95 protein-coding genes (1 of these 95 cut by a window edge) are annotated in these 113,219 nt (G+C 68.4%); 55 read left to right on the top strand and 40 right to left on the bottom strand.

Going from position 1 to position 113,219, the window contains the following annotated elements:
- Nucleotides 1-127: 127 nt before the first annotated feature.
- From SB751_RS17725 to SB751_RS17700, 6 genes are all read right to left on the bottom strand, one after another.
- Entirely contained in the window at nucleotides 128-6,139 is a 6,012-nt protein-coding gene (locus SB751_RS17725) for an Hpt domain-containing protein (protein ID WP_410748253.1), read from the bottom strand.
- 51 nt (nucleotides 6,140-6,190) lie between these two features.
- The gene (locus tag SB751_RS17720; RefSeq protein ID WP_144197396.1) at nucleotides 6,191-8,392 is read right to left on the bottom strand and encodes a methyl-accepting chemotaxis protein; all 2,202 of its coding nucleotides are present in this window, start codon (nucleotides 8,390-8,392) and stop codon (nucleotides 6,191-6,193) included.
- 86 nt (nucleotides 8,393-8,478) lie between these two features.
- Nucleotides 8,479-9,045: a chemotaxis protein CheW gene (locus SB751_RS17715; RefSeq protein ID WP_144197395.1), complete on the bottom strand. Its 567-nt coding sequence runs from the start codon at nucleotides 9,043-9,045 to the stop codon at nucleotides 8,479-8,481.
- 130 nt (nucleotides 9,046-9,175) lie between these two features.
- Nucleotides 9,176-9,544 (bottom strand): PleD family two-component system response regulator, encoded by a 369-nt coding sequence (locus SB751_RS17710; protein WP_144197394.1) that lies wholly within the window; start codon nucleotides 9,542-9,544, stop codon nucleotides 9,176-9,178.
- Nucleotides 9,545-9,585: 41 nt separating this feature from the next.
- On the bottom strand, nucleotides 9,586-10,071 hold the full coding sequence (locus SB751_RS17705) for a PleD family two-component system response regulator (RefSeq protein WP_092298294.1): 486 nt from the start codon (nucleotides 10,069-10,071) through the stop codon (nucleotides 9,586-9,588).
- A gap of 433 nt (nucleotides 10,072-10,504) precedes the next feature.
- A complete protein-coding gene (locus SB751_RS17700) occupies nucleotides 10,505-10,675 on the bottom strand; it encodes a rubredoxin (protein WP_092298462.1) in 171 nt (56 codons plus the stop codon).
- Between the two features lie 248 nt (nucleotides 10,676-10,923).
- Between SB751_RS17700 and hemL the strand changes: the two genes are divergently transcribed.
- The 4 genes from hemL to SB751_RS17680 all read left to right on the top strand — a co-directional run bounded on the left by hemL (nucleotide 10,924) and on the right by SB751_RS17680 (nucleotide 14,371).
- A complete protein-coding gene (gene hemL / locus SB751_RS17695; protein WP_250025091.1) occupies nucleotides 10,924-12,216 on the top strand; it encodes a glutamate-1-semialdehyde 2,1-aminomutase in 1,293 nt (430 codons plus the stop codon).
- Between the two features lie 128 nt (nucleotides 12,217-12,344).
- Nucleotides 12,345-12,971 (top strand): LemA family protein, encoded by a 627-nt coding sequence (locus SB751_RS17690; RefSeq protein ID WP_144197392.1) that lies wholly within the window; start codon nucleotides 12,345-12,347, stop codon nucleotides 12,969-12,971.
- Between the two features lie 17 nt (nucleotides 12,972-12,988).
- A complete protein-coding gene (locus SB751_RS17685; protein ID WP_410748252.1) occupies nucleotides 12,989-13,837 on the top strand; it encodes a TPM domain-containing protein in 849 nt (282 codons plus the stop codon).
- 15 nt (nucleotides 13,838-13,852) lie between these two features.
- A complete protein-coding gene (locus SB751_RS17680) occupies nucleotides 13,853-14,371 on the top strand; it encodes a TPM domain-containing protein (RefSeq protein WP_144197390.1) in 519 nt (172 codons plus the stop codon).
- Between the two features lie 36 nt (nucleotides 14,372-14,407).
- Here the strand turns inward: SB751_RS17680 and SB751_RS17675 are convergent, their stop codons facing one another.
- Entirely contained in the window at nucleotides 14,408-15,676 is a 1,269-nt protein-coding gene (locus SB751_RS17675) for an MFS transporter (protein ID WP_211943770.1), read from the bottom strand.
- Between the two features lie 1,175 nt (nucleotides 15,677-16,851).
- Between SB751_RS17675 and SB751_RS17670 the strand changes: the two genes are divergently transcribed.
- From SB751_RS17670 to SB751_RS17605, 14 genes are all read left to right on the top strand, one after another.
- Nucleotides 16,852-17,031: a Flp family type IVb pilin gene (locus tag SB751_RS17670; RefSeq protein WP_377731478.1), complete on the top strand. Its 180-nt coding sequence runs from the start codon at nucleotides 16,852-16,854 to the stop codon at nucleotides 17,029-17,031.
- 106 nt (nucleotides 17,032-17,137) lie between these two features.
- A complete protein-coding gene (locus tag SB751_RS17665) occupies nucleotides 17,138-17,602 on the top strand; it encodes a prepilin peptidase (protein WP_144197524.1) in 465 nt (154 codons plus the stop codon).
- Between the two features lie 333 nt (nucleotides 17,603-17,935).
- On the top strand, nucleotides 17,936-18,781 hold the full coding sequence (gene cpaB, locus SB751_RS17660) for a Flp pilus assembly protein CpaB (RefSeq protein WP_144197389.1): 846 nt from the start codon (nucleotides 17,936-17,938) through the stop codon (nucleotides 18,779-18,781).
- A gap of 81 nt (nucleotides 18,782-18,862) precedes the next feature.
- Nucleotides 18,863-20,617 carry a type II and III secretion system protein family protein gene (locus SB751_RS17655; protein WP_313819261.1) on the top strand — a complete coding sequence of 585 codons (1,755 nt, stop codon included), beginning with the start codon at nucleotides 18,863-18,865 and terminating at the stop codon, nucleotides 20,615-20,617.
- Nucleotides 20,618-20,643: 26 nt separating this feature from the next.
- Nucleotides 20,644-20,955: a hypothetical protein gene (locus SB751_RS17650; RefSeq protein WP_144197387.1), complete on the top strand. Its 312-nt coding sequence runs from the start codon at nucleotides 20,644-20,646 to the stop codon at nucleotides 20,953-20,955.
- A 39-nt stretch (nucleotides 20,956-20,994) separates the two neighbouring features.
- The gene (locus tag SB751_RS17645) at nucleotides 20,995-22,188 is read left to right on the top strand and encodes a CpaE family protein (RefSeq protein WP_144197386.1); all 1,194 of its coding nucleotides are present in this window, start codon (nucleotides 20,995-20,997) and stop codon (nucleotides 22,186-22,188) included.
- Between the two features lie 33 nt (nucleotides 22,189-22,221).
- Nucleotides 22,222-23,634, top strand: coding sequence for a CpaF family protein (locus SB751_RS17640; RefSeq protein WP_144197385.1), 1,413 nt, complete (start codon nucleotides 22,222-22,224; stop codon nucleotides 23,632-23,634).
- Between the two features lie 9 nt (nucleotides 23,635-23,643).
- A complete protein-coding gene (locus tag SB751_RS17635; protein WP_211943773.1) occupies nucleotides 23,644-24,621 on the top strand; it encodes a type II secretion system F family protein in 978 nt (325 codons plus the stop codon).
- A 52-nt stretch (nucleotides 24,622-24,673) separates the two neighbouring features.
- A complete protein-coding gene (locus SB751_RS17630; RefSeq protein WP_144197383.1) occupies nucleotides 24,674-25,618 on the top strand; it encodes a type II secretion system F family protein in 945 nt (314 codons plus the stop codon).
- Nucleotides 25,619-25,635: 17 nt separating this feature from the next.
- Nucleotides 25,636-26,112, top strand: coding sequence for a TadE/TadG family type IV pilus assembly protein (locus SB751_RS17625; RefSeq protein WP_144197382.1), 477 nt, complete (start codon nucleotides 25,636-25,638; stop codon nucleotides 26,110-26,112).
- Nucleotides 26,113-26,138: 26 nt separating this feature from the next.
- Complete coding sequence (locus SB751_RS17620; RefSeq protein WP_244844940.1) at nucleotides 26,139-27,191, top strand: TadG family pilus assembly protein; 1,053 nt, start codon at nucleotides 26,139-26,141, stop codon at nucleotides 27,189-27,191.
- 176 nt (nucleotides 27,192-27,367) lie between these two features.
- A complete protein-coding gene (locus tag SB751_RS17615; RefSeq protein ID WP_144197381.1) occupies nucleotides 27,368-28,156 on the top strand; it encodes a metallophosphoesterase in 789 nt (262 codons plus the stop codon).
- 126 nt (nucleotides 28,157-28,282) lie between these two features.
- Entirely contained in the window at nucleotides 28,283-28,675 is a 393-nt protein-coding gene (locus SB751_RS17610; protein WP_211943774.1) for a T6SS effector amidase Tae4 family protein, read from the top strand.
- A gap of 92 nt (nucleotides 28,676-28,767) precedes the next feature.
- Nucleotides 28,768-29,175 carry a T6SS amidase immunity protein Tai4 family protein gene (locus SB751_RS17605; protein WP_410748251.1) on the top strand — a complete coding sequence of 136 codons (408 nt, stop codon included), beginning with the start codon at nucleotides 28,768-28,770 and terminating at the stop codon, nucleotides 29,173-29,175.
- A gap of 109 nt (nucleotides 29,176-29,284) precedes the next feature.
- Here the strand turns inward: SB751_RS17605 and groL are convergent, their stop codons facing one another.
- Both groL and groES read right to left on the bottom strand, forming a co-directional pair.
- Nucleotides 29,285-30,928 (bottom strand): chaperonin GroEL, encoded by a 1,644-nt coding sequence (gene groL / locus SB751_RS17600; protein ID WP_144197379.1) that lies wholly within the window; start codon nucleotides 30,926-30,928, stop codon nucleotides 29,285-29,287.
- A gap of 37 nt (nucleotides 30,929-30,965) precedes the next feature.
- Nucleotides 30,966-31,256, bottom strand: coding sequence for a co-chaperone GroES (gene groES, locus SB751_RS17595; protein WP_008644494.1), 291 nt, complete (start codon nucleotides 31,254-31,256; stop codon nucleotides 30,966-30,968).
- Nucleotides 31,257-31,502: 246 nt separating this feature from the next.
- Here groES and SB751_RS17590 point away from each other — a divergent pair, with 246 nt between their 5' ends.
- Complete coding sequence (locus SB751_RS17590) at nucleotides 31,503-32,360, top strand: DUF1653 domain-containing protein (protein WP_250025336.1); 858 nt, start codon at nucleotides 31,503-31,505, stop codon at nucleotides 32,358-32,360.
- Here SB751_RS17590 and SB751_RS17585 read toward each other — a convergent pair.
- The 5 genes from SB751_RS17585 to SB751_RS17565 all read right to left on the bottom strand — a co-directional run bounded on the left by SB751_RS17585 (nucleotide 32,357) and on the right by SB751_RS17565 (nucleotide 40,231).
- Nucleotides 32,357-32,641: a winged helix-turn-helix domain-containing protein gene (locus SB751_RS17585; protein WP_144197378.1), complete on the bottom strand. Its 285-nt coding sequence runs from the start codon at nucleotides 32,639-32,641 to the stop codon at nucleotides 32,357-32,359. The two genes, SB751_RS17590 and SB751_RS17585, sit on opposite strands and share 4 nt — an antisense overlap.
- A gap of 110 nt (nucleotides 32,642-32,751) precedes the next feature.
- Nucleotides 32,752-35,664 carry an autotransporter outer membrane beta-barrel domain-containing protein gene (locus SB751_RS17580; RefSeq protein WP_186296815.1) on the bottom strand — a complete coding sequence of 971 codons (2,913 nt, stop codon included), beginning with the start codon at nucleotides 35,662-35,664 and terminating at the stop codon, nucleotides 32,752-32,754.
- Nucleotides 35,665-36,388: 724 nt separating this feature from the next.
- Nucleotides 36,389-38,656 (bottom strand): xanthine dehydrogenase family protein molybdopterin-binding subunit, encoded by a 2,268-nt coding sequence (locus SB751_RS17575; protein WP_144197376.1) that lies wholly within the window; start codon nucleotides 38,654-38,656, stop codon nucleotides 36,389-36,391.
- 13 nt (nucleotides 38,657-38,669) lie between these two features.
- Nucleotides 38,670-39,128, bottom strand: coding sequence for a (2Fe-2S)-binding protein (locus SB751_RS17570; RefSeq protein ID WP_144197375.1), 459 nt, complete (start codon nucleotides 39,126-39,128; stop codon nucleotides 38,670-38,672).
- 221 nt (nucleotides 39,129-39,349) lie between these two features.
- Nucleotides 39,350-40,231, bottom strand: coding sequence for a c-type cytochrome (locus SB751_RS17565; RefSeq protein ID WP_144197374.1), 882 nt, complete (start codon nucleotides 40,229-40,231; stop codon nucleotides 39,350-39,352).
- Between the two features lie 324 nt (nucleotides 40,232-40,555).
- Here SB751_RS17565 and SB751_RS17560 point away from each other — a divergent pair, with 324 nt between their 5' ends.
- The 5 genes from SB751_RS17560 (at nucleotide 40,556) to SB751_RS17540 (ending at nucleotide 49,416) form a co-directional block, all read left to right on the top strand.
- Nucleotides 40,556-43,300, top strand: coding sequence for a diguanylate cyclase (locus SB751_RS17560; RefSeq protein WP_250025085.1), 2,745 nt, complete (start codon nucleotides 40,556-40,558; stop codon nucleotides 43,298-43,300).
- A 239-nt stretch (nucleotides 43,301-43,539) separates the two neighbouring features.
- Nucleotides 43,540-44,850 (top strand): dicarboxylate/amino acid:cation symporter, encoded by a 1,311-nt coding sequence (locus SB751_RS17555; RefSeq protein ID WP_144197373.1) that lies wholly within the window; start codon nucleotides 43,540-43,542, stop codon nucleotides 44,848-44,850.
- Nucleotides 44,851-45,069: 219 nt separating this feature from the next.
- Entirely contained in the window at nucleotides 45,070-46,992 is a 1,923-nt protein-coding gene (locus SB751_RS17550) for an ATP-binding protein (RefSeq protein ID WP_211943775.1), read from the top strand.
- Nucleotides 46,993-47,023: 31 nt separating this feature from the next.
- A complete protein-coding gene (locus SB751_RS17545) occupies nucleotides 47,024-48,352 on the top strand; it encodes a sigma-54-dependent transcriptional regulator (protein ID WP_377731489.1) in 1,329 nt (442 codons plus the stop codon).
- Nucleotides 48,353-48,816: 464 nt separating this feature from the next.
- A complete protein-coding gene (locus SB751_RS17540; protein ID WP_144197371.1) occupies nucleotides 48,817-49,416 on the top strand; it encodes a helix-turn-helix domain-containing protein in 600 nt (199 codons plus the stop codon).
- A 108-nt stretch (nucleotides 49,417-49,524) separates the two neighbouring features.
- Here the strand turns inward: SB751_RS17540 and SB751_RS17535 are convergent, their stop codons facing one another.
- Together SB751_RS17535 and SB751_RS17530 are read right to left on the bottom strand one after the other, a co-directional pair.
- Nucleotides 49,525-50,574, bottom strand: a complete 1,050-nt coding sequence (locus SB751_RS17535; protein ID WP_244844944.1) for an ornithine cyclodeaminase — start codon at nucleotides 50,572-50,574, stop codon at nucleotides 49,525-49,527.
- 13 nt (nucleotides 50,575-50,587) lie between these two features.
- Nucleotides 50,588-51,466, bottom strand: coding sequence for a dimethylarginine dimethylaminohydrolase family protein (locus SB751_RS17530; RefSeq protein WP_144197370.1), 879 nt, complete (start codon nucleotides 51,464-51,466; stop codon nucleotides 50,588-50,590).
- Nucleotides 51,467-51,609: 143 nt separating this feature from the next.
- Between SB751_RS17530 and SB751_RS17525 the strand changes: the two genes are divergently transcribed.
- On the top strand, nucleotides 51,610-52,032 hold the full coding sequence (locus tag SB751_RS17525) for an Lrp/AsnC family transcriptional regulator (RefSeq protein ID WP_144197369.1): 423 nt from the start codon (nucleotides 51,610-51,612) through the stop codon (nucleotides 52,030-52,032).
- On the opposite strand, the gene SB751_RS17520 is transcribed toward SB751_RS17525, so the two are convergent.
- The gene (locus tag SB751_RS17520) at nucleotides 52,020-53,837 is read right to left on the bottom strand and encodes a chloride channel protein (RefSeq protein ID WP_313818843.1); all 1,818 of its coding nucleotides are present in this window, start codon (nucleotides 53,835-53,837) and stop codon (nucleotides 52,020-52,022) included. The two genes, SB751_RS17525 and SB751_RS17520, sit on opposite strands and share 13 nt — an antisense overlap.
- A gap of 107 nt (nucleotides 53,838-53,944) precedes the next feature.
- On the opposite strand from SB751_RS17520, the gene SB751_RS17515 reads away from it, so the two are divergent.
- The 6 genes from SB751_RS17515 to SB751_RS17490 all read left to right on the top strand — a co-directional run bounded on the left by SB751_RS17515 (nucleotide 53,945) and on the right by SB751_RS17490 (nucleotide 60,044).
- Nucleotides 53,945-55,090, top strand: coding sequence for an HPP family protein (locus SB751_RS17515; RefSeq protein ID WP_144197367.1), 1,146 nt, complete (start codon nucleotides 53,945-53,947; stop codon nucleotides 55,088-55,090).
- 126 nt (nucleotides 55,091-55,216) lie between these two features.
- Complete coding sequence (locus tag SB751_RS17510; RefSeq protein WP_144197366.1) at nucleotides 55,217-56,320, top strand: AI-2E family transporter; 1,104 nt, start codon at nucleotides 55,217-55,219, stop codon at nucleotides 56,318-56,320.
- The gene (locus SB751_RS17505) at nucleotides 56,317-57,021 is read left to right on the top strand and encodes a paraquat-inducible protein A (RefSeq protein WP_410748250.1); all 705 of its coding nucleotides are present in this window, start codon (nucleotides 56,317-56,319) and stop codon (nucleotides 57,019-57,021) included. The genes SB751_RS17510 and SB751_RS17505 overlap by 4 nt, the downstream gene beginning before the upstream one ends.
- Nucleotides 57,018-57,797: a paraquat-inducible protein A gene (locus SB751_RS17500; protein WP_144197364.1), complete on the top strand. Its 780-nt coding sequence runs from the start codon at nucleotides 57,018-57,020 to the stop codon at nucleotides 57,795-57,797. Before SB751_RS17505 ends, SB751_RS17500 begins: the two co-directional genes overlap by 4 nt.
- Nucleotides 57,784-59,436 carry an intermembrane transport protein PqiB gene (locus tag SB751_RS17495; RefSeq protein ID WP_410748249.1) on the top strand — a complete coding sequence of 551 codons (1,653 nt, stop codon included), beginning with the start codon at nucleotides 57,784-57,786 and terminating at the stop codon, nucleotides 59,434-59,436. The genes SB751_RS17500 and SB751_RS17495 overlap by 14 nt, the downstream gene beginning before the upstream one ends.
- Entirely contained in the window at nucleotides 59,433-60,044 is a 612-nt protein-coding gene (locus tag SB751_RS17490; protein ID WP_211944287.1) for a membrane integrity-associated transporter subunit PqiC, read from the top strand. Before SB751_RS17495 ends, SB751_RS17490 begins: the two co-directional genes overlap by 4 nt.
- Nucleotides 60,045-60,073: 29 nt before the next feature.
- Here the strand turns inward: SB751_RS17490 and SB751_RS17485 are convergent, their stop codons facing one another.
- From SB751_RS17485 to SB751_RS17475, 3 genes are read right to left on the bottom strand one after another with little or no spacing between them, the layout of a single operon-like run.
- The gene (locus SB751_RS17485; protein ID WP_144197361.1) at nucleotides 60,074-60,625 is read right to left on the bottom strand and encodes a nucleoside 2-deoxyribosyltransferase; all 552 of its coding nucleotides are present in this window, start codon (nucleotides 60,623-60,625) and stop codon (nucleotides 60,074-60,076) included.
- Nucleotides 60,626-60,682: 57 nt separating this feature from the next.
- Nucleotides 60,683-61,504, bottom strand: coding sequence for a tetratricopeptide repeat protein (locus SB751_RS17480; RefSeq protein ID WP_410748248.1), 822 nt, complete (start codon nucleotides 61,502-61,504; stop codon nucleotides 60,683-60,685).
- Complete coding sequence (locus tag SB751_RS17475) at nucleotides 61,504-63,591, bottom strand: bifunctional 2',3'-cyclic-nucleotide 2'-phosphodiesterase/3'-nucleotidase (RefSeq protein ID WP_313818838.1); 2,088 nt, start codon at nucleotides 63,589-63,591, stop codon at nucleotides 61,504-61,506. The genes SB751_RS17480 and SB751_RS17475 overlap by 1 nt, the downstream gene beginning before the upstream one ends.
- A 242-nt stretch (nucleotides 63,592-63,833) precedes the next feature.
- Here SB751_RS17475 and modA point away from each other — a divergent pair, with 242 nt between their 5' ends.
- From modA to SB751_RS17460, 3 genes are read left to right on the top strand one after another with little or no spacing between them, the layout of a single operon-like run.
- Nucleotides 63,834-64,589 carry a molybdate ABC transporter substrate-binding protein gene (modA, locus tag SB751_RS17470; RefSeq protein ID WP_144197358.1) on the top strand — a complete coding sequence of 252 codons (756 nt, stop codon included), beginning with the start codon at nucleotides 63,834-63,836 and terminating at the stop codon, nucleotides 64,587-64,589.
- Between the two features lie 41 nt (nucleotides 64,590-64,630).
- Nucleotides 64,631-65,347 carry a molybdate ABC transporter permease subunit gene (gene modB, locus SB751_RS17465; protein ID WP_144197357.1) on the top strand — a complete coding sequence of 239 codons (717 nt, stop codon included), beginning with the start codon at nucleotides 64,631-64,633 and terminating at the stop codon, nucleotides 65,345-65,347.
- Between the two features lie 13 nt (nucleotides 65,348-65,360).
- The gene (locus tag SB751_RS17460) at nucleotides 65,361-66,086 is read left to right on the top strand and encodes an ATP-binding cassette domain-containing protein (protein WP_149136586.1); all 726 of its coding nucleotides are present in this window, start codon (nucleotides 65,361-65,363) and stop codon (nucleotides 66,084-66,086) included.
- On the opposite strand, the gene SB751_RS17455 is transcribed toward SB751_RS17460, so the two are convergent.
- The 4 genes from SB751_RS17455 to SB751_RS17440 form a co-directional block, all read right to left on the bottom strand.
- Complete coding sequence (locus tag SB751_RS17455; RefSeq protein ID WP_211943896.1) at nucleotides 66,087-66,893, bottom strand: TOBE domain-containing protein; 807 nt, start codon at nucleotides 66,891-66,893, stop codon at nucleotides 66,087-66,089.
- A gap of 94 nt (nucleotides 66,894-66,987) precedes the next feature.
- Complete coding sequence (locus SB751_RS17450; RefSeq protein WP_144197354.1) at nucleotides 66,988-67,230, bottom strand: RNA recognition motif domain-containing protein; 243 nt, start codon at nucleotides 67,228-67,230, stop codon at nucleotides 66,988-66,990.
- A 42-nt stretch (nucleotides 67,231-67,272) separates the two neighbouring features.
- Nucleotides 67,273-68,052: an enoyl-ACP reductase FabI gene (fabI, locus tag SB751_RS17445; RefSeq protein WP_211943893.1), complete on the bottom strand. Its 780-nt coding sequence runs from the start codon at nucleotides 68,050-68,052 to the stop codon at nucleotides 67,273-67,275.
- Between the two features lie 13 nt (nucleotides 68,053-68,065).
- Nucleotides 68,066-70,354 carry a DUF3141 domain-containing protein gene (locus tag SB751_RS17440; protein ID WP_144197352.1) on the bottom strand — a complete coding sequence of 763 codons (2,289 nt, stop codon included), beginning with the start codon at nucleotides 70,352-70,354 and terminating at the stop codon, nucleotides 68,066-68,068.
- 275 nt (nucleotides 70,355-70,629) lie between these two features.
- Here SB751_RS17440 and SB751_RS17435 point away from each other — a divergent pair, with 275 nt between their 5' ends.
- A complete protein-coding gene (locus SB751_RS17435; RefSeq protein WP_144197351.1) occupies nucleotides 70,630-71,598 on the top strand; it encodes a phosphate acetyltransferase in 969 nt (322 codons plus the stop codon).
- Nucleotides 71,599-71,638: 40 nt separating this feature from the next.
- Entirely contained in the window at nucleotides 71,639-72,862 is a 1,224-nt protein-coding gene (locus SB751_RS17430) for an acetate/propionate family kinase (RefSeq protein WP_250025079.1), read from the top strand.
- A 27-nt stretch (nucleotides 72,863-72,889) separates the two neighbouring features.
- Here the strand turns inward: SB751_RS17430 and SB751_RS17425 are convergent, their stop codons facing one another.
- Nucleotides 72,890-73,651, bottom strand: coding sequence for a tyrosine-protein phosphatase (locus tag SB751_RS17425; protein ID WP_144197349.1), 762 nt, complete (start codon nucleotides 73,649-73,651; stop codon nucleotides 72,890-72,892).
- Between the two features lie 310 nt (nucleotides 73,652-73,961).
- Between SB751_RS17425 and SB751_RS17420 the strand changes: the two genes are divergently transcribed.
- From SB751_RS17420 to SB751_RS17405, 4 genes are all read left to right on the top strand, one after another.
- Nucleotides 73,962-75,473 carry a DASS family sodium-coupled anion symporter gene (locus tag SB751_RS17420; protein WP_144197348.1) on the top strand — a complete coding sequence of 504 codons (1,512 nt, stop codon included), beginning with the start codon at nucleotides 73,962-73,964 and terminating at the stop codon, nucleotides 75,471-75,473.
- Between the two features lie 36 nt (nucleotides 75,474-75,509).
- Complete coding sequence (locus tag SB751_RS17415; RefSeq protein WP_144197347.1) at nucleotides 75,510-76,559, top strand: Ldh family oxidoreductase; 1,050 nt, start codon at nucleotides 75,510-75,512, stop codon at nucleotides 76,557-76,559.
- A gap of 55 nt (nucleotides 76,560-76,614) precedes the next feature.
- Complete coding sequence (locus SB751_RS17410) at nucleotides 76,615-77,310, top strand: transglycosylase domain-containing protein (protein ID WP_144197346.1); 696 nt, start codon at nucleotides 76,615-76,617, stop codon at nucleotides 77,308-77,310.
- A gap of 102 nt (nucleotides 77,311-77,412) precedes the next feature.
- The gene (locus tag SB751_RS17405; protein WP_092298156.1) at nucleotides 77,413-77,883 is read left to right on the top strand and encodes an MgtC/SapB family protein; all 471 of its coding nucleotides are present in this window, start codon (nucleotides 77,413-77,415) and stop codon (nucleotides 77,881-77,883) included.
- 1 nt (nucleotide 77,884) lies between these two features.
- On the opposite strand, the gene SB751_RS17400 is transcribed toward SB751_RS17405, so the two are convergent.
- From SB751_RS17400 to SB751_RS17380, 5 genes are all read right to left on the bottom strand, one after another.
- Nucleotides 77,885-78,133 carry a formate dehydrogenase subunit delta gene (locus SB751_RS17400; protein ID WP_144197345.1) on the bottom strand — a complete coding sequence of 83 codons (249 nt, stop codon included), beginning with the start codon at nucleotides 78,131-78,133 and terminating at the stop codon, nucleotides 77,885-77,887.
- A 7-nt stretch (nucleotides 78,134-78,140) separates the two neighbouring features.
- Nucleotides 78,141-79,001 carry a formate dehydrogenase accessory sulfurtransferase FdhD gene (gene fdhD / locus SB751_RS17395; protein WP_092298128.1) on the bottom strand — a complete coding sequence of 287 codons (861 nt, stop codon included), beginning with the start codon at nucleotides 78,999-79,001 and terminating at the stop codon, nucleotides 78,141-78,143.
- A 4-nt stretch (nucleotides 79,002-79,005) separates the two neighbouring features.
- Nucleotides 79,006-81,882: a formate dehydrogenase subunit alpha gene (gene fdhF, locus SB751_RS17390; RefSeq protein ID WP_410748247.1), complete on the bottom strand. Its 2,877-nt coding sequence runs from the start codon at nucleotides 81,880-81,882 to the stop codon at nucleotides 79,006-79,008.
- A 93-nt stretch (nucleotides 81,883-81,975) separates the two neighbouring features.
- Nucleotides 81,976-83,532, bottom strand: a complete 1,557-nt coding sequence (locus SB751_RS17385; RefSeq protein ID WP_144197342.1) for a formate dehydrogenase beta subunit — start codon at nucleotides 83,530-83,532, stop codon at nucleotides 81,976-81,978.
- The gene (locus tag SB751_RS17380; protein ID WP_144197341.1) at nucleotides 83,529-84,041 is read right to left on the bottom strand and encodes a formate dehydrogenase subunit gamma; all 513 of its coding nucleotides are present in this window, start codon (nucleotides 84,039-84,041) and stop codon (nucleotides 83,529-83,531) included. Before SB751_RS17380 ends, SB751_RS17385 begins: the two co-directional genes overlap by 4 nt.
- A 146-nt stretch (nucleotides 84,042-84,187) precedes the next feature.
- Here SB751_RS17380 and SB751_RS17375 point away from each other — a divergent pair, with 146 nt between their 5' ends.
- Nucleotides 84,188-85,288 (top strand): helix-turn-helix transcriptional regulator, encoded by a 1,101-nt coding sequence (locus SB751_RS17375; RefSeq protein ID WP_144197340.1) that lies wholly within the window; start codon nucleotides 84,188-84,190, stop codon nucleotides 85,286-85,288.
- A 42-nt stretch (nucleotides 85,289-85,330) separates the two neighbouring features.
- Here SB751_RS17375 and SB751_RS17370 read toward each other — a convergent pair whose 3' ends face one another.
- From SB751_RS17370 to SB751_RS17360, 3 genes are all read right to left on the bottom strand, one after another.
- On the bottom strand, nucleotides 85,331-87,055 hold the full coding sequence (locus SB751_RS17370; protein WP_211943881.1) for a M30 family zinc metallopeptidase: 1,725 nt from the start codon (nucleotides 87,053-87,055) through the stop codon (nucleotides 85,331-85,333).
- A gap of 173 nt (nucleotides 87,056-87,228) precedes the next feature.
- Nucleotides 87,229-88,179: a polyphosphate kinase 2 gene (gene ppk2, locus SB751_RS17365; RefSeq protein WP_144197338.1), complete on the bottom strand. Its 951-nt coding sequence runs from the start codon at nucleotides 88,177-88,179 to the stop codon at nucleotides 87,229-87,231.
- Between the two features lie 88 nt (nucleotides 88,180-88,267).
- On the bottom strand, nucleotides 88,268-89,308 hold the full coding sequence (locus SB751_RS17360; RefSeq protein WP_144197337.1) for a transporter: 1,041 nt from the start codon (nucleotides 89,306-89,308) through the stop codon (nucleotides 88,268-88,270).
- Nucleotides 89,309-89,485: 177 nt separating this feature from the next.
- Between SB751_RS17360 and SB751_RS17355 the strand changes: the two genes are divergently transcribed.
- From SB751_RS17355 to SB751_RS17340, 4 genes are all read left to right on the top strand, one after another.
- Nucleotides 89,486-89,734 (top strand): hypothetical protein, encoded by a 249-nt coding sequence (locus SB751_RS17355; RefSeq protein ID WP_144197336.1) that lies wholly within the window; start codon nucleotides 89,486-89,488, stop codon nucleotides 89,732-89,734.
- A 136-nt stretch (nucleotides 89,735-89,870) separates the two neighbouring features.
- Nucleotides 89,871-90,155 (top strand): hypothetical protein, encoded by a 285-nt coding sequence (locus SB751_RS17350; RefSeq protein WP_144197335.1) that lies wholly within the window; start codon nucleotides 89,871-89,873, stop codon nucleotides 90,153-90,155.
- Nucleotides 90,156-90,258: 103 nt separating this feature from the next.
- Nucleotides 90,259-90,933 (top strand): DsbA family oxidoreductase, encoded by a 675-nt coding sequence (locus tag SB751_RS17345; RefSeq protein ID WP_410748246.1) that lies wholly within the window; start codon nucleotides 90,259-90,261, stop codon nucleotides 90,931-90,933.
- 285 nt (nucleotides 90,934-91,218) lie between these two features.
- Complete coding sequence (locus SB751_RS17340) at nucleotides 91,219-93,432, top strand: di-heme oxidoredictase family protein (protein WP_186296814.1); 2,214 nt, start codon at nucleotides 91,219-91,221, stop codon at nucleotides 93,430-93,432.
- Between the two features lie 75 nt (nucleotides 93,433-93,507).
- Here the strand turns inward: SB751_RS17340 and SB751_RS17335 are convergent, their stop codons facing one another.
- Complete coding sequence (locus tag SB751_RS17335; RefSeq protein ID WP_410748245.1) at nucleotides 93,508-99,009, bottom strand: AAA family ATPase; 5,502 nt, start codon at nucleotides 99,007-99,009, stop codon at nucleotides 93,508-93,510.
- Nucleotides 99,010-99,161: 152 nt separating this feature from the next.
- The gene (locus SB751_RS17330) at nucleotides 99,162-100,184 is read right to left on the bottom strand and encodes a LysR family transcriptional regulator (RefSeq protein ID WP_211943878.1); all 1,023 of its coding nucleotides are present in this window, start codon (nucleotides 100,182-100,184) and stop codon (nucleotides 99,162-99,164) included.
- A 303-nt stretch (nucleotides 100,185-100,487) separates the two neighbouring features.
- On the opposite strand from SB751_RS17330, the gene SB751_RS17325 reads away from it, so the two are divergent.
- Entirely contained in the window at nucleotides 100,488-100,862 is a 375-nt protein-coding gene (locus SB751_RS17325; protein WP_144197332.1) for a response regulator transcription factor, read from the top strand.
- Nucleotides 100,863-100,891: 29 nt separating this feature from the next.
- Here SB751_RS17325 and SB751_RS17320 read toward each other — a convergent pair whose 3' ends face one another.
- The 3 genes from SB751_RS17320 to xseA all read right to left on the bottom strand — a co-directional run bounded on the left by SB751_RS17320 (nucleotide 100,892) and on the right by xseA (nucleotide 103,873).
- Nucleotides 100,892-101,566 (bottom strand): response regulator transcription factor, encoded by a 675-nt coding sequence (locus SB751_RS17320; protein ID WP_144197331.1) that lies wholly within the window; start codon nucleotides 101,564-101,566, stop codon nucleotides 100,892-100,894.
- 185 nt (nucleotides 101,567-101,751) lie between these two features.
- Nucleotides 101,752-102,330, bottom strand: coding sequence for a superoxide dismutase (locus SB751_RS17315; RefSeq protein WP_144197330.1), 579 nt, complete (start codon nucleotides 102,328-102,330; stop codon nucleotides 101,752-101,754).
- Nucleotides 102,331-102,487: 157 nt separating this feature from the next.
- A complete protein-coding gene (xseA, locus tag SB751_RS17310; RefSeq protein WP_246118942.1) occupies nucleotides 102,488-103,873 on the bottom strand; it encodes an exodeoxyribonuclease VII large subunit in 1,386 nt (461 codons plus the stop codon).
- A 1,087-nt stretch (nucleotides 103,874-104,960) separates the two neighbouring features.
- Here xseA and SB751_RS17305 point away from each other — a divergent pair.
- The 7 genes from SB751_RS17305 to SB751_RS17275 all read left to right on the top strand — a co-directional run bounded on the left by SB751_RS17305 (nucleotide 104,961) and on the right by SB751_RS17275 (nucleotide 110,249).
- Nucleotides 104,961-105,581, top strand: a complete 621-nt coding sequence (locus tag SB751_RS17305; RefSeq protein WP_144197329.1) for a MotA/TolQ/ExbB proton channel family protein — start codon at nucleotides 104,961-104,963, stop codon at nucleotides 105,579-105,581.
- Between the two features lie 16 nt (nucleotides 105,582-105,597).
- Nucleotides 105,598-106,029 (top strand): ExbD/TolR family protein, encoded by a 432-nt coding sequence (locus SB751_RS17300; protein WP_144197328.1) that lies wholly within the window; start codon nucleotides 105,598-105,600, stop codon nucleotides 106,027-106,029.
- A gap of 188 nt (nucleotides 106,030-106,217) precedes the next feature.
- The gene (gene lpxK / locus SB751_RS17295; RefSeq protein ID WP_211944087.1) at nucleotides 106,218-107,342 is read left to right on the top strand and encodes a tetraacyldisaccharide 4'-kinase; all 1,125 of its coding nucleotides are present in this window, start codon (nucleotides 106,218-106,220) and stop codon (nucleotides 107,340-107,342) included.
- Entirely contained in the window at nucleotides 107,323-107,535 is a 213-nt protein-coding gene (locus SB751_RS17290) for a Trm112 family protein (protein ID WP_092298073.1), read from the top strand. The genes lpxK and SB751_RS17290 overlap by 20 nt, the downstream gene beginning before the upstream one ends.
- 11 nt (nucleotides 107,536-107,546) lie before the next feature.
- A complete protein-coding gene (kdsB, locus tag SB751_RS17285) occupies nucleotides 107,547-108,356 on the top strand; it encodes a 3-deoxy-manno-octulosonate cytidylyltransferase (RefSeq protein ID WP_211944086.1) in 810 nt (269 codons plus the stop codon).
- Nucleotides 108,357-108,669: 313 nt separating this feature from the next.
- On the top strand, nucleotides 108,670-109,335 hold the full coding sequence (gene adk / locus SB751_RS17280) for an adenylate kinase (protein ID WP_250025070.1): 666 nt from the start codon (nucleotides 108,670-108,672) through the stop codon (nucleotides 109,333-109,335).
- 155 nt (nucleotides 109,336-109,490) lie between these two features.
- Nucleotides 109,491-110,249, top strand: a complete 759-nt coding sequence (locus tag SB751_RS17275) for a 3-hydroxyacyl-CoA dehydrogenase (RefSeq protein ID WP_144197324.1) — start codon at nucleotides 109,491-109,493, stop codon at nucleotides 110,247-110,249.
- Nucleotides 110,250-110,261: 12 nt separating this feature from the next.
- Here the strand turns inward: SB751_RS17275 and SB751_RS17270 are convergent, their stop codons facing one another.
- Complete coding sequence (locus SB751_RS17270) at nucleotides 110,262-111,053, bottom strand: helix-turn-helix transcriptional regulator (protein WP_250025069.1); 792 nt, start codon at nucleotides 111,051-111,053, stop codon at nucleotides 110,262-110,264.
- Nucleotides 111,054-111,177: 124 nt separating this feature from the next.
- Here SB751_RS17270 and SB751_RS17265 point away from each other — a divergent pair, with 124 nt between their 5' ends.
- Entirely contained in the window at nucleotides 111,178-111,951 is a 774-nt protein-coding gene (locus SB751_RS17265; protein WP_144197322.1) for a class I SAM-dependent methyltransferase, read from the top strand.
- Between the two features lie 9 nt (nucleotides 111,952-111,960).
- On the opposite strand, the gene SB751_RS17260 is transcribed toward SB751_RS17265, so the two are convergent.
- Nucleotides 111,961-112,869: a LysR family transcriptional regulator gene (locus SB751_RS17260; RefSeq protein ID WP_144197321.1), complete on the bottom strand. Its 909-nt coding sequence runs from the start codon at nucleotides 112,867-112,869 to the stop codon at nucleotides 111,961-111,963.
- Nucleotides 112,870-112,963: 94 nt separating this feature from the next.
- Here SB751_RS17260 and SB751_RS17255 point away from each other — a divergent pair, with 94 nt between their 5' ends.
- A protein-coding gene (locus SB751_RS17255) for a bile acid:sodium symporter family protein (protein WP_144197320.1) crosses the window boundary here: on the top strand, nucleotides 112,964-113,219 show its 5' portion. Its footprint extends 773 nt past the window's final position; 256 of the gene's 1,029 nt are visible here — the first part of the coding sequence; its start codon is at nucleotides 112,964-112,966; its stop codon lies beyond the right edge, outside the window.

Raw genomic sequence — 113,219 nt, 5'->3', positions numbered from 1 at the left:
TTGAACGCCTCGTTGTACTTCGCCATGAAAAACACCCCAAAGGTTGAACGGGTGTCCAACTTTTGGGGTGCAGTTCACGCTTGACGAAGCGCCGGCCCTTTTTTCTGACTACGTCAGATGCGATGCGTCAGGCGTCGCCCAGCATCTGCGCCACCGAGGCGGCGGCGTTGCCGGCGCGCTCGCCAATCAGCTGGCGCAGCGTACGCAGCAGTTCATCCTCGTTGAACGGCTTGCCCAGATAGACGTTCACGCCGATCTCGGCCGCGTAGCGGCGGTGCTTTTCGGCCGTACGTGACGTAATCATCACCACCGGCATATGCGTGGTGCGGCTGTCGGCGCGGACGTTGCGCGTGAGGTCGAAGCCGTCCATGTTCGGCATCTCGATATCGACGAGCATCGCGTCCGGCATCACCTCCTGCAACTGCCGCAGCGCATCCACGCCATCGCGCGCCAGCACCACCTGGTAGCCCGCGCGCGTCAGCAGCCGCTGGCTGGCCTTGCGCACCGTGAGCGAATCGTCCACCACCATCACGGTCGGCTGCGTCATCAGGCCCGAGACCGGCCGGGCATCCCCCGCGCCGACGAACTCGGCCACCGCGCCAGTGTTCTCGGTCGATGCCAGAAGCGCCGTCGGCGTCACCTCGCCGCGCTCGCGCACGAACCGCTGCGCCAGCACCACCGGGTTGTAGATCAGCACGATCTCGCCATCGCCGAGCGTGGTGGCGCCGGCAATACCTTCCAGGCGCGCCAGGTGGGGGCCGATGTGCTTCACTACCACTTCGCGGTTGCCGATCACCTCGTCCACGTGCACCGCCACGCGGTCCGCGCCCGAGCGCACCACCACCACGGGCGAGTACTTGCGGCCCGAGGCAATCGCCGCGCTCTCTTCGAGCAGCGTGCCGAAGTAGTAGAACGGCGCTTCCACACCGGCGCCCGGACCCGCCGTCGCGCCGAAGCGGCCGGCGTTATAGGCTTCCAGCAGCGGCTTTTCGCGCAGTTGGTGGACCTGATCGATCATGCCGCTCGGCATCGCGTACAGGCGGCCGCCCAGCGACACCAGCAGCACCTGCGTAATGGCGGTGGTCAGCGGCAGGTGCACCGTGAAGCTGGTACCCCGGCCCGCCTCGGTGGAGAGCGTGATACGCCCGCCCAGCGCCACGGTTTCGGCGCGGACCACGTCCATGCCCACGCCACGCCCGGCCAGCTCGGAGACCTCATCGGCCGTCGAGAAGCCCGGCGTGAAGATCATCTCGGTCAGGCGCGCGTCGCTGGCGTCTTCCTCGTGCGTCAGCAGCTGGCGGCTGATGGCCCGCTCGCGGATGCGCGCGAGGTCCAGCCCGCCGCCATCGTCGAAGAACGTCAGCACCACCTCGTTGCCTTCCTGCTGCACTTCCAGCGTCAGCGCGCCCGTGGTGGACTTGCCCGCCGCGCGGCGTGCGTCTGCCGGCTCGATGCCGTGCACCACGGCATTACGGATCAAATGCTCGATCGGGCCGGCCATGCGGTCCAGCACCGAGCGGTCGATCTCCACCGTGCCGCCCTTGATCAGCAGGCGCACTTCCTTGCCGGTTTCGGTGGCCGACTGGCGCGCCACACGGTACAGGCGCTCAGCCAGCGCATCGAACTGCACCATGCGGGCCTGCATCAGCCCGCGTTGCAGGCCGCGCGTCAGCCGGGCCTGCGCGGCCAGGTCGCCCGAGGCGCGGTCGAAGCCACGCTGCAGGTTCTGCTCCACCGTGGCCACGTCGTTCACGGACTCGGCCATCATCCGCGTCAGTTCCTGGAACCGCGTGAAGCGGTCGAACTCGAGCGGATCGAAGTCCGGGCTCTGCTGGGTATCGGCAATCCGCGACGCCATCTGCGTCTCGGCCTGGATTTCGATCTCGCGCAACTGGGTGCGCAGACGCCCCACGTTGTCGTTCAGTTCGCCGAGGTAGGCGCGCAGCGCTTCCAGCTCGCTGTCCAGCCGGGCGCGCGTGGCGCCGACTTCGCCGGCGTCGTTGATCAGCGTGTCCAGCGCCCGGGCCTGCACGCGCACCAGCGCGCGCTGGCGGTCGGCTTCCGGGGCCTTGGCGGCAGTGGCCGGCAGTTGCGGGGCGGTCGTGGCCAGTGCGGTGCCGGGGGTGTCAGCCGTGGTGGCAGCCGGTACATCGAGCGAAGCCGCGGGCGCCGCGTCGGGTTCGACCAGCCCGTTCACCACATCGGCATCGTCCACCGGCAGCAGGCGGCCGTTCTGGAGCGCGTCCACGTGCGCGAGGATGCGGTCGTACCAGGCGTAGAGCTTGCCGAACAGGTCCGGCGTCACGCGCTGGCCGCGCACGGAGGCTTCCAGCAGCGTTTCCATTTCATGCGCCGCCTGCCCCAGCGCCATCGCGCCGGCCATGCGGGCGCTGCCCTTGAGCGTGTGCAGCGCGCGCAGCACCAGGCCGCCCTGCTGCGTCTCTTCGGGCGTGGCTTCCCAGGTGCGCACCAGCTTGCCGAGTTCCGGCAGGCTGCCGTGCGCCTCTTCCAGGAAGATGTCGACCAGATCGGCATCCAGCGCCGAGGCGTCGAGCGATGCTTCGGGCGGGGCCGCCGGCGCCGCCGGCGATTGCGCGGAGACATGGGCGACGGCCACCTGCTCATGACGCGGATCGGGGCGCGGCGCCGTGGGCATGGCGATGACCACGGCGTCGTGCAGCGGCGTCACCGGCGTCACAGGGGTCAGCGTGGGCGCGGCCACCGGCGGCAGCGAGGTGATCGGCGTCAGCCTGGCCGGCGCATCGGTCACGGCCGGCAGTGCCGGGGTCGGCGCGGCCGGCTCGGTCACAGGCGGAAGCGGCGGCAGCGGCGTGGCCTGCAGGATCTGGGTATTGCCGAACAACTGCGCGACGGAGCCTTCCAGGTCCGCCTGCGCCTGTTCGCCCGTCACGGTGGCGCGCGGGCGCATCAGCGCGCGTTCGCCGAAATCGTTCAGGTTGCGGCACAGCGCCGGGTCGGCATCGGGCCAGACCCCGGCGGCAAACTGGTGCAGCATCGCGCGCAGCCGCTCCACGGCCTGGTCGAGCAGGCGGAAGTCGCCCGGATGCATCACCACGGGGTGACGGCCCAGCAGCAACAGCAGTTGTTCGAGGGCCTCGGCGATGTCGCGCACCGGCTCCAGCCCCACCGTGGAGGCGCTGCCCTGCAGCGTATGCGCCACGCGCAGCGCCAGCTCGCTCGGGCACGGATGGTTCTCGTGCTTCCACTCGGACAGGTCGGTGGCGAACTGGCGCACCAGATCGTCGGCCTCCTGCAGGTAGACGTTGTAGAGCGCCAGCCCGATGCGCACCGGGCCAATCACCTTGTAGTGGTCGTCGTCGCTGGCCAGCCCGCCCGAAAGGCGGAACGGCAGCACGTTGCTGTCCTCGGCCTCGGCCGCCGGCTGCTCAGGGGCGACCGGCTGCGCCGGGGCGGTCTGCCCGGGCGCGTTGGCCTGGGCGTGGGCCAGCAGGGCGTCCAGTGAATCGATGGCATCTTCCGGCGCGGCGGGGGCCGCGACGGCGGACAAGTCGGTCTGACCCGGCTCGCGCACGGCCTGGGCTTCCGCCACCAGCGGGGCGATGTCGCGCTGGGTGCCGGCGTCGGCCTGCAGGGCGATGGCCCATTCGCGCAGCAGGTCGTGCGCGTGGTGCAGCAGGGCCAGCAGCGCGGGCATGGGCTCGCGCGCCTCGGCAATCCACAGGTTCATCACCTGTTCGATGGCCCACGCGGCTTCGCCGTAGCGGTTCAGGCCGACCATGCGGCTCGAGCCCTTGAGCGTGTGGAAGGCGCGGCGGATGCGGCTCAGCACGTCGGCGTCGCGCAGCGCGTCGAGCCCGCCCGGCAGGTCGGTGGCGATATTGCCGAGCACTTCCTCCGCTTCGGACAGGAAGATCTCGAGCAGTTCGGCGTCCACCCCGGCGGCGTCGCTCGGCATCGGGGCAGACGGCGCGGCGGACGATGCCAGCGCAGCGGCGGGCATCGGGTCGGCCAGCGCCACGATCAGGCGTTCGGCGGCGGAGTCGCTGCCGGCAAGCCACGCGTGCAGCTGCGTGGTGGCGTCGGTGGCCTGGCGGCGCAGCGCGGCATCGTCGTCGATGGCGGCCTGGTCGCTCACAGCCTGCAAGGCGGCGCGCAGGCGCTGGATCTCGGGCGAATCGGCGCCGGCGGCTACGCGGATGGCGTCCATCGCGGCGTGGCGCGCGGCGGCCAGCGCGGTGGCGGGCACCTCGTCGTTCCGGCGCGGCGCGAGGGCGTCGTCGTCGGTGGCATCGGCCTGACGGCGGCCGAATTCGAGGATGTCGGCAAAGGCATGCACCGCGCCGAGTTCGGCGGCAATCTCGGACAACTGGGCCACGCGGCCCGGCTGGGTGTCGATGCCACGCAGCACGTCCAGCCGCGCCAGCACGGCGCGCGTGGCGGCCAGCGCGGCGGCGGCGGCCTCGTCGATGCCTTCCGGCATCGCGGCGCTGCCGATCAGGCGCTCCAGCGTGGCCAGCAGCCCGCCAAACGCCTGGGCGGCATCGCCAAGCGTGTTGACGGCATCGGGCCGGGCCGCGTTGCGGTCGAAGGTATCGAGCCAGGACTCGCCGCTGTCGAGCTGGGCGCGCAGCCGGGTCACGGCCTCGGCACGCAGCGCCTGGGCGTTGGCGGTCTCGACCATCGCGGCGAGCCAGTCGGGCGCGGTGGCGGCGGGGTCGGCGAGGCAGGCCGCGAGCTGGTCGCAGCGGGCGGCGAATTCGGCGGCGGACGGATGGCCGGACTGGCCATGCACGCGCCACGGCATGGCCAGCGCGCGGGCGAGGAACAGCGCCACGCCGGTCGGCCCCAGGGCGGCCCCGGTCTCGCCGGGCACGTTGCGCTGCCCGGCATGAGCCGCAGCGGCGCTCAGGCAGTGCTGGAGCGCGGGCTGGGCCAGCGGCTGCGCGGCCTCGGCCAGCGAAGCCAGCGCGAGTTCCCATCCGGCCTGATCGTCGGCAGCCGCGCGCTCGATCGCGGCGGCGGCGTTCTGGAGGTTGCGCGTGTCGATCGGATCGAGCCAGCCGTAGTAGCGCCGGCGATAGTCGGCGCGCGCCACGGCGTGGGCCGGATCGACGCGGAAAGCCTGCAGGCCGCGCGCGATGTCGGCACGCAGCACCTGCACGGCGGCCTGCACCGCCGGCGGCGTGGTGTCCTCCGGGCCATCGGGCGTCAGGCCGGTGCTGACCAACAGGAACACGGCATCGTTGAGCAGCGCCTGCGGCACGCGCACCTGCCCCTGCAGGTACTGGCGCAGCAGCAGGTGGGCGCGCGCGGCGAAGCGCTTGGCGAGCAGGTCGGACGGCAGCAGCCCGTGCGCCAGCGCGCGGAACACCATCGACAGCGTCAGCCAGATGCCCCGGTCCGGGGTATCGGTGGTGCGGCGCGCGTGCTGTTCGTGGTTGCGAACATCGTCCAGCGCGATCTGCAGCGGCAGGTAGGCTTCGCGCAGCAGCGCGCCGTCCGTGCAGGGCGTGGGCAGGCGCAGCGCCTTGAGCAGCGCGGCCTCGAAGCGCTGGCGCGCGCGCGTGACCGACGACGTGGAGCGCGTGGGCAGCACGATGCCGGGCAGCATCTGCAGTTCCTCCAGCCACAGGTCGGCCGGATGCACGCGCTCCTCCTTCATCAGGACAAGGGCGTCGGCGTAGGGCTGGAACAGGCGCAGCGGATCCTCGGGATCGCCGGCCATCAGGTCATCGACATACTCGGCCAGGGCCTGCACGCCGCGCCGGAACACGCCGAGCGTCTCCGGGCTGGCGGCGACGGTACCGGCGTCGATGGCTTCCAGCAGGCGGCGCATGGCCTGGCAGTGCGCATCCACGCCGCGCAGGCCGACGATGTGCACCGCCCCGGCGGCCTGGTGCAGCTGCTGGCCGGCCAGGCGCAGCGACGTGGTGTCGCGCGCGCCCAGCGCCTCGGGGGCCTGCTGGATCTCGTCCACATAGTGGCCAAGCTCGGCGGCGGCGGCGTCCAGCGCGGTGCGCAGGCTTGGCGCAAGCCAGGCCAGCACCGACAGGTCGCGCTGCGGCACGGGGGCCGGCACGGCCGCCTCGCCCTGCACCGGCGGTTGCGGCGCGGCCGGGTCAGCCACGTCGCTCGATACGGAAAAATTCAATGACATGACACAATCCGTTGCGCCCGCGCGCGGGCCTCGATGCAGGTTTTATGCAAGTCAGGCGATCTTGAACCGCGACACCGAGTTACGCAGTTCTTCGGTCAGTGCCGTCAGCTGGCGCACCGAGGTGGCGGTCTGGCGCGTACCGGACGTGGTCTGGGCGGTCACCTGGAGAATGCCGTCGATGTGGCGCGCCACGTTGGTGGCCAGCCCGGCCTCGTGCGAGGTGGTCTGCGAGATCTGCTCGATCAGCTCCGCCAGCTGGCGCGACACGCGGCCAATCTCGACCAGTGCGGCACCGGCGTTATCGGACAGCCGCGCCCCTTCCACCACGCCCTGCGTGCTGCGCTCCATGGCGTGCACGGCGTCCTGGGTATCGGTCTGAATCGTGCGGATCAGCGCGCCGATCTGCTTGGTGGCCTCGCCGGAACGTTCGGCCAGGCGCTGCACTTCTTCCGCCACCACCGAGAAGCCGCGGCCTGCCTCGCCGGCTGAAGCCGCCTGGATGGCGGCGTTCAGTGCCAGCACGTTGGTCTGTTCGGTAATGTCCGAGATCAGCTCGACGATTTCGCCAATCTCCTGCGACGACTCGCCCAGACGCTTGATCCGCTTCGAGGTTTCCTGAATCTGGTCGCGGATGCCGTTCATGCCGGTAATCGCGTTTTCCACCGCCTGCTGGCCCTGCTCGGCAGCGGCCAGCGAGGCGCGGGCCACGTTGGCGGATTCCGCCGCGCCGCGCGACACCTGCGTGATGCGGTCTGCCATCTCCACCACCGACTCGCCGGTCTGGCGGATCTGGCGCGACTGCTCCTCGGTCGTGGCAGCCAGCTGCACCGAGGTTTCCTGCACCTGGCTCGAGGCCTGCTGCACGTCCACGGCGGTCTGCTGCACCCGGCCGACCAGTTCCTTCAGTTCTTCCACGGTGTAGTTCACCGAGTCGGCGATGGCGCCGGTGATGTCCTCGGTCACGGTGGCCTGACGCGTCAAGTCACCATCAGCGATGTCCTGCAGCTCGTTCATCAGCTGCAGAATGGCCTTCTGGGTGGCGTCGTTGTTGCGCTTTTCGTCGAGGCGTCGGGCTTCGGCCTCGCGTTCGCGCGCCTCGGCTTCCAGCGCCCGGACGCGCGAGTCGCGCAGGTAGAGCGCGGCCAGCCCGGCCAGGAAGATCAGCGTGGACAGCGCGGAGACGATGGTCGCGCCCAGGGTCCAGGGGCGGTAGCGCGCGCCATCCGAATAGGCGGTCTGGAGCGTGGACAGCTCGCCGCGCAGGGCCTCGTTGTCGTTGAAGATCTGCTGCTGGGCGCGCTTGGCGGCGATCAGGCCCGGCAGGTTCTGGAGAATCGTCTGCGTGGTCTTCTGCACCGCCTCGAAGCGCTGCGAGAGCTGCTGGAGGTAGCTGCGGGTCTCGGCGTCGGTGGCGGCGGACAGCCGCAGGGCTTCCGAGCCGTTCATCAGGCCGTCCAGCGTCTCGCGGAAGGTGTTGGTGTCCTTGCCGAGCAGGAACGCGGTCTCGGGGTTGACGCCTTCGCCGGAGAGGAACTCGTTCAGGTTCTTGCCCAGGCGCTGGGTCAGCATCACCAGCTGCGCGGAGGCGGCCACCTCGCGGGCGTTGGCGCCGGCCTGGAGCTTGATGGCGGCCACCTGTTCGGCGGCTTCGAGCAGTTCCGGGTTCGAAGCGTTGAAGATCTGCAGCGTCTGGCCGATGGTGGTCAGAATCGGCTGCTGGGCCAGCACGTCGCCGGCGCTCTTCTCGGAGCGCTTCCACGAGTTCATGGCGGTTTCGAGCAGCGGCACCGCCGCGCCCGAGGTGGCACTCACGTGCTTCTCGTCGCTGCCGTTCTGGAGCGCCAGCAGGTCGGCCGTGAGCTGTTCCTTGGACTGGCGCAGCTGCGTGAACGCCTGCGCGTTGCCCAGCAGCGCCACCGGCACCGCCTTGCCCAGACGCTGCGAGTGCATCAGCATGTTACCGGCGATTTCGATCTGCGCCGCGCCGTTGGTGGCCTGGCGGTTATCGAGATACACCGAAGCCAGCAGCGCCACCAGCGACACCACCACGCCCACCGTCAGCGTACGCTGCTGCGACGCGAACGGCATGCGCGACAGCCAGCCGGACAGTTGCTCCACCGGGGTACGGCCCAGGCCGCCCTTGTCAGCGCCGGCGCTGCCCTTGGCGAACACCGACCGGCGCGGCGCCGCGGCCTCGGCAGCGGCACCCGCGGCAGCCGTCCGGCGTCCCAGGCTCATCTTCTTGATACCCATAGCAACCCTCTGTCCGTTTGTTTTTTGATTCGTTGGTACTGCGTCTTGGTGTTCGACTATTTGGCTATCGACTATCGGCTATCGGCTCAGGCCACCACGCGGCCCACCTGGAGGAACGCCGGGGCGTCCAGCAGCTGGCGGATGTCCAGCACCTGCCAGTCGCGGCCGTCGCGGTCCGCGAAGCGCGGGCCGTGCCATTCGGGCGCGAGATCCGGTGCGTGGCCCGCCGGGGCGTCGCCGTGCGGCAGCGAGAGGTCGCCGGCATGGCGCAGCCCCACCACCCGCGTGGCGATGATCCCGCAGGCCCGCTCCACCTGGCGGGACAGCACGACGATCTTGCTACCCGGCTGCACGGGCGTGGGCCCCTCGCCGCAGAACAGCCCGAAATCGATCACCCCGAGCAGGTTGCCGCGCGCGTTGACCAGGCCGCGATACCACGGCTGGGTCAGTGGCACGCCGGCCGGCTGGCGCATTTCCAGCACCTCGCCGGTATCGGGCAGCGGCAGCAGCCAGTGGCGCTGGCCGACCAGCACGCCGAGGTAGCTGTCCACGGCGGGCAGGTTGCGCGCGTCGCGCAGGCGACGGGCCAGCATGGCCTGGTAGTCCTGCAGGCGGGTCTGGCGGGCACGGATGTCTTGGCGCGGCGCGTTCATGGTCGGCATACCGTTGGATGAAAGACCGCCTGGCGGCGGGCGGACACAGCGTCACCCCCGCCCGCATCGCGGCGGGCGGCGTGACGGCAAACCCCGGGCCCGGGGGCCCGGCAGGTCGTTCTGCGCTGGCTCAGTGGGCCAGCGCGGCGATCTTCGTCAGCAGTTCGTCGCTGTCCACCGGCTTGACGATGTAGTCCGATGCACCCTGGCGCATGCCCCAGATGCGGTCCGTGTCCAGGCCCTTGCTGGTGCACATGATCACGGGAATGTCCTTGAAGCGGTCGTCGCGCTTGATGGCGCGGGTGGTCTGGTAGCCATTCTGGCCGGGCATGACCACATCCATCAGGATCAGGTCGAAAGGTTCCGCCTCGAGCCGGGCCATGGCCTGGTCGCTGTTGCCGGCCACCGAGACCTTGAAGCCCTTCTTGCCGAGCAGGTCGGACATGAACAGCGCTTCGGTGGGGGAATCGTCGACGATAAGGATTTTGCTGATGGTCATTGGTGTGTTTCCTGGATGCTTTTGCGTGGCGGCGTTCAGGGTCAGGCCGCCACGACCGCACCCTCTTCCTGCGCACAGCCGCCAAGGCAGGTCTCTACGGCCTGCATCAGGGCTTCACGGGAAAAGGGCTTGGCGAGATGGTCGTGCGCGCCGACGAGCTTGCCGCGCGAACGGTCGAACACGCCGTCGCGGGACGACAGCATGATCACCGGGATCGCGTGGAACCTCGGGCTTTTCTTGATCAGGGAACAGGTCTGGTAGCCGTCCAGCCGGGGCATCAGGATGTCGCAGAAGATGACGTCCGGGTGCATGTCGCCGACCTTGGCGAGCGCCTCGAAGCCATCCTCGGCGAGCATGACCTGATAGCCTGCCTGGGACAGGAAGATCTCCGCCGTCCGGCGGATCGTGCTGGAATCGTCGATCACAAGGATCTTGCGGCGCAATGCCGCGGCTGCCTTGACGGCACCGGCGTCGCCGGTGTTGACCCCATCGACGGACGTGTTTTCTTCTGTTTGAGCGACCCGCATACTGTTCCCGCGACCAGCTGCCCGCACGAATGCAGGCGCCGGTATTCACTTGAGAACACCCGCACGGCAACGCTTGACGCGCCGGCGGCCCCCGATTTCCAAATTCCCAATCAAAAAAAACCCGGTCAATTCGACCGGCGCCGGCGGCGCGACCCGTGCGCTCGCCTGCGTCTTGCTATCTTATTGCGCTGTTATGGCGATGTTATGGCGGTATTCTTCGCCCCTTACCGTGCTGCCAGGCGGCAGCATGGCCGGGACGGAGGTTCCGCTTTGCCGCAAAGTGTGACAACTCGCGGTTGGGCCGTCAATCCGGTTTGTCCGGCGCGGCCCGCCGATCTGTCGCTTTGGCGCGACGCGTCGGCCTTTTCGGCTTGTTCGACGACTTACGCGGGAGGGTGCGATGACCCTCGACGGCTGGCACAGTGGCCAGACGTCAGATCGCCACCATCTCGAAGTCTTCCTTGCGCGCGCCGCACTCCGGACAGGTCCAGTTGATCGGCACGTCTTCCCATTTGGTGCCCGGCGCGATGCCGTCTTCCGGCGAACCGGTGGCCTCGTCATAGATCCAACCGCAGATCAGGCACATCCAAGTCTTGTATTCCATATGCAGGCTCTTGCCACTCTCCATTAAAATTCCAGCGCAGATGGTACATAAACCGCGCCGCCGGCGCCACCCATGGGGCGGCGCAACTATGCGAATATCGTCGCGTTCGCGCATGTTAGCGTGCAGATACCGTTCAAACGACGCGCATTTCGCCCAGATTGCCTGCTTTTTCGGCATCTGACCGCAAGCCGCCCGCCTCCGCCCCCGGCGAGCCCATTTTCATCCCGTATCGGATTACAACTCCTGCCATGTCCCGTAACCAGCAGCTTTTCGACCGCGCCCAGCAGACCATTCCCGGTGGCGTGAACTCGCCCGTGCGCGCTTTCCGCTCCGTGGGCGGCACGCCGCGCTTCATCACCCGCGCCGAGGGCGCCTATATGTGGGATGCGGACGGCCAGCGCTATATCGACTACATCGGATCCTGGGGCCCGATGATCCTCGGCCACGCCCATCCGGCCGTGGTCAAGGCGGTGCAGGACACCGCCGCCGGCAGCTTCTCCTTCGGCGCGCCCACCGAGGGCGAGATCGAGATGGCCGAGGAAATCTGCAAGCTGGTGCCGTCGATCGAGCAGGTGCGGCTGGTGTCGTCCGGCACCGAAGCCACCATGAGCGCGCTGCGGCTGGCGCGCGGCTTCACCGGGCGCGACCTGATCATCAAGTTCGAGGGCTGCTACCACGGCCACGCGGACAGCCTGCTGGTCAAGGCCGGTTCGGGCCTGCTGACCTTCGCGGACACCACCCAGAACGCGCCTTCCTCGGCCGGCGTGCCCGCCGACGTGACGCGCCACACGATGGTGCTCGAGTACAACAACGTCACCCAGCTCGAGGAAGCCTTCGCGCGCCACAAGGGCGAGATTGCTGCCGTGATCGTGGAGCCGGTAGCCGGCAATATGAACCTGGTGCGCGCCACGAACGCCTTCCTGCAGTCCATGCGCAACCTGTGCAGCGAGCACGGCGCCGTGCTGATCTTCGACGAAGTGATGACCGGCTTCCGCGTGGCGCTGGGCGGCGCGCAGGCCCACTACGGCATCAAGCCGGACATGACCTGCCTGGGCAAGGTGATTGGCGGCGGCATGCCCGCGGCGGCGTTCGGCGGCCGGCGCGACATCATGGCCAAGCTGGCCCCGCTGGGCGGTGTCTACCAGGCCGGCACGCTGTCCGGCAACCCGCTGGCCGTGGCCGCCGGCCTGACCACGCTGAAGCTGATCCAGGCGCCGGGCTTCCACGACCAACTGGCCGCACAGACGCGCAAGCTGACTGATGGCCTGACCGCCGCTGCCCGTGCCGCCAACGTGCCGTTCGCCGCGGACGCCATCGGCGGCATGTTCGGCCTCTATTTCACCCAGACCGTGCCGACCAGCTTCGCCGAGGTAACCAAGGCCGACGTCGGGCGCTTCAACCGCTTCTTCCACGCCATGCTGAACGAGGGCGTGTACCTGGCGCCGTCGGCGTTCGAGGCCGGCTTCGTCTCCGCGAAGCACGACGACGCGATCATCGCCACCACCGTGGAAGCGGCCGCGCGCGCGTTCCAGGCCGGCTGAGCGCCCGTCGTGTGAAGGATGGGGCGCGTCCGGCGCGCCGCATCCTTCCCTCACCTTGGGCGCGGCGCCCCAATGCCGTGCGCTACACTTGGATTTTGCCGACCCCGGCCATTCCAGGAGTCTCATCAATGCGCGCCGCCTTCCCATCCCTGTTCGTCCTGCCCTCGCCCGCCGCCCTGGGCCGCTGGCTGGCCATGGCCATCCTCGCCAGCCTGCTCAGCGCCTGCGGCTACAACGATTTCCAGTCGAAGGACGAAGCGGTCAAGGCGGCGTGGGGCGAAGTCGTCAACCAGTACCAGCGCCGCGCGGACCTGATCCCGAACCTGGTCGCCACGGTCAAGGGCTACGCCAGCCATGAGCGCGAGACGCTCGAGGCCGTGACCAAGGCACGCGCGCAGGCCACCAGCATCCAGGTGACGCCGGAGACACTCAATGATCCCGAGGCCTTCGCGCGCTTCCAGCAGGCACAGGGGCAGCTGACCAGCGCGCTGTCGCGCCTGCTGGCGATCTCCGAGAACTATCCTCAACTGAAGGCCGACGCCGCGTTCCGCGACCTGCAATCGCAGCTTGAAGGCACCGAGAACCGCATCACCGTGGCGCGGCAGCGCTATATCGCGGCGGTGCAGGAGTACAACGTGCTGGCGCGCAGCTTCCCGACCAATCTCACGGCCAAGGTGTTCGGCTACCCGGTCAAGCCGTCGTTCACGGTGGAGAACGAGAAGGCCATCTCCGCGCCGCCGGCCGTCAAGTTCTGACGCGGCGCATCGCCATCATGCGTGCCCCTCTGCTCCGCTTTTTCGGCATCCGGCTATGCCTTGCGGCGATGTTCGCCGTGTTCGCGGGCCAATCCGCCCGCGCCGCCGACGGGTTCGTCGCGGTGCCGCCGCTCACCCAGCGGGTGACCGACCTGACCGGCACGCTGGCCCCCCAACAGCGCGCGGCGCTGGAGAACGTGCTGGCCGAGTACGAGCAACAGCGCGGCAGCCAGATCTTCGTGCTGATGGTGCCGACCACCGAGCCCGAGACCATCGACCAGTACAGCATCCGCGTGGCGGACGCGTGGAAGGCGGGGCGCCAGAGCATCGACGACGGGGTGATCCTGCTGATCGCCAAGGACAATCCGCCCGGCTTGCGCAAGATGCGGATCGAGACCGGACGCGGCGTGCAGGGGTCGCTCACCGACGCGGTGTCTTCGCGCATCCTGCGCGACGTGATGGCCCCGCACTTCCGCCAGAACGACTTCTATGGCGGCCTCGCGGCGGGCATCTCGGCCATCCAGGCCGCGATCGACAAGGAGGCGCTGCCGGGGCCCGACAGGAAAGCCGGCAACGCGGCGGCCTCCGCTCTCAATGACTGGCTGCCCGTGCTGTTCCCGCTCGCCATCGTCGTATTTTTCTTTCTTTCGGCGATCCTGCGGCGCGGACGCGGCCCACAGATCGTGACCGGCCGGCGCGGCTGGCCCACCACCACGGCTGGCGGATTGGGCGGCCTGGGTGGCTATGAGGCCGGGCGCCGCTGGGGCGGCGGCGGTGGCGGCTTCGGCGGTGGGGGTGGCGGTGGCGGATTCAGTGGCGGAGGCGGCGGCGGCTTCGACGGCGGCGGCGCCTCAGGTAACTGGTAATCGGGAGACGGGCTGATGAAAGCAATCAGGGAGAAGTCTCTCAAGCGGGCGCTGCGGCACCTGAGCACAACGTCATCGGCGGCGCGCAAGGCGTTCCCCGCCGAGGCCCAGCACCAGTTGCAGGTGGCGGTGCATGCCGGCGAACAGCGCCATCGCGGGGAAGTCCGCGTGGTGATCGAGGCCGGCATGCCGTGGGAACTGGCCTGGCGCGGCACCACCCCGCGCGAACGCGCCCGGGCGCTGTTCGGCGCGCTGGAGGTGTGGAACACCGAGGACCACTCGGGCGTGCTGCTCTATATCAACCTGGCCGACCACGCGGTGGAAATCCTCGCGGACCGGGGCATTGACGCCTGCGTCAGCGCGCGGGTCTGGGAAAAGGTTTGCGCCGACCTGACGTTGGGGCTCAGGGAGTCGCTGTCGGTACGGCCGGTGCTGGAGGCGGTGGAGAAGATGCATGCGCTGCTGACGGAGCATTTTCCGTCGGGGGATGGGTTTAATCGGAATGAGCTGGAGGATCGGCCGATCGTGCTTTGAGGGGGTTTTGGCTGTTGAGCCCAACACCCTCAAATCTCAAACCTTCCCCCCTCTCTTCTCCATCAAATACCACCCCGCCGCCAGCACCTGCAGCCCCACCAACCCACCCCACACCACCCAATGCGCCGCCACCGGATAGTGCCCGCCGGATGACGGCCAGAAGTCCAGCACAAACCCGATCCCCACCTGGAACACGAAGGTTGCCAGGAACACGGTCAGGGTCATGGCGGTTGTCGCCCGCCCGATCAGCGCATCGGGAAAACGGCGCGCCAGCAGCGCGTAGGTCAGGATCCCGCTGGACCCGAAGACCCCGTAGGCGGCCCACAACACGCCCAGCGGCAGGAACGGCAGCCGTGCCATCAGCAGCAGTTGCACGGCGATGAAGCCGATCATCCCGAAGCCGGCGAACGCGTAGAGGCTGACGCCGCGCCGCTCCAGGTGCCGGGCGGCCCAGCCCGCGCCGACGCAGCCGGCCATCATGGCGAAGCCGATCACCGACACCAGCCGCGCGCCCTCGGACGGCGCCAGCCCCTGTACATCGCGCATGAATGCGCTGACCCAGAGCGTCTGCACGGCCAGGAAGATGCCCTGGTTCAGCAGCGTCAGCGGCACCACCCGCCAGAATTTCTCGCTGACCAGGATCAGCCGCGTGCCGCGCAGTTGTTCGGCGAAGGTTTCCTTGCCCGCGCGACGGGCGTCCGGCACGCCAAACCAGAGCAGCACGGCCATGGCGAACGTCAGCGCCGCCAGCCCGATGCTGACGGTGCGCCAGTCCGTCCAGGCCAGCAGCCAGGACAGCGGGCTGCCGACCACCACCGCGCCCAGCCCGCCGATGGCCATCACCAGCCCGTTCAGCAAGGGCATGCGTGACAGCGGGAACCACATCGACAGCGCCTGGATGGCCGCCCCGAGGCAGACGGACACCCCCACGCCGATCATCGCCCGGCCCGCGGCCAGGCCGGCCATGCCCGGGGCGAAGGCGAACACCAGCGAGCCGGCCACGGCCAGCAGCAGCAACGCGGCCTCGGTGCGGCGCGGGCCGTAGCGGTCGAGCAGGATGCCGGCCGGCAGTTGCGCGCAGGCAAAGCCGAGGAAATAGAAGCTGGTGAGCAGCCCCAGGTCGGCCGCCGACAGCCCGAGCTCGCGCGTGAGGAATGGCGCGAAGCCGAGATTGACGCCCCGGAAGATATAAGAGACCAGAAAACCGAGCGAAAACACCGCCAGCACGCGCCAGCGGGCGTTGGCGGCGGGGTTCGGTTGCGAAGCGAGGGAATCGGAGGGAGTTGTCGGGGAGGCGCCTGGCATGATCTTCACCATCATGGTGCAAAACCTGCGAAAGATACCACGCCCCCGCCAGGCGAGCAGACCGTGTAACGCTTACCAATCATTGCCGCTGTCTGTTTCCAAGCTGTAACAGCACCTGACGCGTCGCAACGCCATGCGGCCCCGACCTTACTTCATGATCGAAACGAGAATCGTTGATTTGGGGGTCTAGTTTCACGATTGAAACGTTTTTGCCCAGCGGCTATTTTTGGCGATTTTCGGTCCACCCTTAGGTCACGAGGATGAGCCCGGGTGACGGAGGCAATCCTTCTGCGATTGGCCTCGCCCAAACGGACGATCCGCATACCCCCGCCGGGGCGCACTCTCGGGCGGTCCCTCGCATCGCCGACTGTTTCGGTGTACCGCGTTTCAGTTAGGTGTGTCCCCCATACCGCCAGCCCATAAGGATGATGGCCACCGAATATGACGTAATCGGCGCTTCATAAATGGTACGTTTTTGGCCACTTGCGCTTCTACGCCTTTCGGCGGGGCCCAGAGCAGGCTGGTGCCAGGTATTCGGTACATTCCCGTCCGAATATAGGAACTGCACTGCCTATATCGCGCAAAAACCCGCAACCGAGTGCATGAGCCGACTCGTAACCGCCGAGAAACATTTGGTTACATCGTCTCGCAAACGACGCATTGGCAAACCCACACCCCTATAAAAATCAACGACTTAGCCTCCGTGGCACGTTCGTCGCTGGATGTGTCGCAACCACGGAACGCCAGGCCAACCGGCAAAGACAGGGGCCAGGCGGATCCAGAGAACAAGTGGGAACGGGGGCGGCGATGACGCGAGTCAGCGCCCAGGGAGGAAAAAGCGACCGGCCAGCTGCATGGCCGGTCCGGCCCAGCGGCACGCCGCGAAGCCTCGCAGTCTTGCAGCATTTCAGGCGCGTCTCGGTCCCTGGAGAAGTTCGGACCGGTACGCGGCACCCGCCCAGGATGCATGCCGCAGGGAGTGGCCATGCATCGGGTGACAAGCGCCAGACCGGCCTTGCCGGGCGTGCGCAAGCCTGAGCCAGGTGGAATCGGAAAGATGTCACGACAGTGCAGCTTTTTCGGTTTGGCCTCGGTCGGCAGTTCGGCCGAAACCTTGTGCCCGATCTCCAGCGGGCGCTTTTTTCCCCACCAACCGTGAAGTGAAGGAGAAAGACATGTCCACCATGTTCGATGGCATCAAGCGTTTCGTTCGTGAAGAAGACGGCGCAGCCGGTGTGGAGTACGCCCTGCTGCTGGCCTTCGTGGCCCTCGTGATGGTGACCTATGGCACCACCGTGAAGACCGCCGTCGGCACCATCTGGAATTCGATCGCCACCGCGCTCTCCGCGGCCTGAACGACTTCCGGTACCCCCGGACCGGGCTCCGCGCCATGGGCCCCGGTCCGGCCAGATTCCTGACATGCCGATCGCATCGATCGCACCGATCCACGGGAAGGCCGCCATGTTCTCCGTTGCCGCAGCCGCCAATCTGAGCCTCGTCGCCATGGTGATCGTCGCTGCCGTGAGCGATGTCCGCTCGCGCCGCATCCCGAACTGGCTCGTGGCCGCCGGACTGGCCCTGGCCCTGGTGGCGCAGGTCGCCACCCACGGCCCGGCGGACGGCGCCCTGGTCTGGATCGGCGGGGCCGCCACCGGCGCGGTCATGCTGCTCGCGGTCTACCTGATGGGCGGCATGGGCGCCGGCGACGTGAAGCTGATGGGGGCCGTGGGGGCCTTCATGGGCGTGGCGGGCGCCGCGCATGTGGCCGTGGTCGGCTTCCTGGCCGGCGGCGCGCTGGCCATCGCCGCCCTGCTGCTGCGCCGCATCGCCGCGGCGCGCCGGGCCGCCGCACGCAAGCCCGTCCGGCTGCCGTATGGCCTGGCCATCGCCACGGCCACGCTGCTGGTGAAGTGGGAGCTGTTCTGAACAACACGGAGACGGCGCGCCTCCGGCTTGCGCGCCACTAACGAGAAGGTCCCGATGCCGTGACAACAGGGACCAGGAACGGGGGAATCGCCATGCACCACAGCAGCCGCATGCATGCGCCACATGGAGACGCCAGGCCCTGCGCCTCGGCACACCGCCACGGGTCCGGGTCGCGCCCAGGCCACCACATGACAGCCGCCGGCGGCCAGGATGCCGCCCGCCGGCCCGGACGCCACCGCGCCGCCAGACGCACCGGACGCCCCGCCATTCCCGCCACGTGCCCGCGCATCCTGGCACATCGCACCATCTTCTTCTGAGCAAGAGGAGCCGAAAATGAAGAACCTGCGCATCCTGTTCATGCTGCTGATCGCCACCGTCGCGGGGCTCAGCGCCGTCATGCTCGCGTCCCGCTGGCTGCTGCAGCAAGGCAGCAACGGCATCACCAAGGTGGCCGTGGCGGCCGCCGACATCAGCCTGGGCCAGCAGATCACCCCCGAGGCCGTGAAGCTGGTGGACTGGCCCGCCGCCAGCCTGCCGCCCGGCGTGGTCCAGGACGCCGCCTCGCTCGCCGGCCGCGTCACCAAGGCCAGCCTCTCGCGCGGCGAGCCGGTGCTGGAGTCCAAGCTGACGCCGGTGGGCACCAAGGGCGGCCTCTCGGCGGTCATCGCCAACGGCAAGCGCGCCATCACCGTGCGTGTGAACGACGTGGTCGGCGTGGCCGGCTTCGCCCTGCCAGGCAGCTTCGTCGACATCATCGTCAACACGCAGAAGGACAAGCAGGACGGCAAGGCCAGCGCGGAGCGCACCGACCAGTCGATCTCGAAGATCGTGCTGGAGAAGATCCTGGTGCTGGCCGTGGCCCAGGAGGTGAACCGCGACGAGACCAAGCCGAAGGTGGTGAACGCGGTCACGCTGGAAGTGTCGCCCGACGAGGCCGAGAAGCTCGACCTGGCACGCAGCGTGGGCTCGCTCTCGCTGGTGCTGCGCAACCAGATGGACCCGCGCCCGGCCGAGACCGCCGGCGCCACCAAGCATTCCCTCCTCAAGGAACCCGTGATCGCGGCGGCCGCCCCCGTGACCCGGACAGTACAGGTGGTGCGGCGCGTGGCGGAGAAAACCTTCTCCGGTACCTGCATCGGCGTCATCAGCGGCAACCAGCACAACCAGGAATGCTTTTGAACCACGGCTCACGCGTCTGAGAAAGGCAGGCCCACGCGGTAACTGCCCGCAATGACTGCGCGAACCCACCGGGGGAACATCATGGATCGCATCACCACGCATCAAGGCGCAGCACGCCGTATCGCCCCGCAACTGCAGGCCACGGTGCTCGCATTGACGGCTTTAGGCATGTTGTGGGGCACGCCTGCCCGGGGGCAGGCTGGCATGGAGGCGGCGATGGCCACGGCCAACGCCGCCGGCCCCGCCCGGCCGGTTCGCCTCGCGGCCGTTGGGAACATGCAGGGGAACATGCAGGGCAACATGCAGGGCAGTGTCCAGGGAGGGGTCGCCGCCGCGGCGGCCGCGCCGCGGGACACCGCGCCGGCACGCGGACCGAACTGCGTCGGCGCCATGCGCGAACGGCGCGAGGTGCAGGTGCCGGTTGGCAAATCGACGATGATCGAGATGCCGGAGGCGGTCAAGGCCCGCTCGCTCGGCAACCCCAACGTGGCGCAGGCGATGCTGGTCTCCCCGCAGACGCTCTACGTGCTGGGCCAGGAAGTGGGCACCACCAATATGATCGTGCAGGGTCGCAGCGGCTCGTGCAGCGTGATCGACCTGGTGGTCGGCGCCGATCCCGGCGGGCTCCAGGCCACCCTGCGCGACCTGCTGCCCGACGCAGGCCGCGTGCGGGTCTCGTCCGCCGCAGACAGCCTGGTGCTGACCGGCACGGTGAAAGACTCGGTGCAGGCGCAGAAGGTGCTGGACATCGCCAACGCCTTCGTCATGCGCCAGACGCGCGGCCCGGCGCAGAACCCGCAGGGCGCGGCCCAGGGCCAGCAGCAGAACGGGACCATGTCCAGCAATTCCGCCAACAACGGCATGCCGGTGCGCAGCCCGCGCATCATCAACATGCTGGTGGTGGAAGCGCCGCAGCAGGTGATGCTCGAAGTGAAGGTGGCCGAGGTCTCCAAGAGCCTGATCGACCAGATGGGCTCCGCCGCGAACCTGAACGCCGCGTTCGGCAGCTGGAGCTTCGGGCTGCTGGCCAACTTCCTCTCGGGGGCGCCGGACCTGCTCTCCTTCAGCAAGGCCAACAACCTGCCGCTCCAGTTCGCGATCGACGCGCAGAAAGGCGACGGGCTGGTGAAGATCCTGGCCGAGCCGAACCTGATGGCGATCAGCGGGCAGGAGGCGAGCTTCCTGGCCGGCGGCAAGGTGTTCATCCCGGTGCCGCAGAGCTTTGGCGGCACGGGCACCACCATCATCCTGCAGGAGGAAACCTTCGGCGTCGGGCTGAAGTTCACGCCGACGGTGATGGAGAACGGCCGCATCAACCTCAAGGTGGCACCGGAGGTGTCCGAGCTCTCGCCGACCGGGGTGGCGCTGACCGCGCCGAACGTGTCGGGCACGTCGATCCTGCCGCTGATCAACACGCGGCGGGCCTCCACCACGCTGCAGGTCTACGACGGCCAGAGCTTCGCCATCGGCGGGCTGATCAAGAACAACATCACGGGCAGCCTCAAGGCGCTGCCGGGCGTGGGCGAACTGCCGGTGGTGGGCACGCTGATGCGCAGCACCAACTTCCAGCAGGACCGCACCGAGCTGGTGTTCGTGGTCACGCCGCGCCTGGTGAAGCCGCTGCCGGCCAACTACCCGCTGCCGACCGACACCTTCGGGCCGACCACCCCGGGCGAGGTCTACCTGAACGGCAACATGGAAGGCCACCCCGCGCGCCCGGCCCCCGCCGCGCTGCCCGCCCCTGCCGTGCCTGCTGCAGCCCCGCTGACGGCCCCATCCGCCGCGCCCACCACCAGCGTGCCCGTCCCCGCCGCCGCAGACGCCGCCGGCGAATAAGCGCAGACCCGAACCAGGAGCACATCATGACGACCAACTTCCTTCGCCCCGCTGCGCTCGCGGCCCTGCTCGGCACCGTCGCGGGTCTCTCGGGCTGCATGGCCACCACGCCGATGTACGACCAGCAGTTCGGCGACGCCGTGCGCACCCTGCGGGCGATGCAGATCCTGAACCCCGATGCCTCGAACAACACCGACCCCGTGACAGGCATCGACGGCCGCGCCGCCACGGCGGCGATGGACCGCTACGGCACCCAGTTCCGCACGCCGCAGTCAGACGCCAACGCCTTCACGATCGGCGTGGGCGCCTCCAGCGGTCTCAACAACATGGGACGGTAGGCCGCACGGCCGCCGCACGCTGTCTCCAGGAGTGAAGCCATGGCAAAGATCGCCGTAGTATCCGCCGACGAAGCGCACCTGCATTACGTGGCGGGACTGATCGCCCAGAGCGCCAACCACGTGGTACAGCGCGTGCGGGCCGCGCCGGCCGTCGCGCTGGCCGACCCCGCGCTCACGCTCGGCACCGACCTGCTGATCGTGGATGCGCCCGAGGTCGGCGCGGACGACATCGTCCAACTGCGCCGCATCACCACCGAGCACCCGGAAACGCTGTGCATGCTGCTGACCGCGCACCCGTCCGCCGACCTGCTGATGCGGGCCATGCGCGCCGGCGTGCAGGGCGTGCTGCCGTGGCCGCCCGAGGCCCAGGAGTTCCGCGACGAACTCCAGCGCTGCACCAGCCACGCGCTCAGCAATGGCCGCGCCGAGGGTCAGGTGCTGGCCTTCACCGCCTGCAAGGGCGGCAGCGGCACTACCTTCGTGGCGGCCAACTTCGCCCACGTGATGGCCACCCGGCACAAGAAGCGCGTGCTGCTGGTGGACCTGAGCCAGCAATATGGCGACGCCGCCTTCCTGATGACCGACCAGACGCCGCCCGCCACGCTGTCGGACGTCTGCCGCCAGGTAGACCGGCTCGACGCCGCGCTGCTGGACGCCTGCGTGACCCACGTCTGCCCCGGCTTCGACGTAGTGCCAGCCGCCGGCGACCCGATCAAGGCAGGCGAGATCAAGGCCGCACACCTGGAGCGCATCCTGGCCGTGGCGCGCCAGCAGTACGACGCGGTGGTCTTCGACATCGGCCAGGACATCAACCCGGCCACCCTCGTGGTGCTGGACCACAGCAACCTGATCTACGCGGTGATGCGCCGCAGCCTGGCCCACCTGCGCGCAGGCCGCCGGCTGTTCGACCTCTGCCAGTCGCTGAGCTACCACACCGACCGCGTGCGCCTGGTGCTCAACGGCGACGACCGGCACGCCAACATCGCCCAGCGCACGCTGGAAGACGCCTTCGGCGTGCGCGTGGCCCATGTGCTGCCGCTCGATGCCGGCCCGGTCCGGGACGCCAGCGAGCAGGGCGTGCCGGTGGCGCAACTGGCGCCGAACTGCGCCATCGCCCGCGCGCTGGCCGACATGGCCCGGCAGCTCTATCCCGACACCCAGCCGCGCCGCGACAACCTGCTGCGCAAGCTGTTCGGCCAGAACAATCAGGTCCATGCCCCGGCGCGCGCCTGACCGGGCCCGCCACGGCGACACCAGGAGTCCAAGATGTCACTGCGAGAACAACTCTTCCGCCAGGCCGGCGAAGCCCTGCCCGAGCGCGTGGCGCGCGCCAACGGCGCCGCCGTGCATGGTGCCAACGGCAGCCACGCTGCCAGCGGCACGGCCGGCTCGGGCGCGGTGACGCCCGCCTACCAGCAACTGGCGCTGGAGATTCACCAGACGCTGGTCGATCGCGTGGAACTCAGCCGCCTGCAACACATGCCGCCCGAACAGGTCCGACGCGAGCTGGCGCAGCTGGTGGAGCGGATCATCGAGGAAGGCAACCACCCGGTGAACGAGTCGGAGCGGCGCCGCCTGGTCTCGGACGTCCAGGACGAGATGCTCGGCTACGGGCCGCTCGAGCCGCTGCTGGCCGACCCCACCATCTCGGACATCCTCGTCAACACCGCCCGCCACGTGTACGTGGAGCGGCGCGGCAAGCTCGAACTGACCGACGTGACCTTCCTCGATGACGCCCACCTGCTGCGCGTGATCGACAAGATGGTGTCGCGCATGGGCCGCCGCATCGACGAATCGAGCCCGATGGTCGATGCGCGCCTGCCGGACGGCTCGCGCATCAACGCCATCATCCCGCCCTCGGCCATCGACGGCCCGCTGCTCTCGATCCGCCGGTTCGCGGTGAACCCGCTGCAGGTCAAGGACCTGATCGGCCTGAGCACGCTGACCGACGAGATGGCCCAGCTGCTCGACGCCATGGTGCGTGCCAAGCTCAACATCCTGATCTCGGGCGGCACCGGCAGCGGCAAGACCACGCTGCTGAACATCCTCTCGGGCTTCATCCCGGCCGACGAGCGTGTGGTGACCATCGAGGACGCGGCGGAACTGCAACTGCGCCAGCAGCACGTGCTGCGCCTGGAGACGCGCCCCGCCAACATCGAGGGCCGGGGCGAGATCACCCAGCGTGCGCTGGTCAAGAACGCACTGCGGATGCGGCCGGACCGGATCATCCTGGGCGAAGTGCGCGGCGCCGAGGCGCTGGACATGCTCCACGCGATGAACACCGGCCACGAAGGCTCGCTGGCCACCATCCACGCCAACACGCCGCGCGATGCACTGACGCGGCTCGAGAACATGATCAGCATGGCCGGCCTGGCGCTGCCCACGCGCACCATGCGCCAGCAGATCACCTCGGCGCTGTCGGTGGTGGTGCAGGTCTCGCGCCTCACCGATGGGCGCCGCAAGCTCGTCAGCGTGCAGGAGATCACCGGCATGGAGGGCGAGGTCGTCAACATGCAGGAGATCTTCACCTTCCGCCGCCAGGGCGTGGAGCGCGACGGCCGCATCCGCGGGCACTTCTGCGCCACGGGCGTGCGGCCGAAGTTCTGCGAGCGGCTCCAGGCCTTCGGCATCCACCTGCCGGAAGCGCTGTTCGACCCCGCCGTGCAGCACGAAGTCTAGGAGCGCGCCATGAATCCGATGATGATCGCCTTCGCGCTGTCGGTGTTCCTGGCCATCGTGCTGGGCGGGATCGGCGCCTACCTGTGGTGGAACACGTATCACAGCCAGCACGCGCGGCGCTTCAGCCATCGCGTGGAGGCGGCGCTGCTCAACAGCGCTGGCCACGGGCAGGACGCCGGCATCCTCAAGCAGCGCGTGATGAGCCAGTCGCCGGCGCTGGCCCGTCTGCTGCGGCGCCTGCCGCGCATGCAGGCGCTGGATCACATCATGCTGCAATCGGGCATGAACATGTCCGTGGGACGCTTCCTGGCCCTCACGCTGGCCGCGCCCAGCCTCGCCGGCATGGTGCTGACGATGCTGAACGCGCCGTGGTACGCCGTGCTGCTGATGGCCGGCGCGGCCAGCACGCTGCCGCTGCTGTGCGTGCTGCGCAAGCGGGCCCGGCGGCTCGCGACGCTGGAAGCGCAGCTGCCCGAGGCCGCCGACCTGATCAGCCGCGCGCTGCGCGCCGGCCACTCGCTGCCCAGCGCGCTGGACATGGCCGGGCACGAGCTGCCGGCGCCCATCGGCACGGAACTGGGCCTGGTGTTCGGCGAGATCAACTACGGCATTCCGCTGCACGACGCGCTGGCCGGCCTGACCGACCGGGTACCGATCGAGGACCTGCGCTACCTGGTCATCGCGGTGCTGATCCAGCGCGAATCCGGCGGCAACCTGGCCGAGATCCTCGACAACGTGGCGGGCCTGATCCGCAAGCGGCTGCAACTGCTGGACAAGGTGCGCGTGCTGTCGGCCGAGGGCCGGCTCGGCGGCTGGATCCTGACGCTGCTGCCGGTGGTGGTCGGCGGCATCGTGTTCCAGATCAATCCCGAGATGATGGCCACGCTGTGGACCGACCCGACCGGCATTCAGATGCTCTGGTACGCCGTCGCCATGACCTGCGTGGGCATCCTGTGGATGCGCCAGATCGTGCGGATCCACGTCTAGGGCAGGCATTCAGGCACCCCAATTACCGAGGCGGGAAGATTCCCGGACAACCATGCCAACCACAACGATCCTGCTGTTGGGCGTCACTTTCGCCATCGTCTTCGGCGCGGCCTGGGTCGCGATGATCGTGATGCGCCCGAACCCCGTGGTACGCCGGCTCGGCCAGATCGAGCGCGAGGCGCCCGGCGGCGCGCCGATCCCGGACGGCCGCCGCGAATGGATGCGCCAGATGGAGCGGCTGGCCCGGCCGCTGGCGCAGCTCTCGCTGCCGAAGGAGGGCTGGGAGAACTCCGCGCTGCGCACGCGCTTCATCCATGCCGGATGGCGCTCGCCCGAGGCAATTCCGCTCTACTTCGGCGCCAAGACCGTGCTCGCGTTCGGCCTGCCGATGGCGCTGTGGGTGGCGCTGGTCGGCGAGGTGGAAGCCGCGCGGCAGTCCGAATTCATGACAGGGCTGTTCGCAGTGGCGGTGGCGGGCTTCTACCTGCCCAACTTCGCGCTGCGCTGGAAGGTGCGCCACCGCCAGCGCGACATCTTCGAGTCCTTCCCGGACAGCCTGGACCTGATCATGGTCTGTGTGGAAGCCGGCCTGAGCCTGGATGCCGCGATCCTGCGCGTGGTGGCCGAGATGCGCACCGCCCGCCCGGCCATGGCCGAGGAATACGAGCTGCTGACGCTGGAACTGCGCGCCGGCCTGCCGCGTGACAAGGCGCTGCGCAACCTGTCGGCGCGCACCGGCGTGGAGGATGTGAGCATGCTGGTGGCGATGCTGATCCAGGCGGACCGCTTCGGCACCAGTGTGGCGGAATCGCTGCGCGTGCATTCGGACATGCTGCGCACCAAGCGCCACTCGCTGGCCGAGGAACGCGCGGCCAAGATCGGCACCAAGATCCTGTTCCCGCTGATCTTCTGCATCTTCCCGTCGCTGTTCGTGGTGCTGCTCGGGCCGGCCGCCATCCAGGTGGTGACCGCCCTGCGCAGCGTGGCCAGCAACTGACCCCGCCGGAGACCGCCATGCGCCGACCTGCCTCCCTCCACCTTCGCCGCCTTCGCACCCTTCCCCCCCGGCACCACCAGCCGGGCGGCCCGCGCCACGCCGGCGCCGCCGCCGTGGAATTCGCGCTGATCTTTCCGCTGCTGCTGTTCATCGTCTTCGGCGTGATCGAGTTCGGCACCGCGCTCTATGACAAGTCCGTGGTCACCAACGCCAGCCGCGAGGCCGCCCGCGCCGGCGTGGTGCTGAAGTCCCCGGCAATGACCAGCGCCCAGATCAAGCAGGTGGCGCTCAACTACTGCACCAACAAGCTGGTCACCTATGGCGCCGCCGCCACCTGCACCTTCCCGCTGACGGTCTCGCCATGCGCATCGACCGGGACCGCGCTGACCGTGCAGGTGTCGTACACGTTCAACGGCCTGCTGCTCGGCCCGCTGATCCGGCCCTTCACCGGGCCGCTGACGATCAACGCGCTCACCACCATGCTGTGCGAGTAGCCCAATCCAGAGACAGGAGGTGTGCCATGCGCCAGGAAACCCCGCAGCAGAACCCGCCACGCGCCCGACCGACCCGCCGGCAGCGCCAGCGCGGCGCCATCGGCATCATGATGCCGTTCATGCTGATCTCGGTGCTGTCGGTGGGCGCGCTGGCGGTGGATGTCGCCCATCTGGCCATCGTGCGCAACGAGTTGCAGAATGCCGCCGATGCTGCCGCGCTGGCCGGGGCGGCCGGGTTGTTCCCGGCCAATCCCAATCCCGCCTGGACCACCGGCGTTACCAAGGGCACGAACGCCATCAGCCTGAACAAGGCCGCCGGGGTCACGCTGACCAGCGGCACGGTGCAGGCCGGCTACTGGAACCTGACCGGCACGCCGGCCGGGCTCCAGCCGCAGGACATCACGCCGACATCCAATGACGTGCCAGCGGTGCAGGTGACCATCAGCCGGGGCGCCGGCAGCAACGGCGGGCCGGTGCCAACCCTGCTGGCGCAGATCTTCGACGGTGCCGCGGCGAGCACCACGGCCACCGCCGTGGCGGTGATCGCGGCGCCGGGCATCATCGGCAACGGCGGGCTGTTCCCGGTAGCCCTGAGCCAGTGCCTGTACAACAACTTCTGGGACAGCGCCACCAACCAGCCCAAGCTCGATCCGGCCACCAACAAGCCCTATGTGTTCCGCATCGGCTCCGCCTACCACTACGGGCCGTGCGAATCGGGCCAGTGGACCACGTTCAAATCCACCGACAACAGCGCCACCGCCACGCGCGACCTGATCCAGACCGGCAACCCGGCGCCGGTGGCCATCGGCGACCAGATCTGGATGCAGGACGGCACCAAGACCTCGAACTACAACTATGTCGGGGTCAACCAGGACTACCTGCTGCCGGTCACCTCGTCGCTCAACCCGGGCTCGCTCGGCCCGGTCACCGCCTTCGCGGCGTTCCATATCACCGCCTCGGTGGGCGGCAGCGGCAAGTACATCGAGGGCTACTTCATCCCCAACTTCAAGGTCACGAACAGCGGCGGCGGCGTCGGGCCGTACTACGGCGGCTACGTCCCCCCGCGCCTGGCCCGCTAGCCAGGACAGGAGCCAGTGGCACGGCCGGGTCTCCCGGGCACGGCCAGCCCCTCGCGCTGCCCCCCATGAGCAGCGCCGAGGCCCCCCTGGCTCCTCTTTTGCAGCCTGGTCTTGACCAGGCTGTCTTTTTTTTGAAGAATCGACCGCACATCCACATGGCGAGTCCGGGAGCCCCCATGAAGTTGCGCATCCTCAGCGACATCCACCTGGAGCACAACCAGACCGACGCCGTCCCCGCGTGCGCGGCGGACCTCGTGATCCTGGCCGGCGACATCGCCAACGGCCGCGACGGCATCGACTGGGCCGCCCGCACCTTCGATGTGCCGGTGGTCTACGTGCCCGGCAACCACGAGTACTACGAGAACGACTTCGACACCGTGGACCGTCTGATGGCCGAGGCGGCCGAGGCAGCGCCCAACGTGGCGCTGCTCAACGGCGCCGTGGCCGAGTACGCCGATGCTGACGGCCGCCCGGTGCGCGTGATCGGTACCACCTGGTGGACCGACTACTGCCTCTTTGGCACCGACCGCATCGACGACGCCATGCAGGCCTGCGCCCGCGTGGTGGTGGACCACCGGCTGATCGAGACCACTGACGCGGCCGGCCAGCACCGCCCCTACACCCCCGCCGACGCCCTGGCCCGCCACCGCGCCGCTACCGCCTGGCTGACGGACACGCTGGCCGAACCCTTCGACGGCAAGACCGTGGTCGTCACCCACCACGGCCCCGACCTCGGCAGCCTGGACCCCCGCTACGCCCACGACATCGTCTCCGCCGGCTTCCTCTCCCGCCGCCCCGACCTCGTGGCCCAAGCCGACCTCTGGATCCACGGCCACACCCACACCAGCTTCGACTACTGGATCGACCAGTCCCGCGTGGTCTGCAACCCGCGCGGGTATATATCGCGACGGACCGGAAACCCGGAGAACCCGGTGTTTGACTGGGGGCGGGTGGTGGAGATCTAGACCACCACGTACTTTCTTTAAATCGATCGCAAAACGCGCCAACAGGTGCCGATTGCGGCACGAAAACTGGACATGCTCACGCCGCGCCCGACATAGTGGCCGCTCTTCTGACAGCGAGGAGCAGTGATGGGCAGACCTTCGTTTCAAGCCGTCTGGAATGCGTTTGTGGCCGTTAGGGTTCCGGTTCGAGCGGTTGGCAAGCTGATTGGCGGAAACGTCCAGATGAATATCGAAATGCCGGACGGCTTCGAGAACGCATGTGCCATCAGGATGAGCTATGTCCTGAACAAGACCGGATTTCCGATTCGCAAGACATCGAAGTTCCGCATGGTGAGCGGTGGTGATCGGCAACAGTACATCTACCGCGTCGACGACATGCTTGCTTATCTTGAGCACAACCTTGGTAGACCTGACAAGACTGTCCATTCGCCTCGACCGGTCGCATTTGCGAACATGCGCGGCATCTTGGTCGTCAAAGGGTATGGATGGATTGGCGCTCACGGGCATGCGACGCTGTGAGATGGGGCGCAATGTGTAGACAAATGCCATTTCGCCAACGACCCTGACAATGGGACGTTCATACCCAAAACCGCCTCCCTATGGAAACTCCCATGAGGAAGATCGGAATCGCGGTCATATGCGCGACATTCGTAACGTCGGCCTATGCAGACGGAAGACCATCCCAGTCGGCTGAAAATACACATCCCTTGCAAAGATTCTCGCAACGTACGCTGCTGAAAAACTGGGCCTTGAGCGCTTGCCTTGCAAGAATTGCGACGAGCCCGGCTGACAGAGCCGGTGCCAGGGCAACGGCAGGCGCCTACTTCGAATTTGGGAAGCAACCGATCGAAAGCTACGACGCCATCCGAACCCTCATCGGCAAGTTCGTCGCCCGTAAATACGGCTCGAAGCCCGAGATCGGCGAGACGCCCACGGAGTTGAACACCATGAAATGCATCGACCTGTTCTACAGCAAGGAACTGGACCAATTGGTGCGCAAACAGCCCCGGGTCAACTAGCGCCTACCTGCGAAGCTACCCCCAAAACAAAAACCCCCGCGAGCTTGCGCCGCGGGGGTTTTTGTCAGACGTTGACGAGACCCGGAGGCCCCGTCTGGTCCGGCGTGATTTACATCATGCCGTCCATGCCGCCCATGCCGCCCATGCCGCCCGGCATGGCCGGAGCCGACTCTTCCTTCGGCGATTCCGCCACGGCGCAGTCCGTGGTCAGCATCAGCGAAGCCACCGAGGCGGCGTTCTGCAGCGCGGTGCGGGTCACCTTGGTCGGGTCCAGCACGCCCATTTCCACCAGGTCGCCGTACTCGCCCGAGGCAGCGTTGTAACCGTAGTTACCCTTGCCTTCGATCACCTTGGCCACCACGACCGAAGCCTCTTCACCAGCGTTCAGCACGATCTGGCGCAGCGGCTCTTCCATGGCGCGCAGCACGATCTTGATACCGGCGTTCTGGTCAGGGTTTTCGCCTTGCAGGGCCGAGATCGCAGCGCGGGCGCGCAGCAGGGCCACACCACCGCCGGGGACGATGCCTTCTTCCACGGCAGCGCGGGTGGCGTGCAGCGCGTCTTCCACGCGTGCCTTCTTTTCCTTCATTTCGACTTCGGTGGCAGCGCCAACCTTGATCACGGCAACACCGCCGGCCAGCTTGGCCACGCGCTCTTGCAGCTTTTCACGGTCGTAGTCCGAGGTGGCTTCCTCGATCTGGGCGCGGATCTGCTTCACACGGCCTTCGATGGCCGAGCCGTCGCCGGCACCGTCGATGATGATGGTGTTTTCCTTGCCGATCTCGATGCGCTTGGCCTGGCCCAGGTCCTGCAGCGTGGCCTTTTCCAGCGTCAGGCCGATTTCCTCGGCGATGACGGTACCGCCGGTCAGGATGGCGATGTCTTCCAGCATGGCCTTGCGGCGGTCGCCGAAGCCCGGGGCCTTCACGGCGGCGGTCTTCAGGATGCCACGGATGTTGTTCACCACCAGCGTTGCCAGGGCTTCGCCCTCGACGTCTTCGGCGATGATCAGCAGCGGACGGCCAGCCTTGGCCACTTGCTCCAGCACCGGCAGCAGGTCACGGATGTTCGACACCTTCTTGTCGAACAGCAGCACGAACGGGCTGTCCAGGGCAACAACCTGCTTTTCCGGGTTGTTGATGAAGTACGGCGACAGGTAGCCGCGGTCGAACTGCATGCCTTCCACGACTTCCAGCTCGTCGGCCAGCGACTTGCCGTCTTCCACGGTGATCACGCCTTCCTTGCCAACCTTGTCCATGGCTTCGGCAATGCGCTCGCCGATCGAGGCGTCGCTGTTGGCCGAGATCGCGCCAACCTGGGCGATTTCCTTGCTGGTGGTGGTGGGCTTGGACAGCTTCTTCAGCTCTTCCACGGCAGCGCCGACAGCCTTGTCGATGCCGCGCTTCAGGTCCATCGGGTTCATGCCGGCGGCCACGAACTTCATGCCTTCGCGGACGATCGACTGGGCCAGCACGGTAGCGGTGGTGGTACCGTCACCGGCGTTGTCGCTGGTCTTGGAAGCCACTTCCTTGACCATCTGCGCGCCCATGTTCTGGAGCTTGTCCTTCAGTTCGATTTCCTTGGCCACGGACACGCCGTCCTTGGTCACGGTCGGGCCGCCGAAGCTGCGCTCCAGCACCACGTTGCGACCCTTCGGGCCCAGGGTCACCTTCACTGCGTTGGCGAGAATGTTCACGCCTTCGACCATCTTGGCACGGGCGGCGTCGCCAAACACTACGTCTTTTGCTGCCATGTTCTGTTTCTCCTGATCTGTACGAGTGACGCGTGGATTACTTGTTGACCACGGCCATGATGTCTTCTTCGCGCATGACCAGCAGTTCCTGGCCATCCACCTTCACGCCCTGGCCGGCATACTTGCCGAACAGCACGCGGTCACCCACCTTGACGTCGAGGGCAATGTTGTTGCCCTTGTCATCCTTCTTGCCGGGGCCGATGGCGAGGACTTCGCCTTGATCGGGCTTCTCGGCAGCATTGTCGGGAATCACGATGCCGGATGCGGTCTTGGTTTCATTGTCCAGACGCTTCACGATCACACGGTCGTGCAGAGGACGCAGGTTCATACGGACTCCTAGGTACAAAAAGTGAGTTTTGATTCACAAATGGCCGTCTGAAGGCGACGGCCAACGAGTTTTCGGGTACCGCGAGGGCTCTGTTAGCACTCACCCCCGGGGAGTGCTAATTATAGGGACGAGGGTTGTCGTTTTCAAGACAAGGGCTGAATACGGGGTTTCCCTAGGCAAGGGTTTACCCTATAGCTTATGATCCGCCGCAACCGTGGAGTCTATATCTTGGCGAATCCCTTTCCGATGCCGATGCCGATGCCGAACGACCCGGACCTCGTGCCGGGCATGCCCTACCGCCACTACAAGGGCGGCGCCTACCGTGTGACCGGCCTGGGCCGCTTCGAGGCCGACCTGGCGCCCGTGGTGGTCTACGAGTCCATGCGCGACCGCTCGATCCTGTGGGTGCGCACGGCGGAAGTCTTCACCGAGCCGGTGCGGACCGACGCGGGCGAGATGCCCCGCTTCGCGCCGGACTGGCCGGCCGCGCTGGCCTGTCTGGACTTCCTGCCGCGCCAGACCGTGCTCCAGGCGCTGGCGCTCTATGAGGCGCCCTATCGCCGCTACCACGACCGCACCCATGTGCTCGAGATGTTCGAGGTGGCGCACGCCCGGGGCCTCGCGCTGAGCCCGGCGCAGGCGCTGGCGGTGCTGTTCCATGACGCGGTGTACGTGCCCGGCTGCGAGCACAACGAAGCCGCTTCGGCGGCGTTGATCGAAACGATGGTGGGGGATGTGGATGCCGACGTGCTCCGCCAGGCCATGCAGATCGTCCTGGACACCCGCACGCACACGCCGACCGCGCCCGACGCGGCCACGGTGCTCGATCTGGACCTGTACCGGCTGGCGGCCCCCGCCGAGGCGTTCGATGCCTACACGGCCGCCGTGTTCGAGGAGAACCGCGCGCTGCTGGCCCGCCGCACCGGGCTGGCGGGCGCGGCGCTGCACGCCGCCTTCATGGCGCGCCGCGTGGAATTCCTCACCACGCTGGCGCAGCGCGAGCGGCTGTTCCTGACGCCCGCGTTTGCCGATGCCGAGCAACCCGCGCGCGACAATATCGCCCGGATCATCGCCCGGATTGCGGCCGCCCTGCCCCAGGCTTAGTCGAGTCCGCTGCTGTCGAGGTAGCTCAGCGCCTCGCGCACCTCGCGGCGCGCCTTGAGCACATAGCCGACCCGGCGGTCACGAATCACGAGGACGAGTACTTCGGCCTGCACCATCTCGCCGAAGTGATGGGCCGCGCGATGGAGGGTGAGCCCGGCAAGCTGGGCGAGCTGGTCGGCCGGCAGGCCGTCATCGCCGGCCTCGAGCAAGGCGCGGCAGATGGCCGCGCGCGCGGGCACGGCGAGCAGCGCAAACGTCAGCGCGCTTTCCTGAGTGGCCATGTCCAACCCCGTGTCGTGATGGTTGCGTTCGTTTGTACCGTGCTGACGCGGCAAACGCAAGTCTGCGGTCCGGGTGTTGCGCTGACCCCTCATCCGGCAGGCCGTGCCGGTCACCACGCGTATCGCACGCCCACACGCACCGCGTACTGGTAGTAATCCTGCTGGCCCCATGCGCCGGACACGCTGGTCCAGCCCGACCACGACTTGTTCAGCGCCAGGTTCATGCCCACCTTGGCTTCGAAGCGGTTGCGCGGGTACATCGAACCCAGTTGCACCTGGTTGAAGGCGATGTGGCTCTCGGTGTCCGAGTACCACCAGTTGAGCGTGACATAGGGTTGCAGCTTGCGACCGTCTTCGCGCACGAACGTGCGGTGCGTTCGCACGCCCAGCCGCGTCAGGATGCCGCTCGCACTGGCGCCACGCACGCGGGTGCCGTTCGGCTCGTCGATGTCGCTCTCGTTGTAGTCGACGTAGATCAACTGCGCCTGCGGTTCGACGACCCAGCCGCCGCGCAGCGGCATGGCATAGCCGACCTCGCCAGACACCGCCAGCCCGTTCGCGCTGTACTTCACCGTGGGCAACTGGTCGCCTTCCACGCGGTTGCTGAACCAGCCGTACTGGAACCATGCGTCGGCATAGGCGCCGTGCTTCTTCTCGTCGTCCTGGTACCAGGTGCCGTAGATCCCGAGGCTCCAGCCCTCGACCTTGCCTTTCGCGTGTGCACTGTTGGCTTGCGCCTCGGCATCGCTGCTGGCGTAGCCGTAGCTGCCCATCACGCCCGCATGCAGGCGGCTCGCCACGCCGCCCGCCTGCCACGTCGCCAACTCCGCGCCGCCTTGCAGCAGGAACGAATCGGTGCTGGTCTTGAACACGCCATCCTTGCTACGCCCGCCTTCCCACTTGCCCACCATGCGCAGCCAGCCCGCACCCGGCTTGCCTTGCCCCACGAGGCCCACCCCCTCCGCATACTGCGGCTCGCCGCGGCGATCATGCAGGCTATGCACGAACATCTGGCCCGACAGGCGTTGATTGGCAAGATACGCGCCCACCTCTGGCCGATACAGCGGACGTACCGGCCTGGGCACATCGGGCACAGGGTCCGGCGCAGGGCTCGGAGCGGGGCCCGGCGCGGGGTCGGGCGGCGGCGGAGGCGGGTCCTGCTCGGAGCGCAGGTACCAGGCTTGCGGCGCGGTGCCGTCGATGCTGCCCCGGAACAACCGGTATTCATAAGGGCCAGCCACCGCGCGGCCGTCGATCGAGAACGCACCGGCCTGCGTCGTGCCGCCGTTGATCGTATCGACGAGCTGGATGCCGCTCGCGCTCGTGACCAGCCCCGGCCCCCCCGCATTCGTCACCCGTAGCCTGGACGTGCCGGAGGCGGTCCCGCCGTCGATCACCAGCTTGTCCGATGGCGAGCCATCGCCACCCAGATAGGTGTTGAGCCCGATGACGCCGTCGCCGCTGTACTGGCCGACGGTCAGCGTCTTGAACACCCCGCCCACCGGTGCGGAGAACAGGATCTGGCTTGGGTCGTTGTTGAGCGTCGTGAGCCGCGAGTCGCCGGTGAGGTTCCACGTGCTGTCCCGCAGGACGAGATTCGACGTACTGCCTGCCTCGGTCAGCGCCGCACCGGTCAGCGTGGAGCCGGCGTCAGCATTCAGGTTCAGCGTGCCGCCACCCGTGACGTTGAACAACGCCGCGCTGCCATGCAATGATGACGTTGTCATCGACACGTTCATCGTCCCCCCGTTCATGGCAATGCCAGCGCCCTGCTGGGAGACGAGGGTCGAACCCGCAGCGGTCAGCGTGCCCGCGCCGCCGGCCGCTTCGTATTGCACCGCGTTGGCGCCGGCGCCGCTGGCCGTGACCGTGCTGTCGACCAACGACAGCACACTGTCGCCACGCACACGAACGCCATGCGACCCCGTACCGCTTGTGTTGACGGTGACCCCGGTCGCCGCGAGTGAGGCGCCGCCCACGGACGCGCCTGGAATGATCGCCGCATCCGGATCATTCACGGCACCCACCTGGTCAGGTTCGCCCGAGCCCACCGTGCTGAGGCCCACGGCGTCATTGCCCGTCGTTGTCACGGAACCACCGTTCATGACAAGTCGCGCGGCGTTCCTCGCCGTAGCGCCTTCGCTGCCCACGCCACGCGTGGTCACGGCGACGTTGCCCGCGGTCAGCGTGGTCTGCGTGATGGCAACCAGCCCGATGGCGCCATCACCCGACGTCTCCACCGAACCGCCCGTCATCGTTACGGATGCCGGCGTGCCCGTTCCCGCGCCCGCAGCACGTGCTCCATAGGCGGTGGCGCCAGACGTGCTGATCCGCACGCCATCGGCCACGACCACGCCACCTGCCCCGCCCGCACTGTCGCCGTAGGCCACCAGACCGTCACCGTCAGCGCCCGTCGTCGTCACCGTGCCGCCGCTTACCTGGACACGCCCTGCGGTCAACGCCACGACACCCGCACTGCCAGGGCCCCGCGCTGTCATGCTCGTATTGGTCACTGTGGTCACGCCGCCGGCAATCGCGTTGGCGGCCCGCGCCTGGTTTCCATCGGCTTCAATCGACAGGTCGCGGGCGTTGATCGTCGATTGCACGTCTTGCGCGACAAGCCCCCGCGAAAACCCGCCGGCCGCCAGGACGAAGCCGCCCACCAAGTCGAGCTTCGCGCCAGTATCAGCCACCACCGCGGTGCGCAGCCCGCCCGTGGCAATGACCTCGATGGTCCCTCCCGTGTTGTCGAACGTTCCGGCTGCGCCGCCGCGCACCCATAACCCGGTACCTGCCACGCGTATCAACCCTGCGTTGGTGCCTGCCAGCGTATTGGCGCTGAAGACGACCCCATTCAGGCCAGAAACCTGGCCCGTGGCGCCCTGCGTGAACGTCCCGCCCTGCACGAAGATGACCGTGTCCTGCCCCCCTTGCAACAGTCCGTTGTTGGTCACCGTGCCGGGCGCGCCCATGTGGATGGCACGGTCTCCGCTGGAGATCGTGGCGCCGGCGTGATTGATCACCGTCGCCCCGCTATTCGCGTACAAGCCGCCGAATGGTCCGACCCCCGTCGTTGCCGAGGTGCTCACCGTGCCGTAATTCTCGAAGCGTGAGCCACCCGGAGTGAGAGCGCCAAGGGAGATCCCGTCATTGGTTCCCGTGATCGTGCCGCGATTGACGAGATTCCAGTTCCGCGTGTTATTCGCATTCAGGCCATCATCCGTGGCTACCGCGATAACGGTACCGGCGGGCGCCTCAAAGTTCGTCGCCGCAGGATCGAGCGTCTGCAAACGGACCGTGGAGGTCGAGGATGGAACGGTGACGACTTGCGCATGAAGCAGTGAATATGGCGCCACCAGCGTTGCCGCAGCGAGCTTCGCTTTGAAGGTTTTCATATGCGCCCTCTCTAGAAACATCCTTGTCAGAGTCTGCGTGGACTGCGCCATCACGCGGCATCGGCGTGAAAGTACAACCATCCTAGGCGCTGAAAGAGGTACGTCAAATGATGATGTTTTACATCGCCACAACACATCCTCGGGGGATGTGCGAGTGACTGCGCGCGACAATTCAGGCCCGTCAGATTCGGGGCGGAACACTACTGTCAGAGGAGGATGGAGGCGCGGCGTCGCCGCTGGCACGTAACAGCGGTGTCGCTGTCGGTGATGGCCCCTCTCCCACTTGCAGGATGCATGGCAGGAGAGGGGCGGGAGGTGAGGAACGATATCTGGCCGACGCGGCCAGCGCGCCTCAGACCACGAACGGCAACTGGCGCTGGCGCTTGCCGGTGAGGCGGAACAGCGCGTTGGCCACCGCCGGCGCGATGGCCGGCACGCCCGGTTCGCCAAGGCCGGTCGGGTTGTCCTGCGAGGGGACGAAGAACACGTCCACCTGCGGGGCATCCGGCATGCGCGGCGGCGGGTAGTCGGGGAAGTTGCTGTTCTTCACCGCGCCGTTCTCGATCTCGATGGCAAACCCGGGCCGGGTCATCGACAGCCCGAACACGCAGCCGCCCTGGATCTGCGCCTCGGCCGAGAGCGGATTGACCACGCGGTTGGCATGCACGCCGGCGGTCACGCGGTGCACGCGCGGCTCACCTTTGACCACCGACACGTCCACCACATAGGCCACCACCGAGCCGAACGACTCGTGCACGGCCACGCCCCAGGCATGCCCCTTCGGCAGCTTCTTCTTGCCGTAGCCGGACTTGTCCACCGCCAGCTGCAGCGCGGCGCGGTGCCGGGCGTGCTTCTGCGGGTCCAGCCGGGCCAGGCGCCACGCCACCGGGTCCTGCTTGGCGGCGGTGGCCATCTCGTCGGCCAGCGTCTCCTTGACGAAACCCGTGTGCGTGTTGCCCACCGAGCGCCACCAGAGCACCGGCACGTCCACCTTCGGATGGTGCACGGCCAGTTGCAGCGGCAGGTCGTAGTCGTTCTCGACGATGCCCTCGGTCATCGTCGCGTCCACGCCGTTCTTGACCATCATCGGCTCGAACGGCGTGCCGGCGATGATCGACTGGCCGACGATGGTGTGCTGCCAGCCCACCACGCCGCCCTTGGCGTCCACGCCAATGCGCGCGCGGTGCACGTGCAGCGGCCGGTAGTAGCCGCCCTTGATGTCGTCCTCACGGCTCCACATCACCTTGAGCGGCTCGGTGTGGCCGTTGCCGATCCACGTGCGCAGCACGTTGGCGGCCTCGACCAGATAGTCCGAGGTCGGCACCGCGCGCCGGCCGAAGCCGCCGCCAGCCATCATCGTGTTCAGCGTGACCTTCTCCGGCGCCAGCCCCAGCGTGCGGGCGATGGCGGCCTGGTCGATGGTCTGGAACTGCGAGCCCACCCACACCTTCACCGCCGTGGCCTTGTTGCCGGCCACCTCGGCCTGCATGGTGCAGTTGAGCGGCTCCATCGGCGCGTGGGCCAGGTACGGCAGGCGGTATTCGGCGTCGATCACCTTCGCCGCGCCCTTGAGCGAGGCGTCGATGCCCTCCAGCGGCTTCGCCACCGTGCCCGGCTGCGTGGCCAGCTTGCTGTACTGGTCGAACAGCGCGGCGGTGCTCACCGTCGAGCCGCTGTCTTCCCAGACGATCTCCAGCGCCTCGCGCGCGGTCTTGGCCGGCCAGTAGCCGTCGGCCACCACGGCCACGCCGGTGCCGCCGCGGTCCACGGGCACCAGCATCACATCGACCACGCCCTTGATCTTGCGTGCGCGGTCGGCGTTGAACGACTTGACCTTGCCGCCAAAGCGCGGCGGGCGGGCCACCACGGCCACGACCATGTCCTTGAGCCGGGTGTCGATGCCGAACACGGCGTCGCCGTGCAGCTTGGCGGCCGAATCCAGGCGCGGCGTGGGCTTGCCGACGATGCGGAACTGCGCCGGGTCCTTGAGCGTGACCTGCGCCGGCACGGGCAGGCCCATGGCGGCGTTGGCCAGCTCGCCATAGGTGGCGCGATGGCTGCCGGAGGTGACCACGCCGAGCGACGTGCTGCAGCTCGCCGGGTCCACCTTCCACTGCTGCGCCGCCGCCGAGATCAGCATCGCCCGGGCGCGCGCGCCCAGTTCGCGGTACTGCTGGAACGAGTGGTTCAGGGCCGTGGAGCCGCCTGTCATCTGGATGCCGAAGGCCGGGTCCTTGTACGCGTCGCCGGCCGGGGCCAGCACCGCGCGCACGTTCTTCCAGTCCACGTCCAGTTCCTCGGCCAGCGCCATCGGCAGGGCCGTCTGCACGCCCTGGCCGAACTCGAGCCGGTTCACGGCCACCGTCACGGTGTTGTCCGGGGCGATGATCAGGAACGCCTGCGGCGCGGACGGCGCCTTGGGCGCGCCCTCCTCAGCCTGGGCGACCGTGCTGAGGCCGGCCATCCCGCCAATTCCGATCGCCAGCCCGCCGCCGGCCATCCCGCCCAGCTTCAGGAAGCTGCGCCGCGAGAGCGGCGCAATGCCTTCGGCCGGCGCGGACGCCTCGGTCACCGGCGCGCCGCTGCCGCCGGCCAATGCTTCAATGCCACGAATTCGCATGATGATTCCCCGCTCAGGCGATGGCCCGGGCGGCATCCTTGATGGCCGCGCGAATCCGTTGATAGGTGCCACAGCGGCAGACGTTGCCGGCCATGGCCTGGTCGATGTCGGCGTCGGTGGGGCGCGGCTTGCTGCGCAGCAGGCCCACGGCGCTCATCACCTGCCCGTTCTGGCAGTAGCCGCACTGGGCCACATCGTGGCGCAGCCAGGCGTCGAGCACGGCGCGGCCGATCTTGTCGTCCGGCATCGATTCGATGGTGCCGACCTTGCTGCCGGCCACGGCCGAGATCGGCATCACGCAGCTACGCGTGGCCTGACCGTTGATGTGGACCGTGCAGGCGCCGCAGGCGGCCATGCCGCAGCCGAACTTGGTGCCGGTCATGCCGAGGTTGTCGCGCAGGGCCCAGAGCAGTGGCGTGGACGGATCGGCGTCCACGTCCACGGTCTTGCCGTTGAGGGTGAGGGTAGTCATTGCGGGGAACTCCTTGGGTGCGTTGCCCTTAGTCTTCTTGCATCGCACCGCCGGGCTCGTTGGCATGCAACGTGGCACGGGATCCCTGGCCACCCGGCGGCGCCCACGGAGGATAGAACAAATTCGAGAAACGTGCGTCGGCCCCCGCACATGGGTTGGCGTGCACCGGGATGGGGCGAAACCGAGGTTTGCTGGCCCTGCTATTTAATAGCGTGCCCCTTCTATTTAGTCGCGGACAAATAGAGATGCAGCGCGTTGAGATCGGTGTCGTTCATCTTGGCGAACGACGAGAACGGCATGACCCGGCTCACGTCGGTGCCGTCGGGGCGCTTGCCGGTGCGCATCATGGCGACGAACTGGTCCGGCTGGGGGTAGCGCTTCATCACGCCGTTCGGGCGCAGGTCGGCGGCCGGCGGCCAGTCGGGCGGGGCACCGGGGATATGGCCGCCGCGCAGGTCGCCGCCATGGCAGCCCATGCAGGCGTTGGCCATGTACTGGCCATAGGCCGGCGTCACCGCGGCGGCAATCGCGGGCGCGGGCGGCAGGTCATGGTTGATCTTCTCGGCGGCGTCCCGGATCACGCCTGCGCCGTACAGCCCCTGCGCGAACCACGGGAAGCGCACTTCGGCCGGCTGCCCGTTGGCCGGCGGCAGGCTGCGCACGTAGGCCACCAGCGCGCCGAAGTCCTCATTTGAAAGCCGGTTGTAATCCTCGCTCGGCATGATCAGCAGCGGCCGGCCCGACTGCGCCACGCCGTGGCGGATGGCGCGGTCCCAGTCCTCGGGGCGGTATCGGGCGACGTCGGGGTTGGCCTGGGTGATGTCGGGCGCCCGCACGCGCAGGCCGTTGGGCTCGTCGAAGACCTGCTTGCCGGCGCCCTTGGCGCCGTGGCAGTCCATGCAGCCGCGCGATTCGTAAAGATATTTGCCATGGGCAATGGCGGCGGCGTCGGTGGGAATCGTCACCGGGGCCACGCTGACGTCCACCGTCCGCGCGAGCTTGCGTCCGCCCCACCAATAGGTACTGCCCACGGCCACCGCCACCACGACAACGAAGGCAATCGACGCCGAACTGGCGATGCGGAAGAATCGCGCAATATCCATGGGTTCCCCTCTCCGTGGCGGAGGCACGGCCGCCGCGCGGCCCGCCCCGGCCTGATTGCAGCCGGAACGGGGCGCGGATTCTGTGCGCGATGATACAGACGCCGACCGCCCGCGGCATCGGGTCTTCCCCACCCCCTACCAAAAAATGCGCCCGAGCGCCAGCCCCAACAACGCCCCGCCATGCCCCGTATCTCGGGTCTGGTCCGCCCCGCAGAACGACTACATTGCGCCATACGCTGGGCAGGGGTGCGACCATTGCGCCGGCGCCCGCCGTATCCCGGACCGCCTCCTGATGCACAGGGGCAGCCATCGACAACACAAGACATGACGCCAGAGACGGCCGCGAACCCCCTCCAACCCCCGCCACCGGCGGCTGCCCCGTGGCGGCGGCCGCTGCAGGGCGGGCTGCTGGCACTGTGCACGCTCGGCGGGGTGGCAGCCATCTGGGCCGGCCACGAGCTGCTGGTCTCGGCCGCGCTGGTGACGGTCTTCCCGGCCTGCATCGCCTTCATGAGCGCGCAGAATCGCAAGAGCCGCGCCAACCTGCGCAGCAGCGAGCAACGCTTCCGCCAGGCGCTGGAGCATTCCGCCATCGGCATGGCGCTGGTTGGGCTGGATGGGCGCTGGCAGCTGGTGAACCGCGCCATGTGCGAGCTGCTCGGGTACACGCCCGAAGAGTTCCGCGAGACCCCGTTCCAGCTGATCACCCACCCGGACGACCTGGGCGCCGACCTGCGCCAGCTGGAGCGCCTGACCGCCGGCGAGATCGACGCCTACCGCATGGAAAAGCGCTACCGCCACAAGGACGGCCGCTACCGCTGGGCGCTGCTGGCCGTGTCGATGGTGCGCAACGAGCAGACCGGCCACCCGGACCACTACATCGCCCAGGTGGAGGACATCCACCGCCGCAAGCTGGACCACGAACGCATGGAACAACTGGCGCGCCGCATGGAACTGGCCGTGGAAGCCGGCGGCGTGGGCATCTGGGAATGGGATTTCACCAACGCCACCATCACCTGGGATGCCCGCATGCACACGCTGCACGGCACCCCGGTGGAGCTGGGCGCGCCCACGCTGGCGCAGTGGATTGCCATGCTGCACCCCGAGGACGTGAGCCGCGTCAGCACCGAGATGCGCCAGGCGATTCGCGGCGTGCATCGCTTCGATACCGAATACCGCGTGGTATGCCCCACCGGCGAGGTGCGCCACGTGCGCGCCATGGCCATGGTCTCGCACCACGAGGATGAGGACGAAGGTAACCACGGCGGCGGCGCCAGCACAGGCACCCCCACGCGCCGCGGCATGACGCGCGCGCTGGTCGGCACGAACTGGGACATCACCGAGCAGCGCCGCCTGAACCGCGCGCTGTTCGAGGAGAAGGAGCGGCTGCACATCACCCTGCGCTCGATTGGCGACGCGGTGATCTGCACGGACCGCGTGATGCGCGTGACCTTCATGAACCCCATCGCCGAGCAGCTCACCGGCTGGAGCCTGGACGCCGCGATGGGCCAGCCGCTCGAGCAGGTCTTCCGCATCGTCGATGAAATCACCGGCGTGACCATCCCCAGCCCGGTGGAGCAGTGTCTGCAGACCCTGCGCCCGGCCTACCTCCAGGAAGGCGCGGTGCTGCAAAGCCTGACCGGCGAGCGCCATGACGTGCAGGACTCCGCCGCACCGGTGCTGACCAATGACGGCGGCGTGCTGGGCGCCGTGCTGGTGTTCCAGGACATCACCACCTCCCGGGCGCTCCAGCGCGAACTGGCCCACTCGGCCACCCACGACGCCCTGACCGGCCTGCCCAACCGCGCCTGGTTCGAAAAGCGCCTGCGCGAGTCCTGCGAGGCCGCCCGGCTGCACGGCCACCGCGCCGCGCTGTGCTTTATCGACCTGGACCGCTTCAAGATCGTCAACGACACCGCCGGCCACGGCGCCGGGGACGTGCTGCTGCGCGAACTGGGCTATGTGATCCGCCACCACGTACGCCCCGACGACCTGCTCGCCCGGCTGGGCGGCGACGAATTCGCGCTGCTGCTCAAGGACTGCTCGGTGGACCACGCCGAGCACGTGTGCCAGAAGGTCATCGACGCCGTGCACGAACGCCGCTTCCCGTGGGAAGGCCGTGTCTACGATGTGGGCGCCAGCATCGGCATCGCCGCCATCGACGCCGACGCCCCGCCGGTGGGCGAGCTGATGAGCCGCGCCGACGTGGCCTGCTACGCCGCCAAGGCTGCCGGCCGCAACCGGGTCTCGGTCTACCGGCGCGATGAAAGCGACGCGCGCCGCCATCACCGTGAGCTGGAGGTGGCCGCCGGCATCCATTCGGCCCTCGACGCCAACCGCTTCCGCCTCTACGCCCAGGAGATCCGCTCCCTGCGCGAGGGCGAGCAGGGCCGGCACGTCGAGATCCTGGTCCGCATGGTCGACGAGCAAGGCGCGCTGATCATGCCCGGCGCCTTCATTCCGGCGGCCGAGCGCTATGACCTGATGGGCCACATCGACCGCTGGGTGATCCGCAACGTGCTGCACCAGTACGGGCGGCGGCTGGCGGCGGTGCCGGGGCTGTCGGTGTCGATCAACCTGTCGGCCAACTCGCTGGGCGAGCCTTTCCTGCTGCCCTTCCTGCACGACGCCCTGCGCGACTCCGTGCTGCCCGCCAGCCGCATCCGGCTGGAGATCACAGAGACCGCGCTGATCAACAACATGACCGCCGCCAGCCGGCTGGTGGCGGAGATGCGCAGCACCGGCTGCACCGTGGCGCTGGACGACTTCGGCGCCGGCCTTTCGTCGTTTTCCTATCTGAAGCAGTTCCCGGTGGACTACCTCAAGATCGACGGCAGCTTCATCCGCAACCTCACCGGCAGCGTGGTGGACCGGGAGATCGTCAGCTCGATCAACGACATCGGCCACCGGCTGGGCGTGCAGACCGTGGCCGAGTCCGTGGAGGACGAGGAAACGCTGGGCACGCTGCGCGCGATTGGCGTGGACTACGCGCAGGGCTATGTGATCGGCCGGCCGGTGCCGGTGGAGCAACTGCTCGAGGCGTGGGAGCGCGAGGCGGACACGGCCTGACACCCTTGGGGTGCCGGCATCACACCGGCCCGCCGCGCCGTTCGGATTTCCGAATGGGCTTCCCGCCCGGTTGTCCGGATTTCCGAACGCCGCGCCGCCATCACATCGAAATTCCCTTTTTATTCATCGACTTACACCCTCCCTCGGGGGCCGCCGCGCTGGCACGCCTCGTGCACGCCTAGGCGCCGCTGTCAGGGCGCGATGCCTACGTGCCCGACCCCAAGGAGGATGTACTGACGATGACAATGAAGCGACTGCCCACACTGATCTTCATCGCGATGCTGCTCGGCGTTCTGGCCGGCACCGCTGCCCACCACCTGGCGCCCGACGCCGCCACCGCGAAATCGATCGCGGATCACTTCTCCATCCTCACCGACATCTTCATGCGGATGATCAAGATGATCATCGGCCCGCTGGTGTTCGCCACGCTGGTCTCCGGCATCGCCGGCATGGGCGACGGCAAGGCGGTCGGCCGCATCGGCCTGAAGGCGATGGCGTGGTTCCTGGGCGCCTCGATCACCTCGCTGCTGCTGGGCCTGGTGATGGCCAACCTGCTGGCGCCGGGCCACGGCATGAACCTGCCGCTGCCGGCCGCGGACGCCGCCTCGAACCTGAAGACCGGGGCGCTGAACCTGCGCGAGTTCATCGCGCACATGTTCCCCAAGAGCTTCGTGGAGGCCATGGCCACCAACGAGATCCTGCAGATCGTGGTGTTCTCGCTGTTCTTTGGCTTCGCGCTCGGCACCCTCAAGGACGGCATCGGCAAGCCGGTGCTGCAAGGTGTGGACGGCCTCGGCCACGTGATGCTGAAGGTGACCAACTACGTGATGGCGTTCGCGCCCATCGGCGTGTTCGGCGCGGTGTCCGCCGTGATCACGGCGCAGGGGCTGGGCGTGCTGACGATCTACGCCAAGCTGCTGGGCAGCCTGTACCTGGCGCTGGCGCTGCTGTGGGTGGCGCTGATCGCCGGCGGCTACTACTTCCTGGGCCGCGACATCTTCCGCCTGATCCGCCAGCTGCGCGCGCCGCTGATGATCGGCTTCGCCACGGCCAGCAGCGAATCGGCCTACCCGAAGGTGATCGAGCAGCTCACGCGCTTCGGCGTGAAGCCGCGCATCACCGGCTTCGTGCTGCCGCTCGGCTACTCGTTCAACCTGGACGGCTCCATCATGTACACCTCGTTCGCCGCGCTGTTCGTGGCGCAGGTGTACGGCATCCAGCTCTCGCTCACGCAGCAGATCACCATGCTGCTGGTGCTGCTGGTGACCAGCAAGGGCATCGCCGGCGTGCCGCGTGCCTCGCTGGTGGTGGTGGCCGCCGTGCTGCCGATGTTCGGCCTGCCGGAGGCCGGCATCCTGCTCGTGTTGGGGATCGATCACATCCTGGACATGGGCCGTACCGTCACCAATGTGCTGGGCAATGCCATTGCCACGACCGTCGTCGCCAAAAGCGAAGGCGCGATCGGCGCGCCGGATCTTTCCGACGAGGACGACACCTCGGCGGACAGCAACACCGGCCTGACACCCGCTCAGGCGCTGGCCAGCAAGTAAGCCGGCCAAGGCGTGCCAGGGCCCGGTTGCCCATCAGGCGGCCGGGCCTTTTTGCGTTTACCGGGGCGTCTGACCTGTCCGATTTGGCCGGCATTTGGGCGGGGGGTGGGCGGGGTGTGGTAAAACGTGGGCCTCGCCGCCGATCCGGCCCGATCCGCGCACGCGGAATGCGGTGTCGGCGTCACCTGGCGGCTGTGCATCCGCCTCACAGAATTCCTCATGACCGGCCCCCTGTCTTCCGCCGATACCGGCCTCGCTCCTGGCGGGGGCGGCGGCATCTCGCCCTGGCGCCGCGCCGCGCCGATCGTCGCCCTGCTGGCCCTGGCCGCGCTGGTGACGGCCGCGGGCTGGCTCGGCTATCGCCTGACCTATGACACCGCGCTGGACCGCCAGGCCGAGCGCGGCCAGGTGCAGATGCGCCTGTACGCCCAGACGCTGGAGAGCGAACTGGCCCGCTTCGACTACGTGCCGAGCCTGCTCTCGCTCGATGCCCGCGTCGAGGGATTGCTGCGCCAGCCGGGCAACCCCGAGCGCGTGGCCGCCGCCAACGCCTACCTCGCCGCGCTGAACGGCCGGGCCGGCACCCGCGTGGTCTATATCCTCGATGCGCGCGGCAAGGTCCTCGCCACCAGCAATTTCCAGCGTCCGGACAGCTACCTCGGCGAAGACCTGAGCTTCCGCCCCTACTTCCGCAGCGCCATCGAAGGCCAGCTGGGCCGCTTCTACGGCGTGGGCACCACGCGCAGCGAGTCTGGCTACTACCTCTCCGCGCCGCTGGGCGACCGCGACAAGCCGGCGGGCGTGGCGGTGGTCAAGATCGGCCTGGAGCCGCTCGAGAACCGCTGGCAGGGCAATGACAGCCAGATGCTGCTGACCGACGAGAACGGCGTGGTGATCCTGGCCTCGGACCCGTCCTGGAAGCTGGCCGCGCTGCGCCCGCTGGCACCGGCCCAGCGCGAGAAGCTGGACCGCTCGCTCCAGTACAACCGCGCCCCGCTGCCCCCGCTGGCGCTGACCACGGTGCGCGAACTCGGCCCCGGCCCGAGCGAAGGCGGCGACGCGCTGGTGCGGCTGCGCCAGGGCCCGCCGATGCTGGCCCAGCACCTGGCCCTGCCCGGCACCGACTGGAACCTGACGCTGCTGACCAATATCTCGCAGGCCCGCGTGGCCGCGCTCAACAGCGCGGCGCTGAGCGGCGTGCTGGCGGCCTTCGTGCTGCTGCTCGGAGCGGCCTGGAACGTGCGGCGGCGCATTGTCAGCGAGCGGCTGGCGGCGCGCGCGGCGCTGGAGGCGGCCAACAGCGAACTCGAACGCAAGGTGGCCGAGCGCACCGCCGACCTCTCCGCCGCCAACCAGCAACTGCATGCCGAAGTGGCCGAACGCACCCGCACCGAGACCTTCCTGCGCCAGGCGCAGGATGGGCTGATGCAGGCCGGCAAGCTCGCCGCGGTGGGCCAGATGTCGGCCGGCATCGCCCATGAACTGAACCAGCCGCTCGCGGCGCTGCGCACGCTCTCGGGCAACACCAGCAAGTTCCTCGAACGCGGCGACCACGCCACGGCGCAGGAAAACCTCGGCAAGATCATTGGGCTGGTGGACCGCATGGGGCGCATCACGGGCGCGCTGAAGTCTTTCGCGCGCAACCCCTCGGTGGGCCAGCGCGGCACGGCCCGGCTGGCCGAGGCGGTGGACAACGCGCTGTTCCTGCTGGAGACGCGCATCGCGGCGGTGGCACCGGCCATCGAGCGCGACATCGACCCCCACCTGATGGTGGCCTGCGACCCGAACCGGCTTGAGCAGGTGCTTGTCAACCTCGTCGGCAATGCGCTCGATGCCATGGCCGCGATGGCCGGCCGCGGGGCGCCCCGCCTCTCGCTGCACGCCTACCAGAGCGGCGGGCTGGTGCACCTGACCGTGCGCGACAGCGGCCCGGGGCTGTCCGAGGCGGCCTTCGCGCGGCTGTTCGAGCCGTTCTTCACGACCAAGCCGGCTGGCGAGGGGCTGGGCCTCGGCCTGACGCTGTCCGCCGGCATCCTGAACGAGAACGGCGGCACGCTGACCGCGATCAACCATCCCGAGGGCGGCGCCTGCTTTACGCTCGCCCTGCCAGAGGCCGGGCCGGAGGCGCGCCATGTCGGCTGAGGTGCAGCAGCCGGACGCCATGACGGCTGGCATGACCGCCATGACCGCCATGACCGTGATGATCGTCGAGGACGACCCGGACGTGCGGCTGGGCTGCGAGCAGGCGCTGCGGCTCGAGGGCATGGCCACGCGCGCCGTGCCCAGCGCCGAGGCCGCGCTGCGCGAGGTGCAGGCCGGCTACGCCGGCATCGTCGTCAGCGACATCCACCTGCCCGGCGCCGACGGCATGGCGCTGCTGCGCGAGCTGATGGCCCGCGACGCCGCGCTGCCGGTCATCATGATCACCGGCCACGGCGATGTGTCGCTGGCCGTGCAAGCCATGAAACAAGGCGCGTACGACTTCCTCGAGAAGCCGTTCTCGCCCGAGCGGCTGGTAGCCACGTGCCGCCGCGCTCTCGACAAGCGCCGGCTGGCGCTGGAAGTGGCCGAACTGCGTGCGCGGCTGGCCGGGCGCGAGGCGCTGTCCGCCCGGCTGATCGGCGACTCGCCGGCCATCGGCCGGCTGCGCCAGATGATTGCCGACCTGGCCGACACCGCCGCCAACGTGCTGATCCACGGCGAGACCGGCACCGGCAAGGAACTGGTGGCGCGCTGCCTGCACGAAGCCAGCGGCCGGCGCGCGCGCCATTTCGTGCCGATCAACTGCGGTGGCCTGCCCGAACAGCTGTTCGAATCGGAAATCTTCGGTCACGAGGCCGGCTCGTTCACGGGCGCCGCGCGGCGCCGCATCGGCAAGATCGAGCATGCGGAGGGCGGCACGCTGTTCCTCGACGAGATCGAGAGCATGCCCATGCCGATGCAGATCAAGCTGCTGCGCGTGCTGCAGGAGCGCGTGGTGGAGCGGCTGGGCTCCAACCTGCCGGTGCCGGTGAACGCACGCGTGGTGGCGGCGACCAAGGCGGACCTGCGCGCACTGGCCGACGCCGGCCAGTTCCGCGCCGACCTGTACTACCGGCTGAACGTGGTGACGCTGGCGCTGCCGCCGCTGCGCGAGCGGCGCGAGGACGTGCCGCAGCTGTTCGAGCATTTCGTCGCCCAGGCAGCGCTGCGCTTCGAGCGCGAGGCCGTGCCGGCCACGGCGGCCGAACTGGCGCGGCTGGTGGCCTATCCCTGGCCCGGCAATGTGCGCGAGCTGCGCAACCTGGCTGAACGCCATGTGCTGGGCCTGGGCTGCGACCCGGCCCAGGGTGGCGCCGCGCCGCACGCACTGCCGCTGCCCCAGGCCGTGGAGCAGTTCGAGCGCGCGCTGATTGCCGATGCGCTGCGCCGCCACGACGGCAATCTGACCCGCGCCAGCGAGGCGCTGGGCGTGGCCAAGACCACGCTGTTCGACAAGGTAAGGAAGTACGGATTGAACTGAAAAGTAACGCCATCGACGGCAATGTATCGAATGTACCAAACGGGGGAACTGCGGCGCCTGGCACCTGTCACTTCAGAGGTGCGCTAGGACCGGCACGCGGGCAGAAATGCCGGCGTGAATGCGAACCGACAGCGTTGTGCCGTCCACCGAAGCTGCCCGATGTACGTTAAACAACAAAAGTGTGATGCCAATCGCGGGTTTCCCCGTGGCGGCACAGCGCGTTGAAGCCATACTATTGGCATGGCGGAACGCCAACAGGCGGCACAGACTGCCAGGTTCCTACACCGTGCACGGGCACCTGAGCCCGGGCGAGGGAAAAAGCAACAAAGACCGGCCGGGGAGCGGGTCGCAAATGTCAGGGTCAGTAAATCCGGCAGCCCGGATCAAAACGGCGTGGCGCGTCCGAGGGTGCCACGCGGCGAGCAACTGGCGCCGTGCTGCCGATCGACACTACGGGTGATTGGATGAAACTGGATCCGGAACTGGCTGAAAAGCCCTACTACAGCACGCGGACTGCGGCAAAACTTCTCAACGTCTCGTTGGGCACCGTCCAGAAAATGGTCGAACGCGGCGAATTGGGCGCGTGGAAGACCAACGGCGGCCATCGGCGCATTCACAAGGAAACTGTCCACCGCCTGCTGGCGAGCCGCGCCGCGCCCGACATGGCCGCCGAGCACGACCTCGACCTCGTGGTGTTTCACCCGAACCACCAGGAAGCGCAGCGCATCAGCGCCCAGCTGGGCAAGTGGTCGCTGCCGCTCAAGAGCCAGGTGCTCGAGGACGTGGTCGACACGGTCATCACCTCGGTCGATGCCCGGCCGCGCGTGGTGCTCTACTACGTGGAAGAGCTGAACGACGCCGAGTCGGCGATCATCGAGAAGCTCCAGAACTTCTTCGCCCGGCAACGCGTGATCTTCGCCGTCATCACCAACCGCCAGGCCTATGACGGCGTGGCCGATGCGCTCCAGCAATGGGGCATCATGGTGTTCCTGAAGACGCCGTCGCTGGAAGAGATCAAGGGCTTCCTGCGCGCGCAGCTGATGATGGGGCGCGTGGGCGCCTGAGCGCCCGGGCTGACTCCCCTGCTCCTTCGGGAGCGGGGAGCCCATCGACCCGTCCGGTATTAAGTAAGAGCCCCGTACACTCCCCCGCCCGCACCCCTCACGCACCCCTCACGCTGCCACGGCTTCCTGGCAGGAAGCCATCATCCAGCCGTACAGGTCGCGCGGGTCTGGCGGCAGCGCCACCAGCGCGATCGGCCGCCCCACGCCATGCGCGCGCGCGGCGGCATGGAGCCAGCGCAGCACGGCATAGTCCTCCAGCGCGAATCCCACCGAATCGAAGATCGTCACGTCGTCCGCCGACACCCGGCCTGGTGCGGCGCCGGACAGCACTTCCCACAACTCCTGCACCGGCGCCTCGGGCCATTGCTGGATCTCGCCCTCGATGCGCGACTGCGGGGCGTACTCCACCACGATCCGCGCGGCGTGCAGGATGTCTGCGTGCAGCTCGGTCTTGCCCGGGCAATCGCCGCCCACGGCGTTCAGGTGCATGCCGGGACGGATCATGTCCGGCGTGAGGATGGTGGCGTGGGTCTTGTCGGCCGTGACCGTGGTCACGATGTCGGCCCCTGCCAGCGCGGCGGAGATCGACCCCACCGGCACGATCGACAGGCCCGCCACGCCGGCGAGGTTGTGCACCAGCCGCGCGGTGGCGGCCGGGTCGATGTCGTAGGCGCGGATCTCGCGCACGCCAAGCAGCGCGTGGAAGGCCAGAGACTGGAACTCGGCCTGCGCGCCATTGCCGACCAGCGCCATCGTGCGCGCGCCGGGCCGGGCCATGGCGCGCGCCGCCAGCGCCGAGGTGGCAGCCGTGCGCAGCGCCGTGGCCAGTGTCAGGTCGGCCAGCAGCAGCGGGAAACCCGTGCGCACATCGGCCAGCATGCCGCAGGCCATCACCGTCGGCAGTGCCTGCTGTGCATTGCCGGGATGCCCGTTGACGTACTTGAAGGCGAACTGGGTGCCGTCGCTGACCGGCATCAGCTCGATCACGCCTACCGGCGAATGGCTGGCCAGCCGGGCCGATTTCTCGAAGGCAGGCCAGCGCAGGAAGTCATGCCGGACGTGCTCGGCCACCTCGCCGATGGCCCGGGCGACGCCGAGGCGGCGCACCAGCGTGGCGGCATCGGCGGCGTCGAGGAAGGTTGTCATTCTGGGCGTCATGGCGGTCTCCTGGTCATGCGGCCACGGCGCGGCGCGCGGGCGTGCTGGTGCGATCCAGGCGCAGCGTCATGCAGTAGGCCCCGCCGCCGGAGAGCATGTACGGCGACAGGTCCACCTCGTGCAGCCGGTAGCCGCGCCGGCCCAGTTCGCCGCGCAGATGCGCCGTGGTGCGGGTCATCACCACCTGGTCGTCCAGATTCACGGCGTTGACGCTGAAGTGGCGCAGGTCTTCCTCGGTGGCCTCGATGCGCAGCGCCGCCGGCACACGCGCGTGCAGCAGCCGCAGCGCCGCCGCTGAGAACGCGGGCGGGTAATAGAGCACCTCGCCGCCGGCCAGCGGGCAGAAGCAGACGTCGAGGTGATAGCTTTGCTCGGTGGCCAACTCCAGCGCCACCACCTCCTGGCCGAACTGCGCGGCCATGGCATCGGCGGCCTCCCGGGAGGAGCGCGGGCCGAAACCGGCCCAGAAATGGCCGCGCTGCGCGTCCCAGATGCAGTCGCCCGCCCCTTCCTGATAACAGCCCTCGCGCAGCGTGGTCACGCTGTCGAGCAGGCCGCGCGCGCGCAGCGCCTCGAAGATGGCCGCGAACGGCGCTTCCTCGCCCCGGCGCTGCGGGTAGCGGAAGCGTGCCAGCACGGCCTTGCCGTCGAGCACGACCGCCGCGTTGGCCGGGAACACCATGTCGGGCTGACCCGGCGCCCCTTCGGCCACCTCGACCGCAAACCCGGCGGCGGTCAGCGCGGCGTGGAGCGCGTCGAACGACGCCCGGGCCTGGCGATGCATGCCGCGCGGGTCGCGCGCCCAGGCCGCGGGGTCCATCCACGGATTGATGCTGTAGGACACGTCATAGAACGTGGGGGCGATGAGGAGGATGGTCGGGCGGTCGGTCACGGGGGCTCCTTTGTCTGATGTGGCTGCCGTGGGTGCATTCTGATGCCCGCCCACGCCAACAAATAGCCAGCAAAGTGGACAAATTGCGCGCACGATTCGACAATCCGCCAACATAAGGCGACAAATCGCCAGAGGAGCCCCCAATGGACGCCACCGACCAGCAACTGTTGAGCCTGTTGCGCGACAACGCCCGCACGCCCGTGACGGCGCTGGCCAAGGCGCTGCGCGTCTCGCGCGCCACGGTGCAGAACCGGATCGACAAACTGGAGAAGGAAGGACTGATCGTCGGCTACACGGTGCGGCTGAAGGCCGAGGCCGAGCCGCACCGCATTCGGGCCTGGATGACGGTGGCCGTGGAGGGCAACCGCGCCCGGCAGGTGCTGCAGGCCCTGCGCGGCGAGCCCAATGTGCAGACCCTGCATACGACTAACGGCCGCTGGGACATCATCGCCGAACTGCGCGCGGATACGCTGGAGCAGTTCGACCGCACGCTGGACCGGATCCGGCTGATCGAGGGGATCTCGGCCACCGAGACCAGCATCCTGCTGACGAGCTACAAGCTCTGACCGACGCCGCGCACCGCGCGCACCGCCCCGCGCAGCCGCTCGCGGCGGGTTTCCTCGTGCATCACATGGCCGCTCGGCGCCAGCAGGTCGCGTAGCGAGACGATGCCGACGATGCGCATCGTCGCCAGGCTCTCCACCACCGGCAGGCGCGCCACGCTCAGTTCTGCCATGCGGCCGGCGGCGGCGCGGCCGGTCAGTGCGGGCAAGAGTACGGCGGCAGGAGCATCGCCCTGCCCCGCCACCAGATCCCCGCAACGCAGCCCCGCATTGTCCCCGGCATGGGCCGCGACGATGGCCGTGCGATTGAGCATGCCGACCAGCCGGCCCGCGCGCACCACCGGGTAGGCGCGATGGGCGGCGCGCTGGGCCGTGTGATCGCCAAAGTAGCGCGGCAGCGCGTCGGCCACCGGCAGGTCGGCGTCGATGGTCACCACCTCGCGCGTCATCAGCTCGTCCACGTGCGCGCGTTCGAGCGGGTCCACGCCGTACTCCCGATAGATATGAAGCCCGCGCCGGGCGATCTTCTCGGTCATGATCGACCGCTTCATGGTCAGCACCGAGAAGCCGTAGGCCACCGCCGTGGTCAGCAGCAGCGGCAGCAGCGCCTCGCTGTCATGCGTGAGGCCGAAGGCGAACACGATGGCGGTCAGCGGCGCGCCCAGCACGCTGCCGAGCACGCCAGCCATGCAGACCAGCGCCCAGAGCGCCGGCGAGCCGCCCGGCAGCACCGGCGCCAGCACCACGCCCAGGCCGGCGCCCAGCATCAGCAGGGGCGCCAGCACCCCACCCGAGGTGCCCGAGCCCAGCGCGGCAATCCAGATCACGGCCTTGACGGCCAGCAGCGCCACGGCCACCTCCAGCGCGAGGCGGTTGTTGAGCAGGTCGCCGATCACGTCGTAGCCCACGCCCAGCGCGCGCGGCTCGAAATAGCCGCCAATGCCCACCACCAGGCCGCCGATGGCCGGCCACCACATCCAGTGCAGGCGCAGCTTGCCGAACGCGTCCTCGGTGCGATAGAGCGCCAGCGTCAGCCCGGCGCCAAGCACGCCGCACAGCAGCCCGGCCAGCACGCACGAGCCCAGCGCCAGTGTGCTGGCCGGCGCGGTCTGGAGCGGGAACAGCGGGCCAGCCTCGAACACGAGCGGCCGCAGGAAACCGGCCACGGCGCAGGCCAGCGCCACCGGCAGCAGGCTGCGCGGGCGCAGCTCGAACAACAGCAGCTCGATGGCCAGCAGCACGGCCGCCACCGGCGTGCCGAATATCGCCGTCATGCCGGCGCAGGCGCCCGCCACCAGCAGCGTCTTGCGCTCGGCGGCGGTCAGGTGCAGGTACTGGGCCAGCAGCGAGGCGATGGAGCCGCCGGTCATGATGATCGGCCCCTCGGCCCCGAACGGCCCGCCGCTGCCAATCACGATGCCGGACGACAGCGGCTTGAGCACGGCCACCTTCGGCGACATGCGGCTCTTGCCGAACAGCACCGCCTCGATGGCCTCGGGGATGCCGTGGCCCCGGATCTTGTCGCTGCCGTAGCGCGCCATCAGGCCGACGATGAGCCCGCCGATGACCGGCACGACGATCACCCAGGCGCCCAGCGCGTGGCTGGCCGGCGAGCGCTCCGCGAAGGAGATCGTCTGGAAGAAGAACAGGTTGGTGAAGAAGCGGATCAGGTTCACCAGCACGAAGGCGGCGCCGGTGCTGACCGCGCCGATCGCCAGCGCGATGCCGGCCAGCATGGGCAGGCGGCCGTTGGCGGCGTAGTCGCGCTTCTCGAACGGGGCAGGGCCGGAATGTGATGAGAGAGGCATAATCGGGTTCGGGGCAGGGGTGGGCAGTCCGGAGGCCGGCGCAATATATCACGCCATGATATATTTGCGGACCCCCGCATCCTGAGCGCCCCCGCCCCCCGATTTCGATGCCCGCCGAATTCGACTCTTCCCAACCCTCCCATCCCCATCCTGTTACCGAGGCACGTGCCTGGCTGCGCACTTTCGTGCCGATGCCGATCGCCGCGAGCCTTGGCGAGCGCCTGAAAAGCTGCCTTGGCGCGCTAATCGGCCTGTTCCTGACCGAGTGGATCTGCCGCCGCTTCCTGCAGGGCTTCAACCCGTGGTTCATCGCGCCGATGGGCGCGTCGGCCGTGCTGCTGTTCGCCGTGCCGTCCAGCCCTTTGGCCCAGCCGTGGTCGATCATCGGCGGCAATCTGGTCGCCGCCACCGTAGGCGTGGCCTGCGCGCGCTGGATTCCGGACCCCGGGCTGGCGGCCGGCGTGGCCGTGGCGGTCGCCGTCGCCCTGATGTTCCCGCTGCGCTGCGTACACCCGCCCAGCGGTGCCGTAGCCGTCACAGCGGTACTGGGCGGCCCAGCCGTGCAGGCGCTGGGCTTCGGCTTCGTGGTGATGCCGGTGGCCATCAATTCGATGCTGCTGCTGCTGACCGCGCTCGCCTTCAATAACTTCGCCCGGCGGCGCTATCCGCACCGGCCGCCCGAGGCCGCCACGCAGCACCACACCCGCGACGTGCCGCCAAGCCAGCGCGTGGGCGTGACGCGCGCCGACCTGGACGCCGTGCTGGCCGCGCGCGGCGAGTTCCTGGACATCGAGGAAGACGATCTCGAGGCGATCATCGTGGAGGCGGAGCTGCGCGCCTACCGGCGCCGCTTTGGCGATGTGTCGTGCGGGGACATCATGTCGCGCGACGTGGTGGCGGTGCGCCCCGGCCAGGCCGCCGCGGACGCCGCCGCGCTGCTGGCGCGCCATCACATCAAGGCGCTGCCCGTGGTGGACGGCCGGCGCCGCCTGCTCGGCATCCTCACCCAGACCGACTTCTTCCGCGCCCAGCGCATGCACTCGCGCCGCGTGAACGGCACCGTGCGCGACCTGATGACCCGCGCGGTGGTCACCGCGCGCCCCGACCAGCCCATCGTGGAGCTGGGCCGGGCGTTCTCGGACGGCGGGCTGCATCACGTGCCCGTGATCGACGACAACCGCTGCGTGGTCGGCATGGTCACGCAGACGGACCTCGTGGCGGCCCTGCTGCGCCGGGGGGTCACGGAGCCATAAGGCAACCATGATGGCGCGCTGACGCCCGATTACACTCATCCAGGCCAGCGCCCCCGGCGGCGCTGTCATCGATTTCCGCTATGCTTACGGCGTTTCCGTCACACGGCGCCCCTGGAGATCTGCCCGATGAGTTCCGGACAATTGATTGAAAAGCTCGCCGCCGTCTTTGCACTGATCGTGCTGATCGGCGGCTCGCTGCTGGTGCTGGCCCCGTTTGCCACTGCGCTGCTGTGGGGCGCGATCCTCGCGTACGCCTCCTGGTACCCCTATACCGTGCTCACGCGCTGGCTGGGCAACCGGCGCAGCATCGCCGCCCTGATCTGCGTGCTGATTTCCACGGTCATTGTGCTCGGCCCGTTCGTCTATGCCGGCGCCAGCTTCTCCGCCCATCTGGACGAACTGCAGGCGCTGTTCCAGCGCTATACCGAGCATGGCATTCCGCAACTGCCCGAATGGCTCAGCAGCCTGCCGTTCGTCGGCAGCCAGCTCTCCAGTGCGTGGAACCAGGTCATCACGGCCGACTCCGAGATGGTGGCCAACCTGCGCAAGCTGATCGCGCCGGTCGGCCATGTGCTGCTGGGCGCGGGCTTGTCGATTGGCGCCGGGCTGGGCCAGCTGGCGCTCTCCATCGTCCTGGCATTCTTCTTCTATACCGGCGGCGAACTGGCCGTGGAGTGGCTGCGCGGCGGCATGCGCCGCGTGGCAGGCGAGCGTGCCGACCACCTGCTGGCGCTGGCCGGCAGCACGGTCAAGGGCGTGGTCTACGGGGTGCTCGGCACCGCCTTCATCCAGGCCGTGCTGGCCGCCATCGGCTTCTGGATTGCCGGCGTGCCCGGCGCCGCCATCCTCGGCTTCATCACCTTCTTCCTTTCCGTGGTGCCGATGGGCCCGCCGCTGATCTGGATTCCGGCCGCGCTGTGGCTCTACCATTCGGGCCACACCGGCTGGGCGGTCTTCATGGTGATATGGGGCGGCGCCGTGGTCGGCATGGCGGACAACGTGGTCAAGCCGCTGCTGATCAGCAAGGGCACCGGCCTGCCGCTGATCTGGATCATGATGGGCGTGCTGGGCGGGGCGCTGGCCTTCGGCTTCCTCGGCGTGTTCATCGGCCCGACCGTGCTGGCCGTGGCCTACGCGCTGCTGCGTGACTGGACCATCGGCACGCACGAAGGGCCGCCTGTGCCCGCCGTCACGACTGCGCCGCCCAAGACGCTCACCCCGGACGCATGACGCCGGCGCCGCACGCCCCTTCCGAGACCCCGCAGGACCTGCCTGCGGACCTGCACCCGGACCTGCACCGGCTGGTGGCCTGCGAATACTGCGACGCGCTCTACGAACGCACCGCGCTGGCCCCCGGCGAGCGCGCCGCCTGCCTGCGCTGCGGCGGCCCGCTCTACCGCGAAAGCTCGCGCGCCTACCGCCGCCTGCTGCCGCTGGTGGTGACGGCGCTGATCCTGTTCCTGATCTCCAACGCCTTCCCCATCGTGGAGATGGACCTCAAGGGCGTGCGCACCCAGACCACGCTGATCGGCGCCGTGCAGGCGCTGTTCGCGGACCAGATGGCGCCGGTGGCGCTGCTCGTCTTCGCCACCACCATCCTGTTCCCGCTCTCCGAGATGCTGATGATGGGCTACCTGCTGGTGCCGATGGCGCGCCGGCAGATGCCGCCCGGGTTCGACCGCATCGTGCGCGGCATCCGCCAGACCCGGCCCTGGGGCATGATCGAGGTGTTCATGATCGGCGTGCTGGTCACGCTGGTGAAGCTCTCCACCATGGCGCAGGTGCTGCCGGGCGTGGCGCTGTGGTCGTTCGGCGCGCTGGTGGTGGTGCTGGCGGCAATGCTGTCGTTCGATCCGCGCGACCTGTGGCACTACCTCGAGCCGCCCGGCGCGGACGAGGTGCCGCCCCGTGACGAGGCCCATCGCCCATGAGCCCCGCCGCGCCCCCCCAGCCCCCGCGCCCCACCCACGCCTCGCGCACCGCCGCCGCGCGCGAGCGGCTGGCGCGCTCGCGCCGCATGGCCGCCGACGTGGTGGCCGAACTGACCGATGACGACGAGCGCACGCCGCTGGCCCAGGTGCCCACGGCCGCCTCGCGCGGGCTGGTGTCCTGCCACGCCTGCGACCTGGTCAGCCCGCGCACGCTGGAAGGCGAGCCCTGCCCGCGCTGCGGCGCCACGCTGCACCATCGCAAGCCGGCCAGCCTGGCGCGCACCTGGGCGTTTCTGCTGGCCGCCTATATTCTCTATATTCCCGCCAACCTGCTGCCGGTGATGGTCACGCAGTCGATCCTCGGCACCCAGCGCGACACGATCCTCTCGGGCGTGATCTACCTCTGGGTGTCCGGCTCGCACCTGCTGGCCGGCGTGGTACTGATCGCCAGCATCGTCGTGCCGCTGCTGAAGATGATGATCCTGACGCTGCTGCTGGTCTCGGTGCACCTGCGCACGTCGTGGCGCATCCGCCAGCAGACCCGGCTGTACTGGCTGGTGGAAATCATCGGCCGCTGGTCGATGCTCGATATCTTCGTGGTGGCGCTGCTCGCCTCGCTGGTGCGCGCCGGCGCGCTCGCCACGATCATCCCCGGCGGCGGCGCGATGGCCTTCGGCGCCGTGGTCGTCCTGACCATGATGGCGTCGCTGAGCTTCGATCCGCGCCTGCTGTGGGACTCACTCGAATTGCCGGAATCCAACGATGCCCGACACTGACAACGCCGCTCCACCCCTTCCGCCCCCGCCGCCCCCCGGCGGCCTGCCCCAGCCCGCGCGGCGCAAGCCCGCGCGCTGGCTGCCCTCGCTGGTCTGGCTGATCCCGATCGTCGCCGCCGTGGTGGGCATTTCGCTGCTGATCAACACGCTGGCCTCACGCGGCCCAGACATCACGGTGACCTTCCGCACCGCCGAGGGCCTGACGCCGGGCAAGACCGCCGTGCGCTACAAGGACGTCGACATCGGGCTGGTGAAGTCCGTGCGGCTGGCGCCGGACCGCTCGCATGTGGTGGCCATTATCGAGCTGACCAAGGATGCCGAGAACTTCGCCGTGGCCGACACGCGCTTCTGGGTGGTGCGGCCGCGCTTTGCCATCAGCGGGGTGTCCGGGCTGGAGACGCTGCTGTCCGGCGCCTATATCGGCGTGGATGCCGGCAAGTCGCAGGCCAGCACGCGCAGCTTCACCGGGCTGGAGGTGCCGCCCGTGGTCACCACCGATGCCTCCGGGCGGCAGTTCGTGCTGCGCGCGCAGGACCTGGGCTCGCTCGATATCGGCTCGCCGGTCTACTACCGCCGCGTGCAGGTGGGCCAGGTGGTGGCCTATCAGCTCGAGCCAAACGGGCGCGACATCACGCTGCGGGTGTTCGTCAACAAGCCGTACGACACGCTGGTCACCGCCGACACGCGCTTCTGGCACGCCAGCGGCGTGGACCTGAAACTCGATGCGGGCGGGCTCAAGCTCTCCACGCAGTCGCTGGTGACGGTGCTGCTGGGCGGCGTGGCGTTCCAGTCGCCGGACAACTCCTCGGCCCGCACCGCCGCCGCCGAGAACACGCAATACCTGCTCGCCGGCGACCAGGCCGAGGCCATGAAGGAGCCCGACGAACTGGCGCCCGCGCTGGCCGTGCTCAACTTCGACCAGTCCGTGCGCGGGCTGACCCCCGGCGCGCCGGTGGACTTCCGCGGCGTGGTGGTGGGCACGGTGCGCTCCATCGGCATCGAGTACGTGCGCGACAAGAAGGCGTTCCGCATGCCGGTGGTGGTGGAGTTCTATCCGTCGCGCATGGGCTTCCGCGAGCGCGACGTGGCCGACGAGGAGCGCAAGCGCGCCATCGTGCAGGGGCTGGTCAAGCGCGGCATGCGCGCGCAACTGCGCACCGGCAACCTGCTGACCGGCCAGCTCTACGTGGCGCTCGACTTCTTCCCGAAGGCGCCGCCGCCGACCGACATCGACCTCAATGCGGCGATGCCGGAACTGCCGACCACACCGGGCACCTTCGACGCGCTGCAGGCCAAGCTGGGCGATATCGTCAACCGGATCGACAAGGTGCCGTTCGACCAGATCGGACAGGACCTGCGCACGGCCATGGCGTCGATGAACGCGATGATGGCCTCCGCCGACAAGCTCGTGGCCCAGCTCAACGGCGACGTGGCCCCGCAGGTGCTGGCCGCGCTGCAGGACGCGCGCCGCACGCTGACGGCGGCCAACGGCACGCTGGCGTCAGACGCGCCGCTGCAGCAGGACACGCGGCGCATGCTGCAGGAACTGACGCGCACGGCTGTGTCCCTGCGCGCGCTGACTGACTACCTGGAACGCCACCCCGAGGCGCTGCTGCGCGGCAAGGCGGAGAAACCATGATGAAGCGATCTGCTGAGAAGACAAGGATGGCGGCTGCCGTGCTGGCGACGCTGGCGGTGCTGGCAGTGCTGGCCGGCTGCGCCTCGCCCGAGCCGCGCTACTACACGTTGGCGAGCGGCGAGGCCACGGCGCCGGCAGTGACACCGGCGACTACCCCGCTCTGGATCGAAGTGGCCCCGGTACGGGTGCCCGAGCGGCTGAACCGGGCCCAGCTGGTGGTGGCAGACGGCAGCGCGGGCGGGCTGAAGCTGCTTGACCTGTCGCGCTGGTCGTCGCCGCTGCCGGACGAGCTGCGCGACGCGCTGTCGCAGCAGTTGCAGGCGCGGCTCGGCGCTGTGGATACCTACCAGCAGGGCCTGTCGGAAGTAACGCCGGTGTACCGCGTGACCACGGAGGTAGTACGGCTCGATGGCGATCTCGGCCAGCGCGCCGCCGCGACCATCGCCTGGACCGTGCGCAAGCTGCCCGACGGCAAGGTCCTGAGCGGCCGCACGCAGACCGAGCTGCCCGCGCCGGGACAGGTGGACGGCATGGTCAGCGCCTACCGCCAGATCGTGGCGACCACCGCCGCCGACATCGCCGCCGGCGTGCAGTCTCTGCGGCCCTGATTCTTATCTATTAGTCAGTCTTCCGGGAGTCAGTCTTCCGGGCCGCCGGCTTCCAGCGCCTGCGCCCGGCGCGCGGCGCGGCGCCGGTCCGCCTCGGCCATCGCGGCCAGACAGGCTTCGGCGTCGCCAGCCACCAGCCGCACGCTGCAGGCCAGCATCAGGTTCCTGGGCAGGCCGAAGTCCTCCACCACGTAGCCGCGCGCATCGAGCGCGTCGCCATCGGCATCGGTGCCCACGCGCACGCGGTCCAGCAGCGTGCCGGCATCGGCCGAATAGGCCCACACCGGCTTCTGGAGCGCCACCGCGAAACCCACTTCGAACGCCGTGCCACTGTCCGGCTCGCCCGGGCCGCGAAAATCGTCGAGATTGGCCATGACGAGGTCCGCGCGCCGGATCAGCGCGAGATTGGCCTCGTAGATCCACTGCGCGGTGTCGGGGCCCGAGAGGCCGGCCGGCGCGGCTTTGTCGAGCGGATACAGCCCTTCGTAGCCGTGCTGGGCGCACAGCGCCTTGAGATGCGCACCGTGGGCGAGCGCGTCCTTGCGGAAAACGTCGAATCCGGCGAGATAGATCGATTTCATGGGGCGTGAGGTGTGGGCATCCGTCGTGGGATGCCAGCTTACCGGATGCCAGCCACCTCAGGGGGTCAGCGCCGGGTGCCGCAGCGCGTGCGCCGCCTCGGCCATGTGCTGGCGGTACGCCTTGTCGTCGCGCGCGAGGCCCAGTTCGCCGTTGAGGTAGGCCATGGCCAGGGCCTGGAGCGCCGCCGGATGCTCGCGCCCGGCGGCGGCTTCGTACCAGTCGACGGCGCGGGCGTCGTCGCGCGGCACGCCCTCCCCTTCGCGGTAGGCGTTGGCCAGCAGGAACATAGCCTGCGCCACGCCGCCCTCGGCTGCCACGGTGAGCCAGCGCACGGCTGCCGGGGCGTCCGGCGCGCGGCCGTAGCCGCCCCGGCACAGCAGGCCCAGGTAGTAGGCGGCGCCTGCATCGCCGGCGCGGGCGGCGGCTTCGAGGTGGGTCCAGGCGCGCGGGAGGTCCGGCTGGCGCACCGACAGTTGCCCCAGCAGTTGCCCCAGCATCGACGCCTTGCCGAGCACGAAGTGGGCGCGCACGCTGCCGCTATCGGCGGCCAGGCGCAGCCAGCGCTCGCCATCGGCGCGCGAGAGCGCGTCGGGCCGGGCCAGCAGCGTCTCGCCCAGCGCGGCGCGGGCAGCGGTCTCGCCGGCATCCGCCGCCCGCGCCAGCCGCGACAGCGCGTCGGCATCAGCCGCCGTGCTGGCCATCCGCTGCCATTGGGCCAGCTCGGCCTGACGCGCTTCGGCATGGTGGCGCCACGCGGCGGCACCGCCCACGCCGGCTGCGGCCACCGTCACCGCCACCAGCGCGGCGGCGAACAGCGGATGGGCCCGGCGGCGGCGGACGGACGGGGGAAACGGGGCGGCGACAGTAGCGGCGGTCATCAGAGGCTCAGGTCGATTTTGTACTGCGACAGGTTCTTGTTCGAGCCATCGTCGGCTTTGTCGAGCGTGATGTTGGTCAGGCCCGCATCGACCGCCTGCTGGAGCATGCCCACACCCGAGCTGAACACCACCTTGCCGGCCGTCGCCACTGGCGTGAAGCGCCAGCTACGCGCGCCGCCGTGCGCCGCACGCGTCACATTCGCCGCGTTCTTGATATAGGCGATCAGCACGTCGCGGTTGGCGTCCGGCGAGGCGTACACGGTCTTCGTGCCGTCCAGCCCCGGGAAGTTGCCGCCGCCGCTGGCGCGGTAGTTGTTCGTCGCGACGATGAACGACATGGCCGCCGTGACCGGCGCGCCCTGGTAGGTCAGGTTCTTGATGCGGCTGCCCACCGGCTGGGTGACGTCGATCTCGTACTGCATGTCCGCCGAGGTGAACATGTCGAAGTTGTAGCCCGGGAAGCTGCTGATGAGCTGCTGGTCCGTGGCCAGCGCCGGGTCGATCTGGTTGAAGCGCCTGGCGGCCGTCTCCAGCCACGCCTTGACCTCGTCGCCATTCACCTTCACCGCGTAGACCGTGTTCGGATACAGGTACAGGTCGGCCGCGTTGTTGATCGCCAGATTGCCGGCCGAGACGTCGGTGTAGTCGCTGCCGCCGCCGAAGCCGCTCTTGAACGGCGCGGATACCGACAGCACCGGCAGGCTGGCCAGCGCGGGCAGGTTGGCGGTGAGGTAGTCCTTCACGTACTGCGCCTGGGCCATGTTGACGATCTGGATCGCGCCGGGGTCGCCCACATCGGCAAAGTAGCTCGACATGCGGTAGTTCGTGGCGCCGATCGGCGTCTTCACGTACTGGATGGTGGCCTGGTGCTCGGTGTCGATGGCGGCGGCCACGGTGGCGTCCGCCGCCACATAGGTCTTGTCGGCGTTCTGGATCGAGCGCGCCTGGACCGTGGTGCCGGCGCGGTCCACCGACCACTTGCTGCCGTCATAGGCCAGCGCGAGGTGGATCACGCCCAGGTGCTTGCCCCAGTAGTTGGCCATCACGGTCGGCACGCCGTTGACCGTCCCCTTGACCTTGTCCACGCCGGGCAGGTTGAACTGCGGCACGGTGCTGGCGGCGTCCGGGAAGATCTGGTGCGAGTGGCCGATCAGCATGGCGTCCACGCCCGCCACCTTTGACAGGTGGTAGCTGCCGTTTTCCATGTCCGGCGAGTAGGTCGAGTTGTCCAGCCCGCCGTGGGAGATCACCACGATCAGGTCTGCGCCCTTGGCGCGCATCTCGGGGATGTACTTCTGGGCGGTTTCCACCGCGCCTTCGGTATAGACCTTGCCGTCGAGCCAGCGCTTGTCCCAGGCGAGGATGGCCGGCGGCGCGAAGCCGATGATGCCGACCTTGAGCGGCGCGGTGACCGGCTTGCCGTCCGGGCCCGTGGCGGTGACCGTCTTGGTCAGGATCGCGTAGGGCTGGAACAGCGGCGCGCGGGTCTTCACGCTGTAGACGTTGGCCAGCACCTGCGGAAACTTCGGCCCGGCGCAGACCGTCTGCGTGCCCGGCTCGGGCAGGCCATCGACATTGAAGCGGCTGCCCGTGACCTGGCTCAGGTACGGCAGGCCGTAGTTGAACTCGTGGTTGCCGATGCCGCCGCCGTCGTAGCCGGCGTCGTTCATCACCTTGTACATCGCCAGCGTCTCGCTGCAGGCCACGGGCTTCACCAGCGCCTGGTAGTCGGACAGCGCGGTGCCCTGGATGGTGTCGCCGTTGTCCAGCAGCAGGCTGTTCGGGAATTCCTGGCGGGCCGCCTTGATCAGCGTGGCCACGCGCTCGAAGCCGAGCGATGGGTCATCGGCCAGCTTGAAGTAGTCGTAGCTGCGGACGTTGGTGTGGAGGTCGGTGGTTTCCAGCAGCGCCAGCGTGGCCTTGGTGCCGGCCGGCACCGTGGCCGCCGGGGTGCCGCCATTGCCGCCATTGCCGCCGCCGGAGGCCGGGGTATCGTCATCGGCGCCGCACGCGGCCACCAAGGCCACCGTGCCGGCCAGGAGCGCCGCGAGGGTAGCGGACTGCAGAGGGGAGATGCGGTGTGACATGGTCTCGGATTCCCTTTTCGCGTTGTTTTTTGTTGTTTGCTGCTGCGCTGGGAATTTTGGTGAGCCAAGGCGTCAACGCTGTGACAGCCACCGGCTGCATCGAAATGTGTTTTTTACGACACATATAGCCCGACTGGACTATTCGATCCGGATGAAGTTGGCTATACGACCGGCGGATTGACGTAGCGCTATATAGCAACTTATATTGCGCCTGTGCCGTCCAGGCGACCTGTCCACCTCTTATGACACCCTTCCTCCGCCGCACCGTCTTTGCCGCAGCCCTGACCTTTGGCGCGCCTTCCGCATTTGCCGCCGACCTCGTGGTGTCGGCCGCCGCCAGCCTGACCAACGCGTTCAAGACGCTGGCCGAGCAGTACGAGAAGGGGCACCCGGACACCAAGGTCGTCCTGAACTTCGGCGCCTCGGACGTGCTGATGCAGCAGATCGTGCGCGGCGCGCCGGCGGACGTGTTTGCCTCCGCCGACCAGGACGCGATGAACCGCGCCGAGGCCGAGAAGGTGATCCAGCCGGCCTCGCGCAAGGATTTCGCCGCCAACCAGGTGGTGCTGATCGTGCCGGCCGACAGCAAGCTCGGCATTGGCGCACTGCGCGACCTGACCCGTGCGGACGTGAAGCGCGTGGCCTATGGCAATCCGTCGTCGGTGCCGGTAGGCCGCTACACCAAGGGCGCGCTGGAGGCCGAAAACCTCTGGGAAGCCGTCTCCGCCAAGGGCGTGCCGGCGCAGAACGTGCGCCAGAGCCTGGACTACGTGGCGCGCGGCGAGGTGGATGCCGGCTTCGTGTTCGCCACGGACGCCGCCATCATGCCGGACAAGGTGAAAGTGGCCGTACGCGTGCCGAACCGCACGCCGGTGACCTACCCCATCGCCATCACCGCGCAGACCCGGCAGCCGACGCAGGCCGCCAGCTTCGTGCAGTACGTGCTGTCGCCGGATGGCCAGGCCGTGCTGGCGAAGTACGGCTTCCAGAAGCCGTAAGCCCCCTGCCCCACATCCCACATCCCACATCCCACATCGACATGGACGGCATCTGGACTCCGCTGCTGCTCTCGCTGAAGGTAGCGGGCTGGGCCACGCTGCTCAACGCCGTGCTGGGCGTGGCGGCGGCGTATGGCATCGCGCGCTGGCGCTCGTCGGCGCGGGATATCGTCGACGCGATCCTGACCCTGCCGCTGGTGCTGCCGCCCACCGTGCTCGGCTATTACCTGCTGGTGCTGGTGGGCCGGCGCGGCGTGTTCGGCGCCTGGCTCGAATCCATCGGCATCACGCTGGTCTTCACGTGGCAGGGCGCGGTGCTGGCCTCCACGGTGGTGGCGTTCCCGCTGGTGCTGAAGTCCGCGCGGGCTGCTTTCGAGGGGGTGGATCACCAGCTTGAGAACGCCGCGCGGGTGCTGGGCGTGTCCGAGACCGGGATCTTCTTCCGTGTCACGCTGCCGCTGGCATTGCGCGGCATCGTGGCCGGTGTGCTGCTGGCCTTCGCGCGCGCGCTGGGCGAGTTCGGCGCCACGCTGATGATCGCCGGCAACCTGCCGGGCCGCACCCAGACGCTGTCCGTGGCCATCTACGAGGCGGTGCAGGCCGGCGACGACAACACCGCCAACCTGCTGGTGCTGGTGACGTCGGTCACCTGCGTGCTGCTGCTGGTGATTGCCGGCCGGCTCGTGCCGCCGGCCGCGCGCGGCATTGGCGACAGTTACGAGCGGCGCCGTTTCCGGCGCGGCCCGGCCACGCGCTGACGGTGAGATCGCCATGAGCATGCACGTCACCATCCGCAAGCGCATTGTCACGGCCGACCGCCAGTTCGCGCTCGACATCGACTTCGATTCCGACAGCCGGCGCATCGCCATGTTCGGCCCGTCCGGCGCCGGCAAGAGCCTGACGCTGCGCGCGATTGCCGGGCTGCTGGCGCCCGACAGCGGCCGCATCGTCCTGAACGGCCGCATCCTGTTCGACAGCGAGACCGGCGTGGATGTGCGCCCGCAGGAGCGCCGCGTGGCCTACCTGTTCCAGGACTACGCGCTGTTTCCGCACCTGACCGTGGCCCAGAACATTGCGTTCGGCCTCAGCAAGGGCTGGCGCAACCCGGCGCGCCGCGCGCTGCCGCCCGAGGCCGCGCGCTGGGTCGATGCATTCGGGCTGCGCGAGATCGTCAACCAGTATCCGATCCAGATTTCGGGGGGACAGAAGCAGCGCGTGGCGCTGGCGCGCGCGCTGGTGGCGCAGCCGGACATCGTGCTGCTGGACGAGCCGTTCTCGGCCCTGGACCCCGCGCTACGCACGCGCATGCGCGCCGAGCTGCGCGCGCTGCAGGAGAGCCTGGACGTGCCGATGGTCGTCATCTCGCACGACCCGAAGGACGTGGAGGTGCTGGGCGACCACGTACTGGAGATCCGCGACGGCCACATTCACGGCGGCGGGCGCGGCCGCCAGCATCCGCCGGTCTACGCCCCGCAGCAGCCGGCGCACGCCATCTAGTCAGGCCATCGTCCCGAGGATCACGCTGGAGGCCTTGAAAATCGCCAGGGCGCGGGTGCCCTCCTTCAGCCCCAGGTCGGCCAGCGAGCCATTGGTGATGATGGCCGCCACGGTGCCGCCGCCATCGAGGTCGAGCACGATCTCGGCATTCACCGCACCCGGCACCACGCGCGCCACCATGCCCGGCAGCTGGTTGCGCGCGGACAGTCGCATGCCCGGATCGGGCAGCCCGATCAGCACCGACGAAGCCTTGACCAGCGCAAACGCCTCGGCGCCGGGCGCCAGGCCCAGCGTCTCCACGCTCTCGTGCGTGATCGTCGCCACCACCTGCTGGCCGCCGGCGAGCGTCAGCGTCACCTCGTCATTGACCGCCCCGCCGCGCACGGCGGCCACGCGGCCGAACAGCTTGTTGCGGGCACTGGTCTGGATCATGAGGCGTCTCATCAGGTGGATGTCATCGGGATTGGCTTCGGAAAGCGCCCCGCCCAGCTTGTCGAGATAGGCGACGAAGCGCGCGTGCTCGGTCTCCATCGCCCGATAGGTGCGGATCAGCCGCTCGGCGCGTTCGGTCAGCCGCGTGCCGCCGCCGCCCTTGCCGCCGGCGGCGCGCGAGACCAGCGGCTCGCCGGCGCTGTTGTTCATGGCGTCGATGGCGTCCCACGCGGCCTTGTAGCTGAGGCCCACGGCACGCGCGGCGGCAGTGATCGAGCCATGCTCGCCAATCGCGGCCAGCAGCGCGATGCGGTCGCGTCCGCCCCAGTCCTGCGTGCCGGCGCGAAACCAGATGGCGCCTTGGAGTTCTAGCATGTGGAGGTGTACGTTTGCCGAGGTGCGGCTATGGTACTGCGAAGCGGTTCCCCCGGCGACCTCCCCCGCCCCCCCGCCATCCCCGCCATCCTCCTCAGCTCTGGTGCGCCGGGATGTACCAGCGCATCACGCTGCCGGCGAAGTATTGCCTGTCGAACTGGCGCAGCAGGCGCCATGCGGTGAACGGATCCACCGCCAGATCCACCCAGGCCCACGGGTGGTTGGGATCGCCATCGCGCACCAGTTCCACCGAGTTCACGGACGCGTAGCCCTTGAGCTTGTCCCGCAGCATGTCCTCGGTCACATCCCGATGCAGCCCACGGATCAATACCTGCATTGCAGCCTCTCCTGATTGCCGATAAGTCTTGCGCCGCCGGCGCTACGCCATGATGTGCACGCCACCGTCCACGTAGACCGTGTTGCCGGACAGCCGGCGCGCGTATGGCGTGGCCAGGAAGGCCGTGGCGAAGCCCACGTCCATGATGTCGACCAGCTCGCCGAGCGGCGCGCGGCCGGCGGCCTCCGCGAGCAGCAGGTCGAAGTCCTTGAGCCCGGACGCCGCGCGCGTCTTCAGCGGCCCGGGCGAGATCGCGTGCACGCGGATCCCCTGTGGCCCCAGTTCGTGCGCGAGGTAGCGGCAACTGGCCTCGAGCGCGGCCTTCACCGGGCCCATCAGGTTGTAGTTCGGCACCACGCGGTTGGCGCCGTCGTAGCTCATCGCGAACATCGTGCCGCCTGCGGTCATCAACGGCACCGCGCGGCGGGCCATGCGGATGAAGGAGTGGCACGACACGTCCATCGCCCGGGCGAAGCCCTCGGCCGACGAGTTGAGCAGCCCGCCCTGGAGGTCGGCCTTCGGCGCGAAGGCCACCGAATGCACCATGGCGTCGAGCCGGCCCCATTGCTCGGTGATGCGGGCGAACAGCGCGGCCATCTGCGCGTCGTCCTCCACGTTCAGCGGCATGAAGATGGAGGCGTCGACCTGCGCCGCCAGCGGCGCGACGTGCGGATGCGCCTTGTCGTTGAGATAGGTCATGGCGATCTCGGCGCCCAGCTCGCGGAATGCGCGCGCGCAGCCCCAGGCAATCGAGTCTTCATTGGCCACGCCCACCACCAGCACGCGGGCGCCGGCCAGCGGCGGATTGGGTACCTGCACCATGGCGCGGCCCTCCTCAGGTAGCGGAATCGGCAGCTGCACCGGCCTCGGCGTCGCGCGTGGCCGGGCTGCTGTGGTCCGCGCCGAGCACCGCCGCCACCTGGCGGTAGCGCGCCAGCCAGTCGTCATCGAGCGGCCCGCCCACGGTCAGTACGCGATGCGCGAGCACCATCACGCGGCGGCGCTCCTTCATGTCCGGCACCAGGGCCGGCAGCGCCTGGAGCGCCGCGTCCGCATCGAGGCTCACCACGTAGTTCTGGCGCCAGACCGCGTCCTTGAACTGCGCCAGCGTGACGCGCTTCTCCGGCGGGTGCTCGCGCGCAAGCTTGCGCAGCAGGTTGAACGGCCGCTCCTCGATGGCGGACTTGCCTTGCGTCACGTAGGCCAGGATGCGCGTGAAAGCGTCCAGGGAGGTGCCGTCGCCCATGTGCGCCAGCGCCTCGCGCTTGCGCAGTTCGGCCACCTCCGCGCGCAGCGCCAGGATGGCCGGCGACTCCGCGCGCCGCACCGTGGTCTCCATGCCGAGCATCGCCGGCAGCCACGGCGTGGCGTAGAGCGATTCAAACCACTGCTCCTGCCAGGCGTCGCGCACGTCGCGGTACTGGTTCAGCATCGAGACGATCTGGTCGGACATCGCCGTCTGCATCGCCAGGAACGGATTGTCGGCCGATACCGGCTGGCGGTGCTCGCGCACCATCGGCGCCAGCGCGCCCACCCAGGCCATCAGCGGATTGGTATCGCTGGCGAGCTTGCGCTCCATGCGCGCGGGATGGGTCTCGCGGATCGCCTCGGCGGTGACTTCGGTGGCGGCGGCGCGGACGAACGGCGACGCGTAGGTGTCGTACAGATGCTGGTTGATCTCTGCCACGCGGCGCACCACTTCGAACGGGCGCTCGTCCTCGCGGCCATCGTCGAGCGCGAGGATATCGTCGATGGTGCGGCGCTCGAAGCGGACCAGATAGCGGCCCTCGATCAGGTCGCGGTGCGAGGTACCGGGCGCCACGTCCTCGATCTTCGCTTCATAGAGCCCGGGCGGCAGCACGTCGATCAGGTCGAGCGCACAGAACAGCTCGGTGTGCTCGCGGTTGGCCACGCTGGCCGAGACGAAGATGCCGAGGTGGCCAATCGACGGATGCAGGCAATAGACGATGGTCTGCTGGTTGGCCACGATCTCGTCCACGTTCGCGTAGAGATCGGGAATCCAGTTCAGCGCCTGCTGGGGCGGCGTGATGTTGTCGCCCCAGGACGCGAACACGATCACCGGCGAGCGCACGTTGCGCAGGTCGATCAGGGTCTGGCCGTCGGTGCTGTGGATCTCGCCGGCGGTCAGGTGGTTGCCGACGAAGAGGTTCTGGACGATCCAGTCGATCTCCTCGCGGTTCATCAGGAAGTGACCGCCCCACCAGCGTTCGAACTCAAGGAAGCGCGGGCCTTCCGTGTCGGCCTTGGCGTAGACGTTGTAAAGCTTTTCCCAAAGTGCGTTGGCCGGGTTGAGCTTCTCGAAGTTCTGCACCAGCCACGCGCCGTCGAAACGGCCGTTACCCATGTCGGCGGCCAGCGAGGAGAGCCATGAGCCGCCGAGCAGGCCGCCGCTGTAGCGCATCGGATTCTTGCCGCGCACCCCGGACCAGTACGCCACCGGCGCGCCGGCCAGCAGGATCGGGCCGGTCACGTCGGGCGCGGCAGCGGCCAGGATCAGCAGCGCCCAGCCGGCCTGGCAGTTACCGACCACGAACGGCTTGCCCGGCGCGTTCGGATGGCGCTCGGCCACCGCGCTCAGGAAGCTGGCCTCGAGCCGCGCCACGTCCTCGATGGTCTGCCCCGGGCAGGGATCGCGGAAGAAAGTGATGAAGTAGCACGGATGGCCGCCACGGATGGCGTTGCCGATCTCGCTGTCCTCCTTGAAGCCGCCGATGCCGGGGCCGTGGCCCGCGCGCGGGTCCATCACCACGAAGGGGCGCTTGTCGGGATCGGTCGGATTCGCGTCCGGCGGCACGATGCGCAGCAGCGCGTAGTTGACGGGCTTGGGCATGTCGCGCCCGTCCATCAGCACTTCATGCTCGAACACCAGCACGGGCGGCATGCCGCCGCGCTCATGCTCGGCAGTCTCGTTGCCGCGCCGGCGCAGGATATCGAGGAACAGGATGCTGCGCTGCCAGGCGTCGACGCCATACTCCCAGGCGGCCTGGGCCAGGGGATGGGCAGCGTAAGCGGAGATTGCCGAGAGATCAGGAAACGGCGAAGGCGATGCGGGAGCATCTTGCGCAGGAGCGAGACCGCTCCCGGCGGGTTGGCGTGCATTCATTCCGATTCTCCCCTCTGGGAAGGTGTAGAGGTGGTCAGACGGGTCGCAGCGGCGTACAAGGCGCCTGCTGCGATGCAGCAAGTAAAAATCTACCAGCCTCGGCGGGCGAAGACAACCGACGTCGCAGATTCGTGCAATTTCCGCGCCGGATATGACGCTGGCGTGTCATCGTCGTCCGGCCTATACTCGCAGATACCGTTTGCGCAATGCAGCATCCTTGACCCCCGGGGGATGCCTGCCCGATTCCAGAATATTGGTTCCAGGGAACGCTGCCCATGCTCACACCTACGTTGGCCCCGTCCGCGTTGCCCCCCACCGGCGACAAATACGCCCAGTTGCTCGCGCGCTGCGCGGGCCTGCCCCCCATTCCCACCGCCGTGGCCCATCCGTGCGACTACAGTTCGCTCGATGGCGCGCTCGAGGCCGCGCGGCTTGGCCTGATCGTGCCGCTGCTGATCGGCCCCGAAGTCCGCATCCGCCATGTGGCCGTGGAACACGGCCTGTCGCTGGAAGGCATCCGGATCATCGACGTCCCGCACAGCCACGCCGCCGCCGCGCGTGCCGTGGAAGCGGTGCGCGCGGGCGAGGCCGAATTGCTGATGAAAGGCAGCCTGCACAGCGATGAACTGATGCATGCGGTGGCCAGCTCGACGAACGGCCTGCGCACGGGCCGGCGCCTCTCGCACGTGTTTGCGATGGACGTGCCCAACTATCACAAGCCGCTGTTCATCACCGACGCGGCGGTCAACATCTTCCCCACGCTGAACGAGAAGGCCGACATCGTGCGCAACGCCATCGACCTGGTACGCGTGCTCGGCATCGAGACGCCCAAGGTAGCGATCCTCTCCGCCGTGGAAACCGTAACCGACAAGATCCCGTCGACCATCGACGCGGCGGCGCTGTGCATGATGAGCCTGCGCGGACAGATCGAAGGCGGCATCCTCGACGGCCCGCTGGCCTTCGACAACGCCATCAGCAAGGCGGCAGCGGACACCAAAGGCATCCACTCCGAGGTGGCCGGCGACCCCGACATCCTGCTGGTGCCCGACCTCGAGGCCGGCAACATGCTGGCCAAGCAGCTCACCTTCCTGGCCGGCGCCGAGGCCGCCGGCATCGTGCTGGGCGCGCGCGTGCCGATCATCCTGACCAGCCGCGCCGACAGCGTACGCGCGCGCATCGGCAGCTGCGCCATCGCCGTGCTGCTTGCGCACGCGCGCCGCACCGCCGCCGCCGTGCCCGCCTGAGCGCGATGCGAGCGCGAAGACTGTCGCCAGGAGAATCATCTTGAGTACCGTCCATCCCGTGATCCTCGTCGTCAACGCCGGGTCGTCGAGCGTGAAGGTTTCCATCTACGTGGTGCCCGAGTCGGCGCACCACAACGTCGATATCCAGCCCGAACTGGCCGCGCACGGGCAGATCGAGGGCATCGGCGTGGCGCCGCGCCTGACCGCACGCATGGCTGACGGCCGCGTCGTGGCCGACGAGCAGTTTCCCGTGGAGCAGGTGGCCGACCACGACGCCGCCTTCCGCCTGATTCGGCTGACGCTGAGCGTGGGCCTGCGCGATACGCCGCCGGTGGCGGTGGGCCATCGCGTGGTGCATGGCGGCGCGGACTTCGCCGATGCGGTGGCGATCGACGACCCCGTGATCGCGCGGCTCGAAGCCCTCGTGCCGCTCGCCCCGCTGCACCAGCCGCACAACCTGACGGCGATCCGCGCGGTGCGCGCCGCCGTGCCGGAACTGTTGCAGGTGGCGTGCTTCGACACCGCCTTCCACGCCGGCCACGACCCGCTCGCGCAACTGATGGCGCTGCCGTACGAGTACTACGAGCGCGGTATCCGCCGTTACGGCTTTCACGGATTGTCGTATGCGTATATCGCGCGCCGGCTGCGGCAGGTGGCGCCGGATCTCGCGGCGGGCCGCGTCATCGTGGCGCATCTCGGCAACGGCGCCAGCCTCTGCGCGATGCGCGAAGGCCAGAGCGTGGAATCGACGATGGGGCTGACCGCGCTGGACGGCATGCCGATGGGCACGCGCTGCGGCAACATCGACCCGGGCGCGGTACTGTGGCTCGCCGCGCAGGGCATGGAAGCCGACGCGATCCAGGCCATGCTGTACGGCCAGTCGGGTCTCAAGGGGATTTCCGGCATCAGCAGCGACATGCGCGTCCTGCTGGCCAGCAACGACCCGCGCGCGGTGCTGGCGGTGAACTTCTACGCCTACCGCGCCGCGCAGGAGATCGGCAAGCTGGCCGTCACGCTGGGCGGGCTCGATGCGCTGGTGTTCACGGCGGGCATCGGGGCGAACTCCGCCGAGGTGCGCACGCGCATCTGCGCCTACCTTGACGGGCTGTTCGGCGTCCGGCTGGACGCGCAGGCCAATGCCGCGAACACCCAGCGCGTGAGCCGCGACGACAGCCGCGTGCCCGTGCTGGTCCTGCCGACCGACGAGGAAGGCATGATCGCGCTGTCCACCGCGCGCATCCTGCGCGAGCGCGGCGGACTATAGCGGCGGTAGTGGCGGTAGCGGCGGCGCTCAGGCTTCCAGATAGTGGCTGCGCAGGCGGTCGATGTCCACGCCTAGCCCATCGGCAATGTAAGCCTCCAGGCCGCCGTGCGCCTGCTCGATGGCGGCAATCGATGCCTCCAGGTATTCCGGCCGCACGTCGAGCAGCGGCATGATGACGTCGGGCGGCACGCCCAGCGCGTCGGTGCGCGCGAGGATCGCCTCGTTGAAGCGGCGGTTCCAGTGATTCGACTCAAGGTAATTGGCGACGATGTCGTCACGCGCCACGCCGAGCGCGGACAGCAGCAGCAGCGACGCAAAGCCGGTGCGGTCCTTGCCGGCCGTGCAGTGGTAGTACAGCGTGCCGCCCGCCTCCGCGTTGCGCAGGAAGCCGGCGAACGCGTCGCGGTAGCGCACCGGGAAATCGCGGTAGACATCGACCATGAAGGCGTGGACCTGGCCCGGCGTGCTGTCACGCAGGCGCGGCATCAGCACGTCCATCGCCATGCTGCCCTCCAGCACCGGCACGGGAATCCAGCGGAAGCGCTCACCGAAGGCGGCCTCCTGCGGGGACTTCTCGCCGGCCGAGCGGAAGTCGATGACCATGTCGAGGCCCAGCGCATGGAGGCGGTCCAGGTCCGCCACGCTGGCCAGCGCCGGATTGCCGCTGCGGAACAGCTTGCCGTGGCGCACGCGGCGCCCAAGCGCGCCGACGAGGCCACCGAGGTCACGTGCATTGCTGATTGTTTCCAGCGGCAGGCACGGACGGATGTGTGTTGGGTGAGTCACCATGTCGGTGTCCGGTTAGCGTTGGTTAAGGCGGTTAAGGCGGTTCGAAAAGATTTCAACATCGCCCCCAATTATTTCAGATCGAGGCCGCGCAGCGCCATCGGAAATCGCCCGATGTCAGCAACCCGTTGCGCCACCGTGACGCGCGGTGTGTCGTCCGCAGTCCCTGACCTCGCAGAGACTTGATCCTGGACAATTCACGCTGACGCAATCCCTTGGCACAGGCGGGCACGCTTCTCATAATGCATGAGTCGACCGCGGCGATCCTGCGTGACGACCGCGTCGACAGGCTCATCCACTTTGGAAGTAAAAGATGCCTGACTCGCATATCTCTGCTGCTCCCGCCGCCGCCATCTCGGCGCCCGTCACCCCAAAGGCGACCCTCCACTGGGGCTTGTACCTCGCCCTCGCCGTGCTCGTCGCGGTACTCCTGATACCCACGCCAGAAGGGCTTCCCGTCGCCGGGCAGCGCATGCTCGCCATCCTTGCCTTCGCGGTGGTCGTGTGGATCACCGAGGCGGTGACCTACGAGACCAGCGCGATCATGATCACCTCGCTGATGGCGGGCCTGATCGGCTTCGCGCCAACGGTGGCCGATCCATCGGTCAACTACGGCACCTCGCGCGCGCTGGGCATGGCGCTGGCCGGCTTCTCAAACACGGCGCTTGCGCTGGTGGCGGCCGCGCTGTTCATCTCGGCCGCCATGACCGTGACGGGGCTCGACCGGCGCATCGCGCTGGTCACGCTCTCCGCCATCGGCACCAGCACGCGCCGCATCCTCATCGGCACCATCGCCGTCACGATCATCCTGAGCCTGGTCGTGCCCAGCGCCACGGCGCGCAGCGCCTGTACGGTGCCGATCATGATGGGCGTGATTGCCGCGTTCGGCGTGGACAAGAAGTCCAATACCGCTGCCGGCATCATGATCATGGTGGCGATGGCCACCAGCGTGTGGAACGTCGGCATCCAGACTGCCGCCGCGCAGAACCTGCTGACCGCCGGCTTCATGGACAAGCTGCTCGGGGAGCGCGTGACCTGGCTGCAATGGCTGATCGCCGGCGCGCCGTGGGCGCTTGTCATGTCGGTGGTGCTCTATTTCCTCGTGCGCTGGCTGCTGCCGCCCGAAACCAACGCGATTGCCGGCGGCAAGGAAGCCGTGCAGCGTGAACTGGCCGCGCTCGGGCCCATGACCGGGCCGCAGAAGCGCCTCGCCGCCGTCGCCATCGGCCTGCTGATGTTCTGGGCGACCGAGGGCAAGCTGCACCGCTTCGATACCGCGACCATCACCTTCGTCGGCCTGGTGATCCTGATGCTGCCGCGCTTTGGCGTGATGGACTGGAAGACCATGCAGCAGCGCACCCCCTGGGGCACGCTGATCGTGTTCGGCGTCGGCATCAGCCTTGGCACCGCGCTGCTGACCACGCAGGCCGGCCAGTGGCTCGGCAAGTTCGTGGTCACGCATTCCGGCCTCGCCGACCATGGCGTGCTGATGGTCTTCGCGGTGCTGTCCGCGTTCCTGATCCTGATCCACCTGGGGTTCGCCAGTGCCACGGCGCTCACCGCCGCGCTGCTGCCCATCCTGATCTCGGTACTCCAGACCCTGCCCGGCGACATCAACAAGGTCGGCATGACCATGCTGCTCGGCTTCACGGTCAGCTTCGGCTTCATCCTGCCGATCAACGCGCCGCAGAACATGGTCTGCCTCGGCACGGACACCTTCAACGGCCGGCAGTTCGCGCGCGTGGGCATTCCGCTGACGATCATCGGCTATGGGCTGATGCTGGTCTTCGCGGCCACGTACTGGCGCTGGCTCGGCTGGGTCTGATCGCCATCGCCATGCCATAACAAGAGCGCCCTCATCATGAAACTCAAGCTCGAATCGGCGCGTCGGCTGGCGCGTGACATCCTCGTTGCCCAGGCCGTGCCGGAAGACATCGCGGAAGACGTGGCGGAACACCTCGTCGAATCGGACCGCTGCGGCTATATCAGCCACGGGATCTCCATCCTGCCGAACTACCGGCGTGCGCTGGAAGGCGGCAGCGTCAATGCCGAAGGCCGCGCCGAGTGCGTGCTCGACCGCGATTCGCTGATGGTCTTCGATGGCCATGGCGGCTTCGGCCAGCACGTGGGCAAGGTTGTGATGGTGCAAGCCATCGAGCGGGTGCGCCAGCACGGGCACTGCATCGTCACGCTGCGGCGCTCCCACCACCTGGGGCGCATGGGCCACTATGGCGAGATGGTCGCCGCGGCGGGGCTGGTGCTGCTGAGCTTCACCAACGTCATCAACCGCCCGCCGGTGGTGGCGCCCTATGGCGGCCGCGTGGCGCGCCTGACCACCAATCCCCTCTGCTTCGCCGGACCGATGCCGAACGGCCGGCCGCCGCTCGTGGTGGATATCGCCACGAGCGCCATCGCCATCAACAAGGCGCGCGTGCTGGCCGAGAAGGGCGAGCCGGCGCCCGAGCACAGCATCATCGATGCAGACGGCAACCCGACCGACGACGCCTCGGTCATGTTCGGTGAGCGGCCGGGCGCGCTGCTGCCGTTCGGGGCACACAAGGGCTACGCGCTGGGCGTTGTGGCGGAACTGCTGGCCGGCGTGCTGTCCGGCGGCGGGACGATCCAGCCCGAGAACCCGCGCGGTGGCGTGGCGACCAACAACCTGTTCGCGGTGCTGGTCAATCCTGAATTCGATCTCGGCCTGAACTGGGAGCGCGGCGAGGTGGAGGCATTCGTCAACTACCTGCACGACACGCCACCGGCGCCCGGCTTCGATGCCGTCCAGTACCCGGGCGAGTACGAAGCGGCCAACCGCGCGGCGGCGGCCACGCACCTGGAGATCAATCCCAATATCTGGCGCAATCTGGAGGGACTGGCGCGGTCGCTTGGGGTGACCGTACCCACGGAATAAGCCCGGCGGTCGGCAATTTCCGAATCGTCATCGGACCCATGGCAAAATATGCGCCATGCAACGCCTCTGGTCCGCCTTCGTCAAACTCGCCCTGCTCGCCGTGCTCGGCGGTGCGTTGCTCATCGCCTTCGCGGTGCTGGTTGCCGACCGCCAGCTGCCATCCCTCGACTCCCTGACCGCGTTCCGCAAGACGCCGGATTATGTCGAACTGCGCCAGTTCCCGCCCGCATTGCGCGAGGCGGTGGTGGCCATCGAGGATGACCGCTTCTATCTCCATGACGGCGTGGACTACGTTGGCGTGATGCGGGCCGGCATCGCCAATCTCTCCGACGACCTCTCCCAGGGCGCGTCCACCATCACCATGCAGGTGGCGCGCAACTTCTTCCTGTCGCGCCAGAAGACCTACACGCGCAAGCTCTACGAAGTGCTGATGGCCTACCGGATCGAGCGCGCGCTGACCAAGGACGAAATCCTTGAGATCTATCTGAACAAGATCTACCTGGGCCAGGGCGCCTATGGCTTCGACGAGGCCGCCCAGACCTACTTCGGCAAGCCCGTGGCCCAACTCACGCTGGCCGAATGCGCGATGCTGGCCGGCCTGCCCAAGGCGCCATCGGCCAACAATCCCGTGGTCAATCCGCGCCGGGCGCGCCAGCGGCAGACCTATATCCTGCTGCGGATGATGGAACTGGGCCGTATCTCGCGCGCCCAGTACGACGCCGCGCTGCTCGAGCCGCTGCGCCTGCGCTGAATTTGGGCTGACCTCGGCACTTCCCCTGTCAGCCAGCGCCCGACTGCGCGCGCCGCGCCCTGCGTGCTAGCCTCCCCGCATCACGACCACGGAGAGCCCGCCATGGATGGAATCTGGGGAGAGGTCTACAGCACGCTGCGTTCGGAATTTGCCGATATCCCCGATGTCGCGGAACTGACCCGCATTCTCACGCGGCTCACGCTCGCCATCGTGCTGGGCGGGCTGATCGGGTTCGAGCGGGAAGCGGCCGGCAAGGCCGCCGGCTTGCGCACCCACATGCTCGTGGCGCTGGGTTCGGCGCTGTTCGTGCTCGTGCCGCTGATGGCGGGCATGGAGGTCGCGGACATGAGCCGGGTGCTTCAGGGCGTGGCGTCCGGCATCGGCTTCCTGGGCGCGGGCGCCATCATCAAGCTCAACAGCGAGGAAAACATCCAGGGCCTGACCACGGCCGCCAGCATCTGGACCGTGGCCGCCATCGGCGTGGCTTGCGGCCTCGGCCGCGAGAGCACGGCCGTTGTCGGCACGCTGTTTGGCCTGGTGATTCTTCAGGTGCTGTATCGGCTCAAGAAGTAGGTCACGCGGTGGCCCGCAGCGTGATCTCCAGCTTCTCCCGATGCCGCGCCACAGCCGCCTGCACGATGGGGTCAAGCCCTTCCCCGCCATCCGTCGCGTCCACGTGTGCCAGCAGTGCGCGCCGCATGCGCGGCTCCCAGAAGCGCTTCAGGTGGCTGGCGATGTCGGCCAGCGCCTCGTCGCGGTCCGGCATGGCTTCGAAGAAGCCGCCGATCTGGTTAGCCATCTTGATCAGGTTGTCGATGTGCATGACAGGTCTAAGCCATCCGTAGTCGATGTGGATGCGCGTAGGCGACCAGGCCGCCCGCGCGCACGAATCCCGCCAGCGTGACGCCGGCCGTCCCGGCCAGGCGCACCGCCAGCGCGGTGGGGCCGGACACCGCTGCCAGCACCCCCGCCCCGATGGCGGCCGTCTTCAGCACCATCTCATAGCTCGCGCGGCTGGTCACGATGACCGCGCCGCGCCCGATATCCTCGTCCGAACGGGCCAGGGCGCCCGCCAGCTTGTCCAGCGCGTTGTGCCGGCCCACGTCCTCGCGCACCAGCGATACCTCGCCATCGGCGCGCAGCCAGCCCGCCGCGTGCGTGGCGCCGGTGTCGCGCAGCAGGGCCTGACGGCGCTGCAACTGGGCGAAGGCGGCGTGCAGCACGGCCGGGTCGAAGGACGCCTCGCTCTGCACCGCGTGCGGCGCCCGCATGACCTCGTCGAGCGATTCGGTGCCGCACAGCCCGCAGCCCGTACGGCCGGCCAGCGCGCGGCGCCGCGCCTTCAACGCCACGAAGGCCTCGCTGGCGATCTCGATCTCCACGGCCACGCCGTTCGGGCGCGTGACCACCTCGATGCCGTAGATGTCGCGCGGCGCCGCCACGATGCCCTCGCTCAGGCTGAAGCCCAGCGCGAAGTCCTCCAGATCGGCCGGCGTGGCCAGCATCACCGCGTGCGAGACGCCGTTGTACTCCAGCGCCACGGGCACTTCCTCGGCGATATGGTCGATCTCGGCTGTCGCCGCCATCGCTTCCCCGCCGCGCCAGCGCGTCACCGCCATCGACTGCTGGGTCGCTGGGAATTCCCCCGCCTCATCCGGCGCGGTCTCGTGTGGCGGCATGCAGCGCTTCATCGCCCTACTCCGCCGACGCCTGCACCGGCTCGCTGGCCGCGCGCAGGTGCGCCAGCTGCTCGCGGTTGAACGCCTCGTACTCGCGCTGCCAGGACGACGGCTGCGCCACCGGCATCACCTGCACCGCCGTTACCTTGTACTCCGGGCAGTTGGTGGCCCAGTCCGAGTTGTCCGTGGTGATCACGTTGGCGCCGGACTCGGGGAAGTGGAACGTGGTGTAGACCACGCCCGGCTGCATCCGCTCGCTGACGATGGCGCGCAGCACCGTCTCGCCCGCGCGGCTCTGCACGCCCACCCAGTCGCCGTCCTTGATGCCACGCTCCTCGGCATCGTGCGGATGGATCTCCAGCCGGTCCTCGTCGTGCCAGTGCACATTGTGGGTGCGCCGCGTCTGGGCGCCCACGTTGTACTGCGACAGGATGCGCCCCGTGGTCAGGATCAGCGGGTACTTGCGGTTGACCTTCTCATCGGTCGCCACGTACTTGGTGATGATGAACTTGCCCTTGCCGCGTACGAAGGCATCGACGTGCATGGTCGGCGTGCCGCTCGGCGCGTCGGCATTGCACGGCCACTGGATGCTGCCGAGCGCGTCGAGCTTCTGGTAGCTCACGCCCGAGAAGGTCGGCGTCAGCCGCGCGATCTCGTCCATGATCTCGGACGGATGGTTGTAGTGCATCGGGTAGCCCAGCGCGTTGGCCAGCAGGATGGTGGCCTCCCAGTCGGCATAGCCGCCCTTCGGGGGCATGACCTTGCGCACGCGCGAGATGCGGCGCTCCGCGTTGGTGAACGTGCCGTCCTTCTCCAGGAACGACGAACCCGGCAGGAACACGTGGGCGTACTTGGCGGTCTCGTTCAGGAAGATGTCCTGCACGACGATGCATTCCATCGACGACAGCGCCTCGGCCACGTGCTGCGTGTTCGGGTCCGACTGCACGATGTCCTCGCCCTGGCAGTACAGCCCCTTGAACGAGCCGGTCAGCGCCGCCTCGAACATGTTGGGGATGCGCAGGCCTGGCTCCGGGTTGATCTCGACATTCCAGGCGGCCTCGAAGGCGCCGCGCACCGTCGAATCGGACACATGGCGGTAGCCCGGCAGCTCGTGCGGGAAGGAGCCGATATCGCACGAGCCCTGCACGTTGTTCTGCCCGCGCAGCGGATTCACGCCCACGCCTTCGCGGCCGATGTTGCCGGTGGCCATGGCGAGATTGGCGATGCCCATCACCGTGGTCGAGCCCTGCGCGTGCTCGGTCACGCCCAGCCCGTAGTAGATCGCCGCGTTGCCGCCGGTGGCGTAGAGCCGGGCGGCGCCGCGCAGCTGGTCGGCCGGCACGCCGGTCACGGCTTCCATCGCCTCGGGCGAGTTCTCGGGCAGCGCCACGAAGTCGCGCCACTGCTGGAACGCGCGGTCCTCGCAGCGCTCGGCGATGAACGCCTCGGCCAGCAGCCCTTCAGTGACGATCACGTGCGCCATCGACGTGACCAGCGCCACGTTGGTGCCGGGGCGCAGCTGCAGGTGGAAGTCGGCGCGGATGTGCGGCGAATCGACCAGGTCGATGCGGCGCGGATCGGCCACGATCAGCCTGGCGCCAGCGCGCAGGCGCTTCTTCATGCGCGAGGCGAACACCGGGTGGCCGTCGGTCGGATTGGCGCCGATGACCATGATCACATCGGCCTTGGCCACCGAGCGGAAGGTCTGCGTGCCAGCGGACTCGCCCAGCGTGGTCTTCAGGCCATAGCCGGTGGGCGAGTGGCAAACCCGGGCGCAGGTATCGACATTGTTGTTGCCGAAGGCGGCGCGCACCAGCTTCTGCACCAGATAGCCTTCCTCGTTGGTGCAGCGCGACGAGACGATGCCGCCGATCGAGTCCTTGCCGTGCTCGGCCTGGATGCGCTTGAACTGCGCGGCCGCGTAGCCGATGGCCTCCTCCCACGACACCTCGCGCCACGGGTCGGTGATTTTCGCGCGGATCATCGGCTTGAGGATGCGGTCCTTGTGCGTGGCGTAGCCCCAGGCGAAGCGGCCCTTCACGCAGGCGTGGCCCTCGTTGGCCTGGCCGTCCTTGTAGGGCACCATGCGCACCACCTCGTTGCCCTTCATCTCGGCCTTGAACGAGCAGCCCACGCCGCAGTAGGCGCAGGTGGTCACGGTGCTGTGCGATGCCTGACCCAGCTTGATGACCGACGTCTCGGTCAGCGTGGCGGTCGGGCAGGCCTGCACGCAGGCGCCGCAGGACACGCAGTCAGACTCCATGAACGACTGGCTCGTGCCGGCCGCCACGCGGGACTCGAAGCCGCGCCCGCTGATGGTCAGCGCGAAGGTGCCCTGGGTTTCCTCGCAGGCGCGCACGCAGCGGTTGCAGACGATGCACTTGGAGGCATCGTAGGTGAAGTACGGGTTCGATTCGTCCTTGGCCAGCGCCGTGTGCGTGGCCACCGGCACCGCGCTGGCGCCGTCGTTGTAGCGCACCTCGCGCAGGCCGACCACGCCGGCCATGTCCTGCAGTTCGCAGTTGCCGTTGGTCGGGCAGGTCAGGCAGTCGAGCGGATGGTCGGAAATATAGAGTTCCATCACGCCGCGCCGCAGGTCGCCGAGCTTGTCGCTCTGGGTGCGGACCTTCATGCCCGCCTCCACCGGCGTGGTGCACGAGGCCGGGTAGCCGCGCCGCCCCTCGATCTCCACCAGGCAGAGCCGGCACGAGCCGAAGGACTTCAGCGAATCGGTGGCGCACAGCTTGGGCACGCCCACGCCGGCCTCGGCCGCCGCCCGCATGACCGAGGTGCCGGCCGGCACCGTGACGGCCACACCGTCAATCTCCAGCGTCACCTGCGTCTCGGACAGGCTGGCGGGGGTTCCAAAATCGAAATCGTCGCGTGCGTTCAAGGGATGTCTCCCGTCAAACTTCGTAGGGCTGCGCGCCCCTGAGGGGCGCGTCGTTCTTTGATCTGGCTCGGTGATCCGGCTCGGTGATCGGGCTCAGGCGGCCTTGGCGGGCTTCGGCGCGAGGCCGAAATCCTCCGGAAACTCGTTCAGCGCGGACAGCACCGGGTACGGCGTCATGCCGCCCATCGCGCAGAGCGAGCCGTTGAGCATGGTGTCGCAGAGGTCGCGCACCAGCGCCACCTGCTTCACCGGCTGCTCGCCGGCAATGATCCGGTCGATGACCTCCACGCCGCGCGTGGAGCCGATGCGGCACGGCGTGCACTTGCCGCAGGACTCGATCGCGCAGAACTCCATGGCGTAACGGGCCATTTTGGCCATGTCCACGGTCTCGTCGAACACGACGATGCCACCGTGGCCGACCACCGCGCCGAAGGCCGCGAAGGCCTCGTAGTCCATCGGCGTGTCGAAGCGCGACTCGGGCAGGTAGGCGCCCAGCGGCCCGCCGACCTGCACCGCGCGGATGGCCCGGCCGCTGCGCGTGCCGCCGCCGTAGTCCACCAGCAGCTCGCGCAGCGTGATGCCGAACGCCTTCTCCACCAGCCCGCCCTGCAGAACGTTGCCGGCCAGCTGGAACGGCAGCGTGCCGCGCGAGCGGCCCATGCCGAAGTCCCGGTAGAAGGTGGCGCCGCGCGCCAGGATCACCGGCACCGTGGCCAGCGAAATCACGTTGTTGATGACGGTCGGTTTGCCGAACAGCCCTTCGATGGCCGGCAGCGGCGGCTTGGCGCGCACCACGCCGCGCTTGCCTTCCAGGCTCTCCAGCAGGGCCGTTTCCTCGCCGCAGACATAGGCGCCGGCGCCCTTGCGCACTTCCAGGTGGAAGCGCCGGCCGCTGCCGCGAATGTCGTCGCCCAGCCAGCCGGCCTGCGTGGCCAGGGCGATGGCCGCCTCGGTCACGGCAATCGCGTGCGGGTATTCGGAGCGCGTGTAGATATAGCCGTGCTCGGCGCCCACGGCGAGGCCGGCAATCGTCATGCCCTCGATCAGCATGAACGGGTCGTCCTCCATGACCATGCGGTCGGAGAAGGTGCCGGAGTCGCCCTCGTCGGCATTGCAGACGATGTACTTGATGTCCGACGCGGCGCCCAGCACGGTCTTCCACTTGATGCCGGTGGGGAACGCCGCGCCGCCCCGGCCACGCAGGCCCGAGTCGGTGACTTCCTGGACGATCTGGGCCGGCGCCATGGCCAGCGCGCGGGTCAGCCCCGCGTAGCCCTCATGGGCGATGTAGTCGTCGAGCGAGAGCGGATCGGTAATGCCCACCCGCGCGAAGGTCATCCGCTCCTGCTTCTTCAGGAACGGGATCTCGTCGGTCAGGCCATGGGCCAGCGCGTGCGCGCCGCCGGTCAGGAAGCCGGCCTCGAACAACCCGGGCACATCGCTGGCGGACACCGGGCCGTAGGCCACGCGGCCTGCGGCGGTCTGCACCTCGACCAGCGGCTCGAGCCAGAACAGGCCGCGCGAGCCATTGCGCACGATGCGCACGTCTGCACCACGGCTGGCGGCTTCCTGTTCGATGGCGCGCGCCACGTCGTCGGCGCCGAGGGCCAGCGCGGTGGAGTCGCGCGGGACGAAGATCGTCGTGCTCATGCCTGGGCCTCCGCCTCGGTGGCTTTGATGGCTTCACTGGCTTCGGTGGATGCAGGCAGGGCCGCCACCAGCGCGTCGAAGCGCTTCGCATCCACGCGCGCGTGGAGCTGTTCGCCGATCATCACCGCCGGGCCGCATGCGCACTGGCCCAGGCAGTAGACCGGCTCCAGCGTAACGCGGCCATCGGCCGTGGTCTCGTGGAAGCCGCAACCCAGCGCCCGGCTGGCGTGCGCGGCCAGCGCGTCGGCGCCCACGGACTGGCACGCCTCGGCGCGGCAGACCTGCACCACGTGCCGGCCTGCCGGCTGCTCGCGGAAATGGTGATAGAACGTGATCACGCCGTGCACCTCGGCGCGCGAGAGATTCAACGCCTTGGCGATGACCGGCACCGCATCGGCGGGAATAAAGCCGTGGCTGTCCTGAATCTCGTGCAGGATGGGCAGCAGCGCGCCCGGCATGTCGCGCCGGGCATCGACGATGCGGGTAATGGGATTGGGGATGTCCGGCATGGTTGTCTCCGTGCTTGTCATCGTTCTGGCCCCGGCGGCCATATAGGCTATTTATTTCATATTCCGGGGTTTCACAGCTGGCTCTTTGGGCCTTTTTGCGACTATAAGCCCGTGATTTCTGGCGTTCAATATGCTATTTTCTGCATATGCTACGTATCTCGATCGAGCCCCACCTCCAGATCCGCGACGACGCCGCTCCCGATGCCGCGCGGGCCGCGCCCAGCCTTGATGTGTCACGGCTGGTGGCCCTGCTTGGCCATATCGAGGCCACCGGCAACATCGCCCAGTCGGCCGAGGCCGTGTCGTTGTCTTACCGCTACGCCTGGGGCATCCTGCGCGACGCCGAAACGCTGTTCGGCGGCGCCCTGATCGCCAAGACACGTGGACGGGGATCCACCCTGACGCCGATGGCCCAGCAGTTGGTGTGGGCCAGCAAGCGCATCGCGGCGCGGCTCTCGCCCACGCTGGACAGCCTGGCGTCCGAACTGGAAATCGAACTGAAGAAGCTGATGGATGCCACCGACCCGGCCGTGCGGCTCTACGCCAGCCACGGTTTCGCGGTGGCGGCGCTGCGCGACTATCTCGACGAACAGAAGGTCCGGCACGACCTGAAGTACTGCGGCAGCCTGGAAGCCGCGGCGGCCCTGGCCGAGGGCGCGTGCGACGTGGCCGGCTTTCATGTGCCGATTGGTGCACTCGAACAAGACACCCTGCACCGCTTCGCCGCCTGGCTGCGGCCCGAGACGCATTGCCTGATCCACCTCGCCGTGCGCTCCCAGGGTCTCTTCGTAGGGCCCGGCAACCCGCTCGGGGTGGAAGCACTGGAAGACCTGGTCCGGCCGGATGTGCGCTTCGTGAACCGGCAGGTGGGCTCAGGCACGCGGCTGCTGCTGGAATTGATGCTGGCGCGGCGCGGCATCGACCCGAACCGGATCGAGGGCTTCAGCAACGGGGAATTCACGCACGCGGCGGTGGCGGCCTATATCGGCAGCGGCATGGCCGATGTGGGCTTCGGCGTGGAGACGGCGGCGCGCCGCTTCGGGCTCGAATTCGTGCCCGTGCTCAAGGAGCGCTATTTCTTTGCGATCGAGAAGACGGCGCTGCACAGTCCGGCGCTGTCCGGCGCGGTGTCGGCCATGCGCAGCGCGGCCTACCGCGAGCGCGTCAACGCGCTGCCGGGCTACGACGGCGCGCTGACGGGAACCGTGCTGACCTTCGAAGAGGCGTTCCCGGGCATCCCGCTATAAGTAACAGAAAGCAGGATGCCGGGAGAGGTCGGCCCGGCCCGGTCAGTAGGCGACGACGGACAGCGTCACGCCGGCCGGCAGGCGCACCTTGTCGCTGTACACGCCATCGGTGGTGGCCGTGCGCTTCAGCGGCAGCGTGCCGAGGCCCTGCAGGAAGCTCGGCACCGACGCCGGCAGCTTGCGCAGCGCGGCATTGGCGGTGGAGGCCGGGTCGATCTCCGGCAGCTCGAAGGTGCCGTCGGTCCATCGCGGATAGCCGTAGCCGGTCGGCGCCTTGGCGGCCGGCATGCCGCTGCCGTTGGTCGCCGCCCAGCGCGTCAGCGCCAGGTTGAACGTCAGGCCCGGCTGGGTGGCCTGGATCGCCTGGTCGAGCACCGTCTTCGAGCCCACCACCTGGCGCGTCAGCAGATCCTTATAGAAGGGCAGGCCGAGCTGGCGGTCCAGGAAGCCGCCGAAGCTGCCGGACACCGAGTAGCTCTCGCACGTGCCGCCGCCCGTGAAGGTCAGCAGCGGGCAGTTGAAGCCGCTGTAGCGGTAGAAGTCCGGGAAGCGCACATCGCGGATCGCGTTGTAGGTCGGGTCGATGCTGAAGCTGAGGAAATCCTCCATCTGCATCGCCGTCATTTCCTCGAGCCAGTCGTCGTAGGCATAGGCGGTGCCCATCGTCACGGCGCGGCGGTAGAAGTTCTGCATGTGCGTCCCTTCGTGCGCCATGGTCATCTTCATCGCCTTCATGCCGGTGGCGCCGCCCAGGGCCAGCGTCTCGCTGTCCAGATACAGCGAAATCGACTCGTTGCTGCGCGAATCGGCGGTCTTCAGCAGGTTGTGCAGGCCCCAGAAGTAGCCCACGGTGCCGCCCGGAGCGCCGTTGCCGTCGAAGTTCAGGATGACGATGTCGATCGGCTGGCCCGCGGGCAGCACGGTGTCCGGATGGGCGTTCGCGCCCCAGACCGCGCCGCCGATGCCGGTCAGCAGGTCATAGATCTTGCCCGAGCCGGCAAAGGCGGCGCCCAGGTCGTCGACGATGGTCGAGTCGATACCGTTGACGATGTTGTACTGGGAGTCTTCCACCCAGACATTGACGATGGTGCCGTCGGTGGCGGTCATCTGCTTGCGCAGCGTGGCGGGGCGCGTGGAACCGTCCGTGTGGTACCAGGACTTGGTCGCCCCCACGCCCGGGATCGCGACGGGCCGCGGCGCCGGCACGCCCAGGGTCTGGCGCAGCGGTTGCGCGGCGGCCACCTTCTCGGCCCAGCCGGTGCGGTTGAATTCGGCGATCTCGCGGCGGCGGGCTTCGGCCTCCGCGTCCGCGCTCAGCGCCTGCGGCGACAGGCGGGTCACCGTGGTGGCGTCAAGCATGCTGGCGGAGAGCCCGCTGGGCAGCAGCGCCAGGGTGTTGTTCAGGTTGGTCAGCAGCAGGGAGATCGAGGTGCCGGCCAGGCCCGAGATCGAGAACTGCACATCCTCCGACGCGCCGCCGGCGGTGTGGCCCCAGATGCCGGTGCCCGCGCCCGAGAAGGCGGCGCTGGTGGCGGCGCTGCATTGGGCGCCGCTGCACGCCTGGTCGAGGCCGGTCACCAGCACCGGCTGCGCCGGGGTCACGGGCGTGTTGGTGTCGCCAGCCTGCTGCTGTGTCGTGGTGGAGCCGGCATTGTCGCCGCCGCCGCCGCCGCAGGCGGTCAGCGCAAGCGCCGCCAGGACGGTCAGCGCGGGCAGGCCGCGCGAAAACAGGGACAGATCAGAACCACGCACTGCGAGGCGACGCATCAGGACACTCCCGAGAAAAAGGTGAGCCCCCGGCAGGGTGCCGGGGTGCGTCCTGTCTTAACGGCGGGTGTCGCCCGTGCTTTAGGGAATTGTCAGGATTTGTCGCGTTCTGTCGTTTTTGCCGCTTTGGCATCAGATCTGGCGGATCGGGGGTGCCGATCCTGCCGATCCGGTCAGTAGACTTCCGGCACGATCATCGCGTCCGGCACCGGCTGGCGCGTGTAGTCGGCGTGGCGCTCGCGCTCGGGCAGCACGATCACCGGCTGCGACGGCTCCACGTACGGCATCTGCCCCAGCAGGTGGCGAATGCAGTTCAGGCGCGCGCGCTTCTTGTCCACGGCCTGCACGATCCACCACGGCGCCTCCGGAATATGGGTGCGCTCGAGCATGATCTCCTTCGCCCGGGTGTAGTCCTCCCAGCGGCGGCGAGACTCCAGGTCCATCGGGCTCAGCTTCCACTGCTTGAGCGGATCGTGGATGCGGCTCAGGAAGCGCAGGTGCTGCTCCTCGTCCGAGATCGAGAACCAGTACTTGACGACCTGGATGCCCGAGCGCACGAGCATGCGCTCGAACTCCGGCACCGAGCGGAAGAACTCCTCGTACTGGTCGTCGGTACAGAAACCCATCACGCGCTCCACCCCGGCGCGGTTGTACCAGCTGCGGTCGAACAGCACCATCTCGCCCGCGGCCGGCAGGTGCGACACATAGCGCTGGAAGTACCACTGCGTGCGCTCGCGGTCGTTGGGCGCCGGCAGTGCGGCCACCCGGCACACGCGCGGGTTCAGCCGCTGCGTGATGCGCTTGATCACCCCACCCTTGCCGGCGGCGTCGCGCCCCTCGAACAGGATCACCACCTTGTGGCCGGTGGCCACCACCCAGCTCTGCAGCTTCACCAGTTCGCCCTGCAGGCGGAACAGTTCGCGGAAATACATGTGACGTTCAGCGCGCTCGTCCTCGCTGTCGGTCACGCCCGAGTTATCGCCGGGACCACCCGATTCGCGCGCCAGCAGGCTCTGGATCAGCGCGGGGTCCCGGTCTTCGAGCTCCAGTTCCAGTTCCTCGTCGTAGTAGTCCGCCACCTCGCGGTGGATGCGCCGGATCAGCGCTTCGTCGTTGTAATCCATGGCATTTCTCCGTCACGTCGCTGCATCGGCTATCGGCAAATATCGTACGCCTGACCCATGGCAATTGCATGAATTTGCGTGGTGCGGGTCACTCTGCCTGCTTGCGAAACGCCCACCGCCCGGCCAGCACCGAAAAGCTGCCCACTACCGCCACCAGCACCCAGAAGCCGTGCGGATGGTCGGCCAGCGGAATGCCGCCCACGTTCATGCCGAAGAAGCCGGCGACGATATTGATTGGCAGCGCCAGCACGGTCACCAGCGTCAGCGTGAACAGCGTGCGGTTGGTCTGCTCGTTGAGCTTGGCGGCGATTTCTTCCTGCAGCAGCTTGATCCGCTCCACCAATGCGGCCAGGTCATCAAGCACGAGCGAGAATTCCTCGGTGGATTCGCGCAGCGCCTGCAGATCAGCCTCGCGCAGCCAGGCCGGCGGGCGGTTCAGCAGGCGGAACAGCGCGCCGGGCTCGGGCGCCAGCAGGCGCTGCAGCCGCACCAGGCCGCGCCGCATGGCGCCCAGGTCGGCCCGGTTGCCCTGCAGCCGCTGGGCGAGCAGCCGATCTTCGATCTGGTCCACACTGACCCCGGTTTCACGCACGATCTGTACCAGCACGTCGGCCTGATCGCGCAGCAGATGCACGACGAGATCCAGCGGGGAGCGAAAGTCCTCACCCCGGCGCACGGCGGCGCGCAGCTTGTCCACCGAGCGCAGCGGGCGCATGCGGGCGGTCACCAGCAGGCGGTGATCGGCATTGGCCCAGAGGGTGGAGATGTCCGTCGAGGTCACGCCGAAGTTGTAGATCACGTCGTTGACCACGGCCAGCAGCGCGTCTTCCTGGCGCTCGATGCGCGTGGAGTGCGAGCCCTGGCGCAGCGCCTCGAAGAAATCGTCGGGCAGGCCGAGGTGGGTCTTCATCCAGCGCTCGCAGGCGCTGTGCGACAGGTTGAAATGCAGCCACAGGAACGGCCCGTCGTGGGGGCGGGCATGGGGCACCCCGGCATCCTGGCGCTGCAGCCAGGCCACCGCCTCGGTGGACGGAATCTCGCGCGGCGGCTGCCCCGGCTCGAACAGGAACCCGCTGACGAGCCCCACCGGATCGGAACCATAGCCGGATTCGACAATGCCGGATTGCATAAACCCCCTGTCCCTTCGTCGACGATCGACACGATGTGCGCCAGCGCGCGACGCTAGCACACCGGCGCGAAAAGTCGGTGACAGACCCCCCATCCCGCGCGAATCCGAATGCGCCGTATGCACTATAACTATCCCATCACCACAAAACCGGGCGCCCGATGCCCACCAGGAGGGGACATGTCGAGACAGATCAAGAACAAGGCCGAAGTCCGCGCGATGATCCGCGCCGAACAGGAGAAGCTGCCGGCGTGCAAGGGATGCTGCTTCGGCGATGTCTGTTGGCACGCGCCGGATGGGGACGGCTGCAACTGGAGCGTCTCGAAGATGGAGGGCGAGAGCGGCGCGGCCTGCCTCGAGGCGCTGGCGCCGAAGATCCGCGCGCTGCAGGAGCAGTTCAACATCGCCGAGGAATCGCCGCGCGGGTAAGGCGCGGCGCGGCCTGGCGGCCGTAAAGCGCGCCCGGGGCATCTTTCGGAAAGCCACGCGAAATAATCCCGGGCCGCGCCTGTTTTGGCGCGGAATTGCGCGTAAAGTGGGCCCATCCACTTTCCCGGAGGCGGCCATGGACACTTCACCGAGCGCCAGCTACAAAGGGTACGACATCTACCCGCTGGTCTACACACATGCCGCGACGCACGAATGGTACGAACGCCGCCCGGACCGCACCTACAGTGCCTCCGTGGTGATCTGCCGCGAAGGGACCGATCCGGTATCGGCCCTGGTGCGGGTCTTTCCGATGCTGGCCCGCCAGTGGGACAGCCTGGGCGGCGCACGCCGCGCGGCGGTACAGGCCGGCACCGAAATCATCGACGGGCACGTGCCCGGACAGTCGATCGTGGGGCTGTAGCCCCGCCCGTCCCTCCGTGACCTAATACCCGCCGCCTGCAAGGGGCGGCGAATCGGGCTACCCTGTCGGCCATCGCCTCTTTCGCGCGCCGCACAGGATTGCCATGACCCAAGCCCAACCCCTCCGTATCGACTTCGTTTCCGACATCGCCTGCCCCTGGTGCGCGATCGGCCTGTCCTCGCTCCAGGTCGCGCTCTCCCGCCTGGGCGACGCCGTGGATGCCGAGATCGTCGTCCACCCGTTCGAACTGAACCCGCAGATGGGGCCCGAGGGCGAGGACATCGTCGGCTACATCAGCAAGAAGTACGGCCGCACGCCGGCGCAGATCGCCGAGACCCAGGCGATGATCCGCGCGCGCGGCGCCGAGGTGGGCTTCACGTTCGGCCCGCGCGAGTGGGTCTACAACACCTTCGATGCCCATCGCCTGCTCCAGTGGGCGGGCCAGCAGGAGCCAGGCAAGCAACTGGCGCTGAAGGCGGCCCTGCTGCGCGCCTATCACGGCGAGGGCAAGGACCCAAGCGGCCACGCCGTGCTGGTGGAAGCCGCCCAGTCGGCCGGGCTCGACGCCGCCGCGGCGCGCGCCGTGCTGGACAGCGACGACTTTGCCGAGGAAGTCCGCGCCGAGGAGCAGCAGTCCCAGGCCATGGGCATCACGTCCGTGCCGTCGATCATTTTCGACAACCGCTACCTCGTCACCGGCGGCCAGGCGCCCGAGGCGTTCGAGCAGGCCATCCGGCAGATCCTGGCCGAGCGCGGCGGTGAAGCGCCCTCCGCCTGATCGCCCTGCCCCTCATTTGTCTCGCGTGGACTCGCATTGACGCTTTTGAGTACACGCTTCTTGCGTTGGCGGTGTGACGCCAACGCGACACCCCTCTACGTCGCCCACACTTTCCCGTTCACATTTGCTAACTTTCACCCCCATTAAGTAGGGGCAGCCCTGCGCATCGACGATGCGGCCAGGGCGCCGGCCCATGTCAATACATGACGTTTGTCATGTACTTGTCATCGTTCCGGCGATAAACACGAGCGGCACCGAAGAGTGACCGCCGGCAGCAACGGGAAGATGTTCAACAAAAACGAAGGGGTCAACACCATGCAGGTCCTTACACCACGCCCTCAACCGGGGGGCGACGGGCATCGCGCCACGTCTCGCCGATCGCGTCTATCGCGCCTATCGCGTCTATCCGCCCTGTCCGTCTGCGTTTCCGCCGCCCTGCTGCTGGCCGCCTGTGGCGGCGGCGGTGACGGCGCGCCCTCGGGCACGCCGGCCGGCGATACCCTGGGCTACACGCCGCTGTTCTCGGCAGATACGCCGATGAACGAGCAGATCCAGTACCGCCAGCCTGACGGCACGCTGGTCACGATGATGGGCTCGCGCCCGACCGAGCGCCACGCGCGCGAGCGCGGCGAGGCGTGGGACGCCCCCGACGCAGGCCCGGGCCGCTACCTGACCTTCCCGACGTTCTACTTCCAGAACCGCACCTTCGGCCTCGAGATCCACGATCACGTGCCGGCCGGCATCTCGCGCGTGGACGTGTACCTGCGCGTGAACCAGGGCATCTTCGACGGCACCACGTTCAGCCTGTTCCGCAACATCCTGAACCCCGAGGTGCGCGACTACGGCTGGTCCCTGAACTACGGCTTCAACAATCCGAAGGAAGGCGGCCTGCCGATCTGCCGCGAAGCCCAGCCGAAGGAGGACTGCATGATGTCCTTCGACTCGAACTGGCGTACCGATCCGCACAGCCCGCTCAAGATCGGCGACAAGGTCGAGCTGGCGCCGGCGCCGCGCCTCAAGCGCGACCCGGTGGTGGACGGCGGCGGCAGCCGCTACTACTCGTTCGAGCAACTCTACGTGGTGGGCGTGGGCATGCGCCCGTGGTACGGCATCGCCCCGAACCTCGACTCGGAGCCACTGCCCGAAGAGACGCTGCTCGGCGGCCAGGCCAGCATCTCGTACAACTACTCCGAGGAGCCGATGCGCGTGTTCCAGCAGATGGCGAACAACATCGGCATCGTCAACACGCAGCGTTTCGTGGAGGGCCGCCGGCTGTTCCACACCTCGTTCCTGGACGGCAAGCACTCGGAGCACGACGCCGACAACCCGGTCTTCACGGCCCACATCGGCCAGCTCGGCCCGCGCTACAACCAGCCGCGCTGTATCGAGTGCCATACGAACAACGGCCGCAGCGTGGCCGCCAGCATCGGGGCGAAGCTCGACACCATGTCGATGCTGACCAACGGCGCCGATGGCAAGGCGGATCCGACCTACGGCTACAACGTGCAGCAGCACGCCCAGGACCCGACGGCGACGCCGTTCGACGTCACGCTCCAGGCGCTCGACAAGACCGTGCGCACGCTGCCTGACGGCGAGCGCGTGGAACTGGTGAAGCCGGTGTTCGCCTTCAAGGGCCCCACGCCCGCGCAGTTCTCCGCGCGGCAGGCGCCGCAGGTGATCGGCATGGGCCTGATCGAGGCGCTGGCCGAGACCACCATCCTGGCCCAGGCCGACCCGAACGACGCCAACGGCGACGGCGTGCGCGGCATCCCGAACTGGATCGTCGATCCGGAAACCGGCAAGACGCACCTGGGCCGCTTTGGCTGGAAGGCGTCGAAGGCCAGCCTGCGCCATCAGGTGGGCGATGCGCTGATCAAGGACATGGGCGTGACCTCGCCGACGTTCCCGACGCGCGGCTGCCAGCGCGGCGCGCCGGACTGCCGGAGCGCCTCGGCCACCTCGGTGACGGAGGGCGAACTGCAACGGCTCACGCACTACCTGTCGCTGATCGGCGTGCCGGCCCAGCGCAGCCTGCGCAGCGGCTTCCCGGACGGCATCCGCGTGTCGCCCGAGCATGACGTGGACCCGCCCCTGATCGCACGCGGCGCGGCCCTGTTCAACCAGGTCCGCTGCGTGGCCTGCCACACGGCGACGATGCAGACCGGCAATACGCACCCGTTTGCCGAGCTGCGCAACCAGACCATCCACCCGTACTCGGACCTGCTGCTGCACGACATGGGCCCGAACCTGGCCGACTCGCTGCGCGAAGCCAACGCCGCGCCGAACCTGTGGCGTACCGCGCCGCTGTGGGGCGTCGGCTCGCTGCGCTTCGTGCAGGGCGGCGACCAGAACGTGCGTCTGCTGCACGACGGCCGCGCACGCTCGATGCTGGAAGCCATCCTCTGGCACGGCGGCGAGGCCGACAGCAGCCGCACCCAGTTCGAGGCGCTGCCCAAGGCCGACCGCGACGCGGTGGTCGCGTTCCTGCAGTCGCTGTGATGTCGCAGTAATCTACCGTCGACAAAAAACCGGGGCCTCGTGCCCCGGTTTTTGTTTTCCCCCTGCCCAGCCAGGCTAGGCCGCCTGCCGCGCGGGCACCGTGAACTGGACCACGGCGCCGCGCGGGGTGTTGGGGCTGGCCCACAGCCGGCCGCCGTGGCCGTCGATGATCGAGCGGCAGATCGACAGCCCCATCCCCAGCCCGGTGGCCTTGGTGGTGTAGAACGGGGCGAACACGCGCTCGGCGCTGTCGGCGCCGAAGCCCGGCCCCGAATCGCACACGGCGACGCTCACGCAGCCGTTCTCGGCGGACGCGGTGCGGATCACCAGATGCCGGCCGCCGTCGCTGACGCCGCCCATCGCCTCCAGCGCGTTGACGATCAGGTTGAGCAGCACTTGTTGCAGTTCGACACGATCGCCCTCGATGTGCGGCAGGCCGTCCGCCAGCGCCGTCTCCACCGTGGCCAGGCCCTTGGCGGCTTCGCCACGGGTCAGTTCCACCACCTCGCGGATTGCCGCGTTCATGTCCACCGGCTCCTTGCGGGGCGGCGACTTCTTGATCAGTTGGCGGATGCGCCCGAGCACATCGCCCGCCCGGTTGGCGTCCTTGACGATGCGGGTCAGCGCCTCCCCCACCTCGTTGACATTGGGCGGCTGCGCGCCCAGCCAGCGCAGCCCGGCCTGGGCGTTGGTCACCGTCGCCGCAATCGGCTGGTTGACCTCGTGCGCGATCGACGCCGCCAGCTGTCCCATGGTCGCCACCCGGTTGGCGTGCGCCAGCTCGGTCTGCACCTCGCGGTAGCGCCGCTCGCCCTCGCGCACGCGCTCTTCGGCCTGCTTGCGCTCGGTCAGGTCAAGCACGAACGCCACGCCCTCCTGCCGGCCGGCGCCGAAGGAAGCCAGGCCGACGATGACCGGCACCCGCGTGCCATTCTTGCGGATGTACTCCTTCTCGAATGGCGCGGCGTGCCCGGACTGCTCGCACTGGGCCAGCGCACGTTCGCTGTCCGCGCGCATCTCCGGCGGGGTCAGGTCGCGCCAGCGCACCCGGCCGGAGACCAGATCCTCGCGCGCGTAGCCCACCATGCGCAGGAAGGCGTCGTTGGCTTCCAGCACGTCGCCGGCCACGTTCCAGACAATGATGCCGATGATATTGGCCTCCACCAGCCGCCGGATCTTCGCCTCCCGCTCGGCCACGTCGCGGTACAGCCGCGCGTTTTCGAGCGAGATGGCGGCCTGCGAGGCCACCAGCTTCAGCACCGCGATCCGTGCCGGACTGAACGCGCGCGCCGTGAGATTGTTCTCCAGATAGAGCGCACCAGTCAGCCGCGCCTGGTTCATCAGCGGCAGGCACAGGATCGAGCGGGCGCGATGCTGGCGCACATAGGGGTCGGTGGCGAACGGCGAATCGGCCGCCGCATCGTCCAGCACCACGCTTTCCCGGGTGCGCAGCACATGGAACAGCAGTGACTCCGGCAGCATCTCCGCGCTGGCCGGCACGTCGCGCAACTGAAGCTGGGTGGCATCCGTGCCGGTGGTGGCTTCCGCCGCCACCCGGTGCTCCCCCGCGCCCGACAGCACCAGCAAGCCGCGTTCGGCGCCGGCCTGCTCGATGGCCGTGCGCATGATCATGTCGATCAGGTTCTCCAGCACGATGTCGCCCGAGGCAGCCTTAGACACCTTGAGCACGGTCGCCAGGTCGAGGTGCTCCACCGGCGTGGCGATGGTGGTGGTCGGGCCGGGCACGGGGTCTTCGGTGCGCAGGTACGGATACTGGGCCTCCAGATGCCGCACCTTGCCATCGGCGCCCCAGCGCAGGTAAGCGTAGCGCGCATCCTGCAGGTAGATCCGGGCGATTTTCCCCAGCCCGCGCGCCGCGTAGAAGCGCGACGCCAGTTCGTTGGCCAGCGCCTCGATGTGGACGAAGCCGCTCGCCTGCGCCGCGTCGAGGGTTTGCTCGTAGCTATGCTCGGCATCCAACAGACGGCCTTCCACACGGGCGATCTCGGCGCCGACCAGCATGGCGCGGTCCGCGAAGTTCTCCGGGCAGTGCTCGGCCCAGTGCGCGAGTTGCCGGTGATGCGCGGCCAGCGCGTCCAGATGGGGCTGGCGCTCGTCCGCCGGGGCGCTGTCGCAGGCGGCGGCCTGGGCCAGCGCGGCGTAGCAGTGATATTCCGCCTCCTCGAAAAACGAGGACGAAGTCCAGAGCAGCGCCCGCGCCCGCGCGGCGGCGGCCATGGCGGTGACGTAATCACCACACAGGTAGCGCGCCTGGAGCTTGCGGGTCCAGTACCAGCACTCGGCCAGCGCGAGGTCCGGGCTGGCCGCCAGATGCTGTTCGACGCGCGCCTCCTCGAATGGCTCGCCATCCAGCCTGCCGAAGACCGGCGTCAGGCCGCGCAGCATGCGCACCAGCGCCAGCTGCGTGGCGATAAAGTCGATCACCAGCCCGAAGCGCACCTTTTCGGCGTAGGCCAGCCCGCGCTCGGCCTCCACCTGCACCTCGGCCAGCGGCTCGCCGGCAAAGATCATGTCCGAGTTGCGGCTGTTGCCCGCGTAGGCGCCGTACGGCAGGTCGCCGATGCGGTTCGCCGCCGCGAACGCGCGGCGCAGCAGCGGCTGGCACTCGCGCACCGGCCGCAGCCAGCGCATGACGAAGATCGAGAAACAGAGGTAGGTCTTGGCCTCGAAGCGCGTGAGGCCGCGCCGGTCCACCAGTTCGCAGCCCAGCTGGCCAAAGCGGAAGCCGGCCTGATAGTCGCCAAATCGCCGCCCGGCCACCCGGCCGACATTGGCGTAGAGCACGCAGGACGCATCGCAATTACCGCGCTCCATGCTGAGGCTGACCGCCTTGCAGATGGTCAGGCAAGCCAGGTTGGCATCGGTCTGCAGGGCGGGCGCGAACAGCTTGCTCAGCGCCTCCACGGTGCCGAGGGACGCCGCGTCGTCCATCAGCGGCAGGTCGATCAATGCCTCGATGGGGCGGTCGCCGAGGCGGGTCCAGATCTCGTCGTATTCGCGCCGGACGGCGTTGTCGTCCGGGTGAGGCGTCCATTCGATGCCGACATGCCGCAGGTAGTCCAGGCACACGGCCACCGCGCGGTCACTCTGGTCGAGCACGAGGCAGATGTCCATCTGGAGGCAGGCGACCCGGCCCTTCTCGACTGTGGTGGTGGCGCGCGGGGTCAGCGCGCCCAGGCGCGCGTCCGCGATATCCAGCTGGCCGGTCAGGAACTCGCATTCCACCCGGTGCTGCTCCAGCGCAAAGCGCAGCGCGTGGCGGTGCGCCCACCCTTCGTCGCCCAGCAGCTCCGCCCCCGTGCTCAGGTAGGCCAGCGCCGAGGCGTAGGCCGTGGAGGCTTTGGCGCGCTGCCCGGCCATCAGGTTCAGCGCCGCCAGCCGCTCGCGCTCGTCCGGCTCGGTCATCAGCGCCGCCCCGCGATTGAGCTGGCCGGCGATCTCGAAGATGGCCTCGTCGAGCGTCTCCGGCGGCGTCTGGGCGGCGAGCAACCGGCCCACGCGCAGATGGGCGGCGGCGCGCGAGGCTTCCGGAATCCGCAGGTAGGCCGCCTCATGGACCCGGTCATGCGCGAAGGCATAGGCGCCATCGGCCCGCTCGACCAGCTCCTGGCGGACGGCCTCCCACAGCGCCGCGTGGACCTGCGCGTCCGGCACGCCCAGCACGGTGCTCAGGGTCGCCATCTCGGCTACGTTGCCGAGGCAGGCCAGCTGCTGCAACGCCTGCTGGGTCTCGGCCGGCAGGCGGGCCAGCTTGCCGACCATCAGGTCCACCACGTTGTCGGTGTAGCCCTTGGCGTGGATGCGGTCGGGGTCCCAGGTCCACTGCCGCGCGTCGTGGTCGAAGGCCAGCAGGTCCTCCTCCACCAGCGCCTGCAGGAACTGGATCACGAAGAACGGGTTGCCGGCGGTCTTGTCCTCCACCAGCTGTGCCAGCGGCGCGATGCGCGCCCGTTCGCAATGGAGCGACTCGGCAAACAGCTGCTCGATGTGGGCGCGGCTCAGCGGCGCCAGCTTGATGTCATCGATCTTGACCCCGGCGTTGCGGATGGCCAGCAGCTTGCCGGTCAGCGGATGGGTGGCATCGACCTCGTTGTCCCGGTAGGCGCCCACCAGCATCAGGTGGCGCAGGTCGGAACGGACCAGCACATCCTCGATCAGGTCGAGCGTGGCGGCGTCCAGCCACTGGAGGTCATCGAGGAACAGCGCCAGCGGGTGCTCCGGCTGGGCAAACACGCCGATAAAGCGCCGGAACACCAGCAGAAAGCGCTGCTGGGCCTGCTGCGGCTCCAGGTCCGGCACCGGTTCCGGCTCGCCGATGATCAGCTTCAGCTCGGGAATCAGGTCCGTCACCAGCCGGGCGTTGGGCTCCAGCGCCTCCAGCAGCGCACCGCGCCAGCGCGCCAGCTCCGTGTCGGGCTTGCCGAGCAGCGTGCGCACCAGGCTCTGGAACGCCTGCACCAGTGTCGAGTACGGGATATCGCGCTTGTACTGGTCGAACTTGCCGGAGGCGAACAACCCGCGCGGCGGCACCAGCACCCGGTGCAGCTCGTTGACCACCGAGGACTTGCCGATGCCCGAGTAGCCGGACACCAGCACCAGTTCCGGCGTGCTGGTGCGGATGATGCGGGCGAAGGCCGAGAGCATGGTGTCGACCTCCTGCTCGCGCCCGTACAGCTTCTCGGGGATCATCAGGCGGTCGCGCGTGCCGTGCTCGTCGAGCGGAAAGTCCTCGATGCGGCGCTGGCGCTCCCAGTCTTCCAGGCAGCGCCGCAGGTCGTGCTCGACCCCGGCGGCGGTCTGGTAGCGCTCCTCGGCGGTCTTGGCCAGCAGTTTCATGACGATGCGCGACAGCGCGGCCGGCACGGTCTCCACCCGCATGCGGGGCGACGGCGGCATCCGGGCGATATGGCAGTGCACCCACTCCATGGCGTCCGTCGCCGTGAAGGGTAGCGCGCCGGTCAGCATTTCGTAGAGGGTGATGCCGAAGGCGTAGAGGTCGCTGCGCGAGTCGATCGACCGGTTCATCCGCCCGGTCTGCTCGGGCGCCATATAGGCCAGCGTGCCGGCGATGGTCTCGGGCGGTTCCGGGGCCTGGCGCTCGCGCGGCAGGCGCGAGGCGAGGCCGAAGCCGGTCAGCCGGGACTGGCCGTCGGCGCAGTTCACGAGGATATGGGTGGGCTTGAGGTCCTTGTGGACCAGACCGCGCTGGTGCAGCTTGCAGAGCGCCAGGGCGATGCCGGTGGCGTGGCGCAGGAAGGTGCCGGCATCCATCGGCGTGCCCAGCATCGCCGCGAGCGGCTCGCCGCCCGGATCGTCGAGCATCAGCACGGTCCGCCCGCCGTCGCGCAACAGCTCCAGCGGGCGCAGCGCCCAGGCGCCGTCCAGTTCGTCCCGGAGCGCGAACTCGTGCGCGAGGCGGTCCAGCGTGGCGGGCAAAGGGTGTTCCGCCGCCGGGCGTGCCAGCAGCACCGCGTGGCCGCCGCCCTCGCCCGGAAGCTGGTCTCGACAGAACACGCGTTCGCCGTCGTCCCACAGGACGTGCAGTCTGTTACCCATTGGCGCCGACAAACGTTATGGATCTGCGTCAGCATATACCAAGGTGAACCGGACGCCATGGGGTGTGCGCTGGCCGGTACAGCGGAACGCGCAGGCCAGCGGGGAGGCCGGGCCCGGCGTGATGGCGCATGCGCAATCGATCACATTTTGCGTCAGGCCGCCAGCCGCTCCGGGGCGGCGTCGCCTCCGGCCAGCTGGAGCAGGTCGAGCGCGCGGATCTGCTCGGTCATGAAATCGACGAACACCCGGATGCGCGTGGGCAGGTGCTGGCGGCACAGGTAGCTGATGTAGTGGCCGCGGTCGCTCGGCACATGCTGGTGCAGGGCCATGACCAGTTCCCCGCGCGCGAGGTAGTCGGACACCTGGTGCGCCGGCATCTGGGCGATGCCCCGGCCATCGCGCACGGCCTGGAGCACGAGGTCGGCATCGTTGAAGGTCAGCCGGGCGGTCGGCAGCACCTTGCGCAACTGGCCGTCCACCTTGAATTCCCACTCGGCCACCCGCCCGCCGGTAAAGCGCTGGTTGATGCAGTCGTGCTGGCCGAGTTCGTCCAGCGTGGCCGGCAGGCCGCGCTTCTGGACATAGGCCGGCGCCGCGCAGACCACCATCTGCATCGGAATCAGCTGCTTGGCGATGATGCTGGAGTCCTCGATATAGCCGTCGCGGAACGCCACGTCGACCTGGTCGGCAGCGAAGTTGGCGGGCCGGTCATCGAGCAGCAGATCCACCGAGATCTCGGGGTAGGCCTCGGAGAACTTGAGCAGCAGCGGCGCCACCACCTTGCGGCCGAAGCCCACGGTGGAGCAGACACGCAGCATGCCGCGCGGCGGGCCGTTGCGCAGGTCGAGCATGTCGTTCATGGCGCCGACGATCTGGGTCACGCCGAGGTTGCAGTTCTCGAAGAAGCGCTCGCCCTCGCGGGTCAGGTTCGTGGTGCGCGTGGTGCGCAGGAACAGGCGGGTGCTTAGCTGCTCTTCCAGTTTCTGCACGCTGCGGGAAACCGCCGAACGGCCGATGCCCAGCCGCTCGCCGGCGCGGACAAAGCTGCCCTCCGTGGCCACCGCCATGAACGCGATGATGCCGGCGTAGCTGGTGGCGAAGCAGCTGGACAGCGCGTCGGCGCGATTGGCCGTTCCCACGCGAAAACCACACTGAGATGTCACCGTCTGATGCATTTGATGGCCCCCCTATCAAGCGTGCCGGCAGTCTGCGGGTGCACTGCGCACTCGCACCGGCCATGACACAAGGTTACGTGCCGGAGGGGCGTAAAACTATTCTGCGGACGGGTAGCGGCACGTCCTACCTAGGATGCGCAACGTCATACTCGGGTATTACCCGAGGCCATCGGGCGAGGCGTAATACGTTTGTATAATGCTCCGCCGCAGGCATGAGCGCTACGCTGGAAACGTCAACACATTCATGCGCAGGTGCACGCCTGCCGCGTGCCATTTCCATCCCCAAGGGTCGAGGTCGATCTTTTGTCTTCTGATCAGATTGTGTCGATTGTCGACGATGAAGAGGCGGTCCGCCTCGCGACGGAGAGCCTGGTGCGCTCGTTCGGCAGGCAGACCCGCCTGTTCGCATCGGCGGAGGAGTTCCTGCAATCGGACCTGCTTGCCGTCACCGCCTGCCTGATCTCCGACGTGATGATGCCCGGCATGTCCGGCGTGGCGATGCATGAGCGCATCCTGTCGCTCGGCCATGCGCCGCCGACCATCTTCATCACCGCCTTCCCCACGGCAGACCTCAAGGCCCGCGCGGCCGAAAACGGCGCGCTGGCCGTGCTCGACAAGCCGGTGGACCCGGACGCCATCGCCCACTGGCTCAGCGTGGCGCTGGACCTGCCATCGTAAATCGACGAATTCTGGAGCGTTGCGCCCGCTCAGGCCGGCTTGCGCGGCTGCGGCTGGACGCCCAGTGACTCGGCCTTGCGGACCAGATCGGCCACCGAGCGCGCGCCCATCTTCTTCATGACCCGGCCACGGTGGATCTTCACGGTGACTTCCGTGAGATCCATCTCATAGGCAATCTGCTTGTTCATCAGGCCGGCCACCACGAACACCAGCACCTCACGCTCGCGCGGGGTCAGCGATTCGTAGGCCGTGCGCAGGCCCGCCACCGACTGCTCGGCGGCCAGCCGCTCGCCGTCACGGGCCAGGGCGTTGGCCACCGCGTCCAGCATGTCCTGGTCGCGGAACGGCTTGGCGAAGAAATCGACCGCGCCAGCCTTCATGGCCTTCACCGTCATCGCAATATCGCCATAACCGGTCATGAACACGATCGGCATGCGCACGCCGCTCTTGGCGATCTGCTCCTGGAAGGCGAGGCCGCTTTCGCCGCGCAGCCGGACATCGAGAATCAGGCAGCTTGGCGCGTCATGCTTGGTAAAGGCCAGGAATTCCTGCGACGATTCGAAGGTCTCCACGCGCAGGCCGGTGGAGCGCAGCAGCCCGCTCAGGGCGAGCCGGACCGCCTCGTCGTCATCGACCACGTAGACCACGCGCTCCTTGCTGTCCCGCGGGCTTTGGGCCAACGTCGATTGCGACCACGCACTCATCTTGCCTCCTGGGATTACTACCGCCTGTCACCTTCGCTCTTCTCGCTATTGTAGGAGATTTACTATGTGCAGGCGTTGCCGCACGGGTGTTCCCGGGCGGGGGCCGCAGACGCAAAAAAGGCCCCGTGACGGGGCCTTTTCCTACCGCCTTCGTGACGAATTTGTCACGCTTGCGGAACCTGGATTCAGGCGAAGTTCTGCGACGCGAAGTCCCAGTTCACCACGTTCCAGAATGCCTCCACGTACTTCGGACGGGCATTGCGGTAGTCGATGTAGTAGGCGTGTTCCCACACGTCGCAGGTCAGCAGCGGCTTGGCGTCAGTGGTCAGCGGCGTGGCGGCGTTGGAGGTGGAGACCAGGTCCAGCGAACCGTCGGTCTTCTTCACCAGCCAGGCCCAGCCGGAGCCGAAGGTGCCCACGGCGGTCTTGGTGAACTCTTCCTTGAACTTGTCGAACGAACCCCACTTGGCGTTGATGGCATCTGCCAGCGCACCGGTCGGCTGGCCACCGCCGTTGGGCTTCATCGATTCCCAGTAGAACGTGTGGTTCCACACCTGGGCAGCGTTGTTGAAGATGCCGCCCGACGACTTCTTCACGATGGCTTCCAGCGTGTCGTTCTCGAACTCGGTGCCCTTGATCAGGTTGTTCAGGTTCGTGACGTAGGTCTGGTGGTGCTTGTCATGATGGAACTCCAGGGTCTCCTTGGAGATGTGCGGAGCCAGGGCATCATGCGCGTACGGGAGCGGGGGGAGCTTGTGTTCCATTGTTCTGTCTCTAGGTTTGGGGTGGGGAGTTGCCGATTGTAGGTGACTTGCCAGACCCGCGCAAACGCGGGCGGAATGCCCCCTGGACTCATGTTAGTTTGCGCGGAAGACAATGGCGGGTCGATTGAGAATCAGTCCCATCCCGGCCCGGCAGGACTCAAAATGCCGCCAGCTTGGCCTGCACGCCGGCGATCTCCAGATCCGCCACGCCGTCGGCCAGATGCGCCTCCACCACGCTGCCGGCGCGCAGTTCGGCCGGCGAGCGCAGCGCCCGGCCACGCTGGTCCAGCAGCACCGCGTAGCCTCGCTCCAGCGTGCGCTGCGGCGCCAGCAACTCCAGCGCGCCGGCCACGCGGCCCAGCCGCTGGCTCTCGCGCTCGTGGCGGCGCACGGCGGCGGCTTCCAGCCGCGCGGCCAGCCGGCCCAGGTCGGCCTGCGCAGCCGCCACGTCGGGGCGGCACGCGCGCCAGCGCATCGCCAGCACGTCCTGCCGATGGCGCTGCGCGGAGACCGTGTCGCGCAGGGCTGCACGCAAGTGCCGGGCCAGATTGTCGACCCGGGCGCGCCGCTCCTGCAACTGCGCCTGCGGGCTGCGCAGCCGCCGCGCCAGCCATTCCAGGTGCTGCGCGCGGCGTTCCATCTGCCGGTCGAGGGATTGCGCCAGCGCATCGCGCGCGCGGCGCACCGCCTGCAGCAGGTGCGCGCGGTCCGGGCTGACCAGTTCCGCCGCGCCCGTGGGCGTGGGGGCGCGCACATCGGCCACGAAGTCGGCAATCGTGAAATCGGTCTCGTGGCCCACGCCGGACACCACCGGCACCGCACTGCGCGCAATCGCGTGCGCCACCACTTCCTCGTTGAACGACCAGAGATCCTCGATGCTGCCACCGCCCCGGCACAGGATCAGCACGTCGCATTCGCGCCGCGCACTGGCAATATCGAGCATGGCGGCGATCTTCTCCGCCGCGCCGGCGCCCTGCACCGGCACCGGATAGACGATGACCGGCACATGGGGCGCGCGGCGCTGGAGCGTGGTCAGCACGTCGCGCATGGCCGCGGCCTGGAGCGAGGTGATCACGCCAATCGTGCGCGCGTGGCTCGGAATGGGTCGTTTGCGTTCGGTATCGAACAGACCGGCCTGGGCAAGTTTTTCCTTGAGACGCAGGAAAGCCTCGTAAAGATTGCCCATGCCGGCGCGGCGCATCGCCTCCACGCCCAGTTGCAGCTCGCCGCGCGCCTCGTACATCGACACCAGCGCGCGCACTTCCACCGCCTCCCCTTCGCGCGGGGCGAAATCCACGTGCTGGTTGCGCCCCCGGAACATCACGCAGCGGATCTGCGCGCGGGCGTCCTTGAGCGAGAAATACCAGTGGCCGCTCGCCGCACGCGTGAAGTTTGAGATTTCTCCCCGCACCCAGGCCAGCGGAAAGCTGCGCTCGAGCACGCCGGCAATCGCATGGTTCAGTTCGCTGACCGGGATCACCTCTCGGGTCCGCGCGGGCATGGCGGGCGGCAGGTTGCGCGGAACGTTCTCAAAGTCGGGCATGGCGCACGGCCGCACAGGCGGCGTGGAATGGACATGTCCACAGCATACCCGCTGTGTCAAGTGGTTCACCCCGCGCCGTGGTGATCGCTCGGATTGCCGCATCCATCCGTACAAGCCTTTGATTCTTATGAGGAATCGGGTCGGACCAAAAAACAGGCAATGTAAGAGAAAACCTTACGCGTCAACGACTTACGGCCAGCGACCGCATCTTGTTCACAAAGTTATCCACAGAAGTTCTGGATAATCGATTTGTCAAGCGTTTTGCCTGTGGAGAACTTCTGCCGCTGCGCGCGGCTTGCGCTACAGCAACAGGTGGCGGGAATGGTGTCGCCCCACCCTCACCGCAATGCCGCAGCGCACCAAAACTGCCTGATTTTTCAGCAATCGCACGAAAACCTATATTGATCAATGACTTAGACCGCTTGTCCGGCGCTTATCCACAGCCGATCCACAGTACTGTCCCGCATCCATGTGGAAAGCGGTCGACTTTCGTCGCGCGGTCGGTGCGAGGGGCCGCTTCGGCCACCTTCCTCCCCCCAATCACGCGTTTGCCCGGTTTTTAGGCAGGACCTCGATCCCCGTTATGGATCAACGGCTTAGGCCGCTTCTCAGAACGCTGTCCACAGCGGGTCCACAGTCCTGTCCCGCCCGGCTGTGGACAGTGGCGCCGCGCCGGCATCCGCGCTCCCGCGCCGCCGGGGTGCATCGCGCACCCGCGGCGTTTGCCTGCTTTTTATGCAACACTCCGGACACCCTTTCCAATCAAGGGCTTAGCCCGCTTTTCAGGCAGCTTTCCACAACCCGTCCACAGCACTGTCCCGCGCCAATGTGGAAAGCCGCACAGACAGCCGCACAGACAGCCGCACAAGCCGCCTGGGGCGGGCCGATGCGCGCCTGAGACAGCACGCGCGCGAGTGTCTTGCCGCGCGCCGAGGGGCGGGTTAGAGTGGCGCCTGCATTTTTCGAGCATTGCCGCGGCGCGCCGGTCCATCGGTGCGCAACAAAGGCTGCCGCGCATTGGCGGTACCGCACCGGTACCTCGCTGTCCGTTTCGGGTCTGTTGGTTCTGTAGATTTCGGGGGTCCACGTGTTTTCCATCATTCAAGCGGCCGGCTGGCCGATCTGGCCACTGCTGCTCGCCTCGATCATTGCCCTCGCGCTGATCGTCGAACGTTTCCTCACCCTCAAGCGCAGCAAGGTGCTGCCGGCCCGCCTGTACGAGGAGGCCCTGTCGGCCGCCCAGCAGCGCAAGGCCACGCCCGAGGTGGTGAACAATCTCGAAAAGAATTCCCCGCTGGGCCGCGTGCTGGCCGCCGGCCTGCGCCATGTGGTGCTGCAGCCGCATACCTCGCGCGATGCCGCCAAGGATGTCGTCGAGGAAGCCGGCCGCGCCGTGGCGCACGAGCTGGAGCGCTACCTGAACGCGCTCGGCACGATTGCCTCGGTGGCCCCGCTGATGGGCCTGCTCGGCACCGTGATCGGCATGATCGAGATCTTCGGCAGCCAGGGCGGCACCGGCGCCAACCCCGAGCAACTGGCACACGGCATCTCGGTGGCGCTGTACAACACCGCTTTCGGCCTGATCGTGGCCATTCCGGCGCTGATCTTCTGGCGCTACTTCCGCCGCCGCGTGGACGACTACGTGGCCGAACTGGAATTCCGCGCCACCACGTTCCTCGACGCGATCCTGCCCCAGCGGCGGGCCTGAGCCGCGGGGGGCCGCCATGCATTTCCGTTCCCGCCAGCGGCGCGAGGAGCCCGAGATCAACCTGATCCCGCTCATCGACGTCCTGCTCGTGATCCTGATCTTCCTGATGATCACGACCACCTATTCGCGCTACACCGAGCTGCAGATCCAGCTGCCGACCGCCGACGCCGAGCGGGCCCAGCAACGGCCGAGCGAGATCGTCGTGTCGGTCTCGGCCCGTGGCGTCTACTCGGTCAACAAGCAGGTGCTCGAACAGAAGGACGTGACGAGCCTGGCCGACCAGCTGCGCAACGCGGCCGGTCCCATCGGCAATGGCCCGCCGCCCGTGGTCATCGTCAATGCCGATGCCCAGGCGAGCCATCAGGCCGTTATCAATGTGATGGAAGCCGCACGTGTGGCCGGTCTGTCGCGCCTGACCTTTGCCACGCAGAGCACCCAGCCGCGCTGACCTGAGGTTGCATCCCCAGCGGCCCACGCCGGCGGCGCCGGGCCGCTGGTGTACCTGGTGTACCATCCGCACCGGGCTTGCGGCGTGCGCCGCGCAATGCCCATAATGTCTGCATACTGATCGATGGGGCGCCAGCCGGCGCGCCGTTGCCGAATTCCGTCCGCCCTATCGTCGCCTCCGCCGCCCGCATGCCCGCTCCCCGACACGCCGTAGCCGACTTCGTCACCGCCCAGTGGCAGCGCCGCGGCTGGTTCGCGTGGCTGCTGTGGCCGGCCTCGCTGCTGTTCGGCCTGATTGCCCGGGTGCGCCGCCACGGCTACCTCAACGGCTGGTTCCAATCCACGCGGATGCCGATGCCGGTGATCGTGGTGGGCAATGTCACGGTGGGCGGCACCGGCAAGACGCCGGCCGTGATTGCGCTGGCGCGCGCGCTGACCGAGGCGGGGCTGCGGCCCGGCGTGGTCTCGCGCGGCTATGGCGTGTCGCTGAAGCATCCGCGCCGCGTGAAACCCACCTCGCAGGCCAGCCAGGTGGGCGACGAACCGCTGCTGATCGCGCGGGCCACCGACGTACCGGTCTGGGTCTATCCGGACCGCGCGCTGTGCGCGCAGACCATGCTGGTGTCCCACCCCGGCGTGAACGTGCTGCTGCTCGACGATGGCCTGCAGCACTACAAGCTCCAGCGCGACTTCGAGATCGTGATGTTCGACACCCGCATGGGCGGCAACGGCATGCTGCTGCCGGCCGGCCCGCTGCGCGAGCCGCTGACCCGCCCGCGCGACGCCACGCTGATCAACGACCCCCACTTCCGCGCCACGCCGGACAAACCCGATGTCTACGGCATGCGCCTGGAACTCGACGATGCCTGGCAGCTGAGCGACCCGGCCATGGTGCGCCCGCTCTCCGCCTTCGCGGGGCGGCGCGTGCTGGCCGCGGCCGGCATCGGCAATCCGGAACGGTTCTTCGCCAGCCTGCGCGGCGCCGGGCTCCAGCCTGCCACGCTGCCGCTGCCGGACCACTACGACTTTGCCGAGGACCCGTTCGCGGACCACCCGGCGGCGCTCGATGCCGACGTCATCCTGATTACCGAAAAGGATGCCGTAAAATGCGACCGCTTCGACGACCCGCGCATCTGGGTCGTCCCCACCACGCCCGTGATCGACGCGGGCCTGATCGACAAAATCCGCCGCGCCGTGCAGGCGCGCAACCCGGCTCTCGCCACGCCCGTCACCGTGGGGCAAGCCGCCCCCGCAGCAAACGGGGCGACGACCGGGCTCGACAAGGAATCCCACGATGGACAACCGGCTGCTTGAAATCCTCGTCTGCCCGCTCTGCAAGGCCAAGCTCGAATACGACCGCGCCGCGCAGGAACTGATCTGCCACGCGGACAAGCTGGCCTACCCCATCCGCGACGGCATTCCGGTCATGCTGGCCGATGAAGCCCGCCAGACCGTGCCGGGCCGCGTGGTGCCCGTGGAGCCGTCCGCCCCGGCCGCTGGCAACTGAGTTTTCCCGCGATGAGCATTCCCGCCTTTACCGTCGTGATTCCGGCCCGGCTCGCCTCGACGCGCCTGCCGAACAAGCCGCTTGCCGATATTGGCGGGCACCCGATGATCGTGCGCGTGGCCGAACGCGCCCACGCCTCGTCCGCGCGCCGTACCGTGGTGGCCACCGATGCCGCCGCCGTGGCCGAAGCCTGCGCCGCGCACGGTGTGGAGGCGGTGATCACGCGCGCCGACCATCCGTCCGGCACCGACCGCCTCGCCGAAGTGGCCACCCTGCTGGGCCTGGCCGACGACGACATCGTGGTCAATGTGCAGGGCGACGAACCGCTGATCGACCCGAACCTGATCGACGAGGTGGCGCTGTATCTGGCCGCCCATCCCGATTGCGCGATCGCCACGGCGGCGCATCCGCTCGATGACGTGGCGGAGGTGTTCAATCCGAACGTGGTGAAGGTGGTGTGCGACAACCTCGGCCGGGCGCTGTATTTCTCGCGCGCGCCGATTCCGTGGGCGCGCGACGCCTGGACCGCCGTGCCCACGCAGCCGGCGGCCAGCGCCACCGTGCCGCTGCCGGCCATGCCGGTGCTGCGCCATATCGGCCTCTATGCCTACCGGGCTGGCTTCCTGCGCCGGTTTCCGACGCTGGCCGTCGCCCCGATCGAGCAGACCGAGGCCCTGGAGCAGCTACGCGCGATGTGGCACGGTGAGCGGATCGGTGTGCTGGTGACGGCGGCGGCACCCGCCCCCGGCGTGGACACCCAGGCCGACCTCGAACGGGTGCGCGCCCTGTGGGCCGGCAGCGTGGCGCAGGAAGGTCCGTGACAGTATTCCTGCACGGAAGTTCATACTGCTGCAACCTGAACGGAATCCGAACCGTACTGCCCGTGGCATAATGCTTGCCGATACAGAGCCCGTGGGCGCGTGTGCAACGCGTCCGCACAAGGCTCGGTGGGGAGATAGAGAAAGCGAGCCAGACCGTGAGCCCCGCTGCCATTCGGCAGCCGAGTGCGCCCGGGCGCCAACCAAGACGTGACGCCGGCATTACCCGCCGGCGTAAGTCCTGCGTCAAGTTGCGGCGTTACCCTCCTTCGATACCCCCGCAAGACCGAATTCAAATTGTTCTGAGGACCCGTAAATGCGTTTGATCCTGTTGGGCGCACCTGGCGCCGGCAAAGGCACGCAAGCCAAGTTCATCTGCGAAAAGTTCGGCATTCCGCAAATCTCCACGGGCGACATGCTGCGCGCCGCGGTGAAGGCCGGTACGCCGCTGGGCATCGAAGCCAAGAAGGTGATGGACGCGGGCGGGCTGGTGTCCGATGACATCATTATCGGCCTGGTGAAGGACCGTCTTAAGGACTGCGACTGCGAAAAGGGCTATCTGTTCGATGGCTTCCCGCGCACCATTCCGCAGGCCGAGGCGATGAAGGAAGCCGGCGTGGCCATCGACTACGTGCTGGAGATCGACGTGCCGTTCGACGCCATCATCGAGCGCATGAGCGGCCGCCGCGTGCACGTGGCCTCGGGCCGCACCTATCACGTCAAGTTCAACCCGCCCAAGCAGGACATGCTGGACGACGTGACCGGCGAAGCGCTGATCCAGCGCGACGACGACAAGGAAGAGACCGTGCGCAAGCGCCTGGACGTGTACTCGCAGCAGACCCGTCCGCTGGTCGACTACTACTCGAACTGGGCCGCCAACGGTGATGCGTCGGCCAAGGTGTCGCCGCCCAAGTACCGCAAGATCGTGGGCGTGGGCGATGTGGACAAGATCACGGCCTCCGTGTTCGAAGCGCTGAAGTAAGCGCGCCACACCGCTGCACCCGAAAAGAAAAGGCGACCTCCGGGTCGCCTTTTTTCGTTCGTGCCTTCGTTTTTTCTCCCCCGGCTTTCCCATAACGCTCAATTTACGTTAACGTAAACGGCAATCTGACCACAGCAAACCAAGGAGACAGGCGGATGGACATCCAGAACAACGTATTCATTGTCACCGGCGGCGCATCGGGGCTGGGCGCGGGCACCGCGCGGATGCTGGCGCAAGCCGGTGGCAAGGTCGTCATCGCCGACCTGAACGAGGCGGCTGGCACCGCGCTGGCCGAGGAACTGGGCGGCCAGTTCGTGAAGTGCGATGTGGCGTCCGAAACGGATGGCCAGGCGGCTGTCGATGCGGCGCTGAAGCTGGGCCGGCTGGCCGGGCTGGTCAACTGCGCGGGGATCGCCGTGGCGGCCAAGACGGTCGGCAAGGATGGCCCGCACCCGCTCGCCTCGTTCGAGAAGACCGTGCGTGTGAACCTGATCGGCACGTTCAACATGATCCGGCTGGCCGCCGCCGCCATGGTGCGCAACACGCCGGACGCCGATGGCGAGCGCGGGGTGGTCATCAACACCGCCTCCGTGGCGGCGTTCGACGGGCAGATTGGCCAGGCGGCCTACGCGGCGTCCAAGGGCGGCGTGGTCGGCATGACGCTGGCCATCGCCCGCGACCTGGCGCGCGACGGCGTGCGCTGCATGACCATCGCCCCGGGCCTGTTCGAGACCCCGATGCTGATGGGCATGCCGCAGGAAGTGCAGGACGCGCTCGGCCGGATGGTGCCGTTCCCCCCGCGTCTGGGCCGCCCGGCGGAATACGCGAAGCTGGTGCACGCCATCGTCGTCAATACGATGATGAACGGCGAGGTGATCCGCCTCGACGGCGCGATCCGGATGCAGCCGAAGTAAGTAACAGCGCTGCTACGCCGCCGGCAGCAGCATGCCGAGCATCAGGCCCGGCGCGGCCGGCGGCACCATCGTCAGTTGTTCGAAGGTAAGCAGGCCGCGCGTCGGGTGATGAAACCCGCGCCGGCCGCCCTGGCGCTCCTCCACATCCTGCGAGGCCCAGGCCGTGCGAAACGCCGCGCTCTCCGCCCGCAATCCCTCCACCAACGCCCGCGTCGGCGGGTCTTCGGCATGGCGCAGGCTGTGCACGCGGAACTCCGCCACCAGCCGCGCCGCCCGGTGCGGCCAGTCCTCGACCAGCGCCTGCAAGGCCGGCGACAGGAACATCGCGCGCATCAGGTTGCGCTCCGTACTGGCCGGATCGAGCCAGCCGACAAACAGGTTGGCCGCCGCCGCGTTCCACGCCAGCGCATTCCATTGCCGATCGAGCAGATAGGCCGGCCCGGCGATGGCGTGCACGCTGGCCAGCAGCGCGGGCGGCACGGCCGGCTCGGCGTCATCGCGCGGCGCGGGACGCCCCGCCAGCGCGAACAGGTAGGCGTGCTCGGCGCGCGAGAGCCGCAGCGCCAGGGCCAGGCTGGTCAGCGCGCGGGCGGACATCGACACCGGCCGGCCCTGCTCCAGCCACGTCACCCAGGTGGCGCTGAGACCGGCCAGTTGCGCCACTTCCTCGCGGCGCAGGCCCGGCGTGCGGCGCCGACGTCCGGGCGGCAGGCCCACATCGGCAGGGGTGAGGCGCTCCCGGTGGGCGCGCAGGAAGGCGCCGAGTTCGGCTTCGCGCGATGAGGGTGTCGATGGCTCGGACATAGTGGTGCTTCTTATACCAGGATAAATTGGTCACTTGTACCGGGAAAACGTGCCGTCTACAGTACGTGAACCCTTGGGCCCAAGGCAAGTTTTCTCCCGTCCAAATAGAACAATGAGGCACCCCATGCAGCAGCAGGAACTCGTCGCGGCGCAGTTTGGCGCCACCGCGCAGGCTTATCTCACCAGCGCGGTCCACGCCCAGGGCGCGGATCTCGACCAACTCAAGGCCGCCCTCGCCCACCTGAAGCCGGTGGGCCACAGCCGCGTGCTCGACCTGGGCTGCGGCGCCGGCCATGCCAGCTTCGCGGCGGCGACGCAGGCCAATACGGTGGTGGCGTACGACCTGTCGCAGTCCATGCTCGACGTGGTGGCAGGCGCGGCACGTGAGCGAGGACTGACAAACATCACCACGCAGCAGGGCGCGGCCGAGACGCTGCCGTTCGCCGATGCCAGCTTCTGCGCCGTGGTCTCCCGCATGAGCGCCCATCACTGGCGTGACGTGCCCGCCGCGCTGCGCGAGATCCGCCGCGTGGTGAAGCCGCAGGGCAAGCTGGTGATGATCGATATTGCCGGCGCCGACGATCCGCTCTGCGATACGTGGCTCCAGTCGGTGGAGTTGCTGCGCGATCCGTCACACATCCGCGACTTTTCGCCCACGCAGTGGGCGGCGCTGTGCGAGGCGGCGGGATTCGACGTGACGGTGTCGCCGGTCTGGCGCATCGAACTTGATTTCGATACCTGGGTGGCGCGCATGCGCACGCCCGAGGTGGCGGTGGCCGCCATCCGCCATCTCTGGCAGCAGGCGCCCGCCGAGGTGCGCGAGCACTACCGGGTACAGCCGGACGGCGGCTTCTCGCTGGAGGCGGTCATGGTGACCGCCACGCCGCGCATCGGATAAGGCTGTTAACTAATTAGTCAGTACCGCTTCGGCTGGAATCGGCAGCGTCTGGACCATCTGCCAGACCGCTGCCGCCGCCGGCGAGAGCGAGCGATCCTCGCGCCGGACCATGACGATGCTGCGCTCCTCACGCGGCGTGAGCGGGCGCGACACCAGCGGCGACGCCTCCGGCAGCGGCAGCGAGAACGACGGCAGCACCGACGCCCCAATCCCCGCCTCCACCATCCCGAACACGCTGGCCGAATGGCCCAGCTCCTGCACCACATGCGGCGCCACGCCATGGCGCGCGAAGATCCGGTCGATCAGCGGCCGGCTGCCGGACGCGAAATCGAGCAGCACCAGCCGCTGGCCATGCAAGGCGGTCCACGAGACCGATTCGACGCCCGCCAATGGGTGATCCCGGCGACACACGAAGCAGAACGGATCGGTGGCCAGCGGGGCGATAGTCAGCCCTTCCCGCGCCATCGGATCGATCAGCACGCCGAAGTCCACCGCGCCGGCGCGGATCTGTTCGAGGCCATCGGCCTGCACGTTGTCGCGCACGAACAGGCGGATTTCCGGGTATTGGCGTGCGCATTCCGCCACATACATCGGCATCAGGCGGGCGGAGATGGTGGGTGCACTGGCGATCACCACGCGGCCCCGGTAGCGCTCGCCCAGTTGGCGGGTTTCTTCGAGGGTGTCGTCCAGCTGGCCGAGCAGCCGCTCCAGCGCCGGCACCAGCGCCGTGCCGGCATCGGTCAGCACCACCTCGCGCGTGGTGCGATCCAGCAGCCGCACGCCAAGTGCTTCCTCAAGCTCAGCCACGCCCCGGCTTACCGCCGGCTGCGTGAGGCCGACGGCATCCGCCGCCCGGCTGAAACTGCCGTGCGCCGCCACCGCCAGAAAGACCCGCAACTGCCGCAATGTGTAATTCATGCAACGATCAGATGAATCAATACGATAAATGAATTTGCATTCTAGACGCCGTTCGCGTCCAATACCAAGCGGAAACCCTTAGGCACTATCCCCAATGTCCGCCATCCTCACTCCCTTCAAAAAGCTCTACGACCTGATCGACGGCTTCGTCCTGATCATGCTGACCGCGATTGCGGTGGCGCTGATCGCCCCCGAGGTCGGCACCGGCGACGGTCCGCTGCACCTTGGCATTGTCACCAACCTTGGCGTCGCGCTGGTGTTTTTCCTGCACGGCGCAGCGCTCTCGCGCGACAAGCTCGTGGCCGGCGCGCGTCACTGGCGCCTGCACGTGTTCGTCCAGGCGTTCACCT

It is taken from the genome of Cupriavidus sp. SIMBA_020 (assembly GCF_046535395.1).
Lineage (GTDB): Bacteria > Pseudomonadota > Gammaproteobacteria > Burkholderiales > Burkholderiaceae > Cupriavidus > Cupriavidus campinensis.
The sequence above is the reverse complement of the archived record's forward strand: the minus strand, read 5'-3'. Positions and strand labels throughout refer to the sequence as shown.

What these genes read in the sequence shown, in the direction of transcription:
- SB751_RS17460 (WP_149136586.1), top strand. Translation starts at nt 65,361, where the DNA reads ATGAGCATGCACGTCACCATCCGCAAGCGCATTGTCACGGCCGACCGC.
- SB751_RS17520 (WP_313818843.1), bottom strand. Translation starts at nt 53,837, where the DNA reads ATGCCTCTCTCATCACATTCCGGCCCTGCCCCGTTCGAGAAGCGCGAC.
- SB751_RS17665 (WP_144197524.1), top strand. Translation starts at nt 17,138, where the DNA reads ATGTTCTCCGTTGCCGCAGCCGCCAATCTGAGCCTCGTCGCCATGGTG.
- SB751_RS17630 (WP_144197383.1), top strand. Translation starts at nt 24,674, where the DNA reads ATGCCAACCACAACGATCCTGCTGTTGGGCGTCACTTTCGCCATCGTC.
- adk (WP_250025070.1), top strand. Translation starts at nt 108,670, where the DNA reads ATGCGTTTGATCCTGTTGGGCGCACCTGGCGCCGGCAAAGGCACGCAA.
- SB751_RS17690 (WP_144197392.1), top strand. Translation starts at nt 12,345, where the DNA reads ATGCGCGCCGCCTTCCCATCCCTGTTCGTCCTGCCCTCGCCCGCCGCC.
- SB751_RS17360 (WP_144197337.1), bottom strand. Translation starts at nt 89,308, where the DNA reads ATGCAATCCGGCATTGTCGAATCCGGCTATGGTTCCGATCCGGTGGGG.
- SB751_RS17435 (WP_144197351.1), top strand. Translation starts at nt 70,630, where the DNA reads ATGCTCACACCTACGTTGGCCCCGTCCGCGTTGCCCCCCACCGGCGAC.
- modA (WP_144197358.1), top strand. Translation starts at nt 63,834, where the DNA reads ATGACACCCTTCCTCCGCCGCACCGTCTTTGCCGCAGCCCTGACCTTT.
- SB751_RS17675 (WP_211943770.1), bottom strand. Translation starts at nt 15,676, where the DNA reads ATGCCAGGCGCCTCCCCGACAACTCCCTCCGATTCCCTCGCTTCGCAA.
- kdsB (WP_211944086.1), top strand. Translation starts at nt 107,547, where the DNA reads ATGAGCATTCCCGCCTTTACCGTCGTGATTCCGGCCCGGCTCGCCTCG.
- SB751_RS17420 (WP_144197348.1), top strand. Translation starts at nt 73,962, where the DNA reads ATGCCTGACTCGCATATCTCTGCTGCTCCCGCCGCCGCCATCTCGGCG.
- SB751_RS17570 (WP_144197375.1), bottom strand. Translation starts at nt 39,128, where the DNA reads ATGACTACCCTCACCCTCAACGGCAAGACCGTGGACGTGGACGCCGAT.
- SB751_RS17535 (WP_244844944.1), bottom strand. Translation starts at nt 50,574, where the DNA reads ATGACGCCCAGAATGACAACCTTCCTCGACGCCGCCGATGCCGCCACG.
- SB751_RS17505 (WP_410748250.1), top strand. Translation starts at nt 56,317, where the DNA reads ATGACGCCGGCGCCGCACGCCCCTTCCGAGACCCCGCAGGACCTGCCT.
- SB751_RS17490 (WP_211944287.1), top strand. Translation starts at nt 59,433, where the DNA reads ATGATGAAGCGATCTGCTGAGAAGACAAGGATGGCGGCTGCCGTGCTG.
- ppk2 (WP_144197338.1), bottom strand. Translation starts at nt 88,179, where the DNA reads ATGGATTACAACGACGAAGCGCTGATCCGGCGCATCCACCGCGAGGTG.
- SB751_RS17275 (WP_144197324.1), top strand. Translation starts at nt 109,491, where the DNA reads ATGGACATCCAGAACAACGTATTCATTGTCACCGGCGGCGCATCGGGG.
- SB751_RS17425 (WP_144197349.1), bottom strand. Translation starts at nt 73,651, where the DNA reads ATGGTGACTCACCCAACACACATCCGTCCGTGCCTGCCGCTGGAAACA.
- SB751_RS17555 (WP_144197373.1), top strand. Translation starts at nt 43,540, where the DNA reads ATGACAATGAAGCGACTGCCCACACTGATCTTCATCGCGATGCTGCTC.
- SB751_RS17585 (WP_144197378.1), bottom strand. Translation starts at nt 32,641, where the DNA reads ATGGCCACTCAGGAAAGCGCGCTGACGTTTGCGCTGCTCGCCGTGCCC.
- SB751_RS17565 (WP_144197374.1), bottom strand. Translation starts at nt 40,231, where the DNA reads ATGGATATTGCGCGATTCTTCCGCATCGCCAGTTCGGCGTCGATTGCC.
- SB751_RS17500 (WP_144197364.1), top strand. Translation starts at nt 57,018, where the DNA reads ATGAGCCCCGCCGCGCCCCCCCAGCCCCCGCGCCCCACCCACGCCTCG.
- SB751_RS17320 (WP_144197331.1), bottom strand. Translation starts at nt 101,566, where the DNA reads ATGAGTGCGTGGTCGCAATCGACGTTGGCCCAAAGCCCGCGGGACAGC.
- SB751_RS17715 (WP_144197395.1), bottom strand. Translation starts at nt 9,045, where the DNA reads ATGAACGCGCCGCGCCAAGACATCCGTGCCCGCCAGACCCGCCTGCAG.
- SB751_RS17670 (WP_377731478.1), top strand. Translation starts at nt 16,852, where the DNA reads ATGTCCACCATGTTCGATGGCATCAAGCGTTTCGTTCGTGAAGAAGAC.
- cpaB (WP_144197389.1), top strand. Translation starts at nt 17,936, where the DNA reads ATGAAGAACCTGCGCATCCTGTTCATGCTGCTGATCGCCACCGTCGCG.
- SB751_RS17345 (WP_410748246.1), top strand. Translation starts at nt 90,259, where the DNA reads ATGACCCAAGCCCAACCCCTCCGTATCGACTTCGTTTCCGACATCGCC.
- SB751_RS17415 (WP_144197347.1), top strand. Translation starts at nt 75,510, where the DNA reads ATGAAACTCAAGCTCGAATCGGCGCGTCGGCTGGCGCGTGACATCCTC.
- SB751_RS17265 (WP_144197322.1), top strand. Translation starts at nt 111,178, where the DNA reads ATGCAGCAGCAGGAACTCGTCGCGGCGCAGTTTGGCGCCACCGCGCAG.
- SB751_RS17375 (WP_144197340.1), top strand. Translation starts at nt 84,188, where the DNA reads ATGCTACGTATCTCGATCGAGCCCCACCTCCAGATCCGCGACGACGCC.
- SB751_RS17290 (WP_092298073.1), top strand. Translation starts at nt 107,323, where the DNA reads ATGGACAACCGGCTGCTTGAAATCCTCGTCTGCCCGCTCTGCAAGGCC.
- SB751_RS17335 (WP_410748245.1), bottom strand. Translation starts at nt 99,009, where the DNA reads ATGGGTAACAGACTGCACGTCCTGTGGGACGACGGCGAACGCGTGTTC.
- modB (WP_144197357.1), top strand. Translation starts at nt 64,631, where the DNA reads ATGGACGGCATCTGGACTCCGCTGCTGCTCTCGCTGAAGGTAGCGGGC.
- SB751_RS17540 (WP_144197371.1), top strand. Translation starts at nt 48,817, where the DNA reads ATGAAACTGGATCCGGAACTGGCTGAAAAGCCCTACTACAGCACGCGG.
- SB751_RS17575 (WP_144197376.1), bottom strand. Translation starts at nt 38,656, where the DNA reads ATGCGAATTCGTGGCATTGAAGCATTGGCCGGCGGCAGCGGCGCGCCG.
- SB751_RS17270 (WP_250025069.1), bottom strand. Translation starts at nt 111,053, where the DNA reads ATGTCCGAGCCATCGACACCCTCATCGCGCGAAGCCGAACTCGGCGCC.
- SB751_RS17710 (WP_144197394.1), bottom strand. Translation starts at nt 9,544, where the DNA reads ATGACCATCAGCAAAATCCTTATCGTCGACGATTCCCCCACCGAAGCG.
- SB751_RS17370 (WP_211943881.1), bottom strand. Translation starts at nt 87,055, where the DNA reads ATGCGTCGCCTCGCAGTGCGTGGTTCTGATCTGTCCCTGTTTTCGCGC.
- SB751_RS17550 (WP_211943775.1), top strand. Translation starts at nt 45,070, where the DNA reads ATGACCGGCCCCCTGTCTTCCGCCGATACCGGCCTCGCTCCTGGCGGG.
- SB751_RS17560 (WP_250025085.1), top strand. Translation starts at nt 40,556, where the DNA reads ATGACGCCAGAGACGGCCGCGAACCCCCTCCAACCCCCGCCACCGGCG.
- SB751_RS17495 (WP_410748249.1), top strand. Translation starts at nt 57,784, where the DNA reads ATGCCCGACACTGACAACGCCGCTCCACCCCTTCCGCCCCCGCCGCCC.
- SB751_RS17400 (WP_144197345.1), bottom strand. Translation starts at nt 78,133, where the DNA reads ATGCACATCGACAACCTGATCAAGATGGCTAACCAGATCGGCGGCTTC.
- SB751_RS17385 (WP_144197342.1), bottom strand. Translation starts at nt 83,532, where the DNA reads ATGAGCACGACGATCTTCGTCCCGCGCGACTCCACCGCGCTGGCCCTC.
- SB751_RS17405 (WP_092298156.1), top strand. Translation starts at nt 77,413, where the DNA reads ATGGATGGAATCTGGGGAGAGGTCTACAGCACGCTGCGTTCGGAATTT.
- SB751_RS17515 (WP_144197367.1), top strand. Translation starts at nt 53,945, where the DNA reads ATGCCCGCCGAATTCGACTCTTCCCAACCCTCCCATCCCCATCCTGTT.
- SB751_RS17450 (WP_144197354.1), bottom strand. Translation starts at nt 67,230, where the DNA reads ATGCAGGTATTGATCCGTGGGCTGCATCGGGATGTGACCGAGGACATG.
- SB751_RS17655 (WP_313819261.1), top strand. Translation starts at nt 18,863, where the DNA reads ATGGATCGCATCACCACGCATCAAGGCGCAGCACGCCGTATCGCCCCG.
- SB751_RS17590 (WP_250025336.1), top strand. Translation starts at nt 31,503, where the DNA reads ATGCCGATGCCGATGCCGAACGACCCGGACCTCGTGCCGGGCATGCCC.
- SB751_RS17315 (WP_144197330.1), bottom strand. Translation starts at nt 102,330, where the DNA reads ATGGAACACAAGCTCCCCCCGCTCCCGTACGCGCATGATGCCCTGGCT.
- SB751_RS17640 (WP_144197385.1), top strand. Translation starts at nt 22,222, where the DNA reads ATGTCACTGCGAGAACAACTCTTCCGCCAGGCCGGCGAAGCCCTGCCC.
- SB751_RS17350 (WP_144197335.1), top strand. Translation starts at nt 89,871, where the DNA reads ATGGACACTTCACCGAGCGCCAGCTACAAAGGGTACGACATCTACCCG.
- SB751_RS17525 (WP_144197369.1), top strand. Translation starts at nt 51,610, where the DNA reads ATGGACGCCACCGACCAGCAACTGTTGAGCCTGTTGCGCGACAACGCC.
- SB751_RS17480 (WP_410748248.1), bottom strand. Translation starts at nt 61,504, where the DNA reads ATGACCGCCGCTACTGTCGCCGCCCCGTTTCCCCCGTCCGTCCGCCGC.
- SB751_RS17635 (WP_211943773.1), top strand. Translation starts at nt 23,644, where the DNA reads ATGAATCCGATGATGATCGCCTTCGCGCTGTCGGTGTTCCTGGCCATC.
- groES (WP_008644494.1), bottom strand. Translation starts at nt 31,256, where the DNA reads ATGAACCTGCGTCCTCTGCACGACCGTGTGATCGTGAAGCGTCTGGAC.
- SB751_RS17610 (WP_211943774.1), top strand. Translation starts at nt 28,283, where the DNA reads ATGGGCAGACCTTCGTTTCAAGCCGTCTGGAATGCGTTTGTGGCCGTT.
- SB751_RS17380 (WP_144197341.1), bottom strand. Translation starts at nt 84,041, where the DNA reads ATGCCGGACATCCCCAATCCCATTACCCGCATCGTCGATGCCCGGCGC.
- SB751_RS17700 (WP_092298462.1), bottom strand. Translation starts at nt 10,675, where the DNA reads ATGGAATACAAGACTTGGATGTGCCTGATCTGCGGTTGGATCTATGAC.
- hemL (WP_250025091.1), top strand. Translation starts at nt 10,924, where the DNA reads ATGTCCCGTAACCAGCAGCTTTTCGACCGCGCCCAGCAGACCATTCCC.
- lpxK (WP_211944087.1), top strand. Translation starts at nt 106,218, where the DNA reads ATGCCCGCTCCCCGACACGCCGTAGCCGACTTCGTCACCGCCCAGTGG.
- fabI (WP_211943893.1), bottom strand. Translation starts at nt 68,052, where the DNA reads ATGGTGCAGGTACCCAATCCGCCGCTGGCCGGCGCCCGCGTGCTGGTG.
- SB751_RS17260 (WP_144197321.1), bottom strand. Translation starts at nt 112,869, where the DNA reads ATGAATTACACATTGCGGCAGTTGCGGGTCTTTCTGGCGGTGGCGGCG.
- SB751_RS17705 (WP_092298294.1), bottom strand. Translation starts at nt 10,071, where the DNA reads ATGCGGGTCGCTCAAACAGAAGAAAACACGTCCGTCGATGGGGTCAAC.
- SB751_RS17485 (WP_144197361.1), bottom strand. Translation starts at nt 60,625, where the DNA reads ATGAAATCGATCTATCTCGCCGGATTCGACGTTTTCCGCAAGGACGCG.
- SB751_RS17650 (WP_144197387.1), top strand. Translation starts at nt 20,644, where the DNA reads ATGACGACCAACTTCCTTCGCCCCGCTGCGCTCGCGGCCCTGCTCGGC.
- SB751_RS17330 (WP_211943878.1), bottom strand. Translation starts at nt 100,184, where the DNA reads ATGCATCAGACGGTGACATCTCAGTGTGGTTTTCGCGTGGGAACGGCC.
- SB751_RS17355 (WP_144197336.1), top strand. Translation starts at nt 89,486, where the DNA reads ATGTCGAGACAGATCAAGAACAAGGCCGAAGTCCGCGCGATGATCCGC.
- SB751_RS17645 (WP_144197386.1), top strand. Translation starts at nt 20,995, where the DNA reads ATGGCAAAGATCGCCGTAGTATCCGCCGACGAAGCGCACCTGCATTAC.
- groL (WP_144197379.1), bottom strand. Translation starts at nt 30,928, where the DNA reads ATGGCAGCAAAAGACGTAGTGTTTGGCGACGCCGCCCGTGCCAAGATG.
- SB751_RS17720 (WP_144197396.1), bottom strand. Translation starts at nt 8,392, where the DNA reads ATGGGTATCAAGAAGATGAGCCTGGGACGCCGGACGGCTGCCGCGGGT.
- SB751_RS17685 (WP_410748252.1), top strand. Translation starts at nt 12,989, where the DNA reads ATGCGTGCCCCTCTGCTCCGCTTTTTCGGCATCCGGCTATGCCTTGCG.
- xseA (WP_246118942.1), bottom strand. Translation starts at nt 103,873, where the DNA reads ATGCCCGACTTTGAGAACGTTCCGCGCAACCTGCCGCCCGCCATGCCC.
- fdhD (WP_092298128.1), bottom strand. Translation starts at nt 79,001, where the DNA reads ATGAAGCGCTGCATGCCGCCACACGAGACCGCGCCGGATGAGGCGGGG.
- SB751_RS17475 (WP_313818838.1), bottom strand. Translation starts at nt 63,591, where the DNA reads ATGTCACACCGCATCTCCCCTCTGCAGTCCGCTACCCTCGCGGCGCTC.
- SB751_RS17725 (WP_410748253.1), bottom strand. Translation starts at nt 6,139, where the DNA reads ATGTCATTGAATTTTTCCGTATCGAGCGACGTGGCTGACCCGGCCGCG.
- SB751_RS17605 (WP_410748251.1), top strand. Translation starts at nt 28,768, where the DNA reads ATGAGGAAGATCGGAATCGCGGTCATATGCGCGACATTCGTAACGTCG.
- SB751_RS17620 (WP_244844940.1), top strand. Translation starts at nt 26,139, where the DNA reads ATGCGCCAGGAAACCCCGCAGCAGAACCCGCCACGCGCCCGACCGACC.
- SB751_RS17510 (WP_144197366.1), top strand. Translation starts at nt 55,217, where the DNA reads ATGAGTTCCGGACAATTGATTGAAAAGCTCGCCGCCGTCTTTGCACTG.
- SB751_RS17615 (WP_144197381.1), top strand. Translation starts at nt 27,368, where the DNA reads ATGAAGTTGCGCATCCTCAGCGACATCCACCTGGAGCACAACCAGACC.
- SB751_RS17340 (WP_186296814.1), top strand. Translation starts at nt 91,219, where the DNA reads ATGTTCAACAAAAACGAAGGGGTCAACACCATGCAGGTCCTTACACCA.
- SB751_RS17440 (WP_144197352.1), bottom strand. Translation starts at nt 70,354, where the DNA reads ATGAATGCACGCCAACCCGCCGGGAGCGGTCTCGCTCCTGCGCAAGAT.
- SB751_RS17455 (WP_211943896.1), bottom strand. Translation starts at nt 66,893, where the DNA reads ATGCTAGAACTCCAAGGCGCCATCTGGTTTCGCGCCGGCACGCAGGAC.
- SB751_RS17625 (WP_144197382.1), top strand. Translation starts at nt 25,636, where the DNA reads ATGCGCCGACCTGCCTCCCTCCACCTTCGCCGCCTTCGCACCCTTCCC.
- SB751_RS17410 (WP_144197346.1), top strand. Translation starts at nt 76,615, where the DNA reads ATGCAACGCCTCTGGTCCGCCTTCGTCAAACTCGCCCTGCTCGCCGTG.
- SB751_RS17545 (WP_377731489.1), top strand. Translation starts at nt 47,024, where the DNA reads ATGACCGCCATGACCGCCATGACCGTGATGATCGTCGAGGACGACCCG.
- SB751_RS17300 (WP_144197328.1), top strand. Translation starts at nt 105,598, where the DNA reads ATGCATTTCCGTTCCCGCCAGCGGCGCGAGGAGCCCGAGATCAACCTG.
- SB751_RS17680 (WP_144197390.1), top strand. Translation starts at nt 13,853, where the DNA reads ATGAAAGCAATCAGGGAGAAGTCTCTCAAGCGGGCGCTGCGGCACCTG.